The 112,128-nt window shown below is 68.0% G+C and carries 102 protein-coding genes, 1 tRNA gene, 1 pseudogene and 1 riboswitch; of the genes and pseudogenes, 49 read left to right on the top strand and 55 right to left on the bottom strand.

Annotation, left to right across the window (positions count from 1 at the left end):
* The first annotated feature begins 66 nt into the window (after nucleotides 1–66).
* The 4 genes from AP428_RS11155 to rsmA are packed head-to-tail and all read left to right on the top strand — an operon-like array spanning nucleotide 67 to nucleotide 5,712.
* Complete coding sequence (locus AP428_RS11155) at nucleotides 67–2,427, top strand: LPS-assembly protein LptD (protein ID WP_011546173.1); 2,361 nt, start codon at nucleotides 67–69, stop codon at nucleotides 2,425–2,427.
* Between the two features lie 51 nt (nucleotides 2,428–2,478).
* Nucleotides 2,479–3,837, top strand: coding sequence for a peptidylprolyl isomerase (locus tag AP428_RS11150; protein ID WP_011546172.1), 1,359 nt, complete (start codon nucleotides 2,479–2,481; stop codon nucleotides 3,835–3,837).
* A 10-nt stretch (nucleotides 3,838–3,847) separates the two neighbouring features.
* Nucleotides 3,848–4,837: a 4-hydroxythreonine-4-phosphate dehydrogenase PdxA gene (gene pdxA / locus AP428_RS11145; RefSeq protein WP_011546171.1), complete on the top strand. Its 990-nt coding sequence runs from the start codon at nucleotides 3,848–3,850 to the stop codon at nucleotides 4,835–4,837.
* Between the two features lie 47 nt (nucleotides 4,838–4,884).
* On the top strand, nucleotides 4,885–5,712 hold the full coding sequence (gene rsmA / locus AP428_RS11140) for a 16S rRNA (adenine(1518)-N(6)/adenine(1519)-N(6))-dimethyltransferase RsmA (protein ID WP_011546170.1): 828 nt from the start codon (nucleotides 4,885–4,887) through the stop codon (nucleotides 5,710–5,712).
* Nucleotides 5,713–5,806: 94 nt separating this feature from the next.
* On the opposite strand, the gene AP428_RS11135 is transcribed toward rsmA, so the two are convergent.
* Nucleotides 5,807–6,742, bottom strand: coding sequence for a DMT family transporter (locus tag AP428_RS11135; protein ID WP_011546169.1), 936 nt, complete (start codon nucleotides 6,740–6,742; stop codon nucleotides 5,807–5,809).
* Nucleotides 6,743–7,090: 348 nt separating this feature from the next.
* Here AP428_RS11135 and gloA point away from each other — a divergent pair, with 348 nt between their 5' ends.
* Nucleotides 7,091–7,474, top strand: coding sequence for a lactoylglutathione lyase (gene gloA / locus AP428_RS11130; RefSeq protein WP_006477863.1), 384 nt, complete (start codon nucleotides 7,091–7,093; stop codon nucleotides 7,472–7,474).
* Between the two features lie 100 nt (nucleotides 7,475–7,574).
* Here gloA and AP428_RS11125 read toward each other — a convergent pair whose 3' ends face one another.
* From AP428_RS11125 to glyQ, 5 genes are read right to left on the bottom strand one after another with little or no spacing between them, the layout of a single operon-like run.
* Entirely contained in the window at nucleotides 7,575–8,462 is an 888-nt protein-coding gene (locus AP428_RS11125) for a M48 family metallopeptidase (RefSeq protein ID WP_011546168.1), read from the bottom strand.
* Between the two features lie 45 nt (nucleotides 8,463–8,507).
* The gene (locus AP428_RS11120) at nucleotides 8,508–9,272 is read right to left on the bottom strand and encodes a 1-acyl-sn-glycerol-3-phosphate acyltransferase (protein WP_011546167.1); all 765 of its coding nucleotides are present in this window, start codon (nucleotides 9,270–9,272) and stop codon (nucleotides 8,508–8,510) included.
* A gap of 43 nt (nucleotides 9,273–9,315) precedes the next feature.
* A complete protein-coding gene (gene gmhB / locus AP428_RS11115) occupies nucleotides 9,316–9,879 on the bottom strand; it encodes a D-glycero-beta-D-manno-heptose 1,7-bisphosphate 7-phosphatase (protein WP_011546166.1) in 564 nt (187 codons plus the stop codon).
* A gap of 10 nt (nucleotides 9,880–9,889) precedes the next feature.
* Nucleotides 9,890–11,989 (bottom strand): glycine--tRNA ligase subunit beta, encoded by a 2,100-nt coding sequence (gene glyS / locus AP428_RS11110; RefSeq protein WP_011694393.1) that lies wholly within the window; start codon nucleotides 11,987–11,989, stop codon nucleotides 9,890–9,892.
* Between the two features lie 22 nt (nucleotides 11,990–12,011).
* Nucleotides 12,012–13,016 (bottom strand): glycine--tRNA ligase subunit alpha, encoded by a 1,005-nt coding sequence (glyQ, locus tag AP428_RS11105; protein ID WP_006477868.1) that lies wholly within the window; start codon nucleotides 13,014–13,016, stop codon nucleotides 12,012–12,014.
* Nucleotides 13,017–13,299: 283 nt separating this feature from the next.
* Here glyQ and AP428_RS11100 point away from each other — a divergent pair, with 283 nt between their 5' ends.
* Complete coding sequence (locus AP428_RS11100) at nucleotides 13,300–14,946, top strand: hypothetical protein (RefSeq protein WP_041489247.1); 1,647 nt, start codon at nucleotides 13,300–13,302, stop codon at nucleotides 14,944–14,946.
* Between the two features lie 81 nt (nucleotides 14,947–15,027).
* Here AP428_RS11100 and lnt read toward each other — a convergent pair whose 3' ends face one another.
* The 8 genes from lnt to AP428_RS11065 all read right to left on the bottom strand — a co-directional run bounded on the left by lnt (nucleotide 15,028) and on the right by AP428_RS11065 (nucleotide 23,366).
* Complete coding sequence (lnt, locus tag AP428_RS11095) at nucleotides 15,028–16,731, bottom strand: apolipoprotein N-acyltransferase (protein WP_011546163.1); 1,704 nt, start codon at nucleotides 16,729–16,731, stop codon at nucleotides 15,028–15,030.
* Nucleotides 16,732–16,783: 52 nt separating this feature from the next.
* Nucleotides 16,784–17,671, bottom strand: coding sequence for an HlyC/CorC family transporter (locus tag AP428_RS11090; protein WP_006477871.1), 888 nt, complete (start codon nucleotides 17,669–17,671; stop codon nucleotides 16,784–16,786).
* 297 nt (nucleotides 17,672–17,968) lie between these two features.
* Nucleotides 17,969–18,118: a hypothetical protein gene (locus AP428_RS37155; protein ID WP_164728356.1), complete on the bottom strand. Its 150-nt coding sequence runs from the start codon at nucleotides 18,116–18,118 to the stop codon at nucleotides 17,969–17,971.
* A gap of 88 nt (nucleotides 18,119–18,206) precedes the next feature.
* Nucleotides 18,207–18,839: a gamma-glutamylcyclotransferase gene (locus AP428_RS11085; protein WP_011546161.1), complete on the bottom strand. Its 633-nt coding sequence runs from the start codon at nucleotides 18,837–18,839 to the stop codon at nucleotides 18,207–18,209.
* A 12-nt stretch (nucleotides 18,840–18,851) separates the two neighbouring features.
* Nucleotides 18,852–19,628, bottom strand: a complete 777-nt coding sequence (gene ybeY / locus AP428_RS11080; protein ID WP_011546160.1) for an rRNA maturation RNase YbeY — start codon at nucleotides 19,626–19,628, stop codon at nucleotides 18,852–18,854.
* Nucleotides 19,629–19,770: 142 nt separating this feature from the next.
* Nucleotides 19,771–20,817 (bottom strand): PhoH family protein, encoded by a 1,047-nt coding sequence (locus tag AP428_RS11075; RefSeq protein ID WP_006477874.1) that lies wholly within the window; start codon nucleotides 20,815–20,817, stop codon nucleotides 19,771–19,773.
* Nucleotides 20,818–20,850: 33 nt separating this feature from the next.
* Nucleotides 20,851–22,224, bottom strand: coding sequence for a tRNA (N6-isopentenyl adenosine(37)-C2)-methylthiotransferase MiaB (miaB, locus tag AP428_RS11070; RefSeq protein WP_006477875.1), 1,374 nt, complete (start codon nucleotides 22,222–22,224; stop codon nucleotides 20,851–20,853).
* Between the two features lie 209 nt (nucleotides 22,225–22,433).
* On the bottom strand, nucleotides 22,434–23,366 hold the full coding sequence (locus AP428_RS11065; protein ID WP_006477876.1) for a LysR family transcriptional regulator: 933 nt from the start codon (nucleotides 23,364–23,366) through the stop codon (nucleotides 22,434–22,436).
* Nucleotides 23,367–23,513: 147 nt separating this feature from the next.
* On the opposite strand from AP428_RS11065, the gene AP428_RS11060 reads away from it, so the two are divergent.
* The 3 genes from AP428_RS11060 to ribB all read left to right on the top strand — a co-directional run bounded on the left by AP428_RS11060 (nucleotide 23,514) and on the right by ribB (nucleotide 26,760).
* The gene (locus AP428_RS11060; protein ID WP_054928047.1) at nucleotides 23,514–24,689 is read left to right on the top strand and encodes an MFS transporter; all 1,176 of its coding nucleotides are present in this window, start codon (nucleotides 23,514–23,516) and stop codon (nucleotides 24,687–24,689) included.
* 219 nt (nucleotides 24,690–24,908) lie between these two features.
* Nucleotides 24,909–25,595 carry a helix-turn-helix domain-containing protein gene (locus tag AP428_RS11055; protein WP_011546157.1) on the top strand — a complete coding sequence of 229 codons (687 nt, stop codon included), beginning with the start codon at nucleotides 24,909–24,911 and terminating at the stop codon, nucleotides 25,593–25,595.
* A 187-nt stretch (nucleotides 25,596–25,782) separates the two neighbouring features.
* A riboswitch (FMN riboswitch) is annotated at nucleotides 25,783–25,931 on the top strand.
* A 118-nt stretch (nucleotides 25,932–26,049) separates the two neighbouring features.
* Complete coding sequence (ribB, locus tag AP428_RS11050) at nucleotides 26,050–26,760, top strand: 3,4-dihydroxy-2-butanone-4-phosphate synthase (RefSeq protein ID WP_006477879.1); 711 nt, start codon at nucleotides 26,050–26,052, stop codon at nucleotides 26,758–26,760.
* Between the two features lie 70 nt (nucleotides 26,761–26,830).
* On the opposite strand, the gene AP428_RS11045 is transcribed toward ribB, so the two are convergent.
* The 5 genes from AP428_RS11045 to AP428_RS11025 all read right to left on the bottom strand — a co-directional run bounded on the left by AP428_RS11045 (nucleotide 26,831) and on the right by AP428_RS11025 (nucleotide 31,841).
* Nucleotides 26,831–27,517 carry an HAD family hydrolase gene (locus AP428_RS11045; protein WP_012329191.1) on the bottom strand — a complete coding sequence of 229 codons (687 nt, stop codon included), beginning with the start codon at nucleotides 27,515–27,517 and terminating at the stop codon, nucleotides 26,831–26,833.
* A 188-nt stretch (nucleotides 27,518–27,705) separates the two neighbouring features.
* Entirely contained in the window at nucleotides 27,706–28,692 is a 987-nt protein-coding gene (iolG, locus tag AP428_RS11040) for an inositol 2-dehydrogenase (RefSeq protein WP_011546155.1), read from the bottom strand.
* Between the two features lie 74 nt (nucleotides 28,693–28,766).
* Nucleotides 28,767–29,591 carry a TIM barrel protein gene (locus AP428_RS11035; RefSeq protein WP_011546154.1) on the bottom strand — a complete coding sequence of 275 codons (825 nt, stop codon included), beginning with the start codon at nucleotides 29,589–29,591 and terminating at the stop codon, nucleotides 28,767–28,769.
* A 40-nt stretch (nucleotides 29,592–29,631) separates the two neighbouring features.
* The gene (locus AP428_RS11030; RefSeq protein ID WP_054928045.1) at nucleotides 29,632–30,633 is read right to left on the bottom strand and encodes a hypothetical protein; all 1,002 of its coding nucleotides are present in this window, start codon (nucleotides 30,631–30,633) and stop codon (nucleotides 29,632–29,634) included.
* A gap of 143 nt (nucleotides 30,634–30,776) precedes the next feature.
* Nucleotides 30,777–31,841 (bottom strand): LacI family DNA-binding transcriptional regulator, encoded by a 1,065-nt coding sequence (locus tag AP428_RS11025; protein ID WP_011546152.1) that lies wholly within the window; start codon nucleotides 31,839–31,841, stop codon nucleotides 30,777–30,779.
* Between the two features lie 174 nt (nucleotides 31,842–32,015).
* Between AP428_RS11025 and AP428_RS11020 the strand changes: the two genes are divergently transcribed.
* From AP428_RS11020 to AP428_RS11010, 3 genes are read left to right on the top strand one after another with little or no spacing between them, the layout of a single operon-like run.
* Nucleotides 32,016–33,098 carry a fatty acid desaturase family protein gene (locus AP428_RS11020; RefSeq protein ID WP_011546151.1) on the top strand — a complete coding sequence of 361 codons (1,083 nt, stop codon included), beginning with the start codon at nucleotides 32,016–32,018 and terminating at the stop codon, nucleotides 33,096–33,098.
* Nucleotides 33,099–33,134: 36 nt separating this feature from the next.
* On the top strand, nucleotides 33,135–33,443 hold the full coding sequence (locus AP428_RS11015; RefSeq protein WP_011546150.1) for a non-heme iron oxygenase ferredoxin subunit: 309 nt from the start codon (nucleotides 33,135–33,137) through the stop codon (nucleotides 33,441–33,443).
* A 4-nt stretch (nucleotides 33,444–33,447) separates the two neighbouring features.
* Nucleotides 33,448–34,716 carry an NAD(P)/FAD-dependent oxidoreductase gene (locus tag AP428_RS11010; protein WP_011546149.1) on the top strand — a complete coding sequence of 423 codons (1,269 nt, stop codon included), beginning with the start codon at nucleotides 33,448–33,450 and terminating at the stop codon, nucleotides 34,714–34,716.
* A gap of 42 nt (nucleotides 34,717–34,758) precedes the next feature.
* Here the strand turns inward: AP428_RS11010 and AP428_RS11005 are convergent, their stop codons facing one another.
* From AP428_RS11005 to glpD, 3 genes are all read right to left on the bottom strand, one after another.
* Complete coding sequence (locus tag AP428_RS11005) at nucleotides 34,759–35,475, bottom strand: MIP/aquaporin family protein (protein WP_011546148.1); 717 nt, start codon at nucleotides 35,473–35,475, stop codon at nucleotides 34,759–34,761.
* Nucleotides 35,476–35,555: 80 nt separating this feature from the next.
* Nucleotides 35,556–37,058, bottom strand: coding sequence for a glycerol kinase GlpK (gene glpK, locus AP428_RS11000; RefSeq protein ID WP_011546147.1), 1,503 nt, complete (start codon nucleotides 37,056–37,058; stop codon nucleotides 35,556–35,558).
* Between the two features lie 113 nt (nucleotides 37,059–37,171).
* Nucleotides 37,172–38,695: a glycerol-3-phosphate dehydrogenase gene (gene glpD / locus AP428_RS10995; protein WP_011546146.1), complete on the bottom strand. Its 1,524-nt coding sequence runs from the start codon at nucleotides 38,693–38,695 to the stop codon at nucleotides 37,172–37,174.
* 162 nt (nucleotides 38,696–38,857) lie between these two features.
* On the opposite strand from glpD, the gene AP428_RS10990 reads away from it, so the two are divergent.
* On the top strand, nucleotides 38,858–39,226 hold the full coding sequence (locus AP428_RS10990) for a hypothetical protein (protein ID WP_041489246.1): 369 nt from the start codon (nucleotides 38,858–38,860) through the stop codon (nucleotides 39,224–39,226).
* A gap of 95 nt (nucleotides 39,227–39,321) precedes the next feature.
* Here AP428_RS10990 and AP428_RS10985 read toward each other — a convergent pair whose 3' ends face one another.
* Complete coding sequence (locus AP428_RS10985; protein WP_006477892.1) at nucleotides 39,322–39,519, bottom strand: hypothetical protein; 198 nt, start codon at nucleotides 39,517–39,519, stop codon at nucleotides 39,322–39,324.
* 301 nt (nucleotides 39,520–39,820) lie between these two features.
* On the bottom strand, nucleotides 39,821–40,600 hold the full coding sequence (locus tag AP428_RS10980; RefSeq protein ID WP_006493999.1) for a DeoR/GlpR family DNA-binding transcription regulator: 780 nt from the start codon (nucleotides 40,598–40,600) through the stop codon (nucleotides 39,821–39,823).
* A 211-nt stretch (nucleotides 40,601–40,811) separates the two neighbouring features.
* Here AP428_RS10980 and AP428_RS10975 point away from each other — a divergent pair, with 211 nt between their 5' ends.
* The 3 genes from AP428_RS10975 (at nucleotide 40,812) to AP428_RS10965 (ending at nucleotide 44,184) form a co-directional block, all read left to right on the top strand.
* Nucleotides 40,812–42,452 (top strand): gamma-glutamyltransferase family protein, encoded by a 1,641-nt coding sequence (locus tag AP428_RS10975; protein ID WP_011546144.1) that lies wholly within the window; start codon nucleotides 40,812–40,814, stop codon nucleotides 42,450–42,452.
* Between the two features lie 327 nt (nucleotides 42,453–42,779).
* A complete protein-coding gene (locus tag AP428_RS10970; RefSeq protein WP_011546143.1) occupies nucleotides 42,780–43,607 on the top strand; it encodes a ferritin-like domain-containing protein in 828 nt (275 codons plus the stop codon).
* Between the two features lie 70 nt (nucleotides 43,608–43,677).
* Nucleotides 43,678–44,184: a hypothetical protein gene (locus AP428_RS10965; RefSeq protein WP_011546142.1), complete on the top strand. Its 507-nt coding sequence runs from the start codon at nucleotides 43,678–43,680 to the stop codon at nucleotides 44,182–44,184.
* Here the strand turns inward: AP428_RS10965 and AP428_RS10960 are convergent.
* The 3 genes from AP428_RS10960 to AP428_RS10950 all read right to left on the bottom strand — a co-directional run bounded on the left by AP428_RS10960 (nucleotide 44,178) and on the right by AP428_RS10950 (nucleotide 47,858).
* Complete coding sequence (locus AP428_RS10960) at nucleotides 44,178–45,638, bottom strand: DEAD/DEAH box helicase (protein ID WP_011546141.1); 1,461 nt, start codon at nucleotides 45,636–45,638, stop codon at nucleotides 44,178–44,180. The two genes, AP428_RS10965 and AP428_RS10960, sit on opposite strands and share 7 nt — an antisense overlap.
* A gap of 137 nt (nucleotides 45,639–45,775) precedes the next feature.
* A complete protein-coding gene (locus AP428_RS10955; protein ID WP_011546140.1) occupies nucleotides 45,776–47,074 on the bottom strand; it encodes a cytochrome c in 1,299 nt (432 codons plus the stop codon).
* Between the two features lie 19 nt (nucleotides 47,075–47,093).
* Nucleotides 47,094–47,858 (bottom strand): c-type cytochrome, encoded by a 765-nt coding sequence (locus AP428_RS10950; RefSeq protein WP_011546139.1) that lies wholly within the window; start codon nucleotides 47,856–47,858, stop codon nucleotides 47,094–47,096.
* 390 nt (nucleotides 47,859–48,248) lie between these two features.
* Here AP428_RS10950 and AP428_RS10945 point away from each other — a divergent pair, with 390 nt between their 5' ends.
* Entirely contained in the window at nucleotides 48,249–49,181 is a 933-nt protein-coding gene (locus tag AP428_RS10945; protein ID WP_012329179.1) for a CopD family protein, read from the top strand.
* Nucleotides 49,182–49,318: 137 nt separating this feature from the next.
* Here AP428_RS10945 and dgoD read toward each other — a convergent pair whose 3' ends face one another.
* Nucleotides 49,319–50,467 (bottom strand): galactonate dehydratase, encoded by a 1,149-nt coding sequence (dgoD, locus tag AP428_RS10940; protein WP_006483258.1) that lies wholly within the window; start codon nucleotides 50,465–50,467, stop codon nucleotides 49,319–49,321.
* A 146-nt stretch (nucleotides 50,468–50,613) separates the two neighbouring features.
* Here dgoD and AP428_RS10935 point away from each other — a divergent pair, with 146 nt between their 5' ends.
* Entirely contained in the window at nucleotides 50,614–51,297 is a 684-nt protein-coding gene (locus tag AP428_RS10935; protein WP_034174415.1) for a FadR/GntR family transcriptional regulator, read from the top strand.
* 39 nt (nucleotides 51,298–51,336) lie between these two features.
* Here AP428_RS10935 and AP428_RS10930 read toward each other — a convergent pair whose 3' ends face one another.
* Nucleotides 51,337–51,582 carry a DUF1272 domain-containing protein gene (locus AP428_RS10930; RefSeq protein WP_011546136.1) on the bottom strand — a complete coding sequence of 82 codons (246 nt, stop codon included), beginning with the start codon at nucleotides 51,580–51,582 and terminating at the stop codon, nucleotides 51,337–51,339.
* Between the two features lie 147 nt (nucleotides 51,583–51,729).
* Between AP428_RS10930 and AP428_RS10925 the strand changes: the two genes are divergently transcribed.
* Nucleotides 51,730–52,077, top strand: coding sequence for a GFA family protein (locus AP428_RS10925; RefSeq protein ID WP_011546135.1), 348 nt, complete (start codon nucleotides 51,730–51,732; stop codon nucleotides 52,075–52,077).
* Between the two features lie 42 nt (nucleotides 52,078–52,119).
* Here AP428_RS10925 and AP428_RS10920 read toward each other — a convergent pair whose 3' ends face one another.
* Nucleotides 52,120–55,227 carry a transglycosylase domain-containing protein gene (locus AP428_RS10920; RefSeq protein ID WP_011546134.1) on the bottom strand — a complete coding sequence of 1,036 codons (3,108 nt, stop codon included), beginning with the start codon at nucleotides 55,225–55,227 and terminating at the stop codon, nucleotides 52,120–52,122.
* Between the two features lie 257 nt (nucleotides 55,228–55,484).
* Nucleotides 55,485–56,372, bottom strand: a complete 888-nt coding sequence (locus tag AP428_RS10915) for a LysR family transcriptional regulator (RefSeq protein WP_011546133.1) — start codon at nucleotides 56,370–56,372, stop codon at nucleotides 55,485–55,487.
* A 584-nt stretch (nucleotides 56,373–56,956) separates the two neighbouring features.
* Between AP428_RS10915 and AP428_RS10910 the strand changes: the two genes are divergently transcribed.
* Nucleotides 56,957–57,241 carry a PAAR domain-containing protein gene (locus AP428_RS10910; RefSeq protein ID WP_006477906.1) on the top strand — a complete coding sequence of 95 codons (285 nt, stop codon included), beginning with the start codon at nucleotides 56,957–56,959 and terminating at the stop codon, nucleotides 57,239–57,241.
* Nucleotides 57,242–57,299: 58 nt separating this feature from the next.
* Here the strand turns inward: AP428_RS10910 and AP428_RS10905 are convergent, their stop codons facing one another.
* A complete protein-coding gene (locus AP428_RS10905) occupies nucleotides 57,300–57,611 on the bottom strand; it encodes a cupin (RefSeq protein ID WP_011546132.1) in 312 nt (103 codons plus the stop codon).
* A gap of 73 nt (nucleotides 57,612–57,684) precedes the next feature.
* Nucleotides 57,685–58,368, bottom strand: coding sequence for a DJ-1/PfpI family protein (locus AP428_RS10900; RefSeq protein ID WP_011546131.1), 684 nt, complete (start codon nucleotides 58,366–58,368; stop codon nucleotides 57,685–57,687).
* A 114-nt stretch (nucleotides 58,369–58,482) separates the two neighbouring features.
* On the opposite strand from AP428_RS10900, the gene AP428_RS10895 reads away from it, so the two are divergent.
* The gene (locus tag AP428_RS10895) at nucleotides 58,483–59,457 is read left to right on the top strand and encodes a GlxA family transcriptional regulator (protein ID WP_011546130.1); all 975 of its coding nucleotides are present in this window, start codon (nucleotides 58,483–58,485) and stop codon (nucleotides 59,455–59,457) included.
* A gap of 176 nt (nucleotides 59,458–59,633) precedes the next feature.
* Complete coding sequence (locus tag AP428_RS10890; RefSeq protein WP_011546129.1) at nucleotides 59,634–60,608, top strand: LysR family transcriptional regulator; 975 nt, start codon at nucleotides 59,634–59,636, stop codon at nucleotides 60,606–60,608.
* A 108-nt stretch (nucleotides 60,609–60,716) separates the two neighbouring features.
* Here AP428_RS10890 and AP428_RS10885 read toward each other — a convergent pair.
* The 4 genes from AP428_RS10885 to AP428_RS10870 form a co-directional block, all read right to left on the bottom strand.
* A tRNA-Met gene (locus AP428_RS10885) sits at nucleotides 60,717–60,793 on the bottom strand.
* Nucleotides 60,794–60,954: 161 nt separating this feature from the next.
* Complete coding sequence (locus AP428_RS10880; RefSeq protein ID WP_011546128.1) at nucleotides 60,955–62,613, bottom strand: MFS transporter; 1,659 nt, start codon at nucleotides 62,611–62,613, stop codon at nucleotides 60,955–60,957.
* Between the two features lie 227 nt (nucleotides 62,614–62,840).
* Nucleotides 62,841–64,394, bottom strand: coding sequence for a sensor histidine kinase (locus AP428_RS10875; RefSeq protein WP_011546127.1), 1,554 nt, complete (start codon nucleotides 64,392–64,394; stop codon nucleotides 62,841–62,843).
* A gap of 17 nt (nucleotides 64,395–64,411) precedes the next feature.
* Complete coding sequence (locus AP428_RS10870) at nucleotides 64,412–65,140, bottom strand: response regulator transcription factor (RefSeq protein WP_006497347.1); 729 nt, start codon at nucleotides 65,138–65,140, stop codon at nucleotides 64,412–64,414.
* A gap of 186 nt (nucleotides 65,141–65,326) precedes the next feature.
* Here AP428_RS10870 and recA point away from each other — a divergent pair, with 186 nt between their 5' ends.
* The 9 genes from recA (at nucleotide 65,327) to AP428_RS10825 (ending at nucleotide 74,524) form a co-directional block, all read left to right on the top strand.
* Nucleotides 65,327–66,397 carry a recombinase RecA gene (gene recA, locus AP428_RS10865; protein ID WP_011546125.1) on the top strand — a complete coding sequence of 357 codons (1,071 nt, stop codon included), beginning with the start codon at nucleotides 65,327–65,329 and terminating at the stop codon, nucleotides 66,395–66,397.
* Nucleotides 66,397–67,290 carry a recombination regulator RecX gene (gene recX / locus AP428_RS10860; protein ID WP_011546124.1) on the top strand — a complete coding sequence of 298 codons (894 nt, stop codon included), beginning with the start codon at nucleotides 66,397–66,399 and terminating at the stop codon, nucleotides 67,288–67,290. The genes recA and recX overlap by 1 nt, the downstream gene beginning before the upstream one ends.
* A gap of 146 nt (nucleotides 67,291–67,436) precedes the next feature.
* Nucleotides 67,437–68,045 carry a DUF2889 domain-containing protein gene (locus AP428_RS10855; protein ID WP_011546123.1) on the top strand — a complete coding sequence of 203 codons (609 nt, stop codon included), beginning with the start codon at nucleotides 67,437–67,439 and terminating at the stop codon, nucleotides 68,043–68,045.
* 68 nt (nucleotides 68,046–68,113) lie between these two features.
* Nucleotides 68,114–69,280 (top strand): ADP-forming succinate--CoA ligase subunit beta, encoded by a 1,167-nt coding sequence (gene sucC / locus AP428_RS10850; RefSeq protein WP_006477915.1) that lies wholly within the window; start codon nucleotides 68,114–68,116, stop codon nucleotides 69,278–69,280.
* Nucleotides 69,281–69,349: 69 nt separating this feature from the next.
* On the top strand, nucleotides 69,350–70,231 hold the full coding sequence (gene sucD, locus AP428_RS10845) for a succinate--CoA ligase subunit alpha (protein ID WP_006477916.1): 882 nt from the start codon (nucleotides 69,350–69,352) through the stop codon (nucleotides 70,229–70,231).
* A gap of 152 nt (nucleotides 70,232–70,383) precedes the next feature.
* Nucleotides 70,384–71,088, top strand: coding sequence for a TerC family protein (locus AP428_RS10840; protein ID WP_011546122.1), 705 nt, complete (start codon nucleotides 70,384–70,386; stop codon nucleotides 71,086–71,088).
* 96 nt (nucleotides 71,089–71,184) lie between these two features.
* A complete protein-coding gene (locus AP428_RS10835; protein ID WP_011546121.1) occupies nucleotides 71,185–71,781 on the top strand; it encodes a pilin in 597 nt (198 codons plus the stop codon).
* Between the two features lie 155 nt (nucleotides 71,782–71,936).
* Entirely contained in the window at nucleotides 71,937–73,715 is a 1,779-nt protein-coding gene (locus tag AP428_RS10830; RefSeq protein WP_011546120.1) for a Wzy polymerase domain-containing protein, read from the top strand.
* Nucleotides 73,716–74,173: 458 nt separating this feature from the next.
* On the top strand, nucleotides 74,174–74,524 hold the full coding sequence (locus tag AP428_RS10825; RefSeq protein WP_041489244.1) for a TonB family protein: 351 nt from the start codon (nucleotides 74,174–74,176) through the stop codon (nucleotides 74,522–74,524).
* Between the two features lie 103 nt (nucleotides 74,525–74,627).
* Here AP428_RS10825 and AP428_RS10820 read toward each other — a convergent pair whose 3' ends face one another.
* The 6 genes from AP428_RS10820 to moaC all read right to left on the bottom strand — a co-directional run bounded on the left by AP428_RS10820 (nucleotide 74,628) and on the right by moaC (nucleotide 82,832).
* On the bottom strand, nucleotides 74,628–75,827 hold the full coding sequence (locus AP428_RS10820) for a hypothetical protein (protein ID WP_011546118.1): 1,200 nt from the start codon (nucleotides 75,825–75,827) through the stop codon (nucleotides 74,628–74,630).
* Nucleotides 75,820–77,169: a glycosyhydrolase gene (locus AP428_RS10815; RefSeq protein WP_011694389.1), complete on the bottom strand. Its 1,350-nt coding sequence runs from the start codon at nucleotides 77,167–77,169 to the stop codon at nucleotides 75,820–75,822. The genes AP428_RS10820 and AP428_RS10815 overlap by 8 nt, the downstream gene beginning before the upstream one ends.
* Nucleotides 77,170–77,358: 189 nt before the next feature.
* A complete protein-coding gene (locus tag AP428_RS10810) occupies nucleotides 77,359–78,525 on the bottom strand; it encodes a hypothetical protein (RefSeq protein WP_011546116.1) in 1,167 nt (388 codons plus the stop codon).
* A 79-nt stretch (nucleotides 78,526–78,604) separates the two neighbouring features.
* A complete protein-coding gene (locus AP428_RS10805) occupies nucleotides 78,605–79,549 on the bottom strand; it encodes a hypothetical protein (protein ID WP_011546115.1) in 945 nt (314 codons plus the stop codon).
* Nucleotides 79,542–82,229 (bottom strand): type VI secretion system Vgr family protein, encoded by a 2,688-nt coding sequence (locus AP428_RS10800; protein WP_011694388.1) that lies wholly within the window; start codon nucleotides 82,227–82,229, stop codon nucleotides 79,542–79,544. The genes AP428_RS10805 and AP428_RS10800 overlap by 8 nt, the downstream gene beginning before the upstream one ends.
* 114 nt (nucleotides 82,230–82,343) lie before the next feature.
* Nucleotides 82,344–82,832: a cyclic pyranopterin monophosphate synthase MoaC gene (gene moaC / locus AP428_RS10795; RefSeq protein WP_011546113.1), complete on the bottom strand. Its 489-nt coding sequence runs from the start codon at nucleotides 82,830–82,832 to the stop codon at nucleotides 82,344–82,346.
* Between the two features lie 269 nt (nucleotides 82,833–83,101).
* Here moaC and AP428_RS10790 point away from each other — a divergent pair, with 269 nt between their 5' ends.
* Nucleotides 83,102–84,796 carry a M48 family metalloprotease gene (locus AP428_RS10790; protein WP_054928044.1) on the top strand — a complete coding sequence of 565 codons (1,695 nt, stop codon included), beginning with the start codon at nucleotides 83,102–83,104 and terminating at the stop codon, nucleotides 84,794–84,796.
* 39 nt (nucleotides 84,797–84,835) lie between these two features.
* Here AP428_RS10790 and AP428_RS10785 read toward each other — a convergent pair whose 3' ends face one another.
* From AP428_RS10785 to AP428_RS10760, 6 genes are all read right to left on the bottom strand, one after another.
* Nucleotides 84,836–85,423, bottom strand: a complete 588-nt coding sequence (locus AP428_RS10785) for a DUF2946 family protein (RefSeq protein ID WP_011546111.1) — start codon at nucleotides 85,421–85,423, stop codon at nucleotides 84,836–84,838.
* Nucleotides 85,416–86,453, bottom strand: coding sequence for a YheT family hydrolase (locus tag AP428_RS10780; protein WP_011546110.1), 1,038 nt, complete (start codon nucleotides 86,451–86,453; stop codon nucleotides 85,416–85,418). Before AP428_RS10780 ends, AP428_RS10785 begins: the two co-directional genes overlap by 8 nt.
* 33 nt (nucleotides 86,454–86,486) lie before the next feature.
* Nucleotides 86,487–86,933 carry a nuclear transport factor 2 family protein gene (locus AP428_RS10775; RefSeq protein ID WP_006477934.1) on the bottom strand — a complete coding sequence of 149 codons (447 nt, stop codon included), beginning with the start codon at nucleotides 86,931–86,933 and terminating at the stop codon, nucleotides 86,487–86,489.
* A 115-nt stretch (nucleotides 86,934–87,048) separates the two neighbouring features.
* Complete coding sequence (gene waaF / locus AP428_RS10770; RefSeq protein WP_006477936.1) at nucleotides 87,049–88,086, bottom strand: lipopolysaccharide heptosyltransferase II; 1,038 nt, start codon at nucleotides 88,084–88,086, stop codon at nucleotides 87,049–87,051.
* Between the two features lie 140 nt (nucleotides 88,087–88,226).
* On the bottom strand, nucleotides 88,227–88,421 hold the full coding sequence (locus AP428_RS10765; RefSeq protein WP_006482499.1) for a zinc-finger domain-containing protein: 195 nt from the start codon (nucleotides 88,419–88,421) through the stop codon (nucleotides 88,227–88,229).
* 49 nt (nucleotides 88,422–88,470) lie between these two features.
* Nucleotides 88,471–89,394, bottom strand: coding sequence for a branched-chain amino acid transaminase (locus AP428_RS10760; protein WP_011546109.1), 924 nt, complete (start codon nucleotides 89,392–89,394; stop codon nucleotides 88,471–88,473).
* A gap of 205 nt (nucleotides 89,395–89,599) precedes the next feature.
* On the opposite strand from AP428_RS10760, the gene AP428_RS10755 reads away from it, so the two are divergent.
* The 3 genes from AP428_RS10755 to AP428_RS10745 all read left to right on the top strand — a co-directional run bounded on the left by AP428_RS10755 (nucleotide 89,600) and on the right by AP428_RS10745 (nucleotide 92,152).
* Nucleotides 89,600–90,355 carry an AzlC family ABC transporter permease gene (locus AP428_RS10755; protein ID WP_012329152.1) on the top strand — a complete coding sequence of 252 codons (756 nt, stop codon included), beginning with the start codon at nucleotides 89,600–89,602 and terminating at the stop codon, nucleotides 90,353–90,355.
* Nucleotides 90,352–90,675, top strand: coding sequence for an AzlD domain-containing protein (locus tag AP428_RS10750; protein ID WP_006477942.1), 324 nt, complete (start codon nucleotides 90,352–90,354; stop codon nucleotides 90,673–90,675). Before AP428_RS10755 ends, AP428_RS10750 begins: the two co-directional genes overlap by 4 nt.
* Before the next feature lie 280 nt (nucleotides 90,676–90,955).
* A complete protein-coding gene (locus AP428_RS10745) occupies nucleotides 90,956–92,152 on the top strand; it encodes a phosphoglycerate kinase (RefSeq protein ID WP_011694387.1) in 1,197 nt (398 codons plus the stop codon).
* Between the two features lie 157 nt (nucleotides 92,153–92,309).
* Here AP428_RS10745 and AP428_RS37665 read toward each other — a convergent pair whose 3' ends face one another.
* Nucleotides 92,310–92,438: a hypothetical protein gene (locus tag AP428_RS37665; protein WP_257785890.1), complete on the bottom strand. Its 129-nt coding sequence runs from the start codon at nucleotides 92,436–92,438 to the stop codon at nucleotides 92,310–92,312.
* Between AP428_RS37665 and pyk the strand changes: the two genes are divergently transcribed.
* The 6 genes from pyk to AP428_RS10715 all read left to right on the top strand — a co-directional run bounded on the left by pyk (nucleotide 92,437) and on the right by AP428_RS10715 (nucleotide 99,243).
* Nucleotides 92,437–93,873: a pyruvate kinase gene (gene pyk / locus AP428_RS10740; protein ID WP_054928043.1), complete on the top strand. Its 1,437-nt coding sequence runs from the start codon at nucleotides 92,437–92,439 to the stop codon at nucleotides 93,871–93,873. The two genes, AP428_RS37665 and pyk, sit on opposite strands and share 2 nt — an antisense overlap.
* Nucleotides 93,874–94,188: 315 nt before the next feature.
* On the top strand, nucleotides 94,189–95,253 hold the full coding sequence (fba, locus tag AP428_RS10735) for a class II fructose-bisphosphate aldolase (protein ID WP_006481730.1): 1,065 nt from the start codon (nucleotides 94,189–94,191) through the stop codon (nucleotides 95,251–95,253).
* A 234-nt stretch (nucleotides 95,254–95,487) separates the two neighbouring features.
* Complete coding sequence (locus tag AP428_RS10730; RefSeq protein WP_006477945.1) at nucleotides 95,488–96,378, top strand: phosphoribosylaminoimidazolesuccinocarboxamide synthase; 891 nt, start codon at nucleotides 95,488–95,490, stop codon at nucleotides 96,376–96,378.
* Between the two features lie 16 nt (nucleotides 96,379–96,394).
* Nucleotides 96,395–96,916 (top strand): 5-(carboxyamino)imidazole ribonucleotide mutase, encoded by a 522-nt coding sequence (purE, locus tag AP428_RS10725; RefSeq protein WP_006477946.1) that lies wholly within the window; start codon nucleotides 96,395–96,397, stop codon nucleotides 96,914–96,916.
* A 90-nt stretch (nucleotides 96,917–97,006) separates the two neighbouring features.
* The gene (locus tag AP428_RS10720) at nucleotides 97,007–98,203 is read left to right on the top strand and encodes a 5-(carboxyamino)imidazole ribonucleotide synthase (protein ID WP_011546105.1); all 1,197 of its coding nucleotides are present in this window, start codon (nucleotides 97,007–97,009) and stop codon (nucleotides 98,201–98,203) included.
* An 11-nt stretch (nucleotides 98,204–98,214) separates the two neighbouring features.
* Nucleotides 98,215–99,243: an L-threonylcarbamoyladenylate synthase gene (locus AP428_RS10715; RefSeq protein ID WP_011546104.1), complete on the top strand. Its 1,029-nt coding sequence runs from the start codon at nucleotides 98,215–98,217 to the stop codon at nucleotides 99,241–99,243.
* Nucleotides 99,244–99,341: 98 nt separating this feature from the next.
* Here AP428_RS10715 and AP428_RS10710 read toward each other — a convergent pair whose 3' ends face one another.
* From AP428_RS10710 to dacB, 3 genes are all read right to left on the bottom strand, one after another.
* Nucleotides 99,342–100,481 (bottom strand): SGNH/GDSL hydrolase family protein, encoded by a 1,140-nt coding sequence (locus AP428_RS10710; RefSeq protein ID WP_011546103.1) that lies wholly within the window; start codon nucleotides 100,479–100,481, stop codon nucleotides 99,342–99,344.
* 95 nt (nucleotides 100,482–100,576) lie between these two features.
* A complete protein-coding gene (locus tag AP428_RS10705; RefSeq protein WP_011546102.1) occupies nucleotides 100,577–101,491 on the bottom strand; it encodes a sterol desaturase family protein in 915 nt (304 codons plus the stop codon).
* Nucleotides 101,492–101,824: 333 nt separating this feature from the next.
* Entirely contained in the window at nucleotides 101,825–103,357 is a 1,533-nt protein-coding gene (dacB, locus tag AP428_RS10700; protein ID WP_011546101.1) for a D-alanyl-D-alanine carboxypeptidase/D-alanyl-D-alanine-endopeptidase, read from the bottom strand.
* Nucleotides 103,358–103,540: 183 nt separating this feature from the next.
* Between dacB and AP428_RS10695 the strand changes: the two genes are divergently transcribed.
* The 6 genes from AP428_RS10695 to AP428_RS10670 all read left to right on the top strand — a co-directional run bounded on the left by AP428_RS10695 (nucleotide 103,541) and on the right by AP428_RS10670 (nucleotide 108,915).
* Nucleotides 103,541–104,203, top strand: a complete 663-nt coding sequence (locus tag AP428_RS10695; RefSeq protein ID WP_006481728.1) for a response regulator — start codon at nucleotides 103,541–103,543, stop codon at nucleotides 104,201–104,203.
* Nucleotides 104,204–104,206: 3 nt separating this feature from the next.
* Nucleotides 104,207–105,553: an ATP-binding protein gene (locus tag AP428_RS10690; protein WP_011546100.1), complete on the top strand. Its 1,347-nt coding sequence runs from the start codon at nucleotides 104,207–104,209 to the stop codon at nucleotides 105,551–105,553.
* Between the two features lie 113 nt (nucleotides 105,554–105,666).
* Nucleotides 105,667–107,148 (top strand): DegQ family serine endoprotease, encoded by a 1,482-nt coding sequence (locus AP428_RS10685; RefSeq protein WP_006477953.1) that lies wholly within the window; start codon nucleotides 105,667–105,669, stop codon nucleotides 107,146–107,148.
* 104 nt (nucleotides 107,149–107,252) lie between these two features.
* Nucleotides 107,253–107,690, top strand: a complete 438-nt coding sequence (locus AP428_RS10680; protein WP_011546098.1) for a carboxypeptidase-like regulatory domain-containing protein — start codon at nucleotides 107,253–107,255, stop codon at nucleotides 107,688–107,690.
* Between the two features lie 129 nt (nucleotides 107,691–107,819).
* Nucleotides 107,820–108,179 (top strand): DUF427 domain-containing protein, encoded by a 360-nt coding sequence (locus AP428_RS10675; protein ID WP_006477955.1) that lies wholly within the window; start codon nucleotides 107,820–107,822, stop codon nucleotides 108,177–108,179.
* A 28-nt stretch (nucleotides 108,180–108,207) separates the two neighbouring features.
* Entirely contained in the window at nucleotides 108,208–108,915 is a 708-nt protein-coding gene (locus tag AP428_RS10670; protein ID WP_011546097.1) for a CoxG family protein, read from the top strand.
* A gap of 56 nt (nucleotides 108,916–108,971) precedes the next feature.
* On the opposite strand, the gene AP428_RS10665 is transcribed toward AP428_RS10670, so the two are convergent.
* Nucleotides 108,972–109,997 (bottom strand): helix-turn-helix domain-containing protein, encoded by a 1,026-nt coding sequence (locus AP428_RS10665; RefSeq protein WP_011546096.1) that lies wholly within the window; start codon nucleotides 109,995–109,997, stop codon nucleotides 108,972–108,974.
* Between the two features lie 152 nt (nucleotides 109,998–110,149).
* Between AP428_RS10665 and AP428_RS10660 the strand changes: the two genes are divergently transcribed.
* Nucleotides 110,150–110,815 (top strand): cysteine hydrolase family protein, encoded by a 666-nt coding sequence (locus AP428_RS10660; protein ID WP_011546095.1) that lies wholly within the window; start codon nucleotides 110,150–110,152, stop codon nucleotides 110,813–110,815.
* A gap of 43 nt (nucleotides 110,816–110,858) precedes the next feature.
* On the opposite strand, the gene AP428_RS10655 is transcribed toward AP428_RS10660, so the two are convergent.
* Nucleotides 110,859–111,500 (bottom strand): TetR family transcriptional regulator, encoded by a 642-nt coding sequence (locus AP428_RS10655; protein WP_006486802.1) that lies wholly within the window; start codon nucleotides 111,498–111,500, stop codon nucleotides 110,859–110,861.
* Nucleotides 111,501–111,900: 400 nt separating this feature from the next.
* Between AP428_RS10655 and AP428_RS10650 the strand changes: the two are divergent.
* Nucleotides 111,901–112,128 (top strand): annotated as a pseudogene (locus AP428_RS10650) (efflux transporter periplasmic adaptor subunit); the annotation flags it as partial.

The following is a 112,128-nucleotide window of genomic DNA, read 5'->3' as shown; positions in this document are numbered from 1 at the left end:
GCGCGGCCGCCGCGCGCGAGGTGCCGTGCAGGCGCGGTTGACAAGGGGCGATTCGCCAAACGATAGATGCCGCCCAAACCGCTATTCCCGAATGTTTTCCCCGGTGACGGGGCGCCGCGCAAACGGCGGCTCGCGCTCGCGCTCCTGGCCGTGCCCGGCCTCGTGCCGGCCGTGTCGTATGCGCAGCTGTCGGGCGCGGCTGCGCAGCCGCAGCCGCTCGACTCGCCGTGGGATCTGCGTCTCGCGCCCCAGCTCGAGGATCATCCGCTGAAGGACGGCGCGAAGCCGGCCGCCTTCGTGATCGCCGACCATACGAGCGGCACCGCCGAGCAGGATCTCGCCGCGAAGGGCTCGGCCGAGCTGCGGCGCGGCGACGCCGTCGTGAAGGCCGACGCGATCCACTACGATCAGGATACCGACATGGCCGATGCGTACGGCCAGGTCAAGGTGATCAATGGCGGCACGTCGTTCGCCGGCCCCGAGGCGCACCTGAAGATCGAGGCGAACCAGGGCTTCATGACCGCGCCGAAGTATCACTTCAACGTGACGGGCGGCTCGGGCAGCGCGGAGCGTGTCGACATGGTCGACAACGAGCGCTCGGTGTTCGTCAACGGCACGTACACGGCGTGCCAGTGCTCGACGAACCCCGCTTGGTACATCAAGGGCAGCCGCTTCGATTTCGATACGGGCGCCGACGAAGGCACCGCGCGCAACGGCGTGCTGTTCTTCCAGGGCGTGCCGATCTTCGCGAGCCCGTGGATGACGTTCCCGCTGTCGGGCGAGCGGCGCAGCGGCCTGCTGCCGCCGACGTTCTCGATGAACTCGAGCAACGGCTTCGAGCTGTCGCTGCCGTACTACTTCAACATCGCGCCGAACCGCGACCTGACGCTCACGCCGCGCATCATCTCGCGGCGCGGCGTGATGACCGAAGCGACGTTCCGCTATCTGTCGCCGTCGTATTCGGGCACGTTTACGGCCAATTACCTGCCGGATGACCGGCTCGCGCACCGCAACCGCTACGCGATCTACTGGCAGCACCAGCAGAACTTCGGCGGCGGCTTCGGCGGCTACGTCTATTACAACAAGGTCTCGGACAACACGTATCCCGAAGACCTCGGCTCGGCGAACCAGTTCATCAACGGGACGCAGACGCTGTACCAGCAGGAAGCGGGCCTCACGTACAACAACGGCCCGTGGTCGGTGCTCGCGCGCTACCAGCACTGGCAGACGCTGCCGCCGTCGATCGCGCCGTACAGCCGCGAGCCGCAGTTGAACGTGAAGTACACGAAGTACAACGTCGGCGGGTTCGACTTCGGCGCGGAAGCCGACTATTCGCGGTTCCGCATCACGACCGCCGATGCGACCGAAGGCGACCGGATCGTCTTCAACCCGTACATCTCGTACGGCGTGTACGGCCCCGGCTACTTCGTCGTGCCGAAGGTCCAGTACCACTTCGCGTCGTACGACCTGAACTACCTGTCGTCGACCACGCCGAACAGCCCGAAGCGCTTCACCGAGTCGATCCCGACCGTGACCTTCGACACGGGCCTGATCTTCGATCGCTCGGTGCGCCTGTTCGGCCAGGACTTCATCCAGACCCTCGAGCCGCGCCTGTACTACGTGTACACGCCGTATCGCGACCAGTCGAACGCGCCGCTGTTCGACACCGCGGAATCGGACTTCGGCCTCGCGGAAATCTACCAGCCGAACACGTTCGTCGGGAACGACCGGATCGCCGATGCGAACCGGATCACGGCCGGCCTGACGTCGCGCTTCATCGATCCGCGCACCGGCGACGAGCGCGCGCGCTTCGTGATCGCGCAGCAGTACTACTTCGCCGATCAGCGCGTCACGCTGAACCCCGGGCAGGCCGCCGTGCTGGCGCGCCACTCCGACCTGATCGTCGGCGCCGCGCTGAAGCTCGGCTCGGGCTTCATGTCCGAGACGGCATTCCAGTACAACCAGAACAACAACCAGCTCGTGAAGTCGAGCGTCGGTTTCGGCTACAGCCCGGGCGAGCGCCGCGTGATCAACGTCGGCTACCGCTATACGCGTGCGAACACCACCCTCGACAACCAGCCGATCAACCAGTTCCTGGTGTCCGCGCAATGGCCGCTCACGCGCCGCCTGTATGCGATCGGCCGTTTCAACTACGACCTCGCCGGAGATCGCGTGGTCGACGGTCTGGTCGGCTTACAATACGACGCGGATTGCTGGGCGCTCGGGGTCGGGGTGCAGCGGGCCGCGAACGGCATCAATTCGTCGGGACAGCAGAACTCGTCGACGCGATTCATGATGCAGCTGACGCTCAAGGGCCTGTCGACCGTCGACAACGGCCTCGTGTCCGCATTCCGCGCCGGGGTGCCGGGCTACACGCCGTTGCCGCCGCCGCCGCCGCCGATGTCCCGCTTCAGCAACTACGAGTAACGCCGGCATGTCTGCACCGGTCAGCACGATTTCAATGGAGTTCCAGTGGCAATGAAGAAAACCCTTCGTTTCGCGGCAGTCGTGTCCAGCCTCGCCGCGTCCGCCGCGCTGCTCGTCGCCGCGCCGGCCGCGGCGCAGGCGCTCGGTTCGCAAGGTGCGCAGCTCGCCGACGAAGTCGTCGCGGTCGTCAACAACGACGTGATCACGGGCCGCGAACTCGACCAGCGCGTCGGCCTGATCGCGCGCCGGCTGCAGCAGCAGAACGCGCCGGTGCCGCCGGCCGACCAGCTGCGCGCGCAGGTGCTGAACCAGATGGTGCTCGAGCGTATCCAGGTGCAGAAGGCCAAGGACGACGGAATCCGTATCGACGACGCGACCGTGCAGGCCACGCTGCAGCGTCTCGCGCAGGCGAACGGGATGACGCTCGACCAGTACCGCGGGCGCCTCGAGGCGCAAGGCGTGCCCTGGAGCATCTTCACGAACGACGCGCGCACCGAGCTGATGCTGTCGAAGCTGCGCGAGCGCGAGGTCGACGGCAAGATCACGGTGTCGGACGCCGAGGTCGCGAACTACATCGCGAGCCAGCGCGGGCCGAACGCGTCGCAGCAGCAGGACCTGCGCTTCCAGCACATCTTCATCAAGGCGCCCACCAACGCGCCGCAGGCCGACATCGAGGCCGCGCAGAAGAAGGCCGACGCGCTGCTGCAGCAGGCGAAGTCGGGCGCCGATTTCGAGCGCCTCGCGAAGAACAACTCCGAAGCGAACGACGCGAAGAAGGGCGGCGATCTCGGCTTCAAGTCGCCGAGCGCGCTGCCGGCCGACGTCGTCGACGCCGCGTCGAAGCTGCGCCCGGGCCAGGTCAACCCGACGCTGATCCGCGTGCCGGACGGCTTCGAGATCGTGCGCCTCGTCGATCGCCGCCAGAGCCAGGGCGCGAGCGCCGCGGCGCCGAAGATCGTCCAGACGCACGTGCGCCATATCCTGCTGCGCGTCGGCGAAGGCAAGTCCGAAGGCCAGGCGCGCCAGCAACTGGTCGACATCCGCAACCAGGTCGAGGCCGGCGGCGATTTCGCGAAGTTCGCGCGCACCTATTCGCAGGACGGTTCCGCGTCGCAGGGCGGCGATCTCGGCTGGATCAGCCCGGGCGAGACCGTGCCGGAATTCGAGCGCGCGATGAACAACCTGCAGGACGGCCAGATCAGTCAGCCGATTCGTACCGAATACGGCTACCACCTGATCCAGGTGCTGAACCGCCGCGAGGCGGAAGGGTCGGTGCAGCAGCAGATGGACATCGCCCGTCAGGCGATCGGCCAGCGCAAGGCCGAGCAGGCGTATGCCGACTGGCTGCGCGAGCTGCGCGACTCGTCGTACGTGCAGTACAAGATCGGCGGCGTCGGCCCGGCGAACTGAGCGAGCATCAATGACCACGCCCGCGCTGCAGATCGCGATCACGACCGGCGAACCCGCGGGAGTCGGCCCGGAGCTGACCGTGCAGGCGCTGCGTGACGCCGCGCAGCGCTGGCCCGATGCGCATTTCACCGTGCTCGGCGATGCGGCGCTGCTCGACGCGCGGGCCGCGGCGGTCGGCGCCGACCCGGCCACGCTGGCCGGCAGCGCGCAGGTGTCGGTCGCGCATCACGCGCTGGCCGTGCCCGCGCAGGCGGGCAAGCTGGACGCGGCGAACGGCCGGTACGTGCTCGGCCTGCTCGACGCGGCGATCGACGGCGCGCTGGCGGGCCGGTACGACGCGATCGTCACCGCACCGCTGCAGAAAAGCACGATCAACGATGCGGGCGTGCCGTTCACCGGCCATACCGAATACCTGGCCGAGCGCACGCATACGCCGCGCGTCGTGATGATGCTGGCCGGCACCGGCCACCGGCCGCTGCGTGTCGCCCTCGCGACCACGCACCTGCCGCTGAAGGACGTATCGGCCGCGCTGACGATCGACGGGCTCGTCGAGACGCTCGCGATCATCGATCGTGACCTGCGGCGCGACTTCGGTCTCGCCGCACCGCGCATCCTCGTGACGGGCCTGAACCCGCACGCGGGCGAGAACGGTTATCTCGGCCGCGAGGAGATCGACGTGATCTCGCCGGCACTGGCCCGCGCGAACGCGCAACACATCGACGCGCGCGGCCCGTATCCGGCCGACACGCTGTTCCAGCCGCGCCATCTGGCCGATGCCGATTGCGTACTCGCGATGTTCCATGACCAGGGTCTGCCCGTGCTGAAGTACGCGACGTTCGGCGAGGGCATCAACGTGACGCTCGGGCTGCCGATCATCCGCACGTCGGTCGATCACGGCACCGCACTCGATCTGGCCGGCACGGGCCGCGCGGATCCGGGCAGCATGATCGCCGCGCTCGATACGGCCGTCACGATGGCGCGCCATCGCCGCGCAGCCTGACGCTGCCGGTTTACCCCATTCGTCGTATTTTTCGTTTCATTCAGTCGATGTCGAACAGCAGACAGCACCAAGGCCATTTCGCGCGCAAGCGCTTCGGGCAGAACTTCCTCGTCGATCACGGCGTGATCGACTCGATCGTCGCGACGATCGGCCCCGCGCGCGGCCAGCGGATGGTCGAGATCGGCCCGGGGCTCGGCGCGCTGACCGGGCCGCTGATCGAGCGTCTCGCGACGCCCGAGTCGCCGCTGCACGCGGTCGAACTCGACCGCGACCTGATCGGGCGCCTGCAGCAACGCTTCGGCGCGCTGCTGGAGCTGCACGCGGGCGACGCGCTCGCGTTCGACTTCCGGTCGCTCGCGGCGCCCGGCGACAAGCCGTCGCTGCGGATCGTCGGCAATCTGCCGTACAACATTTCCAGCCCGCTGCTGTTTCACCTGATGACGTTCGCCGATGCGGTCATCGACCAGCATTTCATGCTGCAGAACGAAGTCGTCGAGCGGATGGTCGCGGAGCCGGGCACGAAGGCGTTTTCGCGGCTGTCCGTGATGCTGCAGTACCGCTACGTGATGGAAAAGATGCTCGACGTGCCGCCGGAATCGTTCCAGCCGCCGCCGAAGGTCGATTCGGCGATCGTCCGGATGATTCCGTACGAGCCGCACGAACTGCCGGACGTCGATCCGGTACTGCTCGGCGAAATCGTCACGGCCGCGTTCTCGCAGCGTCGCAAGATGCTGCGCAATACGCTCGGCGACTACCGCGAGACGATCGATTTCGATGCGCTCGGCTTCGATCTCGCGCGCCGGGCGGAGGACGTGAGCGTGGCCGAATACGTCGGCGTCGCGCAGGCGCTGGCGGCGCTGCGCAAGGCCGGATGACGGACGCGCGTGGCGCGAGCCCACCCCCGGCCGTATCGAAGAGGGCTGCCCGACCGGCAGCCTTTTTTATTGCCCGCGCGTGTTGCGCCGGCCGTCACGCCCGCCGGCGCGGCGGCGCGTTGACGAGCGCGATGCCGGTCAGCACGAGCGCGGCCGCCGACATGAAGCGCCAGCCGACCGATTCGCCGAGCAGCAGCACGCCGAACGCGACGCCGAACAGCGGCGACAGGAACGTGAAGACGGACAGCCGGGACGCGCTGTAGCGCGTCAGCAGCCAGAACCACGACAGGTAGCTGACGAACGCGACGATCACCGACTGGTACGCGAGGCTCGCGAGCGCGACCGGCGTGACCTGCGCGAACGACATCTGGCCGCACAGCGCGGCGAGCGCGACCAGAACGAGCGCCGATACCGCGAGCTGGTAGAACAGCGTCTTGCTCGCGCTGGCCCGCGCGAGCGCCGTCGAGCGCACGACGACCGTCGTCGCGGCCCACATCGCGCCGCCGAGGATGCCGAGCGCGTCGCCGGCGAGCCCGGCCAGCACGGACGCGCCGGGCATGCGCGGCTTCAGGAAGCCGTCCGCGAACGCGAGCGCGATGCCGGCGAATGCAAGGCCGACGCCGGCCCATTGCGCGCGCTGCAGCCGCTCGCCCGGTGCGAACAGGTGCAGGCCGAGCGCGGTGAAGCACGGCGCCGTGTACAGGAAGATCGCCATGTGCGACGCGCTCGTCAGCGTCAGCCCGAAGAACACGCAGATGAATTCGCCGGCGAACAGCGCACCGGCCGCGAGCCCCGCACCGAACGTGCCGTCCGCCTGAAACAGCGGCGTGCCGCGCGAGCGCGCCCAGCCCCATAGCAGCAGCGCGGCGATCGCCGAGCGCAGCCCGGCCTGGAACATCGGCGCGATCGCGGCGTTCGTGCTTTTGATCGCGACCTGCTGGAAGCCCCAGATCGCGCACAGCAGCAACATCAGGCCGACGGCACGTGTATCGAGGGTGCGGCGCACGGGGGCGGCGGCAAGCGCGGTCATCGGCGCGCCTCGTGGGGCGGGCATGGCGGCAACGAGGTTAGGCGGGCGGCGCGTCCGGCGCGCTCGAATCGGCGGTTTCGCACGGCAGTGTGGCGGCAACGAAAGAGGGTGGTCGCGGTCGGGCGGCGGCTCGCATGCCCGCTTTTGGTGCGAAGTGGAAGGATGTTACCCGATCGGCGCGGTGACCGGGCGAGCTGGATCGTGCCGTTTCCGCCGCTGCACTCTTGCTCGCGCCGGTGCAGCCGACACGCTGCATCGGCTGCGCCCCCGGGCTAGGCGCCCCCGGCGAGATTCACCCGACTCCGGTAGAATTTCCGGTTCTGGAAAGTCCCCACAGGAGTACAACACATGCGTTTGCTGCATACGATGCTGCGAGTCGGCGATCTCGACCGCTCGATCAAGTTCTACACCGAATTGCTCGGCATGAAGCTGCTGCGTCGCGAGGATTATCCGGAAGGCAAGTTCACGCTCGCGTTCGTCGGCTACGAAGACGAGAGCACGGGCACCGTGATCGAGCTGACCCACAACTGGGAGACGCCGTCCTACGATCTCGGCAACGGTTTCGGCCATCTGGCGGTGGCGGTCGACGATGCGTACGCGGCCTGCGAGAAGATCAAGGCGCAAGGCGGCAAGGTCACGCGCGAGGCGGGCCCGATGAAGCACGGCACGACCGTGATCGCGTTCGTCGAGGATCCGGACGGCTACAAGATCGAGTTCATCCAGAAGAAGTAAGCGCCGGACGAACCGGGCCGCGGCATGCGCCGCGGCAGCGAAAAAGGGCGATGCGGGATAATCCGCATCGCCCTTTTCGTTGGCGCCGAAGCCGTGCGCGTCAAAGCGACGGCAGCAGCTCGGGCGGGTGATGCTTGAGCGTGTGCCGTGCTTCGCGGAACTCGGGGAAGATCGATTCGACGGTCTGCCAGAAGGCCGGGCTGTGGTTCATCTCGCGCAGGTGCGACAGCTCGTGCGCGACGACGTAGTCGATGATCGACATCGGGAAATGAATCAGCCGCCAGTTCAGGCGGATCTTGCCGTCGCTCGAGCAACTGCCCCAGCGCGTCGCGGCCGACGACAGCGCATACATCGAATACGTGACGCCGAGCTTTTCCGCGTAGACCACGAGGCGTTCGCCGAAGATGCGTTTCGCTTCGCCCTGCAGCCAGCCTTGCACGCGATCCTTGATCTGCTGCATGTCGGCCTGCACGGGCAGCGGCAGCGACAGCCGCAGCGCATCGGCGTCGAACGCGACGGCGCCCGCGCCGAGCGCGATCGTCACCGTCTTGCCGAGATACGGCAGCTGCGCGCCGTCGCGCCAGTCGATTTGCGGCAGCGCGCGCTGCTCGGTGCGCGTCTTCCACTCCGCGAGCTTCGCGAAGATCCAGCGTTGTTTCTCGGCGATCGCCGCTTCGATATCGGCGAGCGTGACCCAGCGCGGCGCGGTGATCGACAACCCGCTGCCGTCGATCGTGAAGCCGATCGTGCGGCGCGCGGAGCGCCTCAGCCGGTATTCGAGCACGCGACTGTCGAGCGCGAACGTGCGCACGCGCGAGCGATCGGGCGCCCGGCCCGGATCGAGCGGCGCGGCGGGGGCGGCTTCGGGCGGTGCCGGCGGGGCGGCAGGCGCCGACGGCGCAGCGGCCGGCCCGTCGAAGAGTGGCAGATCCATCTGGCGATGATCGAGGGCCACGACGGCAGGCCGTGGCCGCGGACGCTGTTTCATCAGTTCGCTTCTTTTTGTCGTACGCAACGGCTGCAATCCGGGGCGTCAGGCGCGCGCGGCATCGCGGGTGCCGGCGTTGCCCGCCTGACGATACGCCTCGGGATCGATGCGGCGCATTTCCGCTTCGATCCACGCTTCGACCTGCGAGTTCAATGCGTCGGGCGTCAGCCCTTCGCTCGCGATCGGCTTGCCGATCGACACCGTGACGACGCCCGGGAATTTCGTGAACGAGTTGCGCGGCCACACACGACCTGCATTGTGCGCGATCGGCACGACCGGCGTGCCGGTTTCGATCGCGAAGCGCGCGCCGCCCGTCTTGTATTTGCCCTGCTTGCCGACCGGCGTGCGCGTGCCTTCGGGGAACATGATCATCCATGCGCCTTCCGACAGGCGCTTCTTGCCCTGGCGGATCACCGACGCGAACGCGTTCTTGCCTTCCTTGCGATTGATGTTGACCATGTGCAGCAGCCCGAGCGCCCAGCCGAAGAACGGCACGTACAGCAGCTCGCGCTTGAACACATAGCACAGCGGCTTGGGCATCAGCGCCGGAAACGCGAGCGTCTCCCACGCGGACTGGTGCTTCGACAGCAGCACGGCCGGGCCGTCGGGCAGGTTCTCGAACCCTTCGATCCGGTAGCGGATGCCGTTCAGCCAGCGCACGACCCACAGCGTCGACTTGCACCAGCCGGCCGCCATCCAGTAGCGCGCGTCGGGGCGCATGAACGGGAACGCGATGAAACACGCGGTGGCGTACGGCACCGTGTACAGGATGAAGTAGATCAGCAGCAGCAGGGAGCGGACGAAGCGCATCGGCGTGAGTCTGGCGTTGGGGAGGATGCGCGCGGCAGCCGCATCACTCGTGTTCGTGTGAAAGAAAATCGAGCGCAAACGCGCGCAGATCGTCGTGGACCTTCGTGCCGTCCGGCAGATTGCCTGCGGCGAGCGTCTTCTTGCCCTTGCCGGTCAGCACGAGGTGCGGCTGGAAGCCGACCGCGACGCCGGCTTGCAGGTCGCGCAGCGAATCGCCGACGACCGGCGTGTGAGCGGGATCGATCTCGAAGCGCTCGGCGATCATCTGCATCATGCCCGGTTTCGGCTTGCGGCAGTCGCAGTGATCCTCGGCCGTGTGCGGGCAGAAGAACACCGCGTCGATGCGTGCGCCGACCGCGGCCGCCGCGCGATGCATTTTCAGGTGCATCTCGTTGAGCGCGGCCATGTCGAACAGCCCGCGACCGATGCCGGACTGGTTGGTCGCCACGACCACGCGGTAGCCCGCGTGGTTGAGCCGGGCGATCGCCTCGAAGCTGCCGGGCAGCGCGATCCATTCGTCGGGCGTCTTGATGAACGCATCCGAATCGACGTTGATCACGCCGTCCCGGTCGAGGACGACGAGCTTTCGGTTGGGGCTGGTCGGCATCGTGCGGCCCTTATGCGGCGAGCTTCGAGATGTCGGCGACGCAGTTCATCTGCTGGTGCAGCGCGGACAGCAGCGCGAGACGGTTCGCGCGCAGGGCCGGATCTTCCGCGTTGACCATCACGTCGTTGAAGAACGTGTCGACCGGCACGCGCAGCGCGGCGAGCGCCGACAGCGCGCCCGTGTACGCACGCGCCTCGAGCTGCGACTGCACGTGCGGCGTGACGGCCGCGAGCTGTTCGTGCAGCGCCTTCTCGGCGGCCTCGACGAGCAGCGTCGGCTGCACCGCGCCGTTCGCGCCGCCTTCCGACTTCTTCAGGATGTTCGAGATCCGCTTGTTCGCGGCCGCGAGTGCTTCGGCTTCCGCGAGGCGCGTGAATTCGCGTACCGCGTCGAGGCGCGCGACGAGATCGTCGATGCGCGTCGGGTTCAGGCTCAGCACCGCGTCGATTTCACCGGCCGAATAGCCGCGCTCGCGCAGCAGGCCGCGCAGGCGATCCATGAAGAACGCGAAGATGGCGTCCGTCGACTCGGCGACGCCCGGCACGCCGGCAAAGCGTGCGTGGGCCGTGTGCAACAGCGACACGAGATCGAGCGGCAACTGCTTTTCGAGCAGCAGGCGCAGCACGCCGAGCGCGTGACGGCGCAGCGCGAACGGGTCCTTCTCGCCGGTCGGCGCGAGGCCGATGCCCCAGATGCCGACGATCGTTTCGAGCTTGTCCGCGAGCGCGACGGCGGTCGACACCGGCGTGGTCGGCAGTGCGTCGCCGGAGAAGCGCGGCTGGTAGTGCTCGGCGCATGCGAGCGCGACGTCGTCGGCTTCGCCGTCGTGGCGCGCGTAGTACGTGCCCATCGTGCCCTGCAGTTCCGGGAATTCGCCGACCATGTCGGTCAGCAGATCGGCCTTCGCGAGGCGCGCGGCGCGCTTCGCGTGCGCGGTGTCGGCGCCGATCGCCGGGGCGATCTCGCCGGCCAGCGCCTCGAGGCGCTCGACGCGGGCGAGCGCCGAACCCAGCTTGTTGTGATAGACGACGTTCGCGAGCTGCGGCACGCGGTCGGCGAGCGGCTTCTTCTTGTCCTGCTCGAAGAAGAACTTTGCATCGGCGAGGCGCGGGCGCACGACGCGCTCGTTGCCTTCGATGATCTCGCCCGGCGTTTTCGTCTCGATGTTCGACACGATCAGGAAGCGCGAGCGCAGCTTGCCGGCGACGTCGGTCAGCGCGAAATACTTCTGGTTCGTCTGCATCGTGAGGATCAGGCATTCCTGCGGCACCTGCAGGAATTCGTCCTCGAAGCGGCACGGGTAGACGACCGGCCATTCGACCAGCGACGTGACTTCGTCGAGCAGCGACTCGGGCATCACGACCGTGTCGCCGTTCGCATGTTCGTTCAGCTGCGTGCGGATCGTTTCGCGGCGATCGGCGAAGTGCGCGATCACGCGGCCCTTGTCGCGCAGCGTGTCGGCATACGCGCGGGCATGCTGGATCGCGACCAGGCCGTCGGACAGGAAGCGGTGGCCGAGCGTCGTGTCGCCGGCATCGACGCCGAACGCGGTGACGGGCACGACGCGGTCGTCGTGCAGCACCGTCAGGCGATGCACCGGGCGCACGAACTTCACGTCCGAGCCGTCCGGGCGCTGGTACGTCATGAATTTCGGGATCGGCAGCTTCGCGAGCGCTTCGTCGAGCGCGGCCTGCAGGCCGTCGGCGAGCGTGGCGCCGGCCGCCGAGTAGTTGATGAAGAACGCTTCGGCCTTGCCGTCCTGCGCGCGTTCGAGATCGGCGATCGACGCATTCGGGTGGCCGAGCGCCGCGAGCTTCTTCGCGAGCGGGGCCGTCGGCTTGCCTTCGGCGTCGAGCGCGACCGACACGGGCAGGACCTTTTCGCGGACCTGTTTGTCAGGCGCGACGGCGCGCACGTTCTGCACGACGACCGCGAGGCGGCGCGGCGTGGCGTAGCGCTCGAACACGAGTTCGCCTTCGATGAGGTCGCGCGCCGCGAGGCGTTGCGCGATGCCTTCGGCGAATGCGTCGCCGAGGCGCGCGAGGGCCTTCGGCGGCAGCTCTTCGGTCAGCAGTTCGACGAGCAGGGGGGCGGGATGATTGTGCGTCATGGTTGGATTGAATCTCGTCTCGTCAGTCCTGATCGATCTTGCGTTCGACCTTGAGCGGCGGCGCCCATGCCGGCTGCGCGGCGTCCTGGGCGTCGGTGGTGAGGCCCGGCACGCCCGGCGGGTTGCCGAGCATCGGGAAGCCGAGCTTCTCGCGCGAGTCGTAGTAAGCCTGCGCGACGAGACGCGACAGTGCGCGGATGCGGCCGATGTACGCCGCCCGCTCGGTGACCGAGATCGCGCCGCGCGCGTCGAGCAGGTTGAACGTGTGGCCGGCCTTCAGCACGAGCTCGTACGCGGGCAGCGCGAGCTGCGCGTCGATCATCTTCTTCGCTTCCGCTTCGTAGCTGTTGAAGAACGTGAACAGCAGGTCGACGTTCGCGTGCTCGAAGTTGTAGGTCGACTGCTCGACCTCGTTCTGGTGGTACACGTCGCCATACGACAGGCGGCGCAGCTCGGGGCCGTTCGGGCCTTGCTCTTCCCACTCGGTCCACACGAGGTCGTACACGTTCTCGACCTTCTGCAGGTACATCGCGAGGCGCTCGAGGCCGTACGTGATCTCGCCGAGCACCGGCTTGCATTCGAGGCCGCCGACTTCCTGGAAATACGTGAACTGCGTGACTTCCATCCCGTTCAGCCACACTTCCCAGCCGAGGCCCCACGCGCCGAGCGTCGGGTTTTCCCAGTCGTCCTCGACGAAGCGCACGTCGTTCTGCTTCAAATCGAAGCCGAGCGCCTCGAGCGAGCCGAGGTACAGGTCGAGGATGTTTTCCGGCGCCGGCTTGAGCACGACCTGGTACTGGTAGTAGTGCTGCAGGCGGTTCGGGTTTTCGCCGTAGCGGCCGTCCTTCGGGCGGCGCGACGGCTGCACGTACGCGGCGCGCCACGGCTCGGGGCCGACCGCGCGCAGGAACGTGTGGACGTGCGACGTGCCCGCGCCGACTTCCATGTCGATGGGCTGGAGCAGGGCGCAACCCTGCTTGTCCCAGTAGGACTGCAGCGTCAGGATGATTTGCTGAAACGTAAGCATGAAGAGCCTTCGTGGCGCTGGCGCTCCGTTGCGGACGGCGCTCCGGGCGGGCCCGGAGGGTCGGCTCGCGCGGCGGCGCGGCTTGTTAGTGTGCTGAAACGCGTAATTTTACCGGATCGGCGACCGGATGCGGCCGGAAGGCAGATGCGGGCACCGCCGCACCGGTCCGGCGGCCTGCGCACACGTGCGCGGCGCCCATGCCGCGGCGCGTCGCGCGGGCGGTAAGATGCGCGTATTGCGGTGCGCCACGCGTGCCGCGTCACCGCTTGCCGACGCCGACTGCATGGACGACCCGAACGACATCCTGATTCCGCTGCTTCCGCCGTTTCTCGCGCTGCTCGGGCAGGCCGCCGACGCGCAGGCGCGCGGCGAGCGCGCCGCGCACGATCTGTGGCTGGCCGCTGCGGCCCATCTGCATGCGGTCGATGCCGATGCGCTGGTGCGGCTCACGACGACGCTCGTCGCGCGGCAGCGCCCGGCCGACGCGCTCGCGCTCGCCGAATGCGCGGTGCGCGTGCAGCCGGGCGCGGCCACGCACTTCAACCACGGCTACGCGCTGCAGATGGCCGGCCGTCACGCGGATGCGGTCGCGCCGTACCGCGCGGCGCTCGCGATCGATGCCGGCTGGCCGTCGCTGCGCAACAACCTCGCGATCGCGCTGCGCTTGTCGGGCGCGGATCGCGCGGAAGAAATCGCGCTGCTCGACGCGGCCGTGAAGCACGATCCGCGGGACGTGCAGGCATGGATCAACCTCGTCGTCGCGCGGATCGCGACGCACGACCTGGACGCTGCGCTCGCGTGCGCAGCGCGGCTCGCCGACCTCGCGCCCGACAACGCGCTCGCGATGAACAACGTCGCGATGGCGATGAAGGAGGCGCAGCGCTGGGACGAGGCCGAGCGCCATGCGGCGCGCGCATGCGAGCTGGCGCCCGACGATGCGTCGTTCCGTTTCAATCTCGCGATCATCCAGCTCGTGCGCGGCAACCACGCGGCCGGCTGGCGCGGCCACGAGGCGCGCTGGGACGGCGCGGGCGAGTTGCGCGGCCGCCGGCCGGCGCTGCCGGGCCCGCGCTGGCAGGGCGAGCCGCTCGCCGGCAAGACGCTGCTGGTGTGGGGCGAGCAGGGGCTCGGCGACGTGCTGCAGTTCTGCCGCTTCGTCGTGCCGCTCGCCGAGCGCGTGCATCGCGAGGGCGGCCGGCTCGCGTGGAATACGTTTCCGGCGCTCGGCACGCTGATGCAGCGCAGCCTCGGTGCGCACGCGGACGTGTTCGGCGCGGGCGGCGGCATCGATGCGTTGCCGGCATTCGATTACGAAGTGCCGCTGATCGGCCTGCCGCTGATGCTCGGCATGGAGGCGTCGACGCTCGCCGCCTCGGTGCCGTACCTGCGGGCCGAGCCGGGTGCTCGCGACGCGTGGCGCGCGCGGCTCGCCCGCGACGGCCGGCTGAAGGTCGGGCTCGTGTGGACGGGCAGTGCGGGCCACCAGCGCAATCCGTTCCGGCGCGTCGGGCTCGAGCGCTACGCCGACGCGTTTCGCGGCATCGACGGCGTCACGTTCTATTCGCTCCAGCCGGGTGCGGACACGGACGTCGCCGCCGCGCGCGCGGCCGGTTTCGCGATCGAGGACTACACGGCCGAATTGACGAGTTTCGACGATACGGCCGCGTTCATCGGCGCGCTGGATCTCGTGATCACCGTGTGCACGTCGGTCGCGCATCTGGCCGGCGCGCTCGGCGCGCGCACCTGGGTGCTGCTCGACGTGAATCCGCACTGGCCGTGGCTGCTCGAGCGCCGGGACAGCCCGTGGTATCCGACCGCGACGTTGTACCGGCAGCCGACGTTCGGCGCGTGGGCGCCGGTGATGGAGGAAGTCAGCCGCGATCTGCGGCGCATCGCCGCGCAGCCGGAGCAACTGGGCCAACTGGACTAACTGGACCAATCGGACCGGCAGGCCTGAGCGGCCGGCCGGTTCGCGGTCACGGGCCGCCGCGCGCGGCGGCGGCCCGCTGCGTCATTTCGCTGCGTCGCCGCCGTGCTGCTTCCGGCCATTGCGCCGGCGCAGCCCAGGCCCGAACGTGAAGCCGAACGCGAGCAGCACCAGCGACACCGCGAGCACGATGTTGTTGCCGCTCGTCACGTACGGCGTGAAGCCGCTCGTGCCTTCGATCCGCACGTCGAGCGAGCCGATCGTGAACGGCTTCAACTGGCCGAGCACGCGCCCGTGCGCGTCGATCGCGGCTGTCATCCCGGTGTTGGTCGAGCGCAGCATCGGCCGGCCCGTTTCGAGCGAGCGCATCCGCGCGATCTGCAGGTGCTGGTCGAGCGCGATCGTGTCGCCGAACCACGCGAGGTTCGTCACGTTGACGAGCACGCCCGGCGGCTGCGGGTTGTCGCGGATCGTCGCGGCGATTTCCTCGCCGAACAAGTCCTCGTAGCAGATATCGGCCATCACCGGCTGGTTGTGCACGAGGAACGGCTTCTGCACCGGCGCGCCGCGCGCGAAGTCGCCGAGCGGCATCTTCATCAGGTTGACGAACCACCGGAAGCCCCACGGGATGAATTCGCCGAAGGGCACGAGGTGATGCTTGTCGTAGTGATAGATGTCGCGCGAATTCGGCGTCACGCCGTACAGGCTGTTCGTGTAGTCGACGTAGTGGCCGTCCTCGGTCACCGACGCGCCGACCGCGCCGAACAGCACGGCCGAACCGGTCGTGTCGCTGAACTTGCGGATCGCGACGGCGAACGGCTCGGGCAGCTCCTGGATCATCACCGCGATCGCGGTCTCGGGCGTGACGATCAGGTCGGCCGGCTTCTCGACGATCATCTGCTGGTACATCTTGATCGCCGCGTCGATGCCTTCCTGCTCGAACTTGATGTCCTGCTTCACGTTGCCCTGCAGCAGCCGCACGGTGAGCGGGGCGTTGGCAGGCACGGTCCACGTGACCTGCGACAGCCCGACGCCGGCCGCGACCAGCGCGACGGCGATGGCGGCCGGCGCGGCGATGCGCACGCGGGCGTTGCCGCTCGGTGCGGCGGCGCCGCCGTCACGCCCCGGCGACGGGCGCGCGGCGGCGAGCGCCTGCACGACCAGCGCGGCGAACAGCGCGAGCACCCACGCGATCCCGTACACGCCGACGACCGGCGCAAAGCCCGCGAACGGGCCGTCGACCTGCGGGTAGCCGCTGCCGAGCCACGGAAAGCCGGTGAACACGGTGCCGCGCAGCCATTCGCCGAGCGCCCACGCGCTCGCGAATGCAAACGCGCCGTGCCAGGTCGGCGAGAACGGCCGCGGGTCGGGCTCGCGGCGGTGCCACGCATGGCCCGCGCAGAACGACCACAGCCCGGCCGAGAACGCCGGGTACAGCGACAGGTACAGCGAGAACAGCACGAGCGCGCCGCCCGCGAGCGGCGCGGCCATCTCGCCGTACACGTGCATGCTGATGTAGAGCCACCAGACGCCGGTGATGAAGTTGCCTAAGCCGAACGCGCCGCCGGTGAGCGCGGCGCCGCGCCAGCTCGACGTGCGCGTCAGCTGTGCGAAAAACCAGACGAATACGACGAGTTGCAGCCAACCGCCATGCGGCGTGGGCGCGAAGCTGAGCGTATTGGCCGCGCCGGCGAGCAGCGCGGCCGGATAGTGCCAGCGCGGCAGCGCGCGGCCGGGCGCCGGCGCGAGAAGGCCGCCAGCCGGGCGGGACGGGATCGGATCGTCCATGTGAAGCGGAAGAGGGCGAGCGGTTGAAGGAGGCGCGGCTGGCGCGGAGCGGTCAGTCTTCGTGCGAGGTTTCGGCGCGACGGCTGGCGAGCGGGTTGCGGCGCACCAGCAGCACATGAACCTGGCGCGCATCGCCGCGCTGGATTTCGAACACGAGGTTGCCGAGCTGCAGCTTCTCGCCGCGGTGCGGCACGCGTCCGAAATGATGGGTGATCAGCCCGCCGATCGTGTCGACTTCGTCGTCGGGGAAATCGGTGCCAAACACCTCGTTGAACTGCTCGATCTCGGTGAGCGCGCGCACGCGGTAGCGGCCGTCCGGCCCCGAGATGATGTTGCCGGCTTCCTCGTCGAAGTCGTATTCGTCCTCGATGTCGCCGACGATCTGTTCGAGCACGTCCTCGATCGTGATCAGGCCCGCGACGCCGCCGTATTCGTCGACGACGATCGCCAGGTGGTTGCGGTTCACGCGGAAGTCGTGCAGCAGCACGTTCAGGCGCTTCGATTCCGGAATGAACACGGCCGGGCGCAGCATCCCGCGCACGTCGAACTCTTCCTCGGCGTAGAAGCGCAGCAGATCCTTCGCGAGCAGCACGCCGATCACGTTGTCGCGGTTCTCCTCGAACACGGGATAGCGCGAGTGCGCCTTTTCGAGGACGAACGGGATGAAATCCTCGGGCTTGTCGGCGATGTTGATCGCGTCCATCTGCGCGCGCGGCACCATGATGTCGCGGGCGCACAGATCGGAGACCTGGAACACGCCTTCGATCATCGACAGCGAATCGGCGTCGATCAGGTTGCGTTCGTGGGCGTCCTGGAGGATTTCCAGCAGCTCGCCGCGGGATTCGGGCTCGGGCGAGATGAAGTCGGTCAGGCGCTCGAGCAGCGAGCGCTTTTCTTGCGGTTTGTCGGTTGGCTTACGACTGGGATACGAATCGTTCATGGTGGTGCGCCCGGGTCATGCCGGAGCGCGCGGTCACGGAGTAGGCAAGGATACACCAAGGGCACGACGCGACCGTGTCACCCCGGCCGCACGGCCAGGATGGGCGGCTCGCGCGGGCCCCGCTCGCGGACGGCCGCGCCGGGCGCGGCGTCGTCTTCGGGTCCATCCTATCGCAGAAAGGGTCGGCGGGGCGTGGCGGCCAAAAAACGCTGGCGGGAAGCGCGGCGCGGCCCGACGCGGGAAATCGGCCGTGACGGCGGCATTCTGCCGCAGGCGGGCGCCCGCCTCACGCGCCGCTCAGAATCGCATGCCGGCCGAGCAGCCGCCGGCGGCCGCGCCGTTGGTGGCTGCGCCGCCGCAGCCGAGTATGCCGCAGCCGGACAGTGCGACGCTCGCGGCGACGAGCAGCGCGGCGATCCTGCAACGCGACCGGCGTGACGGTTTCATCGGGTGTGTCCTCGTGCGGATGCGCGGGATGCGCTGGCTGAGCGGTGTCGCATGGTGGCGGGCCGCGCGTCGTGCGGGATCTGCGGGATCACCGGCATCGCGCCAGCAACCCTTCCAGCGCGCGGTCGGGGATGCCGCTCGCGCGCAGCGCGTCGACCGTGCGGCTCACGTAGTCGAGCGTCGTGCCGTAGCGGCCGGCCGCGCAGCCGAACACTTCCTTCACGACGGGGTCGGGCAGCTTGCCCGTATAGGTCGGTGCGTCGCGGCGCATCACGAACGCGAGCGCGTTCACGCGTTCGCCGGTCTCGAGCGAGCACGGCAGCCACGCAGGCCGGTACGAGCCCATCGGCATCTCGCGTTTCCACAATGTCTCGAGATGCGGCTGCGCGGTCGGGCCGGAGAGCCGGAATGCGATGCCCGAGCACGAGCCGCCGCGATCGAGCGCGAGCACGAGGCCCGGCCGTTCGGGGGTGCCGCGGTTCACGCGCGACCACAGGTAGAGCCCGCGGTGATAGCCGTGCACCTTGCCGCGCACGGCGGCGACGGTCGGCAGGCCGGGGTTCCAGATCAGCGAGCCATAGCCGAACAGCCAGAGATCTTGCTGGCCGTCCCAGTCGCGCATCGTATGCGCGAGCGACGCCGCGAGCTCGTCTTCCGTCAGCAGACGGCCTTCGCCGATCGACGGCGGGTAGGCGGGCGGCAGCATCGCGGCGTTACGCATCGGGCGGACGGCTTACTGGTACGGGTTCGGGAAACCCAGTTTCGCGAGGATGTCGACTTCGAGCGCTTCCATTTCGGCGGCGTCCTCGTCGCTCGTCTCGTGGTCGTAGCCCTGCGCGTGCAGCGCGCCGTGCACCAGCAGGTGCGCGTAATGGGCCGCGAGCGGCTTGCCCTGGTCGTGCGCTTCCTTCTCGACCACCGGGCAGCACAGCACGAGGTCGCCGATCACGGTGCCGTCGGGTGCCGCGTCGTACGCGAAGGTCAGCACGTTGGTCGGATAGTCCTTGTGGCGGTAGCCGGCATTCAGCGTCCGGCCTTCGTTTTCGCCGACGAAGCGCACGGTGAGCTGCGCGCTCGCGAACAGCGCCGGCTCGATCCACTCGGCGATCAGCTTGCGCTTCGGCAGCGTCTTGCGCACGTCGCTCGTGATCTCGTCGCCGTACTGCACGGACAGGTCGAGCTCCAGCGCGCGCGGCTCGTCTTCGGGGTCGTCCTCGCGCGGCGCGAATTCGGCGCCGACGTGCAGCGTCACGCTGTCGTAGTGCTCGGGCTGCAGCGCGAGCTTCGCGCGCATCGCCGGATCGTTGTGCTGCGCGACGATCGCGACGGCCGCGTCGCCCGAGCTGCCCGACAGGTCGAACATCAGGCTGCGGCCGTCCGGGAAGTCGATCCGCAGCCCTTGCGCGTTGACGGTGCGGGCTTTGCCCTTCGCGTCGAACAGCGAAAGGCGGGGGGATTCGGGCGCGGCGGACGGGGCGCGGCCGGACTTGCGGGAACGGGAGGATTTCATGACGCGTACGGCGATTGGGACGCGTTGAGGATACACCAAACGGCCGATCGCGCCCGAATTCGGACCGGCTGCGTGCGGGCGAAAAAAAAGCCCGGCGCGCCGTCTGGCGGGCCGGGCCGGGGCAGCGCGCAGGCGCCGCCGCTCAGCCGTCCTGGTGCTGCGCGTGGAATTCGTCGTACGCCTCGACGATGCGCGCGACGAGCGGATGGCGCACCACGTCCGCGCTCGTGAAGCGCGTGAGCGCGATGCCGCGCACGCCGCCGAGCACCTGCTGCGCCTCGACGAGGCCGCTCTTGTGGCCGCGCGGCAGGTCGACCTGGCTCGTGTCGCCGGTCACGACCGCCTTCGAGCCGAAGCCGATCCGCGTGAGGAACATCTTCATCTGCTCGGGCGTCGTGTTCTGCGCCTCGTCGAGGATGATGAACGCGTGGTTCAGCGTGCGGCCGCGCATGTACGCGAGCGGCGCGATCTCGATCATCTGGCGCTCGAACATCTTGGCCGTCTTGTCGAAGCCGAGCAGGTCGTACAGCGCGTCGTACAGCGGCCGCAGGTACGGGTCGACCTTCTGCGCGAGATCGCCCGGCAGGAAGCCGAGCCGCTCGCCGGCCTCGACGGCCGGGCGCGTCAGCACGATCCGCTTGACCTGGTCGCGCTCGAGCGCATCGACCGCGCACGCGACCGCGAGGTAGGTCTTGCCGGTGCCGGCCGGCCCGATGCCGAACGTCACGTCGTGCTGCAGGATCTGCTTCAGGTATTCGCGCTGGGCGGGCGTGCGGCCGCGCAGGTCGGCGCGCCGCGTATAGAGCTTCGGCCCCGGCTCTTCCTCCGGCTCGCTGGCGTCGAGCTGCGCGACGGGTTCGTCGAACGGATGATCGGGATCGCCGCGAAAGCGCACGTCGACCGTGTCCTGGCGGCCGTTGCCGGCCGTATGGCGCACTTCGACCAGCGCGAGCTGGATGTCGTCGACCGACAGCGGATCGCGCGCGCGGTTGTAGAAGTTTTCGAGCGCGGCGAGCGCGAGCTTGGCGCCGCGCCCGCGGATCGTGATCCGATGGCCGCGCCGCGCGAGCGTGACGTCGAGCGCCTGTTCGATCTGCCGCAGGTTCTCGTCGAGCGGGCCGCAGAGGTTGGCGAGGCGCGCGTTGTCATCGCGCGGGGCGGTGAATTCCAGTGCTTGGACGGTCTTCAAAGTAGCGTCGGGCTCCTGTCGGGCGTCAGTCGGTCAGTGGGTGGCCGTGCTCGCGTCGTCGCTGACGAGCACGAGCTCGCCGCGCAGCGAGTGCGGGTACGCATGGTTGATCTTCACGTCGATCATCTGGCCGATCAGGCGCGGGTGCGACGCGAGCGGCGCCGGGAAATTCACCACGCGGTTGTTCTCGGTGCGGCCCGCGAGCTCGTTCGGGTCCTTGCGCGACGGGCCCTCGACGAGGATTCGCTCGACCTTCCCCACCATCGACTGGCTGATGCGCGCGACGTTCTCCTCGATCGTCGCCTGCAGATGTTGCAGGCGTTTGAGCTTCACTTCGCGCGGCGTGTCGTCGGCGAGGTTTGCGGCCGGCGTGCCGGGGCGCGGGCTGTAGATGAACGAGAAGCTGGTGTCGTAGCCCATCTCGTGCACGAGCGCCATCATCTTGTCGAAATCGTCCTCGGTCTCGCCGGGGAAGCCGACGATCATGTCGGTCGACAGCGACAGGTCGGGGCGGATCGCGCGCAGCTTGCGGATCACCGACTTGTATTCGAGCACCGTGTAGCCGCGCTTCATCGCCATCAGGATGCGGTCGGAGCCGTGCTGGACCGGCAGGTGCAGGTGGCTCACGAGCTTCGGCACCTTCGCGTACGTGTCGATCAGGCGCTGCGTGAATTCCTTCGGGTGCGACGTCGTGTAGCGGATCCGCTCGATGCCGGGGATGTCGGCGACGTATTCGATCAGCGTCGCGAAATCGGCGATGTCGGTCGACCCGGCCGTCAGCGCGCCGCGGTAGGCGTTCACGTTCTGGCCGAGCAGCGTGACTTCGCGCACGCCCTGGTCGGCGAGGCCGGCCACTTCGGTCAGCACGTCGTCGAGCGGGCGCGACACTTCATCGCCGCGCGTGTACGGCACCACGCAGTAGCTGCAGTACTTCGAGCAGCCTTCCATGATCGACACGAACGCGCTCGGCCCCTCGACGCGCGCGGGCGGCAGATGGTCGAACTTCTCGATTTCGGGGAACGTGATGTCGACCTGCGCGCGGCCGCTCGCGCGGCGCGCGTCGATCATCTGCGGCAGGCGGTGCAGCGTTTGCGGGCCGAACACGAGGTCGACGTACGGCGCGCGCGACACGATCGACGCACCTTCCTGGCTCGCGACGCAGCCGCCGACGCCGATCAGCAGGCCCGGCTTCGCTTCCTTCAGCTCGCGCACGCGGCCGAGATCGGAGAACACCTTCTCCTGCGCCTTCTCGCGCACCGAGCACGTGTTGAACAGGATGATGTCCGCGTCTTCCGGCGTGTCGGTCTTTTCGAGGCCTTCGGCCGCATTGAGCACGTCCACCATCTTGTCCGAGTCGTACTCGTTCATCTGGCAGCCGAAGGTCTTTACGTAAACTTTCTTGGTCATGGGGATTCGCCGTTCGCAGTGGTTGACCTGGGGGCGTCGTCAAGAGTGAATCGGGACGGCCGGGTGCGGCACGCGAATCGCGCGCATCGGGCAGGAAAGGCCGTCGGGAAAGCCTTCCATTATAGCTTTTCGTGCCACGACGGGCGGCCGGCCGGTTGCGGGCGCGCGACGCCGGCTCCGGGGTTCCGACCCCCCCTAAGGAGCGGCCATCAATGGCACGCATTCAGCAGGTCGTCGAGCGCGGCTTCCTCGCGCGCGAAGCGCTCGGCGAGAAAGTCGAGCAGCACGCGCACGCGCGGCGCCATGTAGCGCTTGCTGTGATAGATCGCGTGCAGCGGCGCGTCCTGGTGGCGCCAGTCGGGCAGCAGCACGCGCAGCCGGCCCGCGCGGACGTCGTCGGCGATGTCCCACAGCGACTTCAGTGCAATGCCGTGGCCGCGCAGCGTCCATTCGCGCGTGAGGCCGCCGTCGTTGGTCTCGAACGCGGTCGACACCGGCACCGTGTGGATCTGCACTTCGTCGCCGCGCGTGAAATGCCAGGTGTTCATCGGACCGGATGCGATCGTGATCACGTTGCACGGAAAGCGGGCCAGATCGTGCGGATCGGCCGGCAGGCCATGGCGTTCGACGAACGACGGCGCCGCGCACAGCACGCGCCGGTTGGTCGCGAGCCGGCGGGCGATCAGCGCGCCGTCGGGCGGCGCGGCGAAGCGGATCGCGAGGTCGATCTCGTCCTGCCACAGGTTCGACGACGAATCGGACGCCGTCAGCGAGAACGTGACGCCCGGATGCAGCGTCGTGAATTCGTGGAGCCAGTCGAGCAGCTGGTGGCGGCCGAAATCGGACGTCGACGACAGCCGCACCTTGCCGCTCACGACGTTGCGGCCTTCCTGCAGCATCGCATCCGCGTCGTCGAGCGCCTGCAGCGCCTGGCGGCAGCAGTTCAGATACAGCTTGCCTTCGTCGGTGAGCCGCAATTGCCGCGTCGAGCGCTCGAACAGCCGCGTCGCGATCTTCGCCTCGAGTTTTGCAAGCCGCGCGCTCGCGGCGGCCGGCGTGAGGTTCAGCTTGCGCCCGGCGGCGGACAGGCTGCCCAGTTCCGCCGCCTCGACGAACAGCCGGATATCCCCCAGTCGGTCCATGCGATTTTCCAGAAATTTTTGAAAATGGTTCAAATGCCACGCCAATTATCAAATATAGGCGTCTTCGGGACAATGCGCGCACATCCCGCTTTCTTGTGCGGTGCGGCACCGAACCGGCGCCGCGGCCGCCGCCTTCCGGAGAACGTCATGCCCATTCCGCTCCTGGCGCTCGCGATCAGCGCCTTCGCCATCGGCACCACCGAATTCATCATCATGGGTCTGCTGCCCGAAGTCGCGCACGACCTCGTCGTGTCGCTGCCGTCGGCCGGCCTGCTCGTCACCGGCTACGCGCTCGGCGTCGCGGTCGGCGCGCCGCTGCTCGCGGTGCTGACGAGCCGCATGCCGCACAAGGCCGCGCTGCAGTTACTGATGGGGATCTTCATCGTCGGCAACGTGCTGTGCGCGACCGCGTCCGGCTACGCGATGCTGATGGTCGCGCGCGTCGTCACGTCGTTCGCGCACGGCTCGTTCTTCGGCATCGGCGCGGTGGTCGCCGCGTCGCTCGTGCCGGCCGACAAGCGCGCGAGCGCGATCGCGCTGATGTTCACCGGGCTCACGTTGTCGAACGTGCTCGGCGTGCCGTTCGGCACGTTCGTCGGCCAGTTGCTCGGCTGGCGCGCGTCGTTCTGGATCGTCGCCGCGCTCGGCGTGCTGGCGCTCGGCGGCGTGGCCGCGCTGGTGCCGAACCGCCACGACAGCGGGCCGGTCGGCCTCGGCCACGAAGTGCGCGTGCTGAAGGAGCCGCAGGTGTGGCTCGCGCTGCTGATGACGGTGCTCGGCTTCGGCGGCGTGTTCGTCGTATTCACCTACATCGCGCCGATCCTCGAGACCGTGTCGGGCTACTCGCCGCGCGCGGTCGCGCTGATCCTCGTGTTGTTCGGCGCGGGGCTGACGATCGGCAACACGATCGGCGGCAAGCTCGCCGACCGCGCGCTGATGCCGTCGCTGATCGCGATCCTCGTTGCGCTGATGGCCGTGATGGCCGTGTTCGCGAAGACGAGCCACCTGCCGGTCGCGGCCGCCGTGACCGTATTCGTCTGGGGGATCGCCGCGTTCGCGACGGTGCCGCCGCTGCAGGCGCGCGTGGTCGAGAAGGCCGCGAGCGCGCCGCATCTGGCGTCGACGCTGAACATCGGCGCGTTCAACGTCGGCAATGCGGGCGGCGCGTGGCTTGGCGGCCTCGCGCTGGAACATGGCTTCGCGCTCGATGCGCTGCCGTGGGTCGCGGTCGCGGTGACGTTCGCGGCGCTGGTCGTCACGTGGCTCGCGATGCGGCTCGACGCGCGCGGCCCGGCGCGCGGGGCCGCGCCGGCGGCGCAGTAAGCGGTCGCCACGACGCCTTGCGCGGCGACGCCATAGCGGCAGGAAAAGGTTCGCGAGAAACGTATTCCTCCGCGATGCTGATAACGGTGTGAAGATAACTTCGTTTGCCCGTGCCAGGCCGGGTGATAGCGTCTCGATACGCGCCAATGACCGGCGCAACCCGATTCCGGTTCCGGCTTACCCCTACGCAGGGCCGCGCAGCGGCCCGGAGGCAATGCTATGTCTTCATCCCTGGCGCTCGTGCGCGACGTGTCTTCCTTCGAGTCCGGCAATGCCGCCGACGGGCGCGGCTCCGCGTCGCTCGACGTCCTCGAGCAGGTCGTCGGCGTGAATCTCGCGCGCTTGCGCGCCGAGCGGCAACTGTCGCTCGATGCGCTCGCGCGGCTGTCCGGCGTGTCGCGCGCGATGCTCGCGCAGATCGAATCGGCGCGCAGCGTGCCGTCGATCAAGGTGCTCTGCAAGATCGCGGCGGCACTGAAGGTGTCGGTCGCCGCGTTCCTGCGGCGCCATGCGGTGAACGGCTTCGAGCATCTGGCGGCCGAGCGCGCGTCGCGCGTGGTCAGCTCGAACGGCCGTTTCTCGGCACGTGCGCTGTACCCGGAAGGCGAGCCGGCCGCGGCCGAATTCCACGAGCTGCGGATCGCACCGCTGCATACGGAGCCCGGCGCGCGCCGCGCGCCCGGCACGACGGTCAACCTGGTCGTCAGCGAAGGCACGCTCGAAGTCAGCGTGCACGACCGCCGCCAGTTGCTCGCGACCGGCGACGCGATCGTGTTCGACGCCGACCAGCCGTACAGCCTGCGCAATCCGGGCGACAGCGAAGCGCGCGCGTTCCGCGTGACAGTGAGCCCCGAGGTGCCGCCGCGCTGGCTCGTGCCCGACGCGGCGCACGCCGCCGTCAACTGATCGCGCGGGCCGCGCGGCGCGACTGCGTTCCCGGATGGTCGCGGGATCGCGGGATCGCCCGCCGGCCGTTCGGGCGATCCGGTTAGACAGGGTCGTCAGTAAGGTTTTACCGGTAGTTGGCTGCGCGTCGCGCGCGGCTGTTGTATGCTTGGCCCGCCGGTGACGGGGCGTTCCCGTCCGGCAATCAGTGCGTCTTCAGGGCGGGGCGAAATTCCCCACCGGCGGTAGGTTGGCGTAAGCCGGCGAGCCCGCGAGCGCCCGCGCATCCGCGCGGGGTCAGCAGATCTGGTCGAATGCCAGAGCCGACGGTCACAGTCCGGATGAGAGAAGATGTGCAGATAGTCATGTCCGTCAGGGCCGCTTCGCGCTGCATGCGAAGCGGGTTGTCGTTCTGTCTGTTTGCAATGCCCTGAAACGTTTTTCGCCCTAATCGTATTTGCGAGGAGCGTTTCACATGTCCTTGATGTCCGTTTCGTCGGCGCCTGCCGACGCCTTTGCCGATCTCCCCCTGCTGGATGCCGAACCGGTGCCGCCGCGCATCGCCGCCGCGCTCGACGCGATGCGTGCCGGCCGCGCGGTCGTGCTGCAGGACGACCACGACCGCGAGAACGAAGCCGATCTGATCGTCGCCGCCGAGCGCATCACGCCCGAGACGATGGCGCTGCTGATCCGCGAGTGCAGCGGCATCGTCTGCCTGTGCCTGACCGACGACACGGTGCGCGCGCTCGAACTGCCGCCGATGGTGCAGACCAACGAAAGCCGCAATGGCACCGCGTTCACCGTGTCGATCGAGGCGCGCGAAGGCGTGCATACCGGGGTGTCGGCCGCCGATCGCGTGACGACGATCCGCGCGGCGATCGCCGACGGCGCGAAGCCGCACGACATCGTGCGCCCCGGCCACGTGTTTCCGTTGCGTGCGCAACCGGGCGGCGTGCTGGCGCGCCGCGGTCATACCGAAGGCACGGTCGACCTGTCGATTCTCGCGGGCCTGAAGCCGGCCGGCGTACTGTGCGAGCTGATGAATCCGGACGGCACGATGACGCGTGGCGACGATGTCGAGCGCTTCGCGCAACGGCACGGGCTGCCGATGCTGACGATTGCGGAACTCGTCGAGTTCCGCGAGGCATTGGCGGCCGCGCGCGAACGCTGCTGCGAGCCGGCCTGAGCGAAGGAAAGGCGGGCGCGTTCGCGCGCCCGTGGCGCGGCCGGATCGATCGATCCGGCCCGAATGACGATCAGGACTGCACGTCGCCGAATTCGCCGCGCATGCCGGCTTCGACGAGCGCCGGCAGTTCGTCCATCTTGCGCATGATCCGCGTGATGCCCATCGCGCGCAGCGCGTCCGCGTAGTTGTCGGGGATGTGGCTCGCGCCGACGAACGCGATCGTCTTCATCCCGGCCGCCCGCGCGGCATTCAGCCCCGAAATGCTGTCCTCGACGACGACGCAGCGCGCCGGCTCGACGCCGAGCGTGTGTGCCGCATGCAGGTAGACGTCGGGGTAGGGCTTCGGCCGCGCGACCTGTTCGGAGCTGAACACCCGCTCGCCGAAGATCTCGGTGAGCGACGCGCGCTTCAGCGAATTGCGCACGCGCACGAGCCGGCTGTTCGACACGACGGCGGCCGGCAGCGTGACCTTCAGCAGCGCGTCGCGCACACCGCTGATCGGCGTGAGCGATTGCGCGAGCGCGATCTCGATGTTGTGCTCGATGGTCTCGATGAAGTTGGCAGGCATTTCGATGCCGAAGCGGGATTCGATGCCGGTGAGGAAGCGCGACGTCTGCTGGCCGAATGCCGACTTCGCGGCGGCTTCGAAATCGAGATTCGGGAACGTGGCGGACAGCGTGTCGAGCAGCACGCGGTCGGCGATGACTTCGCTGTCGACGAGCACGCCGTCGCAGTCGCAGATGAGGTGATCGAGCATGGTGATGAAAACGCGGGATATCGGCGACGCCGATCGATTCGCCATCATACGTGCTTTCACGCGCATGCCGTGTGACGTGGCGGCAAATTTGCCCGATGCCGCCGTGGGGTTGCGGCAGGTCGTGCCGGGGCGCCGCCGCTCGCGCAGCGGCGGCTCGCTTGCCCGGATCGCGGCCGCCGTTTGCTGCGTCACAGCTCGATCACGCGCCCCGTTTTCCACGACGTCATCGCGGCTTCGGCCAGTTCGAGCGCGGCGAGCCCGTCGTCGATCGTCGTCCTGACCGGCGTGCCGTCGCGCAGCGCGTCGACGAAGTGCGCGATCTCGGCCGCATACGCATGCCGGTAGCGTTCGAGGAAGAACGGCTCCGGCACGTCGGTCGCGATGCCGCCCGCGAGCCAGGCACTCACCTCGGTCGGCCGCACGTTGCCGGCCTGCAGCATCCCTTGGCTGCCGAGCAGTTCGAAGCGCTGGTCGTAGCCGTAGGCCGCGCGCCGCGACGTGTTGATCTGGCACAGCAATCCGCGCCGCGTGCGGATCGTCACGGCGGTCGAATCGATGTCGCCCGCGTCGCGCACGGCCGGATCGGTCAGGCAACTGCCCGTCGCGTGCAGCGTCTGCGCTTCGTCGCCGAGGATCCAGCGGAACACGTCGAAGTCGTGGATCAGCATGTCCTTGAAAATGCCGCCCGAGCTGCGGATGTAATCGGCCGGCGGCGCGCCCGGATCGCGGCTCGTGACGACCAGCATTTCCGGCGCGCCGATCTCGCCGTGCTCCACGCGTGCCTTCAGCGCCGCGAAGGTCGGGTCGAAGCGGCGCTGGAAGCCGATCATGCAGGTCACGCCGGTGCGCCGCACGACGTCCGCGCACGCACGCGAGCGCTCGACGGTGAGGTCGACCGGCTTCTCGCAGAACACCGCCTTGCCCGCGTTCGCGGCCGCGATGATGAGGTCCGCATGCGTGTCGGTGCTCGATGCGATCACGACGGCCCGCACCGACGCATCGCCGAGCGCGCGCTCGACGTCGGCGACCTGCGCGTCGTGCGTGCGGGCGAGCGCTTCCGCCGACGGCGCATGCCGGTCGATCACGTACTTCAGTTTTGCGCCCGGATGGCGCGCGAGATTCGCCGCGTGGATCTTGCCGATCCTGCCCGCGCCGAACAAAGCGAATTCGATCATTCCGTTCTCCTGTGGATTTTCTCGTCTTGCCGGTGCGCGACCGGCGTGGGTCGCGCACCGTCACGGTGGTCCGCTCAGCGATCGGCCAGTTCGCCGCGCACGTAATCGATGCTCGCCCGCAGCCGGTCTTCGATGTCGTCCGCTTCTGCGATTTCGCTCGCGAACGGCTCGAACGACAACGCGCCGCGGTAGCCGCGCGCGAGCAGCTCGCGCAGTTGCCGGACGTTGCCGAGCCGATCGGCGCCGCCGACCAGCACGCGGTGGCCGTCGCGCATCCGGTCGACCGGCAGGTCGGCGTCCTCGACGCCCGAGATGTGCACGAGGCCCGTCAGGTTCGGGAAGAAGATGTCCTCGCCGGCGAGGTGATGATGGAACGTGTCGTGCACGAGCCGGAACACCGGCTCGCCCGCCGCCGCGTAGATGCCCTTCACCGCGTCCGACTTGCGGCGCAGCGCGCATTCCTCGAAGCCGAGCGGTTCGATGAAGCCGAGCAGGCCGCGGGCTTCAAGGATCGGTTTCAGCGCCTTCAGCGCCGTGACGAGATCCGCATGGCGGGCGTCCGCGCTGCGCGTGTCGCCGTGGCTGTTGGTCGGGCACAGCACCAGCGCACGCGCGCCGCATTGCGCCGCATAGTCGGCCAGCACGGTCGCCTCGTCCGCACGCTCGGCGTTCCATTGCTCGAAGCGCTGCAGCGCGTTGATCGTCAGGATCGTCACGCCGCCGCCTTCGGTCGCCGCGCGGACCGCGGCCGCGGGCGTGCCGTCGGCGAGCTCGACGCCGTCGAGATCGTTGCGGATTTCGATCGTGTCGACGCCAAGGCGCCGGCACAGCGCGACGTAGCGGTCGAGCGGCAAGCGCGGCGCGCTCATCCGGTTCAGCGAAAAGTGGAAGGTTTGCATCGTCGTTCTGTCCTTGAGGCTGGAGTGGGGCGGGTCCGAATCAGGTGCCGGTGCGCGCGGCAAGTGCGTGCCACGTGTCGCGCAGCCAGTGCGCGCACGCGACGTTGTTGTCGAAGATCGAATAGCGCGCGCCGCCGCCGTAGTCGGGAAACGGGATGAACTCGCAGCTGATCTGCGCGAGCAGCGGCGGCCGCGCGTGAGCCTGCGTTCGCAGCAACTGGCGCAGCGCGGTTTTCCACGTGTCCAGCGCATCCGCGCGCCATTCGCCGTGATACGCGCTCGGCGCGGGCGCGACGAACGGGTACTGGATGCCGCGGCCGGGGCTGCCGTCCGCGCGGCGCATCCAGCGGTTCTCGGGGTTGTTCGGCGTCACGCTGCGCGCATGCGCATGCCGGACCCAGCCGCGCGCGATCCAGTTGGCGTAGATCGCGGCGGGCGACGCCGGGTCGAGCAGCGCGTGGCCACCGTCGGCCGATTCGCGCAGGCCCGATGCGTCGAGCTCGGCGCGGTTGCCGATCTTGAACAGCAGGTGCGAATGATCGAGCGTGACACGGAACGGCGCGCCGGCCTGCTCGACATGCCGCGCGACGCGCGCCACGCGCATGAAGTCCTCGCTCCACATGTCGACGTGCACTTCGAGGCTCGGCAGGCAGCCGACCGGCTCGCCCGATGCGTACGCACGCAGGTAGAAATCGGCGACTTCGCGGTCCGACAGCAGGTGGCCGTCCGCGTGACGCGCATGTAGCTGGCAGTTGAGCACCGTGCTGCCGAACCGCGCACCCGCCGCGACGATCTCGGCGACGTGCGCTTCGTCGCGGCCCGCGCACCAGATGCCGCCGATCACGCGGATCGGCAGCGCGTGGCGATCGACCAGCGCGAAATACGGCGACAGGTCCTCGCCGCGCGTCGGGTTCTTTTCGATGTAGTCGAACACGCCGGCAGCGACGACCCTCCGGAAGCGCTCGGCGGGCGTGGGCGGCGGCAGCCCGTCGTGTTCGAGCACGCCGTCGAGGTTCACGCCGATGAGGATCGGTTCAGCCATCGTCTCCTGTCCGTCGTTGTCCGTGGATGGCTGATCAATGTACGGATGCGCGGCGCGGGCTGCATGACGAACGTTGACGAAAAATCGCCCATGCCGCGGTCGATTTTTTCATCGTGCGCACGCGGTGCGCCGCACGGCGGGATTCACGCCTGCAGGTATGCGCTCGTCCTCACGTTCGCCGGACAGAACACACGGAATTCGACCGGGTCGTCCGGCGGCGGCTGTTCGACGATGCCGCACGCATGCAGCACGTGCTGCAGCGCGGAAATCGCTTGTCCGTCCGGGTCCTGGTCGATCGCGAGATCCATCGCGCCGGCTTCGATGAAGGTACGGTGCTGGTCGATCATCTCGTGGCCGATCCACACCACGCGCCCGATCGCGCCGGCCTTGCGCAGCGCCGCTTCGATGCCGGCCGAACCGGCGCCGCTGTTGTAGATCGCGACCACGTCGTCGTGCGCCTGCAGCGCCTTCGACACCGCGCGGTAGCAGCGGTCGTCCTGGTCGAGCGTCTCGATCGGTTCATCGTCGCAGCGCACGGCGGCGAACGCGTCGGCGAGCTGATCGCGGCAGCCGGCCATCCGGTCGGCGTGCGCGCGGTAGCCCATCCGGCCGCCGAGCAGCAGCACGCGGCCGGGGCGTGCGGCGAGGCGGCCGATGTAGTAGCCGGCCGTGCGCCCGGCGCGATAGTTGTCGATGCCGGCGAAGTGCGCGCGGTCGATGCCGCCGATGTCGGTGACCATTGTGACGACGGTCTCGCCCCGCGCGATCGCGGCAGCCAGTGCGTCACGCACGCGGGCCGTGTCGTGCGCGGTGACGATCAGCGCCGCGCGCCGGTACGCGGGCCGTTCGATCAGCGCGGCGGCGCGTGCGTCGTCCGCGGCGGGCAGGATCGTCCGGTGCACGACCACGCGCCGGTCGAGCATCTGCAGCGAGCGCTGCAGCGCCTGCTGCAATCGTCGGAAGAACGGCGCGTCGGTGTCCGGCAGCAGCACGTCGACGTGGATCAACCCGTGCCGCGTGTCGGGCAACTGCCGCGGCACGCCGAGTTGCCGCGCGGCCGCCACCACGCGTTCGCGCGCCTGCGCGGAGACGCTGCCGCGCTCGTTCAGCACGCGGTCGACGGTCGTCGTGCTGACGCCGGCGAGCGCCGCGATCTCGTCGAAGCGCGCGGTGCGCTTGCGCCAGCGCGGCCCGGATTCACCTGCCATGGTCGTCTCCATCGTGAGGGTCGCCATCGATCGCGTGGCGTTGTCGGGAACGCTAAAGCGATGGCGAAATTTCGTCAACGTTTCGATTGAGGCGGGGCGGCCGGTCGCCTAATTTCGTTCCTGTGGCGAAGCGCTTGCCGTGCTTGCCGCGCACAAGAACCCCAGGAGACAGAAGTGGCCCAACCCGACGACCCGGCACGCGAACCCACGGCGGCGCGCCGGCAGGCATACCGAATGATCGGCGGCGCCGGCGAGCGCGCGCACGCGGCCGGGCTCGTCAACGCCGCGTGGTACCGGTGCGCGGTGCCGCGGCCGCTGATGAAGCAGCTGATGCAGCGCGGCGATGCGCGGGCGATTCGCGACACGCTGATCTGGTATGCGGCGATCGCGATCAGCGGCGCGCTCGCGTGGCTGGCGTGGCGCGCGCATTCGGCGTGGGCGATTCCCGCGTTCTTCGTGTACGGTACGCTGTACTGCAGCCCGGCCGATTCGCGCTGGCACGAATGCGGGCACGGCACCGCGTTCCGCACGCGCTGGATGAACGACGCGCTGTACCAGGTCGCGTCGTTCCAGGTGTTCCGCCGCGCGACCGCCTGGCGCTGGAGCCATGCGCGCCATCACACCGATACGCTGGTCGTCGGGCGCGATCCGGAAATCGCCGCGCCGAAGCCGACCGACTGGCTTGCGCTCGCGCTGAACGTCGTCGCGCTGAAGCACGTGGCCGGCGAGCTGCGCAAGATGATCGCGGTGTCGTTCACCGGCCGGCTCGACGACGAGGAGCGCACCTACGTGCCCGAATCGGAATGGCCGAAGGTCGTGCGCGAGTCGCGCATCCATCTCGCGATCTACGCGCTCGTGACGGGCGCGGCGGTGTACTGGCACACGCTCCTGCCGCTGCTCTACATCGGGCTGCCGAGCCTCTACGGCGCATGGCTGTACCTGTACTTCGGCCTCACGCAGCACGCGGGCATGCCGGAGAACGTGCTCGATCACCGGCGCAACTGCCGGACCGTGATGATGAATCCGGTGTTCCGCTTCTTGTACTGGAACATGAACTATCACGTCGAGCACCACATGTTCCCGATGGTGCCGTTCCATGCGCTGCCGAAGCTGCACGAAGCCGTGAAGGCCGACATGCCGCCGCCGTACCGCAGCACGCTGGCGGCCTATGCGGAGATCGTGCCGGCGCTGGTCCGGCAGACGCGCGACCCGTCCGATTACGTCGTGCGGCCGGTGCCGGATGCCGCGCGTGCCTGACCACTATCGAACCTCACAACGAAGGAGACACGCACCATGACGCAATGGATCGACACCGGCGCGCTCGACGACATCGACGACGAAGACGTCGCGCGCTTCGATCACGCTGGCCGCACGTATGCGATCTACCGGATCGACGGCGAGGTGTACGCGAGCGACGGTCTGTGCACGCACGAGCAGGTGCATCTCGCGGACGGGCTCGTGATGGATCACGTGATCGAGTGCCCGAAGCACAACGGCCGCTTCGACGTGCGCGACGGCCGGCCGCTGTCGGCGCCCGCGTGCGAGAAGCTGCGCACGTACCGCGCGAAGATCGAGGACGGCCGCATCCTGATCGAGGTATGACGCGATGACCAGCGACCGGGTGATGGCGATCGTCGGCGCAGGTCATGCCGGCGGCCGCGCGGCGCAGGTGCTGCGCGCGTCCGGCTGGCGCGGGCGTATCGTGCTGATCGGCGCGGAGCCGCATCCGCCGTACGAGCGGCCGCCGTTGTCCAAGGGCGTGCTGACGGGCGAGCGCAGCGCGGTGCAATGCCGGTTGCGCGACGCCGACGCATGGGCGGCTGATCGTATCGAGCGGATCGTCGCGACCGTCGAGCGCATCGATCCGCACGCACGCGAAGTGCGCATGTCCGGCGGACACGTGTTCGGCTACGACGCGCTGCTGCTGGCCACCGGCGGCCGTGCACGCCGTCTGGCCATTCCGGGCGCGGCGCTCGACGGCGTAGTCGCGTTGCGCACGCTCGACGATGCGGCCGTACTCGGCGCGCGGCTCGTGCCCGACGCGCGGATCGTGCTGATCGGCGGCGGTTTCATCGGCCTCGAAGTCGCGGCGTCGGCGCGTCGGCGCGGCTGCCGCGTGACCGTGCTCGATGCGGCACCGCGGTTGCTCGGCCGTGCGGTGCCGGAAGCCATCGCGACGCGCGTGCATGCGCTGCACGATGCGCAGGGCGTGGCGATTCGCCTGAACCGAAAGCCGGTTGCGATCGAGCGGACGTCGGGCGGTGCGCTGGCCGTCGTGCTCGACGACGGCGACACGCTGCTCGCCGACACGGTCGTGGCCGGTATCGGCATCGAACCGGCCGATGAACTGGCACGCGATGCGGGCCTCGCGGTCGAGCGCGGCATCGTCGTGAATGCGCAGCTCGAGACGTCGGCGCGCGGCATCTACGCGGCCGGCGACGTCGCGGTGTTTCCGAGCGCGTTATCGGGCCAGCTGGTTCGACAGGAGACCTGGCACGGCGCCGAGACGCAAGCGCACGTCGCCGCCCGCAACATGCTCGGTGCGGCCGAAGCGTATCGCGACATGCCGTGGTTCTGGTCGGATCAATACGATGCGCAGTTGCAGGTGGCCGGGGAGCCGGCGCTCGGTACGCAGTCGGTCGCACGCAGCCTTGGCGACGATGCGGAAATCCATTTCCATTTCGATGCGCTCGCGCGGCTCGTCGCGGTGAGCGGCTTCGGGCGGGCGGCGGGATTCGTGAAGGAAATGCGCGTGGCGAGGATGCTGGTCGAACGCGGGATCGACGTGACGCCGGCGGCGGTCGCGGACGTCGACGTGAAGCTGAAATCGCTGGTGACGGCCGTGAATGACCGGCAGAAGAAAGGAGGGGAGTAAAGCGCGCGGCAGCGAACGCCGCGCGCTTCGTTCAAACCGCGATCAGGCCATCGCGTGCAGGCGCAGATACAGGCCGGCTGCCGCCGCGCCGCCGAGCAGCGGGCCGACGACGGGCACCCACGCATAGCGCCAGTCGCTGTCGCGCTTGCCGGGAATCGGCAGCAGCGCATGCATGATGCGCGGCGACAGGTCGCGTGCGGGGCTCATCGCATAGCCGGTCGGGCCGCCGAGCGAGATGCCGATGCCGAGCACCAGCAGGCCGACGGGCAGCGCGTCGAGTGCGCCGAGGCCGACTTGCGGCGACGCGAGATACAGGACGCCGAGGATCAGCACGAACGTGCAGATCGCTTCGGTCAGCACGTTGTGCGTGGTGCTGCGGATCGCCGGCGCCGTGCAGAACACCGCGAGCTTCAGGTCGGCATCGGCTTCCTTCGCGAAGTGCTGGCGATACGCGAGCCACACGAGCAGCGCGCCCGCCATCCCGCCGAGCATCTGCGCGAGCACGTAGCCGCCGACTTTCGACCACGCGAACTTGCCCGCGAGCGCGAGGCTGATCGTGACGATCGGGTTCAGGTGCGCGCCGCTGAACGACGCGGTCACGTAGACCGCGACGAATACCGCCATCGCCCAGCCCATCACGATCACGATCAGGTCCGCGCCTTTGCCCTTGGTCTTTGCAAGCAGCACGTTTGCGACCGCGCCGTTGCCGAGCAGCACGAGGATCGCCGTGCCGATGAATTCTGCAATATAAGGTGACATGATTGTCTCTCGAAGTCACGGCGGACTCGCGCATCGCGCGGTCCGCCGGTGTTGTTGTATTTCGTTTGGTTTTATTCGGATTACTGGGTGTCGTCGGCCCATGCCTTCGCGGCGCGCACCGCACGCTGCCAGCCGGCCATGCGCTGCTCGACCTGCTCCTTCGGCATCGACGGTGCGAAGCGGCGATCGAGCTGCCACTGGTCGCGCACTTCGTCGAGGTTCTTCCAGTAGCCGATCGCGAGACCCGCGAGGTAGGCCGCGCCGAGCGCGGTCGTCTCGGTGATCTGCGGACGCACCGCGTCGACGCCGAGCAGGTCGGCCTGGAACTGCATCAGCAGGTCGTTCGCGCTGGCGCCGCCATCGACGCGCAACTCGCCGATGCTGATACCCGAATCGGCTTCCATCGCGGCCAGCACGTCGAGCGACTGATACGCGATCGCATCGAGCGCCGCGCGCGCGAGATGCGCGGCGCTCGTACCGCGCGTGACGCCGAACACCGAGCCGCGCGCCCGCGCGTTCCAGTGCGGCGCGCCGAGACCGGCGAACGCGGGCACGAGATACACGCCGTCGGTGTGCGGCACGCTCGCGGCGAGCGCCTCGATTTCCGCGGCCGTCTTGATGAGGCCGACGCCGTCGCGCAGCCACTGCACGACCGCGCCCGCGATGAAGATGCTGCCTTCGAGCGCGTACTGCACGTCATCGCCGATCTGCCAGGCGATCGTCGTGACGAGGTTGTTCTTCGATTCGATCGGCTTGTCGCCGGTGTTCATCATCAGGAAGCAGCCGGTGCCGTAGGTGTTCTTCACCATGCCCGACGTCGTGCACATCTGGCCGAACAGCGCCGCGTGCTGGTCGCCGGCGATGCCCGCGAGCGGGATCTTCGACGCGAACACGGTGGTCTTGGTGTGGCCGTAGATTTCCGACGATGCCTTCACTTCCGGCAGCATGCTGCGCGGGATGTCGAGCAGTTCGAGCAGCTCGCTGTCCCATTCGCGCGTATGGATGTTGAACAGCATCGTGCGCGATGCGTTCGTCACGTCGGTCACGTGCAGTTCGTGCTTCGTGAAGTTCCACACGAGCCAGCTGTCGACGGTGCCGAACGCGAGCTTGCCCTGGCGCGCCTTGTCGCGTGCACCCGGCACGTTGTCCAGAATCCAGCGGATCTTCGTCGCGGAGAAGTACGAGTCGATCGGCAGGCCGGTCTTCGCGCGCACCTTCGCTTCGAGGCCCTGCTTCTTCAGCGAGTCGCAGAAGTCGGCCGTGCGGCGATCCTGCCAGACGATCGCGTTGTAGACGGGCTGGCCCGTCTCGCGATCCCAGACGATGGTCGTTTCGCGCTGGTTCGTGATGCCGATCGCGGCGATCGACGTGCCGTTCAGGCCCGTGCGCGTGACGGCTTCCGCGGCGACGCCGGCTTGCGTCGACCAGATTTCCTGCGGGTCGTGCTCGACCCAGCCGGGTTGCGGGTAGATCTGTTCGAATTCCTTCTGGGCGATCGATACGATGTTGCCCTGGCGATCGAACAGCATCGCGCGGGAACTCGTGGTGCCCTGGTCAAGCGCGAGGATGTACTGGTCCTGCATGTCTCTCATCTCCATCCGTGGATTGGCTTAGTTGTGATGCGCGCCGCATGTGGGGCGGCGCGTCGGTGAATCAACGTCGGTCAGGCAAAACTACCATTGCAACTGCATTCGGATCACGCATGCGGCGCATGCGCGGCGGCGAACCACGCATCGACCGCGGCGGTCACCGCGTCGAGCGTGCCGGGCGCGACGTGCAGGCCGAGCTTCGAGCGGCGCCACAGTACGTCCTGCGCGCAGGTCGCCCATTCGGCATCGCGCAGGTAGCGCAGTTCGGCGTCGTGGATGCCCGGCGCGATTTCGGCGCCGAGATCGGCGAGCGACTTTGCGCCGTCGACCACGCGCTCCGCACGCGTGCCGTACGCACGTGCATAGCGGCGCGCGAGCGCGGCGGGCAGCCACGGATGGCGTTTCGCGAACGCGCTGGCGAACCCGTCGAACTTCGCGTCCGCGATGTCGCCGCCCGGCAGCGCGACGCCGGCCGTCCAGGTCTTCGCATCGCGGCCGAGCGCGCGGCACAGCATGTCGCCGGCTTCTTCCGCGAGCTTGCGGAACGTCGTGATCTTGCCGCCGAACACCGACAGCAGCGGGGCGCCCGCGCCATCGTCGAGTTCGAGGCGATAGTCGCGCGTGACGGCCGATGCGTTCGCCGCGTTCTCGTCTTCCAGCAGCGGGCGCACGCCCGAATAGGTCCAGTGCACGTCGGCCGGCGAGATCTTGCGCTTGAAGTAGCGGTTGATCGAATCGCACAGGTATTGCGTCTCGTCGCGATCGATCGCGACCTTCGCGGGATCGTTCGTGTATTCGACGTCGGTCGTGCCGATCAGCGTGAAGTCGTGCTCGTACGGAATCGCGAAGATGATCCGCTTGTCCGGATTCTGGAAGATGTACGCGTGATCGTGATCGAACAGGCGGTGCGTGATGATGTGGCTGCCCTTCACGAGCCGCACGCTATGATGCGCGCCGCGGCCGAGCGCGCCGTGCAGCACCTCGCCGACCCACGGGCCGGCCGCGTTCGCGATCGCGCGCGCATGCACGACGCGGATCGAACCGTCGGCGTGCTGCAGCCGCGCTTCCCATTCGTCGCCGCGGCGTTCGGCGGAAACGAGCTTCGTGCGCGTCAGGATCTCGGCGCCGCGCTCCTTCGCATCCATCGCGTTCAGCACGACGAGGCGCGCGTCGTCGACCCAGCCGTCGGAATACACGAAGCCGCGCTTGATCGAGTCGATCAGCGGCGCGCCGGCCGCATGGCGGCGCATGTCGATGCCGCGCGAGCCGGGCAGCAGCTCGCGTTTCGCGAGGTGATCGTAGAGGAACAGGCCGATGCGGATCAGCCAGGCCGGGCGCAGGTTCGGCATGTGCGGCATCACGAAGCGCAGCGGCCACATGATGTGCGGCGCGGCGCGCAGCAGTGTTTCGCGTTCCTGCAGCGCCTTGCGCACCAGCCCGAACTCGTTGTACTCGAGGTAACGCAGGCCGCCGTGAATCAGCTTCGTGCTGGACGACGACGTGTGCGACGCGAGGTCGTCCTGCTCGCAGAGCATGACCGACAGGCCGCGGCCGGCCGCATCGCGCGCGATCCCCGCGCCGTTGATGCCGCCGCCGACGACGAGCAGATCGTAGCGATTCGGTTGGGTCACCTGCTGTCCTTATCGTCTGTTGAAATAGGGTGAACATGAAATGTTCGAATTCGAAATTTAACGAACGAAATCGAAAAAGTAAAGTTCGAAAAAGCGGGGCCAGTAGCGCGTGACCCGATCCCGGACGATACTGGCGGAATCGACCGTTTCGCGAGGTGAATCATGCGTATTGGGATGTGGGCCGGCGTGTGCGCCGTCCTTCTGGCGGGGTGCAGCGCGGGGATGCCGCCGCTCGCCGGCAACTGGCGGGCGCCGTCGTTCGTCGACCTGCAGACGTCGTGCGGCGGCGCGGCGCGCGACTGGGGCGCGGACGCGCAGCCGGTCTACTCGACGCTGTACGACGCCTATGTGGCGAAACGGTATCGCGGGCTGACCGAAGCGAACTATTGTGCGTTCGTAAACGAACTTTCGACCCACTATGTGGCGCCTGACGCGGCGGCACGCGCCGGCTGGATCGCCTATTTCAACGGTGCGCGCGCGCAGGCCATCAGTTGGCGGGCGGCGGTCGACCCGACGCTGCGCGGCGGCTGAAGCCGGTGGCGCCGAACGGGCAGAGGGAAGGCAGGAACGACCGCGCGGCCGGATTCCGGCCGCGCGATCAGGTTCAAGTCAGGGAACAGCGGGGCTTACGAATAGCGGTACTTGATGGATCGCAGCGCGGCGTCGCCGGTCTCGGTCACGCAGTATTTGCGTCCCGAGCCGAGCCCTTCCAGGCGGACGAGCTGCTGTTCGAGCAGGATGTCCAGTTCATCCCGATCCATGTCGCGCTGGTCAGGCGCGTCCTTCACAAGCAAGAGCGTGGCGAATTCATGCGGACTCAGCATCGTTCTCTCCGTGGCAATCAGACTGCCCGCGCGGCCGGCGCATACGCCGCCGCGCGATACCCCGCGAGGGTATGGCTTGGGGGGAAAAGCTGCATTCGCCGGCCTGCGATTCGCACCGCCCTGGCACAGGCGGATCGGCGAACGGGCCGGGGAACTGGAGTCTAGTCGAGTGCGCGGGCAACGACAAATCGTGCCCCGTTAATTTTCCGTTTGACAGAAACGCACCCCACGAGCGGTCCGCGCGCGGCGCCAACTTCTTGATTTCACTTGAAGTTTCAGGTGCGGTGCAGCATCGCAACGGTCATTCCGCGACGTACACCTGCGTGCCGGCGGCGGCCACCGTGTCGGCCATTTCGGGCGGCAGCGGCTTGTCGGTGAAGAGCGCGTGCACCTGGCTCAGATGGCCCTGGCGCACCAGCGCCGGGCGGCCGACCTTCGAATGGTCGGTCACGAGGTAGACCGTGCGCGCATGCTGCATGATCGCCTCGGCGACGCGCACCTCGCGCGTGTCGAAATCGCGCAGCGTGCCGTCGGCCTCGATCGCCGACGTGCCGATGATCGCGTAGTCGACCTTGAACTGGCGGATGAAGTCGATCGCGAGCTCGCCGACGATGCCCTTGTCCCACGGTCGCACGATGCCGCCGGTGATCAGCACCTCGCAGTCGGGGTAGCCGCTCATCATCGACGCGACGTTCAGGTTGTTGGTGATCACGTGCAGCCCGTGATGCCGGTTCAGCGCGCGCGCGACTTCCTCGGTCGTTGTGCCGAGGTTGATGAACAGCGACGCCTGGTCGGGGATGTGCGACGCCGCGAGCGCCGCGATGCGCCGCTTCTCGTCGTGGAACATCCGCTGGCGTGCCGTGTACGACACGTTCTCCGAGCTGGTCGGCAGGCTCGCGCCGCCATGGTAGCGGCGCAGCAGGTTCAGGTCGGCGAGCCAGTTCACGTCGCGGCGGATCGTCTGCGGGGTCACCGCGAAGTGCGCGGCGAGATCGTCGACGGTCACGAAGCCGTCGCGCTGCACCCATTCGAGCAATTCCTGCTGACGCGCGTTGAGGGTGAGGCGGGGATCTCGGGTCATGGCTCGATGGTCGTGTCGTGAGACGGAGCGGGTATTGTAAGGGCGGTAACGGCGTTCGGCCGGCCTGCCCGCCGTCGGCGCACGCAATTCATGCGTGAATTGCATGGATTTATGTGACAAATGAATTTGCGCGATGGCGCTGATCGCGCTGCAATGGCGGATTGCCCGCTCGCGCGGGCACGTTCATTCAGCTTTCGACGAGGTGGTATCGATGAGTGGCTTCAACTGGCACAACCCGTATCCGACGACCCGCATTCCGGTGTTCGCGCGCAACGTCGTGTCGACGTCGCACCCGCTGGCCGCGCAGGCCGGGCTGCGGATGCTGTGGAAGGGCGGCAACGCGGTGGACGCGGCGCTGGCCGCCGCCGCCGCGATCACGGTCGTCGAGCCCGTGTCGTGCGGGCTCGGCGGCGATGCATTCGCGCTCGTGTGGGACGGCGAGCGGCTGTCCGGGCTGAACGCATCGGGCGTCGCGCCGGCCGCCTGGAACGTCGACTACTTCCGCAAGCGCCACGGCGAGGATGCGCGCGGCATCGCGAACAAGCCGACGCGCGGCTGGGACACCGTCACCGTGCCGGGCGTGATCGCGGGCTGGGAAGCGCTGCACGCAAAGTTCGGTTCGCTGCCGTTCGCGGATCTGCTCGAGCCGGCGATCGAGATCGCGGAGCGCGGCTATTCGGTGCCGCCGATCGTCGCGCACAAGTGGGCCGCGGCCGTTCCCGAACTGCAGGACCTGCCGGGCTTCGCCGACACCTTCATGCCGCGCGGCCGCGCGCCGCTCGTCGGCGAACGCGTGTGCCTGCCCGGTCATGCACGGACGCTGCGCACGCTCGCGAAGGACGGCGCCCGGGCGTTCTACGAAGGGGCGCTCGCCGAGCGGATCGCCGCCTTCGCGCGCGAAGGCGGCGGCGCGCTGACCGAAGCGGACCTGCGCGCGTACCGGCCGGAATGGGTCGAGCCGATCGGCAAGCGCTTCGGCCGCCACACGATTCACGAGATCCCGCCGAACGGGCAGGGCATCGCCGCGCTGATCGCGCTCGGCATCGCCGAGCATGCGGGCGTGACCGAATGGCCGGTCGACTCGGTCGATTCGCAGCATCTGCAGATCGAGGCGATGAAGCTCGCGTTCGCGGACGTCTATCGCTACGTCGCCGATCCGCGCGCGATGGAGCTCACGCCCGAACAGATGCTCGACGATGCGTATCTCGCCGAACGCGCGAAGCTGATCGATCGCGCGCGGGCCACACACTTCGCCGCCGGCCGTCCGCATTCCGGCGGCACGATCTACCTGTCGGCGGCCGACGAGCGCGGGATGATGGTGAGCTTCATCCAGTCGAACTACATGGGCTTCGGCTCGGGCCTCGTCGTCCCCGGCACGGGCATTGCGCTGCAGAACCGCGGGCACGGCTTCTCGATGGACCCGGCTTCGCCGAACGTCGTCGCGGGCGGCAAGCGACCGTTCCACACGATCATTCCGGCGTTCGTCACCGAGGAAGTCGACGGCCGTACCGAGGCCGTGATGAGCTTCGGCGTGATGGGCGGCGACATGCAGCCGCAGGGCCACCTGCAGACCATCGTCCGGATGCTCGGCTATGGCCAGCAGCCGCAGGCCGCGTGTTGCGCGCCGCGCTGGAAGGTCAACCGCGACTTCACGCTCGACGTCGAGGCGACGATGAACCGCGCGACCGTCGATGGGCTGGCCGCCCGCGGCCATACGATCAAGTCGATCGACGATCCTTACATGGATTTCGGCTCGGGGCAGTTCGTCTGGCGCCTCGATCCCGACGATCCGGAGCGCGGCTACGTGGCCGCGAGCGACAGCCGGCGCGACGGGCTGGCGGCCGGTTTCTGACGGATCGCTTCCAGCTTCCTATGCAGTTTCCCGGCATCACGGGCGGCCCGACGGCCGCCCGTTTTCATTTGGCGCGGCGCCTGCCATCGAACGCGCGCAAGCGGTTTGAAGGACTCATCTAACGAACGGCAACAGACGCCGTGGAACTGCGCCCGTCGGGTATGGTCAGTGCTCTGGAGCACGAACATCAAAGTCCGGCTAAGATGCCAAGATGGTTCGGCCGGACCGATTCACTATAAACGCAAGTAAAACGCCGCCTGCGGATCGGCTGGCGCCTGTGCCCCAGGCATGGGCCGGCCTCCGCGCGACGACTGGGAGCGCACTACCATGGACACCAAAACGACGCATGTGATGCCGTGGCGTATCGAGGACATCGACCTGAACCGGATCGATCGTCAGCGTGCGGCCGCGAACGAGGATCTGCTGCTGCTGCTGTGCGCGTCGTCGTTCATCGAGAGCGGCTCGGATCTCTATACGAGCAATCTGAGCGAATTCTTCAATGACGATCCGGAAGTCTCCGCATGGCTCAACAATGCATGGGAGCCCGAAGAATTGCAGCACGGGCGCGCGCTGAAGGCCTACATCGCGCACGTGTGGCCCGAGTTCGACTGGGATACCGCCTTCGCGAATTTCTTTGCCGAGTATTCGAAGACCTGCTCGGTCGAGGCGTTCGAGAAAACCCGCGCGCTCGAAATGGTCGCACGCTGCGTCGTCGAGACGGGCACGGCCACGCTCTATCGCGCGATCAACGAATGCTCGGACGAGCCGGTGCTGAAGGAAATCACCGACAACATCCGCACCGACGAAGTGCGTCACTACAAGCACTTCTTCAAGTTCTTCAAGAAGTACAACCAGGTCGAAGGCAACGGGCGGCTCGCGGTGCTCGGGGCCCTCGCGCGCCGCGTGATGGAAATCAAGAACGAGGATTCCGAGATCGCGCTGCGCCACGTGTTCGCGATCCGCTATCCGGATCGCGTCGGCGACAGCCAGTACAACCGCGAGCGCGCCGCGCGCATCAACTCGCTGGTGCGGCGCAACCTGTCGGCCGACATGTGCGTGAAGATGCTGCTCAAGCCGCTCGACCTGCCCGCGAAGATCCAGCCGGGCGTCCACTATCCACTCACGAAGATCACGCGGCACGTTTTCCTGCGCTGATCGCCGCGGCACGGCCCGGCGCGCGTATGCTGACGCATCCTCATCCGATCCGCGCCCGGGCCACGCCATCATGACCGATACCCATCGCCACGCGCTCGAACAATGGACGTTCGACACGTGGCCGTCCGCCGTCGTGTCGCTGTTCGACGGCACCGCACTCGAGCGTCATGCCGACCTCGCCGCGTCGCTGATCGTCGCGACCGACGACGGCCAGTTGCGCACGACGCTGCTCAGCGTCGGCGAGATCTATGCACACGATGCGCGCACGCTGCTGATCGCGCTCTGGCCTCAGTCGCGGGCGGCGCGCGCGATCGCGCAGCGGCGCACGGCCGCGTTGACGCTCGTCGCGGACGGCGCGTTCTTTCAGGCGCAACTGGAGATGGTGCCGCTCGAAGGGGACTTCGGCGGCCTGGCCGGATTCGCCGCGACGATCGCGCACGGCGATGCGCAGCGGGTCGGCTATGCGCGTCTCGCGACCGGCGTCACGTTCACGCTGGAAGGGGAGCGCGCCGCGGTGCTCGCACGCTGGCAACGCCAGATCGAGCACCTGCGGCGCGCGGCCGCGCGGCTTCAGTGACCGCGCTGGCCGCTGCGCGACGAACGGTTGCGGTTCGGATGCGCGGCGTTGCCGCTTGCCGGGCGGGCGCCGTTGCCGCCACCTGCCGGACGTCCGCCGTTGCCGGCGGCGCCGCCTTGCGTGCGCGGCTTCGCGGCCTTCTGCTGCGCTGCAGCCTTCGGTTGCCCGGCCTTCGGTTGCGCGTTGCCGTCGCGTTTCGCGGCCGGCTGGCCTGAGCCGCCGGCACGCGGCTGGCGATTGCCGCCACCACTGCCACCGCCGCGCGGTTGCTGCTGCCCGCGGCGTTGCTGGATCGGCTCCGGCTTCGCGTTCGGATCGGGTTCGAAGCCCGCGATCACTTCCTGCGGGATCTCGCGCTTGATCAGCCGCTCGATGTCGCGCAGCAACTGCTTCTCGTCGACGCACACGAGCGACACGGCTTCGCCGGTCGCGCCCGCGCGGCCCGTGCGGCCGATGCGGTGCACGTAATCCTCGGGCACGTTCGGCAGATCGAAGTTGACGACGTGCGGCAGCTGGTCGATGTCGATCCCGCGCGCGGCGATGTCGGTCGCGACGAGCACCTGCAGCGTGCTGTTCTTGAACTCGGCCAGCGCGCGCGTGCGGGCCGACTGGCTCTTGTTGCCGTGGATCGCCATCGCGCTGATGCCGTCCTTCGTCAACTGCTCGGCGAGCCGGTTCGCGCCGTGCTTGGTGCGCGTGAACACGAGCACCTGGAACCAGTTGTGTTCGCGGATCAGGTGCGTGAGCAGCTCGCGCTTGCGGTCGCGGTCGACCGGGTGGATCTTCTGCGCGACGCTCTCGGCGGTCGTGTTGCGGCGGGCGACCTCGATCAGCGCGGGCGAGTCGAGCAGGCTGTCGGCGAGCGCCTTGATTTCATCCGAGAAGGTCGCCGAGAACAGCAGGTTCTGACGCTGCGGCGGCAGCTTCGCGAGCACCCGCTTGATGTCGTGGATGAAGCCCATGTCGAGCATCCGGTCGGCTTCGTCGAGCACGAGGATGTCGAGATCCGACAGGTCGATGGTCTTCTGCTGCATGTGGTCGAGCAGGCGGCCCGGCGTCGCGACGACGATGTCGACGCCGCGCTTGAGCGCATCGATCTGCGGATTGATGCTGACGCCGCCGAACATCACGGTCGAGCGCAGCTTCAGGTACTTGCTGTACGCACGGACGCTTTCCTCGACCTGGGCGGCGAGTTCGCGCGTCGGCGTGAGGATCAGCGCGCGCACCGCGCGCTTCGCGCCACGGTGCTCGGCGTAGAACGTGTGCAGGCGTTGCAGGATCGGCAGCGTGAAGCCGGCGGTCTTGCCGGTGCCGGTTTGTGCGCCGGCGAGCAGGTCGCCGCCGCCGAGGACGGCCGGGATCGCCTGCTGCTGGATCGGAGTCGGCGACGTATAGCCGAGCTCGTTGACCGCCTTGACCAGCGGTTCGGCCAGGCCGAGAGATTCGAAAGACATAGATACCACTCTTGAGTTTTATGATCGGCGATGCAGCGCGCGGCCCGCGCGGCAAACCTGCATCGCTAAACAGCCAAAAAGCAAAAGGGCGCGGCCGCGGTTTCCCGCAGCCGCGCCCCGTTTGTGTGAGCCGCTTCTTAGTCGAGCGGCGCGGAACGCAGGTCGCTCACCTGTTGCGGCGAGATCGGCGTACCGTTGTTACCCCAAGACATCCGGATATACGTGACGACCGCCGCGACTTCCTGGTTCGACAGCGACTGCGCGAACGGCGGCATCCCATACGGACGCGGATTCTTGAACGTGCTCGGCGGGTAGCCGCCATTCAGCACCATGCGGATCGGGTTGACTGCCGATTCCATCATGATCGAGTGGTTGCCCGCGAGCGGCGGATAGGCCGGCGGCTTGCCGGCGCCGGTTTCGGCGTGACAGGTCGCGCAGTTGTCCGCGTAGATCTTCTTGCCCTGGTCGAACAGCGCGTTGCCGAACTGCTTCGACGGCTCGTACTGCATGTTCTTCGGCGCTTCAGCCTTCTGCGGGATCGACTTCAGGTACGTCGACATTGCGCGCGTATCTTCGTCGGTCATGTACTGCAGGCTGTTGTGGACCACGTCCGCCATCGGGCCGAATACCGCACCCTTCTGCGACACGCCGGCCTGCAGCAGGTCGGACAGCTCCTGCACGTGCCAGTCGCCGAGGCCGAGTTCCTTGTCGTTCGTCAGCGACGGCGCATACCAGTTCTGCAGCGGGATCAGGCCGCCGGCGAACGCCGACGAGCTTACCGGGCCGCCCATCATGTTGATCGACGTGTGGCACATCGAGCAGTGGCCGAGGCCTTCGACCAGATACGCGCCGCGGTTCCATTCGACCGACTTCGTCGGGTCCGGCTTGTATTCGCCTTCCTTGAAGAACAGCGTGCGCCAGCCGATCAGCAGGTTGCGGTTGTTGAACGGGAACTTCAGTTCGTGCGGACGGCTCGGCACCGACACCGGCGCGACCGAACGCAGGTACGCGTAGATCGCGTCCGAATCGGCGCGCGTGACCTTCGTGTAGCTCGCGAACGGGAAGCCGGGGTACAGCAGGCTGCCGTCCTTCGAGCGACCCGTGTGCATCGCGCGGTAGAAGTCGTCCGACGTCCACTTGCCGATACCGTTCTGGTCGTCCGGCGTGATGTTCGGCGTGTACATCGTGCCGAACGGCGTCGCCATCGGCAGGCCGCCCGCGAACGACTTGCCGCCGCGCACGGTGTGGCACGCGATACAGTCGCCGACGCGCGCGAGGTACTCGCCCTTCTTGATCAGCGCGGCCTGGTCGGCCGGCGTGGCCGCGACGGCAGCAGCGCCGTGCAGCGTGTCGTTGCCCGGCCACAGGACCGGCACGAGGGCGGCAGCCGCGACGATCGCGACGGCCGAGAGTGCAAACAGGGACTTGCGTTTCATTGTGTCTGTCTCCCTTGCCTTATTGCGGTTCGCTGCCGCAGGCGAGCGGAGTCTTCATCGAACGCGCCGGGGCCGGCACGGGGTTGGCGGGCGCCGGTTGCGCGGCGAGCCATGCGGTCACGGCCGTCACGTCTTCGTCGGAAAGCTTCGCGGCGATGTCGTGCATGCAGTCGGGCGCCTTCGCGTGGCGGTTGCCCGAGCGCCATGCGCCGAGCTGCGCGCTCAGGTAATCGGCGTGCAGGCCGACGAGGCCCGGGATCGCCGGCTGCATGCCGGTCAGGCCCGCGCCGTGGCAGGCCACGCAGGCGGGCAGCTTGCGGGCCGGGTCGCCCTGCGTGACGAGCTGCTTGCCGCGTGCGAGCGTCGCGGCCGGCAGCGTCGACTTCGCCGGCGTCGGGTACGGCGGACGTTCGGCCGAGAAGTGCTCGGCGATTTCGCGCAGGTAGTCGTCGTTCAGGTACGTCAGCAGATAGTTCATCGGCGGGTACTTGCGCCGGCCGTCACGGAAGTTGACGAGCTGGTTGTACAGGTACTCGGCCGGCTTGCCGGCAAGCCGCGGGAAATAGTCGTTGTCCGTGCCCTGGCCGTGGACGCCGTGACATGCGGTACAGCCGCGCACGCGCTCGGCCATGGTATCGGGTGCCTTGAGCGGCGCCTGCTGGGCGTGCGCTTGCTCCGTGGGCTTGGTCTGCGCTTGGGCAGCGCTCATAAGGCCCGCGCCGCCGATCATCAGAACGGCGAGCAGCGGACGGAAGAGGCGTCTTGAAGACACACGAGACTCCATGTTTATTCGTCGGGGACCTTGTCCGGGCTACGATCGGCTCGGCGCATGGACGGCAGGACAGCCGGGCTGCTGCGACGCGGCATTCTATCATCGATGGGTAATGACGGCTATTTGACGAAAGGACATCGGTTCCTGTCCGTTTGCGACTTGCGACAATTTGACGCGCATTGCGGTCGGGCCGTGTGAACCGGCGTGCGTTTTCACCATCGAAGACCGTACACTCGCGGGTCGCGCGGCGCCGCCTCCGCCGCAGGTCCAGTCATTTCTCCCGTTTCCGGATTCATCGATGACGTTTTCTACCGTGCCGTTGCCTTCCTCACGCTGTCCGTCCCGCTGTCCGTCCCCTCGCAGCCGCCCTGCCGGCCTGCCGCTTGCGGGAGGGTGTGCGCGATGAAGTTCGACAGCTTGTGGATCGGTCAGGTCGCACTCGCGGCGCTGATGGATGCGGCGTTCGCGATGGCGGTCGGCTCGGCGCTGCTCAAGGCGTGGCTCGGCAAGGACGGCGCGCGGCCGGTCGTCGCGCCGTCGCACCCCGCATGGCTGCGTGCGCAACATTCGCTGGTCGCGGCGGCGCTGGCGCTGGTGCTCGCCGATCTCGGCTGGCTCGTCTACGAGGCCGCGGCGATGAGCGGCGCGGGGCTTGGCGGCGCGTTCGCCGCGATTCCCGTGATGCTGATGCAGACGCACACGGGCTTCGCGTGGAGCGTCGCGTTCGCCGGCGCGGTGGTGCTCGCGTTCGTCGCGCTCGCGAAGCCGGACGGCCCGCTCGCGCATGCGGTGCTGTGGCTCGCGGTGATCGTGGTCGCGGCCGGCAAGGCCTCGCTCGGCCATGCGGCCGATAGCGGCGTGCTGTCCGCGGCGGTCGGCGTGCAGACGCTGCACCTGCTGGCCACCGCCGTATGGGGCGGCCTCGTGCTCGCGGGCGGGCTCGCGGTGCTGCCCGCGCTGGGGACGTCGGTCGCGCGCGGCGCGCTGATCCGTATCGGCCAGCACCTGTCGCGCACGTCGATCGTCGCGGTGGTGTTCGTGCTCGGCACGGGCGTGCTCAACGCGATCCGCGGGCTCGGCGGCTCGCTCGCGCCGCTCGACGGCAGCACGTGGGGGCGCGTGTTGCTGTTGAAGCTGCTGCTCGTCGCACTCGCGCTCGTGCTCGGCGGCCTCAACCGCTTCTCGGCGCTGCCGCGCCTGCGCCGCACCGCGTCGACCGAGGACGCGCACACGTTCCGCAACATCCTGCATCTCGAAGGGATGACGATGATCGGCGTGTTCGTCGCGGCGGCCGTGCTGTCGTTCAGCGTGCCAGGGTTCGCGGCGCTCGGCTGACGGCCGAACGGCGCGGCGCAGTGTAGGGCGCCGGCGCGCGCCGCGGATGCAAGAACGGCCGCCCTGCCGGGGCGGCCGTGTCGAACGCCTCGCGCGGCGCATGCCGCGCAACGCCTCTTTCTTATCTCACGCGTTCATCACCACTCGGCGACGCTGCCGTCCGCGTGACGCCACACCGGGTTGCGCCAGCGATGTCCCGTCTTCGCCATCTCGCGCACCTTCTCCTCGTTCACGTCGATGCCGAGCCCCGGGCCCTGCGGGATCGCGACGAAGCCGTCCTCGTAGCGGAACACCTCGGGGTTGCGCAGATAGTCGAGCAGGTCGTTGCCCTGGTTGTAGTGGATGCCCAGGCTCTGTTCCTGGATGAACGCGTTGTAGCTGACCGCGTCGAGCTGCAGGCACGCGGCGAGCGCGATCGGCCCGAGCGGGCAGTGCAGCGCGAGCGCGACGTCGTAGCTTTCCGCGAGCGTCGCGATCTTGCGGCACTCGGTGATGCCGCCCGCGTGCGATGCGTCCGGCTGGATGATGTCGACGTAGCCGCCCGCGAGGATGTGCTTGAAGTCCCAGCGCGAGTACAGCCGTTCGCCGAGCGCGATCGGCGTGTTGGTCTGGTTGACGATGTCGCGCAGCGCCTCGGCGTTTTCCGACAGCACCGGCTCCTCGATGAACATCAGCTTGTACGGATCGAGTTCCTTCGCGAGCACCTTCGCCATCGGCTTGTGCACGCGGCCGTGGAAGTCGACGCCGATCCCGACGTGCGGGCCGACCGCGTCGCGCACCGCCGCGACGTTCGCGATCACCTGTTCGACCTTGTCATAGGTGTCGACGATCTGCAGCTCCTCGGAGCCGTTCATCTTCACGGCCTTGAAGCCGCGCTCGACCACCGCGCGTGCATTGTTCGCGACGTCGCTCGGCCGGTCGCCGCCGATCCACGAATACACCTTGATGCGGTCGCGCACCTGGCCGCCGAGCAGCGCGTGCACCGGCACGCCGTGATGCTTGCCCTTGATGTCCCACAGCGCCTGGTCGACGCCCGCGATCGCGCTCATCATGATCGGGCCGCCGCGGTAGAAGCCTGCGCGGTACATCACCTGCCAGTGATCCTCGATCAGCAGCGGGTCGCGGCCGACGAGGTAGTCGGCCAGTTCCTGCACGGCGGCCTCGACCGTGTGCGCGCGGCCTTCGACGACCGGTTCGCCCCAGCCGATGATGCCCTCGTCGGTTTCGATCTTGAGGAACAGCCACCGGGGCGGGACGACGAACGTTTCGAGGCGGGTGATTTTCATGACGCGAGTCTCCATGATTGACCGGCGCGCCCGCGCGGGCGCGGCGCACGATCCGTGCTTTCGCGGTTATCCTAGCGTAGTCGAATAAAAAATAGTATTAATAGCATTAATGTGCAGATAGTGGGCAGTTCGCCCGACGGAGAACGATCATTCAACGCGACCTGCATGGACAGACGGCCTTCCGGCTCGCGACGGCGATCCTGCGCGGCGACTATCCGCCCGAATCGCTGCTGCCGAGGGAACCCGACCTGATGGAGATGTACGGCGTAAGCCGCACGGTGATGCGCGAGGCGCTGCGCACGCTGACGTCGAAGGGGCTGGTCGAATCGCGGCCGAAGGTCGGCACGCGCGTGCGGCCGCGCCGGGCGTGGAACCTGCTCGATGCCGACCTGCTCGACTGGTATGCGCGTGTCGCGCCGCCGCTCGCATTCGCGCTGAAGCTGCAGGAGATGCGCGAGATGATCGAGCCGCACGCGGCCGCGCTGGCCGCGCGAACCCATACGCCCGAAGCATTCGACGCGATCGACGGCGCGGTGCGCGCGATGGCCGCCGCGCGCAACGTCGACGAATGGGTGCGCGCCGATCTGCACTTTCACCTGAGCGTGCTGGAGGCCGGTGGCAACGAGCTGCTGGTGCCGCTCGGCGCGCTGATCGATCGCACGCTCGAGGCGCAACTGCAGTTGAATGCGCGCCGGGCGGACGTGTACAACGCGTCGCTTGCCGAGCATACGGCCGTCAGCGACGCGATTCGCGTGCGCGACGAGAACGGCGCTCGCCGCGCGATGGCGACGCTGCTGGCGGTGACGCGTGCCCGGATCGAGATGTCGTGACGGAAGCGGGCACGCGGCGCCGGTGCCGGCGCCGTGCCGTCAGGCGTTCGCGCAGCCGCCCGGCTTGTGGATCCGTTCCGTCGACGGCGGGTACTTCGCGAGCAGGCTCGCCGGTCGCCGCGGGCGCGCGACCAGGTCGCCGCCGCAGTTCGGGCAGCGGCCCTTCAGCACGTCGTCCGCGCAAGTCGCGCAAAACGTACATTCAAACGTACAGATGCGTGCTTCCTCCGAATCGGGCGGCAGGTCCTTGTCGCAGCATTCGCAGCCGGGGCGCAGTTCGAGCATGACGGTCTCCTGGGTCGGTGAGGGATGGCGCCGTCCGGACATTGCGGGCGACGCATGCGAGCGCTACTGTACGCGTTTGGATCGGCCCGGCCAACGGTGTCCCGCCGGGGCGCCGGCGACGTGCACGGGCTGCACCGGGAGACGACCATGCTTTATCGCGGAAGCTGTCATTGTGGAGACGTGACGTTCGAGGCGGAAGGCGACCTGCAGGGCGTGATGGCGTGCAACTGCTCGATCTGCCGGCGCAAGGGCGCGCTGATGTGGTTCGTGCCGCGCGATCACATGAAGCTGCTGACACCCGACGAGAATCTTGCCACCTACATGTTCAACAAGCACGTGATCCGGCATCGCTTCTGCAAGCGCTGCGGGATTCACGCGTTCGGCGAGGGCGTCGATCCGAAGGGCACCGCGATGGCCGCGATCAACGTGCGCTGCATCGACGGCGTCGACCTCGACGCGCTGCCCGTCACGCACTACGACGGCCGCTCGCACTGAGCGGCGCGCCGGTGCGGGTGCCTACCCGCCGCGATCAGGCGGTCAGGACGGCTGCACGGCCGCTGCATTCGCCGCAGGCGTTTCCGCCTGCGGCGCCGGCCCCGCGGTACGCGTGCCGGCGTCGGCCGGGCGTTCGATCAGCGGTGCGAGCGCCGGCGCCATCGACTTCAGCAACTGCACGGCCATCGCGCTCGTGAAGTCGTAGCGCGCCGCATACGGTTCGTGCGCGGTCGCCGTCAGCACGCCGAAGAACCGGTCGCCGATCGCGAACACGAAGGTGCCGCTGCGGTTGACCTTGCGCGACTCGATCAGCCGCGCGCCGCGCGCATAGACGTTGAAGCGCTGGTCGCCCGTCCCCGTCTTGCCGTACACGTCGAGCGTCTTGCCGTCCGGCAGCGTGAGCCCGCCCGCGAGGCGGCGCGCGGTGCCGTGGAGCACGACGTCGCGCAGCAGCGTGTGCGCCACGTTGACGATCTCCGGCGACAGCACCGGCTGCGGCTGGGCGGCCGCGCGCACGAAACGCGTTTCGTACGGCGTGCCCTTCGCGAAATCGAGTCGCGTGATCGTCTCGGTCGGCGCCTTCTGGCCACCGTTCGCGATCAGGCCGATCAGTTTCGCGAGCGCGTCGGGCTGGTCGCCCGATGCACCGATCGCGGCCGCATAGGACGGCGTCACTTCCGCGAACGGGTAGCCAAGCGCGCGCCACGACTTCGTGATCTCCGCATACGCGCGCAGCTCGACCATGCGGCGGATGCGCCGGTCCTGCGTCGCGTGGTAGCGGGTCTTGTACAGCCACGAATACGTGTAGAAACGCGTATCGCGGCTGTCGCGCTGAACCTCGGCGAGCGACGCGCCCGGGTGCGCGCGCAGGTAGTTGAGCGTCCACAGCGCGAGCGGATGGACGCTCGCGATATAGCCGCGGTCGTTGAGGTTGAAGCGGTCGATCGCGTACTTCGCGTAGAGCGCGGCGAGATCGTCGTCGGACAGCGTCGCGGCCGGCGTGCCCTTCAGTTGCGCGCGCATCTGCGCCGAGAACCACGCGAGAGACTCGTTCGGCGCGACGCTGCGCAGCACCGTCGCGAGCTTCGGCGGCGACTTGCGTACGTCGCGCAGCATCAGCGCGAGCGCGTCGTCGGGCGCCTTGCCCGCATAGCGCGTGTAGTAGCGCTTCACGTAGACCTGGCTTTCGCCGTCGACGAATTGCTGCAGGTAATGCTGGCGCTGCGCGGGATCGTTGAGCCACGACGACGACGGGCCGGCCGCCTGCAGCGTTTCATAGTGAACGATGTCGCGCATCAGCCGCACGAACACGAGGTTGACCGAGTGCTCGAACGCCGCGTGCAGCGTCAGGATGCGGCCGTTGTCCGACTTCTCGAAGTTGGAGAACACCTGCGCGCCGCCGCCCGTGTAGAACACGTCCGGGCTCGCCGAATATTTGCGCTCGACGGACGCATCGAGCATCGCCTGCAGCGAGCGGTCGCGCGTATGCGACAGATAGTCGAGCGCCCAGCGCGACAGCCCGTCGATCGGATCGGGCTTCACGCGCGCCAGCTCCGCGTTCGACAGGTTCGCATAGCGCGCATGGAGGTCGGAGACGATCTGCAGGTACGTGATCAGCGTGCGCAGCTTCGCGGTCGAGCCGAGGTTGATGCGGCCGCCGCGATTCACGTCGAACGGCTGGTTCACGCTGTCGGTCTGCACGCGCAGCATGTTCGCGCCGTTGCGGTGCTCGTACAGCGTGAAGCTGTACGTGAGGTGCGACGGGTCGTCCTTCGGCGCGAGCATCTCGAAACCGTACAGGCCGGCGGCCTGCGCACCGTCGCGCGTCGACGCCCGCGCGAGCCGCTCGGCGACCGCCTGCTGCACGCCGTTGTCGAGCGTGCTGGTGGCCTGCAGGTCGAGCTGGTCGAGCTGGTACAGGTCGCTGATGCCCAGCGCCGACAGCAGCGATGCGCGCGCGGAGGTGACGGCCTTGCGCGACACGAACGACTGCACGCGCGCGGCGGCCGGCGGCGCGCTGCGTTCGATCTGCGCGGCGAGCGCGGCATCGCGCAGCGCGGGCGAGATCATGCCGCCGTTGGACAGCAGCCGCAGGTAGCTGTCGGTCAGCTTCTGCAACGCCGGATAGCCGCGGTTGAGGAAGTACGACGGCGCGCGCTGCGCGATCAGCAGCGACAACACTTCGCGGAACGTCTTGCCTTGCTGGTCGACGTTGTCGCCGGTCGTCGGCGCGGACAGGATGCGGTTCACGTCGTTGAAGTCGCGGCCATACCACGCGGCGAGACCGTCGCCGATGCCGGTGATTTCGCCCACGTGCGGCCGCGCGGCGAGCGGCACCGAGTTCAGGTAGCGCACGACGATCGTGCGGCGCGCGAGCATCGTCTGCGGACCGTTCAGGTAGGCGCGCACCGACGCGGACGCGATCTGCCGCAGCTTTTCGGGCGGCGTCGCGGTGCGGCCCTCGGGAGAATGGCGGAATTTCTCGATCTGCGTCGCGAGCGTGCTGCCGCCCGGGCGCGCCTGATGGCGGTTGACGACGTGCAGCGCCTGGTCGGCGAGCGCGCGGCTGAAGCGCCCCCAGTCGATCGCCGGGTTGCGGTTCGGTTCGTTCCCGTCGAGCAGGTAGCGATCCTCGATGAACAGCAGCGAATCGGTGATCACGCGCGGCACCGTGTCGAAGTCCGCGTAGACGCGCTGCGGAAACACGGTCGCGAACAGCGGCGAGCCGGTCGAATCGAACAGCATCAGGCCCGTCTGGTCCTTCTCTTCATAAGGAAGGAACAGCCCGCGCTCGCCGAGCGCCAGCATCCGCTGCGAATCGCGCGCCTGCTCGCTGACGACGAAGCCGCGCGAGAGCAGCCGCTGCTGGAACGCGGGGATCATCGCGTAGCCGAAGCGCTGGTCGTACGGGCCGTTCGCGGGGAAGCGGATGTGATCGCTCGGCCCCGCCTCGACCGTATAGCCGACGTCGCGGGTGAGCTCGGACAGGTAGCGCGCCTGCAGCCGGGAGGTTTCGATCTCGGTCTGCACGAGCCGCGCGACGATCGCGAGCGCGATCAGCAGTGCGGCGAGCAAGGACCACTTGACCCACGTCCACACCGAGGCGGGACCGGTCACGCGCGGCAGGATACGATTCAGCGGCCGATTCATGGCGGCGTCTCCCTGAGGGCGCGGTTATCCGGCCGCACCCCATTAAGGATTAGTGTAGTCCTCCGCGGCGGGCTGCCAAGAGCGGTCGACTACCGAGATGCGCCGGCGCAACAGGCGTGCCCATACCCGCCGGGTGACGGGTCGACGGCCGTGGGAGCGCCTGCCGGCGCGCCGCCGCGGCCGGGTGCGGGGCGAGTGCGGCTCGAGCGGGCGACCGCGAATCGGCGTGAAAAATCGTGCGCGATGCCGTCCTGCATTCAACTGACGAAATGGTCGATCAGGTGATCGACGAAAAGTCGGGCCTTGCGCGGAAAGTGCCGGCGGCTCGGGTACGCGACGTTCATCTCGAGGGCCTCGAGCCGATAGCCGGGCAGCAGCGCGAGCAGCCGGCCGTCGTCGAGATCCGACTTGACGAGGAAGTCGGGCAGGACCGCGATGCCCATGCCGGACAGCGCCCAGTTCCGGATCAGCCCGACGTTGTTCGACGACGCGGACTTGTTCGGGCGTACGGTGATGCGCGTCTGGTCGTGATCGAACGACAGGTATTCGCCCATGAAATCGGCATGGAACGCCAGGCAGGCGTGCGACGCGAGATCCTGCGGATGCGCGGGCGTGCCGTGCCGCTCGGCATATTGCGGTGCGGCGCAGACGAGCTGCCTAAGCCGCGTGAGCGGGCGCTTCACCAGCGTGTTGTTGCTGATGTGCTGGGACAGCAGCAGCCCGACGTCGAAGCCCTCCGACACGAGATCGACGTGACGGTCCACGATCGTGACTTCCGGCACGATGGCCGGGTGGCGCATCTTGAACGCATCGATGGCCGGCGCGAGCACGTGCATCCCGAACATGACCGGCGCGGCGATTTTCAGCGATCCGATCGGTTCGTGGTGCATCGAGGCGATCGTGTCCTCCACCCGGTCGATTTCGTCGATCACGTGACGTATCTGCGCCAGATAGAGGTGGCCTGCGTCGGTCAGCGACAGGCTGCGGGTGGTGCGATTCAGCAGGCGTGCGCCGAGCCGGTCCTCGATGCTCATGACGAGGCGGGTGGCCGACGAGTTGGAGATGTTCAGTTCCGTGGCGGCGCGCGCGAAACTGCGAAGTTCGGCGACCTTGACGAATAGTCGCATCGGTAGGAGTTCATCCATTTTTTTATCGATAAACAGAAAGCGTTGATTGAATTCTATCTATCGGCTTGCTTGATTTTAACGGCCTGTTTTCATGAATGTTTATTGTGGAGCCGCGTATTTATCGGGTATGCGAACGGCCGGAGAATGATGGGCTTTGAGATGTGAGGGGCGTCGAATGAATGATTCGAGGCGAATTGCCATTAAAACTTTTTGATGTATTTGTATTTAGTAATTGTACGAAAATCTAGGCTAATTTTTGGGTTAAAGCATCAGACATTATCGATGCGACGGCATGCCGAACCGGATGCGTCCCTGTCGCCATGGCAACGTCGCGCGATCGTGCCGGCACGAGCCTCGACGGAACAGTGGATCGGGTAGCCGCAGGCGATCGGGTTCGGCGCATCGCGGCGCGTGAACACGCCGTGGCGCCGAATCGCCATGCGCGGCGAATACCTGATGGAGCGACCGGCCGATGCGGAAGGCACGTGTCGCGGCCGCGGCGAGCGGTGATATGCTCGCGGGACGCCCGCGACCGACGGGCGGTTTCACGATGCCCGTGCGCGGTTGCGTTGCGCGGCGTTTCCGAGGGAAGAACCGACATCATGAGCCGCAAATTCATTCTGAAGGGCGACACGACCGATCACGGCGGCGTCGTGCTCGAAGGGATCGCCAATTCGTCGTTCGACGGGCGCGAACTCGCGTATCTCGGCGCAGCCGTGTTCTGCGCGGCGTGCAAGTCGCCGGGCGTGATCGTATCGGACGGCGGCGAGCGCACGATGACCGTGATGGGCAAGGTCGTCGCGCTCGAACACGACCTGTGCCAGTGCCAGTGCACGCCGCTACCGAAACTGATCCCCTCGCAGGCAACCGGGACGATCTCGGGGTGACCTTCGCCGCGCGACGGCGCTCGTCAGCCGCGCGACATCGAGACCCCGACGCCCGCCGTCAGACGCTGCCTTCGGTTTCGATCACGAGGATGCGCGCGGCGCCGAGCGGATGCGCGACGTGCTCGGTGCCGACCGTCGCATGGAAGACGTCGCCCGTTTCGAGCACCGTCGCGTGCTCGACGCCCGCTTCGCGGTAGCGCATCTCGACGCGGCCGTCGAGCACCGCGAACACCTCCTCGCCGTCGTTCACATGCCAGCGATACGGCTCGTCGGTCCAGTGCAGCCGCACCGTGATGCCGTTCAGGGTCGCGATGTCGAGGGCGCCCCACGCGCGGTCCGCCGTGAATGCGGCACTCCGGATGATGTTCATCGAGGTGTTCTCCGGCACGCGCGTGCGCTGCTTTCCAGTGATTTTTCCGGCATCCGCATCTCCCGTTCCGCATTCAGCGCGACGTGGCGCGCAGCGCCTGCTCGATGATCTGCTTGCGCTTCGCGAAGCCGGCGGCCGAACGTTCGGTGACGCGCTTCACGACCGCGGCCGGCGCGGTATCGGGCGAGCCCGCGTCGAACGGCGGCGCGGGCGCATATTCGAGTTGCAGCTGGATCGCCTGCGCGGCTTCGTCGCCGACCAGCTCCGCGGCGATCGTCAGCGCGAAGTCGATGCCGGCCGTCACGCCGCCGCCCGTGACGAGGTTGCCGTCACGCACGACGCGCTCGCGCACGGGTATCGCACCCAGCGGTTCGAGCAGCGCGTGGAACGCCCAGTGCGTCGTCGCGCGCCGCCCGCGCAGCAGGCCCGCCACGCCCAGCAGCAGCGAGCCCGTGCAGACCGACGTCACGTAGCGCGCGGTGGCCGCGCGCTGCTGCACGAACGCGATCGTTTCGGCATCGAGCAGCAGTTCGTTGATACCGATGCCGCCCGGGATGCAGATCACGTCGAGCGGCGGGCAGTCGTCGAACGTACAGGTCGGCGCGAGCGCGAGGCCGCTGCTCGACGCGACCGCGTCGCGGGACTTCCACACCAGATGGACGGTTGCGTCCGGCAGCGACGCGAGCACGTCGTGCGGGCCGGTGAGGTCGAGTTGCTGGACGCCCGGAAAGACGAGAAGGCCGATATGCAGGGTCATGCGAAGGCTCCGAGAGGGAAGGGGCGCGCCGTTCGGCACGGGATGGACAGGTCGATTCTAGGCGCGTAGTGTTTGGCGAAATTGCCATATCACCCACGTTTTCAGCCAATCGCCATGCCTGCCGCCGCCCCGCGTTCGATCCTGGTCCTCGCGTTTCCCCGTGCCCAATTGCTCGATGTGACGGGCCCGTTGCAGGTGTTCGCGTCCGTCAACGAGCTCGCGCTGGAGCGCGGGCAGCCGGCGCCGTATGCGCCGCGCGTCGTGGCCGTCGAAGCGGGGCCCGTCGAGACGTCGTCGGGCCTCGTCGTGATGGCCGAGTCGCTGCGCGCGGCCGCGCGCCGTCCCGACACGCTGATCGTCGCCGGCGGCAAGGGCGTGCACGCGGCGTCGAAGGACGCGCGGGTGGTGCGCTGGGTGCGGCAGCAGGCCGGGCGCGCGCGGCGCGTGGCGTCGGTCTGCACCGGCGCGTTCCTGCTCGCCGAGGCCGGCCTGCTCGACGGGCGGCGCGCGGTCACGCACTGGGCGCGCTGCGACGAATTCGCGGCGCGCTACCCGAACGTGCGTGTCGAGCCCGATCCGATCTTCATCCGCGAAGGCGCGCTGTGGACGTCGGCCGGCGTGACGGCCGGCATCGATCTCGCGCTCGCGCTGGTCGAGGAGGACCTCGGGCGGGCGACCGCGCTCGACGTCGCGCGCGAACTCGTCGTATTCCTGAAGCGCCCGGGCGGGCAGGCGCAGTTCAGCACGATGCTGTCGATGCAGCGCACCGCCGACCGGTTCGGCGAGCTGCACGCGTGGATGGCCGAGCACCTGACGGCCGACCTGTCGGTGCCCGCGCTCGCCGAGCGCGTGAGCATGAGCGAGCGCAGCTTCGTGCGCCACTATCGCGCGGAAACCGGCCGAACGCCCGCGCGTGCGGTCGAGCAGATCCGTGTCGAGGCCGCGCAACGCCTGCTCGGCGAAACGACATGGCCCGTCAAGCGGATCGCCGGGCGTTGCGGCTTCGGTTCGGAGGAGACGCTGCGGCGCAGCTTCGTGCGCGTGCTGGGCGTATCGCCGCAGGGATATCGCGAGCGGTTCGTGCGGTGACGTGCGACGAATGAGCGGAGCCGCGGCGGCCGCTACCCGGAACTGAACGGAAACCGGTCGGTTTCCAGTCCGAAGTGTCGAAACTATTCAGGATCGGAGAACAATAGGCGGGGGCTTGTGCCGTGCCCGCCGCGCGCTCTATTCTGTCCCGTTGGCGATTCGAAGGGGGAAGCAGCATGGACCGCATCCAGGCAATGGAGGTTTTTACCCGCGTGGTCGACGCGAACAGCTTCACGCGGGCGGCCGACACGCTCGCGATGCCGCGCGCATCGGTGACGACCATCATCCAGAATCTCGAGGCGCTGCTCGGCGTGCGCCTGATGCACCGGACGACGCGCCGGTTGTCGCTGACGCCGGAGGGCGCCGCGTACTACGAGCATTGCATGAAGATCATCGCGGAGATCGCCGAGGCCGACGCGAGTTTCCAGGCCGGCAACCGCAAGCCGAGCGGCGTGCTGCGCGTCCACATGCCGAGTTCGCTCGGGCGGCGCGTCGTGCTGCCGTCGCTGTCGATCTTCCGGCAGCGCTATCCGGACATCACGCTCGAGCTGGGGCTGTCCGACCGCTACGTCGATCCGGTCGAGGAGGGCATCGACTGCATGATCCGGGTCGGGCCGCTCGAGGATTCGTCGATGGTCGCGCGGCGCATCGGGATGCTCAAGCGCGTGACGTGCGCGTCTCCCGATTACCTCGCCCGTCACGGCGAGCCGAACGAGATTGCCGATCTCGTCGAGCATCACGCGGTGAATTTTCGCTCGAGCCACGGCGCGCGGGCGATTCCGTGGGTGTTCATGATCGACGGCAAGCCGTTCGAGGTGCGGATGAACGGCAGCGTCACGGTCAACGACTCGGATGCCTACGTGACGTGCGGGCTCGAAGGCTTCGGGATGATCCAGCCGACGCTGTTCATGGTGCTGCCGCACCTGCTCGACGGCTCGCTGGTCGAGGTGCTGCCGGACAGCAATCCGAAGCCGAAGCCGATCTCGATCGTCTACCCGCACAACCGGCATCTGTCGCAGAAGGTGCGCGTGTTCGCCGACTGGATCGCGGAGGTGTTCGAGTCGACGCCGGCGCTGGAGGGCGGGGAGAACTGGCGGGGGAAGCTGCGGGCGGAGACGCCGGATACGCAGCGCGGAGCGGTGGTGGCGTAGTCTGGGCGCAGCGCGCGGCCTGAAGGCGGGCAACGCGCGCCGCCGCGTGCGCCCGATGAAGCAATGAAAAAAGCCGCTGTTTCGAAAGAAACAGCGGCTTTTCGCATTTGGTGGCGAATCAGGGATTCGAACCCCGGACCTGCGGATTATGATTCCGTCGCTCTAACCGACTGAGCTAATTCGCCGTGAAGACTTGAATTATGTCGATCGGCCGGTCAGCTGTCAATACCTTTTTCCATCTTTCCCGAAAAAAGTTGCCGACGGTCCGTGCCGGCCTCCATCGCGGGCGGGAGCCGGGCGCCGGAAGGCGATCCTCCGTCGGCCCTCCCCCGCCGCGGACCCGACATCAATCCTGCGCGTAGATGTCCGAGTCCTTCGTCTCCTTGACGAACAGCAGGCCGATCACGAACGTGGCCAGCGCGATCACGATCGGATACCAGAGCCCCGAGTAGATGTTGCCCTTCGCCGCGACGATCGCGAACGCAGTTGCCGGCAGGAAGCCGCCGAACCAGCCGTTGCCGATGTGATAGGGCAGCGACATCGACGTGTAGCGGATTCGCGTCGGGAACATCTCGACCAGCATCGCGGCGATCGGGCCGTAGACCATCGTCACGAAGATCACGAGGATCGTCAGGATCACGATCGTCATCGGCCAGTTGAGTTGCGCCGGGTCGGCCTTCGCCGGGTAGCCGGCCCCCTTCAGCGTCGACGCGAGGGTCTTGTCGAACGCCGCGCCCTGCGCCTTCGCGTCGGCCGCCTTGCCGTCGTAGGTCTGGATCACCGTGTCGCCGACCTTGATTTCGGCCAGCGTGCCGGCCGGCGCCGCGACGTTCTCGTAGTTCAGGCCGGCCTTCGCGAGCGCGCTCTTCGCGATGTCGCACGAGGTGGTGAACTTCGACGTGCCCACCGGGTTGAACTGGAACGAGCAGGTAGCCGGATCGGCGACGACCGTGATCGGCGCCTTCTGCGTCGCGAGTTCGAGCTGCGGGTTCGCGTAGTGCGTGAGCGCCTTGAACAGCGGGAAGTAGGTCAGCGCGGCGATCAGGCAGCCGGCAAGGATGATCGGCTTGCGGCCGATCTTGTCCGACAGCGAGCCGAAGAACAGGAAGAACGGCGTGCCGATCAGGAGCGCGATCGCGATCAGGATGTTCGCGCTGGCGCCGTCGACCTTCAGCGTCTGCGTGAGGAAGAACAGCGCGTAGAACTGGCCCGTGTACCACACGACCGCCTGGCCGGCCGTCAGGCCGATCAGCGCGAGGATCACGATCTTCAGGTTCTTCCACTGGCCGAACGCTTCGGTCAGCGGCGCCTTCGACGTCTTGCCTTCCGCCTTGATGCGCAGGAACACCGGCGATTCGTTCAGTTGCAGCCGGATCCACACCGACACCCCGAGCAGCAGGATCGATGCGACGAACGGCACGCGCCAGCCCCAGTTGCCGAACGCTTCCTCGCCGATGAACGTGCGCACGCCCAGGATCACGAGCAGCGACAGGAACAGGCCGAGCGTGGCCGTCGTCTGGATCCAGGCGGTGTAGAAGCCGCGCCGGTTGGCCGGCGCATGCTCGGCGACGTAGGTCGCCGCGCCGCCGTACTCGCCGCCGAGCGCGAGGCCCTGCAACAGCCGCATCGCGATGAAGATCACGGGGGCGGCGATGCCGATCGACGCGTAGCCCGGGAGGAAGCCGACCACGAACGTCGAGACGCCCATGATCACGATCGTCACGAGGAACGTGTGCTTGCGGCCGACGAGGTCGCCGAGCCGGCCGAAGACGATCGCGCCGAACGGCCGCACCGCGAAGCCGGCGGCGAAGCCGAGCAGCGTGAAGATGAACGCGGCGGTCGGATTGACGCCGGAGAAGAAGCTCTTGCTGATGTAGGCCGCGAGCGAGCCGGCCAGGTAAAAGTCGTACCACTCGAACACGGTGCCGAGCGACGACGCGAAGATCACCTTCTTCTCTTCGCCCGTCATCGGCGAGTGCGAAATTTGCCCGCCTAACGTTGCCATGAATCGTCTCCAAGTCCCTTGATATAGATGTGCGGCCGCCTTGGGAGGGGCGGGCCTGTCGACGATTATTGGCACGGAAACTTACGGCGCACTGACTTGCGCGTACAAAACGACTGCGCGTTAACCCGTGTCGAATCGGTCGCTTCGCGTGTCGATCGTGGCGTGAACGTCCGGTAAAGCGCCGGTTTCTGCGTATTGGCGCCGTGCCGTGGCGGCGCGCGTCAGGGTTAATCCGGGGCGGTATCGGTGAGCGGCAGGCTGATGCGCACCAGCGTGCCGGCGAGGCGCGGCGCGTGCTGGTAGACGTGATCGTCGAGCGTCAGCGTGCCGCCGTGCTGCGTGGCGATCTCGCGCACGATCGCGAGCCCGAGGCCGCTGCCGTCGCCTTCGCGGCCGAGGATCCGGTAGAAACGCTCGACGACGCGCTCGCGCTCGCCGGCCGGGATGCCGGGGCCGGTATCCTCGACTTCGAGATGCACGCGCCGCGCCGCGCGCTCGGCCCGCACGCGCACCGTGATGCGGCCGCCTTCGGGCGTATAGCGGATCGCGTTGTCGACCAGGTTGCCGAGCATCTCGCGCAGCATCACCGGGTTGCCGTCGACCTCGAGCGGCGCATCGTCGTCCGGGCCTTCGTACCCGAGGTCCATGCGTTTCGCGAGCGCGGCCTGCACCCAGTCGCGCACGGTGCGCCGCGCGAGCGAACCGATCTCGACCGGCTCGAACGTCAGCCCGCTCGCGCGGTTCTCGGCGCGCGCGAGCGCCAGCAGTTGCGTGACGAGCCGCGCGGCCTGCTCGGAGCTCGTCGCGATCTGCTCGAGCGAGCGCTGCACGTCGGGCGGCACCGGGTGGCGCAGCGCGAACTCGGCCTGCGTGCGCAGGCCCGCGAGCGGCGTCTTCATCTGGTGCGCGGCATCGGCGATGAAGCGTTTCTGCAGCGCCATGTTTTGTTCGAGGCGCGCGAGCAGGTCGTTGAACGACGTGACGAGCGGCTCGATCTCGGGCGGCGCGCGCTGCGCCTCGACGGGCGACAGGTCGTCGGGCCGCCGCGCGCGGATGTGCGCCTGCAGCGCGTTGAGCGGCGCGAGCCCGCGCGACAGCCCGAACCAGACGAGCAGGATCGCGAGCGGCAGGATCACGAATTGCGGCAGGATCACGCCCTTGATGATGTCGTTGGCGAGCGCATTGCGCTTGTCGAGCGTCTCGCCGACCTGCACGAGCACGGGCTGCGCGCCGCTCGTCTGCGGCAGCGCGACGGTCGTATACGCGACGCGCACGTCGTTGCCGCGCAGCAGGTCGTCGCGGAACACGACGACGCCCGGCGGCGGGCGGTCCTCGTCACGCGGCAGCGGCATGTCGGCCTCGCCCGCGACCAGCTCGCCGCGCGTGCCGAGCACCTGGAAGTAGACGCTGTCGATGTTGTCCGCGCGCAGGAAGTCGCGCGTCTGCTCCGGCAGCGTCAGCTCGGCGACGCCGTTGACCGGATGGATCTGGCGCGCGAGCACGTAGGCGTTGGTCTCGAGCGCGCGATCGAACGGGCTGTTCGCGATCGTCTTCGCGACGAGATAGGTGACGGCGATGCTCATCGGCCACAGCAGCAGCAGCGGCGCGAGCATCCAGTCGAGGATTTCGCCGAACAGCGAGCGCGGGCGCGGCGTTTCGGGCGATTCGGTCTCGTCGGGCGGCGCGAACGGGTTCTCGTAGCGCGCGTCGCGCGCCTCGTCGGCAGCCGACGACGGCGCGCCGGTCGGGTGGCGGGAAGGGGAATGGGCCGGCGTGGCCATCGCGGCGCCGCCCGGCGTCAGCGCAGCGGCGTGCCGGCCGCCGCGGGCTGGGGCGCCGCCGTGTCGGCCGGCGTCGCGGGCGCGACCTTCTCGAGGCAATAGCCGAGGCCGCGCACGGTCGAGATCCGCACGCCGCTCGGTTCGATCTTCTTGCGCAGCCGGTGCACGTAGACTTCGATCGCGTTGTTGCTGACTTCCTCGCCCCATTCGCACAGGTGATCGACGAGCTGTTCCTTCGACACGAGCCGGCCGATCCGCTGCAGCAGCACCTCGAGCAGGCCGAGCTCGCGCGCGGAGAGATCGAGCACGTGATCGTTCGCGTACGCGATGCGACCGACCTGGTCGAACGCGAGCGAGCCGTGGCGCACGACGGTCGGGCCGCCGCCGGCGCCGCGCCGGGTCAGCGCGCGCACGCGCGCCTCGAGCTCGTTGAGCGCGAACGGCTTGGCCATGTAGTCGTCGGCGCCGAGGTCGAGCCCCTTCACGCGTTCGTCGACGCTGTCGGCGGCGGTCAGGATCAGCACGGGGAGATTGGAATTGCGCGCGCGCAGGCGCTTGAGCACGTCGAGCCCGGACATTTTCGGCAGCCCGAGATCGAGGATCAGCAGGTCGAAAGTCTGCATCGACAGCGCGGTGTCGGCGTCGACGCCGCTCTTCACGTGATCGACGGCATAGCCCGATTGGCGGAGTGACCGGGTGAGGCCGTCCGCGAGTATGCTGTCGTCTTCGGCGATGAGAATTCGCATGTTGCTGACCGGTGCCGGCAGGGCGTTCGCGCCGGCGCGGCTGTCTCCGAAGTTATTCGTGCACAACGCTTTGCATTGCGGGCTTGCACAAAACACTGTTTTTTTATACAGTGTCTGCATTCGTGGGCAGCGCTTGAAGCGGGCGCGCCTCCAACAGACGCTGCTCATCATAGCAAAGGACGATTCATGGAAGATAGCAAGAAGGGCTCCGGGATGACCGCCGAGAAGAGCAAGGCGCTGGCGGCCGCACTCGCACAGATCGAGAAGCAGTTCGGCAAGGGCTCGATCATGCGCATGGGCGACGGCGAGGCGGCCGAGAATATCCAGGTCGTCTCCACGGGGTCGCTGGGTCTCGACATCGCGCTGGGCGTCGGCGGCCTGCCGCGCGGCCGGGTGGTCGAGATCTACGGTCCGGAATCGTCCGGTAAGACCACCCTCACGCTGCAAGTCATCGCTGAACTGCAGAAGATCGGCGGCACCGCGGCGTTCATCGACGCCGAGCACGCGCTCGACGTCCAGTACGCGTCGAAGCTCGGCGTGAACGTGCCGGAACTGCTGATCTCGCAGCCGGACACCGGCGAGCAGGCGCTCGAAATCACCGATGCGCTGGTGCGCTCGGGCTCGATCGACATGATCGTCATCGACTCGGTCGCGGCGCTCGTGCCGAAGGCCGAAATCGAAGGCGAGATGGGCGATTCGCTGCCGGGTCTGCAGGCTCGCCTGATGTCGCAGGCGCTGCGCAAGCTGACCGGCACGATCAAGCGCACGAACTGCCTGGTGATCTTCATCAACCAGATCCGGATGAAGATCGGCGTGATGTTCGGCAACCCGGAAACCACCACGGGCGGCAACGCGCTGAAGTTCTATTCGTCGGTGCGTCTCGACATTCGCCGGATCGGTTCGATCAAGAAGAATGACGAGGTGATCGGCAACGAAACCCGCGTGAAGGTCGTCAAGAACAAGGTGTCGCCGCCGTTCCGCGAAGCGATCTTTGACATCCTGTACGGCGAAGGTATTTCGCGTCAGGGCGAGATCATCGATCTCGGCGTGCAGGCGAAGATCGTCGACAAGGCCGGCGCCTGGTACAGCTACAACGGCGAGAAGATCGGCCAGGGCAAGGACAATGCGCGTGAATTCCTGCGCGAGAATCCGGAAATCGCACGCGAGATCGAAAACCGCATCCGCGAATCGCTCGGTGTCGTCAGCATGCCCGATGGCGTAGCCAACGAAGCCGAGGCGTTGGACGAAGAAGAGTAATGGTTGTGCGCCGAGGTCAGGCTGGCGAGCCGGAGGAGAGCGACGTGCCCGAAACGGCGGGTCGCTCCGGCCGGCGAGCCGGTTCCTCGGGCGCCGACCGGCGGGGCGCAGGCGGCAACGCCGCGAACCGCACTGCGACGAGGGCATCCGACGATGCCCTCGTTTCATTTGAGATTGCCGCACCGGACGATCCGTTCGACGACGACGAGTCGTTCGACGCGCATGATCGCTCCCGCCGTCGCGTGTCCGGTGTCCGCTTCCCGGGCGATCGCGCCCCGAGCAATCGCACAGCCGATGCGCCCGCGACGGAAGATGTCTATACGCGCAGCAGCCAGCATCCGCGCCGCACACGCCGCGCAGCCGGTGCGTCTTTCGGCGCATCTTCCAGCGGCGCTGCTTCGAGCGACGCGCCGGGCGCCAGCGAGCGCAAGTCGTCGAAGCCGCCGCGGTCGTTGAAGGGCCGCGCGCTCGGCTATCTGTCGAGGCGTGAATACAGCCGCGCGGAGCTCGCGCGCAAGCTCGCACCCTACGTCGACGAAGGCGAGTCCATCGAACCGGTGCTCGATGCGCTGGAACAGGAAGGCTGGCTGTCCGACGCGCGCTTCGCCGAGAGCCTCGTGCATCGTCGCGCGTCGCGTGTCGGCGTCGCGCGCATCGTCAGCGAGCTGAAGCGCCATGCGGTCGGCGACAGTCTCGTCGAAGAGGTGAATGCCCAATTGCGCGAGACCGAATTGACGCGCGCGCAGGCTGTCTGGCGCAAGAAATTCGGTGCACTGCCGCAAACGCCCGCCGAACGCGCGAAGCAGGCGCGCTTCCTGGCCGCGCGCGGCTTCTCGAGCGCGACCATCGTGAAGTTGCTGAAGGTCGGCGACGATTTCCCGATCGACGACTGAGCCGCCCGGTCGCGCGCGTGGCGCGCGATTTTGCTGCATTGCAACCGCTTCCGGACAGGCGGGAATACCCGCCGTCGCGGCAAACTGTCTCAAATACCCAATATGCTAAAATCCACGGGTTTTCCTCTTCGGCCTCAACCTCCAGCATGCCGCTATCCGAGCCCGTGCCCCGTCAGTTGCGACATCGACGCGCAATCCGAGCGGAAGCCTACGAGCGCGGCGACGGCTTGTGGGACATCGAAGCCTGCCTGACCGACCACAAGCCGCGCGATGTCGCGCTTGCGTCGGGCATCCGGCCCCAGGGTCTGCCGATCCACGAACTCTGGCTGCGCGTGACCATCGATCGTGACCTCAATGTCGTCGACGCCGAAGCGTCTTCGGAATGGGTGCCCTATCCTGGTCATTGTCAATCCGCCCCGCCCACCTATCGGGCCCTCATCGGGCTCAATCTCTTCCGCAATTTCCGCCGCAACGCGAACCGGCTGCTCGCCGGCGTCGCAGGCTGTTCCCATCTCACCGAACTGTGCGCCGTGCTGCCGACGGCCGCGATCCAGGCGTTCGCCGGTGACGTGTGGAACGTGCGCGAGGAGGGCGGCGAAGGGCCGGATCACGACGGCGCGCACGCCGAACCGCCTTTCCAGCTCGGCCGCTGCCGCGCGCTGCGATTCGACGGTGAGGTCGTGCGGCAGTACTACCCGCGCTGGTACGGCCCGATTCGGCCGGATCTGCCCGGTGAAGGCAGCACGAAGGAATGAACGGAAATCATTCGAAGAAGCGTCTTAAGCGACTTTTCATCCAACTCTCAGACTGAAGGGAATCACGCATGAAGATTCACGAGTACCAGGGTAAGGAAATCCTGCGGAAATTCGGAGTCGCGGTACCGCGCGGCAAGCCGGCGTTCTCGGTTGACGAGGCCGTCAAGGTGGCGGAAGAGCTCGGCGGCCCGGTATGGGTCGTGAAGGCTCAGATTCACGCGGGTGGCCGTGGCAAGGGCGGCGGCGTGAAGGTGGCGAAGTCGATCGAGCAGGTCCGCGAATACGCGAACCAGATCCTCGGCATGCAGCTCGTCACGCACCAGACCGGTCCGGAAGGCCAGAAGGTCAACCGTCTGATGATCGAGGAAGGCGCCGACATCAAGCAGGAACTGTATGTCAGCCTCGTCGTCGACCGCATCTCGCAGAAGATCGTGCTGATGGGCTCGAGCGAAGGCGGCATGGACATCGAAGAAGTCGCCGAGAAGCACCCGGAACTGATCCACAAGGTCATCGTCGAGCCGTCGACGGGCCTGCTGGACGCGCAGGCCGACGACCTCGCCGCGAAGATCGGCGTGCCGGCTGCGTCGATTCCGCAAGCGCGCGCGATCCTGCAAGGCCTGTACAAGGCATTCTGGGAAACCGACGCATCGCTGGCCGAAATCAACCCGCTGAACGTCTCCGGCGACGGCAAGGTCACCGCACTCGACGCGAAGTTCAACTTCGACTCGAACGCGCTGTTCCGTCACCCGGAAATCGTCGCGTACCGCGATCTGGACGAAGAAGATCCGGCTGAAATCGAAGCGTCGAAGTTCGACCTCGCGTACATCTCGCTCGACGGCAACATCGGCTGTCTCGTGAACGGCGCGGGCCTCGCGATGGCGACGATGGACACGATCAAGCTGTTCGGCGGCGAACCGGCGAACTTCCTGGACGTCGGCGGAGGCGCGACGACCGAGAAGGTCACGGAAGCGTTCAAGCTGATGCTGAAGAACCCGGACCTGAAGGCGATCCTCGTGAACATCTTCGGCGGCATCATGCGCTGCGACGTGATCGCGGAAGGCGTGATCGCCGGTTCGAAGGCCGTGAACCTGAACGTGCCGCTGGTCGTGCGCATGAAGGGCACGAACGAGGACCTCGGCAAGAAGATGCTGGCCGATTCGGGCCTGCCGATCATCTCGGCGGACAGCATGGAAGAGGCTGCGCAGAAGGTCGTCGCGGCTGCCGCAGGCAAGTAAGCACGCGCTAATGAACACGTAGGGCGGCGCGGTTTGCACGCGACGCCCATCGAACAGAGGTCAAAATACATGTCGATTCTGATCAACAAGGACACGAAGGTCATCACGCAGGGCATTACCGGCAAAACCGGTCAGTTCCATACGCGCGCCTGCCGTGAATACGCAAACGGCCGCGAAGCATTCGTCGCGGGCGTGAACCCGAAGAAGGCCGGCGAAGACTTCGAAGGCATTCCGATCTACGCGAGCGTCAAGGAAGCGAAGGCGGAAACCGGCGCGACCGTGTCGGTCATCTACGTTCCGCCGGCAGGCGCGGCCGCTGCGATCTGGGAAGCGGTCGAAGCCGACCTGGATCTCGCGATCTGCATCACGGAAGGCATCCCCGTCCGTGACATGATCGAAGTGAAGGACCGCATGCGTCGCGAAGGCCGCAAGACGCTGCTGCTCGGGCCGAACTGCCCGGGCACGATCACGCCGGACGAACTGAAGATCGGCATCATGCCGGGTCACATCCACCGCAAGGGCCGCATCGGCGTCGTGTCGCGTTCGGGCACGCTGACGTATGAAGCGGTTGCCCAGCTGACGGCACTCGGCCTCGGCCAGTCGTCGGCAGTCGGTATCGGCGGCGACCCGATCAACGGTCTGAAGCACATCGACGTGATGAAGATGTTCAACGACGATCCGGATACGGATGCGGTCGTGATGATCGGCGAAATCGGCGGTCCGGACGAAGCCAACGCCGCCGAGTGGATCAAGGACAACATGAAGAAGCCGGTGGTCGGCTTCATCGCGGGCGTCACGGCGCCTCCGGGCAAGCGCATGGGCCACGCCGGCGCGCTGATCTCGGGCGGTGCGGATACGGCCGAAGCGAAACTGGAAATCATGGAAGCGTGCGGCATCACCGTCACGCGCAACCCGTCGGAAATGGGCCGTCTGCTGAAGAAGGCGCTGTAATCATTTCCATTGGGCTCGTCCTGCAAAAAACGCGCTTGCGGCGTTTTTGTTATGCTCCCGCAATGAATTCGTAAGCACCGGGCATGCGTTCTGCATGCGCCTACGATGAACCGGGCCGCCCGCGAGGCGGCCGTTGTCCTTTCCTCTCCGCTATGCTCGAATTCCTGACCTCGCTGCACTGGGGCGCCATTCTCCAGATTGTCATCATTGATATCCTGCTCGGCGGCGACAACGCGGTCGTGATCGCGCTTGCGTGCCGCAACCTGCCGGCGAACCAGCGGCTGCGCGGCGTCGTCTGGGGCACTGCGGGGGCGATCCTGCTGCGTGTCGCGCTGATCACGTTCGCGGTCGCGCTGCTCGACGTGCCGTTCCTGAAGCTCGGCGGCGGCCTGCTGCTGCTGTGGATCGGCATCAAGCTGATGGCGCCGGCCGCCGACGCGCACGACAACATCAAGCCGGCCGACCGGCTGTGGGACGCCGTGAAGACGATCGTGATCGCCGACGCGGTCATGAGCCTCGACAACGTGATCGCGATCGCCGGCGCGGCCGAGCAGGCCGATCCGTCGCACCGGATCGCGCTCGTGATCTTCGGGCTCATCGTCAGCGTGCCGATCATCGTGTGGGGCAGCACGCTGGTGCTGAAGCTGCTCGACCGTTTCCCGGTCGTCGTGGCATTCGGCGCCGGGCTGCTCGGCTGGATCGCGGGCGGCTTGATCGTGAACGACCCGGTCGGCGACCGCTGGCCGGTGCTTGATGCGCCGGAAGTGGTCTACGGCGCGAGCATCGTCGGCGCGTTGTTCGTCGTCGCGATCGGTTATGCGCTCAGGAAACGCCGCAGCGTGCCGCACGCGCACTGACTGGCCATCCGGCTGACTGCCGGCTTCGCGGCCCGCTGGCTACGATCGAGACGCCTGCCTGTATCGGCAGGCGTTTTTCGTTTCCGGAGCCTGTTCATGTTCGAAGCCTTTTCCGTTTCCCTGTTCCGTCGCGTTGCCGCCGATCTGCGGCACGCGAACCGGCCGTCGTCGCGCTGGCGGCTGGCCGGCTTCACGCTGATCGAACTGATGATCGTGCTGGCGATCGTCGGGGTCGTCGCGGCCTATGCGATTCCCGCGTACCAGGATTACCTCGCGCGCTCGCGCGTCGGCGAGGGGCTGGCGCTCGCGTCGTCCGCGCGGCTCGCGGTCGCCGACAACGCCGCGAGCGGCGCGAGCCTCGACGGCGGCTACAGCCCGCCGGCCGGGACCCGCAACGTCGAATCGGTCGCGATCGACGGCGCCACCGGCCAGATCACGGTTTCCTTCACCACCCGCGTCGCCGCGGCCGGCACCAATACGCTGGTGCTCGTGCCGTCCGCGCCCGACAAGGCCGAGGCGCCCACCGCGCGCGTGCCGCTCAAAAAGGGCGCGATACAAGCGGGCGCGATCGCGTGGGAATGCTTCGCGGCCGGCAAGGACGCGTCGTCGCTGCCGGCGCCTGGAGCGGGGCCGTTGCCGGGTAACGCCGCGACGCTGCCCGCGAAATATGCGCCCGCGGAGTGCCGCGCATAAGGCTGGCGGAGAAGCAGGGCGGCGGCGCCTGCGGCCTGCCGGTCGCCGCTTCGGCCGGCGGGGCCGCAGCCCGGCGCCGGCTCCCGGAGCGACGGCCCCGCACAGAGCAGGGAAAGTTTTGTATAGTGCGCCGGTTGCTGACATCCGGTTCGCTCATGCCTTCTACTTTTTCCCGTTCGTTGTCGCTCGTTGCGCTGGCTGTCGCCCTGATCGTGCCGTACGCGATCACGAATCACACGTATCCGATCCCGACCTTCTATTCCGAGTTTTCCGCGCTGGTGCTGTATCTGCTGGTGGGCGTGTCCGTCGTGCTGCTCGCGCGCACCGGCCGTCCGGCCGAGCCGTTTGCCGCGCCGGCCGCGTTCGTCGTCCCGCTCGGTTTTGCGGCGGTGCTGATCGCGCAGGTCGCGCTGATCCCGCTCAAGGTGCCGTCGATGAACTGGCTGGCGGTCGGTTATCTCGCGGCCGCGCTGGTCGCGATGCAGGCTGGCTACGCGCTCGCGCGCGACGGGATGGCGGAAACCGTGTCGCGGATGATGGCCGGCGCGCTGCTCGTGGGCGGCGTGTTCGCGGTCGGTACCCAGATCGTGCAGCTGTTCCACCTCGAAGCGGCCGTCTCGCCGTTCGTCGTCGTGTACAACATCGCGGTCGACCGTCGTCCGTACGGCAACATGGCGCAGGCGAACCACCTGGCCAGCTACATCGCCTTCGCGCTCGCGGGCGCGCTGTATCTGGTCCAGACACGCCGGCTCGCGGTGTGGGCCTGGCTCGCGTTGTCGCTCGTACTGTCGGTCGGTCTCGCGCTGACGGTGTCGCGCGGGCCGTGGCTGCAGGTGGCGGTGATGGTCGTCGCGGGCTTCTGGATGGCGTGGGTCGAATCGCGCCGCACGCCGGGCAATGCGCGTGCGTGGCTGATACCGGTCGTGCTGGCGGTCGCGTTCATCGCGGTGAACGTCGCGGTGCGCTGGGCCAACGTGCACTATCACCTGAATCTCGCGGAGTCGGCCGCCGACCGGATGCGCGACGCCGGGCAGATCGCGCCGCGCCTCGCGCTGTGGAAGTACGGGCTCGCGATGTTCCGCGAGCATCCGCTGCTCGGCGTCGGCTGGGGCGAATTCCCGTCGCACCAGTTTGCGCTCGTGCGCACGCTCGGCGGCGTCGAGATCGCGAACAACTCGCACGACATCTTCATCGACCTGCTCGCGAAGTCCGGTCTCGTCGGGCTCGGCGTGCTCGCCGTCACGCTCGTCATGTGGTTCGTGCGCACGGTGCGGGCGCCGCAGTCGAGCATGCGCGTGTTCGGCTTCGCGCTGATCGGCATCCTGCTGATGCATGCGCTGGTCGAGTATCCGCAGCAATACATGTTCTTCCTGCTGCCGGCGATGTTCGTGATCGGGCTGCTCGAGGTGAAGCCGCTGCGCATCCTGCCGGGGCGTGCGGCATTCGGGCTGTTCGCGGTGCTGTCGTTCGGCGGCGTGCTGGCGGCGGTGCCCGTGCTGCGCGACTACCAGCGCGCGGAAGTGCTCTATTACGGCAGCAGCCCGGCCGCGCAGTATCGCGATGCGCCGTCGCTGCTGTTCGGCGCGTGGGGCGATTACGGTGCGGCGACGCTGCTGACCATTTCGCCGGACAACCTGCCGCTCAAGCTCGCCGCGCACGAGCGCGCGATCGCGCTGCTGCCCGGCGAGACGGTGCTGCGCCGCTATGCGGTGCTGCAGGCGCTGGCCGGCCGCGAAGCCGACGCGCTCGATACCGTCGCGCGCCTGCATGTGTTTGCGAAGGAGTTGAAGGACTGGCCGCAACAGCTGGCCGCGTTGTACAAGCTGTGCGGCGATGAGCCGGCGCTGAAGACGTTCAGGGCGGCCGTCGTCGCGAAATACGGGGAAGCGCCGGCCGACGAGGGCGACGACTCGGACGACGACGATTCGGATTGACGCGTGTCGTGCGCGCCGGAACGGGGAATTCCGGCGTTTGTCTGGCCGTGATGAAAGCGGGCTGACGTCGTCGGCGCAACATGGCCCGGCGCATCACGCGCTGAGCCGATCGGCTATCGATTACGTCGCGGATCGCTTGGATTCGGGTCGAAGGGGCGGCGATTCGCGTCAACCATTGTCAAATCGCCGCCTGCTGACCGGGCGGCGCGGGCACAATGCGCGAAAGGGCTCGCGTGCGCGTCGGCGTGGGGCGCAGGCGGTGCCAATACGGCACACTTCCCGGTTATCCGGGGATTGCGCCGAGCAGGATCGCGGCCGGGCATCGCTCGGCCGTGCGGCCGTAACGGGGCGCCGGTCCGATGGCCGCGGCGCAGTGCGACACACGCGATGCGGGCGGGGGAAGGCCTCGGCTGCGCGGCGCGTGTGCCCAGAACAGTGCTGAAGAACGATATTCGACCATGGCCATTCGCTCGACCTACCTGACCCTGCCCGCCGTCGCGATGCTGTTTTCCGGCTGCGCGATGCTGTCGTCGTCGCAGGAAAGCAAGCTGACCTGCCACATTCCGCGTGCCGTCTATCCGGATACCGCGAAGCCGCTCACGCGCCCGGCGACCGTGCTCGTGCGCGCGCTGATGACGACGTCCGGCGAAGCGCAGAACGTCACCGTGACGACGAGCAGCCGCAACGCGGCGGCCGATCGCGCGGCCGTCGAAGCGATGACGCACGCGAGCTGCGTGCAGACCGGCGCGACGGCGAATCCCTTCTTGCTCACGCAACCGTTCGTGTTCGAGCCGCGGCGCGCCGAATGACGCACGGTCGGTGCGGGCGATCGCGCCGTGCCGCCACGCCCCAGTCACTTGTCGTTGTCGGCTGTCCGGCGCGATTTCACCGCTGCGCCACGCGGCTGACGGCTCAGTGCCGCGGCATCAGATCCGCGCCGCGACACGCGGGCTCGGACGCGTTGCGCAGCCCGAGCATCGTGAAGCCGTTGCGCTCCTGGCGGATCAGCGCGTAGCGCCGCGCGACCGTTTCTCCACCCTTGCCCGTCAGATCCAGTTCGACCTGGAAGCGATCCTTGCTGTCGGAACAGCCGCGTACCGGGCCGTATGCGAAGCCGATATCGGGCGCCTTGCTTTCCGCGTTGAACGTCTGCCGGGCTTTCAGCGCGGTCCCGGCGGCCTCGGGTTCGCTCCATTCGCGCGCGAGCACGTCGTCCACCTTCAGCCACTCGTCGACGAAATCGCGGCCGTTGGCGGCGGCCGGCTGCACGCGTTGCACGGTGTCGCCGTCGACGCGATAGCGGAAGATACCTGGCCGCGTCATCACGTCGCCGTCGAGCGAGCCGACCGTCGTGCGCAGCTCGAAGCCGTCGGCGCGCACCTTGAAGCGGATCGAATCGTCGTCGATCACGTAGCCGTGCGCGGTGTGGAACAGCGTGCGTTGCGCGGCCGACCCGTTGGCCGGCGCGATCACGTCCGCGCCGAACCGGCTCCAGCGCGACGAGCACCACGGTGTGCCGTGGACGACCGCCACCTGTCCGCCCGGCAACGCGCCGAACCAGAAGCCGCCGCCGTATGCGCCGCCGATGTCCTTGTATTCGTCGGCTTGCCAGCGCAGCACGCGCTGCCACCGACCGTTTTCCCACGCGTACGCGGTGAGCAGGTTGTCGTCGCCGCATGCGATGTCGAAGCCGGCGCGTACGAACAGCAGCGGGCGCGACGTGCCGTCGCGCGTGACGTCGACGTCCGGGTTGCGGCCGAACGCCGATTCGCCGGTTTTCGGCTGTGCCGGCTGCGCGGGGACGCCGAGCGTTGCCGCGAGCGTGCGTTTCAGTGCGACCGCTTCGACATGTTCATCGCTGCATACGAGGCGCGCGTCGATCGCGCCGACGAGCGCTTGCTTGTAGGCGCGAAGCGCGTCGCGCAAAGGCGGCGAAACCTCGACGGTGCCGGCGCCGTCGCTTTCCGGGTTGGGCGCGCGTTGCACGCGGTGTTGCGCGTCGAGCGCGGCGCGTGCAGCGGTGTCGGCGGCGGGGCAGGGGCTGGCGGCGAAGGCGGCGGGCGATGTGGCAACGCATAGCGCGAGTGCGGCGCGACGCGGTGATTTATTCATCGAATTGAGTCTTCCGTCGTAGCAACGGGATTCGGTCTTGTAAGGCACGGTTATTTCGGACCGGGAACGACAGTTTCCTCAGTCTTTCATCGAGCAACGAGTACAGCGTGTTCGTATCCTGATTGAAATACCGATTGTGATAGACGATCCCGTCGACATTCTGCTTCCAGGTCTTGCCTGCGTCAGTGCTGCTGATCATCAGGGGGATCGGTGGATCATCGATTGCGTGCCCGGGGTCGGTCGCATAGACGAGCAACAGGCCATCGCGGCCCACGTCGAGGCCGCTCAGGATGAGCTTCCTGTCAAACGTCGTCACTTGCCGGACTCGCTCCGGGCGCGTGTTCGCCCACGTCGAAAGCACACCGGTCCGGCGTGCGCGATCCGGTGCAGTATCGTCGCCACTCTCATGGTCGAGGAGAGACAGCGTGTAAAGCGCGTAGCCGCCAGCCGTGGCAGGCGCAGACACGAGTCGAGTGACGGTCTGGTTAGGCAGGACGGTATCGAGAGCGAACGCCCGCTGATTTGGCGCGAGTCGGTATACGACGCTGCGGGCAGGGGCCGTAGCCGACCGGTCGACAGGGTAAGCCACTCGCAGGGTGCCGTCGGGGCCAAGATTTACTCCTGCGAAGCTGCGCCCGGGAGCACCGCCGACGGCTGCATCCGGTGGTAGTGCGATCCGCTGCCAGGACACGCCGCCGTCGGATGTTCGCCGGACCGCCGGGCCCCGACCGATCGCATAACCGCTCCGCGCGTCGATGAAGAGCAACTGATCGATATCCTCGTGCTCGGGCCAGTCGAGCTGCGACCAGTGCCGGCCGCCGTCGAGCGATTTCCAGACACGGGTTTGCTGCGAGACGAGGCCGTCTGCCGGATGTGGCGCCGTGTAGCTGGTCCGGCCGACGCCGATGACCTGGACCTGACCGTCCCGCGAATGCCACCACGCCGTGTGTTGGCCCGGCGCTTGCAAGAAGCGCTGCAGTCCCTGATCGAGGGTGCCACGGAAGAAATTTACGGTCCGCCGATTGAGGGTTTCTGCTGCGTTGTTCATCCACGCTTCGGTGGGTTCGGCGACCATTGGATTCTTCCACTCGCCGGGAGGCTTCAGCATCACCACAGGGTCGGCGACCGTGAGCGACATGATTTCGTTGCCGACGACGTAGAAATCACCGACGCCAGCCAGTGGGACGGGCCACGTCACCTTCGACGAAACGGTTTCCCATCGAGAGCCGGTATTTTCGACCAGCAGTATCAATGCGATGCTGCCGATCGCGATGGCGGCCAGCCGCTTTAGGCGGGAGTGGTTGCGCATCGGGTTGGCTGAAGTCAATGGAGAAGAGGGCATGAGGCCGATCGTGCCGGGGGCGTCGTCCGATTCTGCGGACTCGGCCCACGGCAAATGCGTCTGGCAGCGATCAGAATTGCCGTTTCCGAAGTGTGTAGGCGAACACCGGATGGAGCGTATCGGTGCTTGCCGTCCTGATCCGGTTTTCGCGACGATGCGCCAATTCCTCGGCGACCGTCATGCGCGCGATCAGAAAGTCCGCTTCTTCAGCGTATAAGCGTGCAGCCAGTACAGCGTGTTGGTCTGCGCGTCGAAGTAGCCGCCTTGTGCAACCTTGTCGGCTGTTTGATCCCACGACTTGCCGGCGTCGGTACTGGTGAACGTCAGGTCGATCGGGGCACCGCCGCGACTGCCGGAGTTCGGGTCGGTCGCGTAGACGAGCAGGAGGCCGTTACGACCGACGCTCAGGCTGTCGAGCCGGAGCGTCTCGTCGAACGTGCGCAGTTGGTGCACGGACTCGGGATGGTCGTTCGTCCACGTGGAAATCGCGCCCGCCCGGCGGCTGTTGTCGCGACTCTCGCCGCTTTGCGGCTTGTCGAGACGTGACAGCGCGTACAGCGAATAGTGTGCTGCCGGTCCCGGCGTGGTATCGAGCGCGGTGACGACCTGGCCCGGCAGTTCGGTCTCCGTCACGAATGCGTGCCGCTCCCAGTCGAGCCGGTCGATCACACTGTGCGACGGCGCCTCTGCAGTCCGAGCGGCGGAGTAGGCGACGCGCAGTACACCGTCAGGGCCGAGACTCACCGCATTGAAATTCTTGCGCGTCTCGTCGGCGACGCGTGCATCGGTCGGCACGTCGATCGTCTGCCACGTGTTACCGCCGTCCGCGGTCCGCCACACTCTCGGCCCCCAGCCGATCGCGTAGCCGCGCTGTGGATCGACGAAGAGCAACCGGCCAATGTTCTGGTTTTCGGGCCATTGCAGTTGAGACCACGTTTGGCCGCCGTCGAGCGACTTCCACAGCTTCGTGGTTTGCGGTGCATCGCCGCCGCGTGCCTCCGGGGCCTTGTAGTCCATCCATGAGGTGCTGAGGAACTGAACCGACCAGTCCGGGGAGTACCACCACGCGGCGTTCTGGCCGACCTGCTGGAACTGGCGTTTCATCCCGCCGTCGATGGTTCCGCGGAAGAAGCTGATCGTCATGCGGTTCAGCAACTCGCCCGTGTCGTTCATCCATGCTTCGGTCGGCTCGGGCCGCTGCGGTTCCGTCGATTCAGCCGTGGGCTTGAACGTCACCACGGGATTGGCCAGCTTGACGCTCATCACGTCGTTGCCCTTGATGCGGAAGTTGCCGCCGCCATACGGCGTGTCGTTCCGCATGAAGTTTGTCGAAATTGTTTCCCAACCCGTCGCCATATTTACGTACCCGTATGTTGCAATGGCCAGGACAACAAGACCCCCGGCGATCCATTTCCAGCGTTTGAGTTTTGGCATGTCACTTATTTAGCAAACGATCCAGCGCCCGGCTGACTTCGTCGGACGTGTCCGAACCCCACTCGCGTGCTTTTTTAGCCGCGTCCGAGCCCCATTCACGGACCTGATCGACCGCGTCCGAGCTCCAGTCGTGCGCCTTTTGTTTGGCGACGGGGATACCCGCGTCCCACGCTTGCTTGAGCGTCCGTCCATCGCCCCATTCCTGAAGATTTGGCCGCATGCCGATCTTGGTCAGATCCGAGACCGGTAGACCGGCCAGCCCTCCGTCCAGATAAGCCAACGGATGCGTGACGAACGCGAAGGTCTTGAACGTCTCTCCGTTGTTTTCGAGCTCCAGTTCGTATCGTTTCACTTGCATCGAAAGCTCACCGTTGCCCGGCTTCGCACTGCTGAATGCGATCTGGTCCCCCTGCATGTTTTGCTGCAGCCCAATTTCGATGTAGCGCTGCAGCCACCACCGGGCGGTTTCCAGCCATTTCTTTCCTTTTGCCGTGAGAGTGGGATACAGATTCTGGCCGTAGTCCGAACAATAGTAATAGCCGTAGCTCACGTAGTAATCGGGCGGTTTGTGGCCGCAACCGATATGGCGCATCATGAAATTGCCGTGGCGCGACCAGTCGGAATCCGTGCTCTTCAGTTTGATCAACTCTTCCCGCCGATGCAGCAGACGGCGCGCGACTTCCTTGTCTTTCCACGGGTCCCACGAGGTCGCGAATTTCTTCACGGTTTCCCATGCGCTCGATTTGCTGACTTTTTCGACCGTCTCCCAGTACTCGCCGTGCAGCGGCTGGTAGTAGAACGGACACGTGCCGACGATCGAATCCGCAGCCGGCGTCACATGCTTGTCGCAGATGTTGATCTGCACCTTCGGCCGATCCTGGTATCCCGTCGGGGTCAGCATCCCCGCACCGGTCCCGAGCACCTTGTCCTGTTGTCCGTCAGCCATTCGATTTCCCTAGAAACTTGACCACGACGTCGTGCGGCACGTGGCTCTGCGTGAGCCCGGTTTCGCCTGCCGCGTTGGTGACGCCTTCCGAGAGCAGCTTGCCGTTCGAGAACATCTGGTACCGCGTGTTCGCGACCGGAATGTCGGTGCCGGCCCAGTGCGCGATGAATGCCTGGTCGTAGTTGCCGTTGGAGTTCGGCAGCGTCGGCATCGTTTGCGACAGGTGGGTGGGGCCGCTGAACGCATGCTGCGCGCCCTTGATGTCGATCTTGCCGGGCGCGTGCACCTCGATGTTGCCGTCCGCGATGCGGATATAGGCGCCGCCGGACGTCAGCAGGATCTCCTTCGCCGCGGCGCCTTCGATCGATTGCGTGACGGCGATCAGCTTCAGCGCCTTCTGCGCGGTCAGCTCGATGTTGTCCGCCTGCGCCTGCACTTCGACCTTGCCCTTGCCGGCGAACAGCTTCATCCCCGCGTTCTGCGCGAACAGGCTGATCCGGTCGAGGACACTGGCGATCAGCGATTTCCCGGCGGCGACGTGCGTGCTTTGCCCGCTGACGAGGTTGATGTGCTGGTCCGCGGAAAATTGCGCGGACTGCTGCGTGGACATCCCGATGCCGGCCGGGCTGCCGAACAGCATCACGGGCTCCTTGAACGCGTTGGCGTTGCCGGTTCCGCCGCCGGCGGTCCGGCCGCCCGACGCGTTGCCGCTCACGCTGTTCTGCGTCGCGTCGCTGAACTGCTTCAGCGCCGTGTGGCCGGGGTCGAGCGACTCGCCCTGATGCTGCGCGCTGACCTGCGACATGGCGTCGATCAGCCCTTGCGCGCGCACGAGCTGCTCCCGGGTCTCGTCGACGTCGAGCGGCTGGCTGGCCGCCTGCTTGGGATGCGTCGTGACGTACAGCCCGCGGTTCGCGCGCACGGCGCCGTAGGCGTCCGAGCGCAGGTCGAAGCCACTGCCGAGATAGCTGCCGCGGTTGTTGCCCGTGTGGTCGATCAGGTAGCCGAGATGCAGATGTGCGTTGGTCTGGCTGCTGTACAGGTGCACGCGGTTCTGCGCGGTCGCGTCGTCGAGCACCAGCTGGTTGTAGCCGGCGCCCGCGTATTCCTTGGAGCGGTACCCGGACAGGATGCCGTTGCTGTGCCATTGCGGGCTCGTCGCGCCGTTGTAGACCTTGCCGACGATGATCGGACGATCGCAGTCGCCGCCGAGGAAGTCGACCAGCACTTCCTCGCCGCTGCGGTGCGGGTGGACGGCACCGTAGCCATTGCCCGAATCGGACGCCGTGGCACGCAGCCAGCACGACGCCTTTTCGTCGCCGTCGTTCAAGCGGTCCCAGTGAAAGCGGACCTTGACGCGGTTGAGCTCGTCCGTATGGACTTCTTCGCCTTGCGGCGCGACGACGGTCGCCGATTGCAGGTGCATCGGCGGCTTCGCGTGCTCGAACGGGCTGCGGAACGGCACCGTCGTGCGCTGCGCCTCGATGCGGATCTGAAAGAAGCCCTCGCTGCCGTCGGGATGACGCACGCGCGACCGGTCCGTATCGGTGGCCTGCATGATGCTGCCGATCTCGGCCTGCAGGCTGTGCGGGAAAACGGCCGGCTCGTCGGCCACGGGCAGGTTGTTGACGATGACCCACGCCGTCTCGATCACGGCGAATTCGCGCTGGCCGGCATCGTCCTTGTCGTGTTCGGGGTGTTCCGCGAACTCGAACACGCGTCCGGCGTCCATGCGCCGCACACCGCCGACACCGTGAAAGCGCTTCGCGTGCGATTCCTGCTCTTCCATCCAGATCTTCGACAGATGGTCGCCGCGTGACTGCTCGGGATACGTGTAGGCACCCGTGTATTCGTAGACTTCGAGCTGCTGCGGCAGATCGCCCTGGTTCGCGATCGTCGGCGTATGGGTGGCCTTCGGATTCGACGCGGTGGGCGGCTGCTTGTAGTCGAACGTGCGCGTGGTGCGTGCGACGCTGCGCAGCGTGCGTGTACCGCTGAACTGGACGAGCGTGTCGGCTTCGTCGCCCGTGCCCGCGTGATGAAAGCGCACGGTTCGCGGCGACAGCGCGGGCAACGCGTCGATGCGATCGACGATGACGAGCCGGTGCGACTTGCCGTCGCTGTCCTGTTCCCAGAAACCGTACAGGCCTTCCGATTCCATTAGGCGATGGACGAAATTCCAGTCGTCCTCGTATTGCATGCAGAACGAGCGCGGCGGCAGCGGCTGGTAGAGCTTGAACGTGAAGCGGCCCTTGGCCTGCGGATGCTGGTTCAGCACGTCGGCGATGATGTCGTCCGCCGACCGGTCCTGCCAGATGCGCTGATCGCGGCGGAACTTCAGGAAGTGCAGGAACGACGCAAAGACGATCTGATGGTGCGTGACGCCGCTGTCCGACCCGAGCCGGCGGGCCGCATGCACGTAGCCGTGGTGCGGCGCGTACGATTGGTCGGCCTGCTGGATCCACAGCGTCACCGGCTGCGCGATCAGTTTCTTGAGTTCGAGGTCGTCGGATACCGACACGGTATCGACGGTGAACTCGAAATGGCGTCCGAGGCGCGATCGTCCCGTGACGCGCTGCGGCAACAGGACGTCGGGGCCGAGCGGGGTATCCAGTTTGATCAGGCGCTCATGCTGAACCGGTCCGGCCAGCAACGCGCTTCTTAACGCTTGCGAATTCATCACCAGTGCTCGCTTTTGTTGTGCTGGTTCGCACGCTCTCTCGTGCGGAATCCGGTAATTGTATGAGATAAAACGGTTTTATCTCGAATTGGCGGGCCGGTGGTGCCCGGGTATTCACCCCGCCGCGTCTTCCGCCTTCCAGTCCCCCGACTTCCCGCCGCGCTTCTCCCGTACGCTCACGTCGGTGATCACCATCCCGCGATCGACCGCCTTGCACATGTCGTAGACGGTCAGCAGCCCGACCTGGACGGCCGTCAGCGCTTCCATCTCGACGCCGGTCCGCCCGAACGTCTCGACCTGCACGACGCAATGCACGCCCGGCAGCGCGTCGTCGAGTTCGAACTCGACGGCCACGCGCGTGAGCGCGAGCGGGTGGCACAGCGGAATCAGGTCGGCCGTGCGTTTGGCGCCCTGGATCGCCGCGATGCGCGCGACGCCGAGCACGTCGCCTTTCTTGGCCTTGCCGTCGCGGATCAGCGCGAACGTGGCCGGCAGCATCCGGATCGTGCCCCGCGCGATCGCGATGCGCCGGGTTTCCTGCTTGTCGCCGACGTCGACCATATGGGCGTGGCCGGCGGCATCGAAATGGGTGAGTCCTGACATGTCTTCCTCTAGTGGAACGGAGTGCGCGCGCACGTCCCTCGATCCTGCCGCGCGACCGGCCGGGCACCGCATCCCGTACCGGCGCGACGAACCGATCCAACCTCGCAACGGGCGCTTATCATAGCAGCGGCGTTCGCGTTGCCGGAGGCGCAGATGACGCTCGCGCGGCACGGGACAGTCGTCGCGGCGCCGGTACAATGACCCGAATATTCAGACCAAACGCCGCGATGCGCGCCGCGCGCGCGGGACGGCGTCGTTTTCATCCTGCCATGCGTGTCAAACAGTTGCTTGCCGTGTCGCTGTCGGCGGCGCTCGCGCTGCCGCCGGGCGGTCATGCGCAGAGCGCATCCGCGCCGCCGCTCGAGCCGGCGGCAGGCGGCCCGACGTCGATTTCCACCGTGCCGTCCGGCATCGCGACCGGCGTATTCGGCACGTACGGCGGCGCGGAAAGCCGGTTCTCGGGCGCGGCCGGTGCGTCGGCGCCGGTCGCGAGCCTGCGCGCGCCGCTGCGGGCGCTGGAGCTGCCCGATCTCGGCGACGGCTCCGGCGGTTCGCTGACGCCGCGCGCCGAGCGCCGGCTCGGCGAGCGCGTGATGCGCGAGGTGCGGCGCGATCCCGACTATCTCGACGACTGGCTGGTGCGGGACTACCTGAACGCGATGGCGGCGCGGCTCGCGGCCGCGGCGGCGGCGCGCTACATCGGCGGCTACACGCCCGACTTCGACCTGTTCCCGGTGCGCGATCCGCAGATCAACGCGTTCTCGATGCCGGGCGGGTTCATCGGGATCAACAGCGGGCTGGTGGTCACGACGCAGACGGAGTCGGAGCTGGCTTCGGTGGTCGGCCACGAGATGGGCCACGTGCTGCAGCGGCACATCGCGCGGATGATCGGTGCGAGCGAGAAGACCGGCTACACGGCGCTCGCGACGATGCTGCTCGGCGTGCTGGCCGGCGTGCTCGCGCGCAGCGGCGATCTCGGCAGCGCGATCGCGATGGGCGGACAGGCGTATGCGGTCGACAACCAGCTGCGCTTCTCGCGGTCGGCCGAGCGCGAGGCCGACCGCGTCGGCTTCCAGCTGCTCGCGGGGGCCGGCTACGACCCGTACGGAATGCCCGGCTTCTTCGAGCGGCTCGACCGCGCGTCGATGGGCGATGCGGGCGTGCCGGCCTATGCGCGCACGCACCCGCTGACCGGGGAGCGGATTGCCGACATGGAGGATCGCGCGCGCCGCGCGCCGTACCGGCAGCCGCGCCAGTCGGCCGAGTACGGGTTCGTGCGGGCACGGCTGCGCGTCCTGCAGAACCGGGCGCCGACCGACATCGCGGCCGAGGCGCGCCGGATGCAGCTCGAGCTCGACGATCACACGGCGCCGAACGTCGCGGCGAACTGGTACGGCATCGCGCTCGCGAATACGCTGCTCGGCCAGTACGACGCGGCCGACAACGCGCTCGCGTCGGCCCGCGCTGCATTCGATGCGCGCGAGCGCCGCGAGGACGACCCGGCGACCAGCTCGCCGAGTCTCGACGTGCTGGCCGCCGACATTGCCCGCCGCGCGGGCCGGACCGACGACGCGGTGCGGCTCTCGGCGCTCGCGCAGCGGCGCTGGCCGGCGTCGCACGCGGCGATCGTCGCGCACCTGCAGGCGCTGATCGCCGCGCGCCGCTTCGCCGAAGCGCAAACCCTCGCACGGGCGCAGGCGAAGGCCGACCCCGAACAGCCGGACTGGTGGGATTACCTCGCGAAGTCGAGCGACGGCAAGGGCGACGTGCTCGCGCGGCGCCGGGCGCTGGCGGAGAAGCTGGCGCTCGATGGAGCGTGGCCGTCGGCGATCCGGCAACTGAAAGAGGCGCGCGACGCGAAGGACGTGTCGTTCTACGAGCAGTCGATCATCGGCGCGCGGCTGCTGGAATTCGAGGCGCGCTACAAGGAAGAGCGCGACGACGAGAAGAACGGCCGCGGGTAGCGGCCGGCGCGCGGCGAACGCAGCCGGCGCCGCGGCGGGTCAGTGGCCGCTGTCGGCCGCGTCGCGTGCGTGGCGCGCCGGGCTGGCGACGTAGCCGAACCGGCCCGGCACGTCGGCGCACGCGATACTGCCGAGCGGCAGCGTGCGGCCGTCGCGCCAGCGCAGCACCGGCGGCTCCGCGTCGAAATCCGCGTGATCGGCGAACAGCCCGAGGTCGTGATCGTGCAGCGCCGCGATGCGCGCAGGCGTGCCGGCCTCGCGAAACAGCACGCCGCCGCCGTCGTCGAGCCAGGCCGCATCCGGTTCGAACGGGGCGCCGGTCTGGTCGGTGAGCGCAAGCTGCCCGTCGCGCTCGGCGAGCCGCACGACCCACGGCGTATAGGCGAGCTCGACGTACACGCGCTGCGGCCCGTTCTGGAAGAACCACCGACCTTGCGCGTCGCAGGCGTAGTTGCGGCCGATGAATGCGTTCAGCGCCTCATGCCGGATCGGCGAGCCGAGCTCGCCGGCCGCCTGCGCGGCGTCGTCGCGCAGCCGCCATGTGCCGCGCCGGTCGAGCAGCAGCCAGCCGGTGCAATCCGGCACGTTCGGCCATTTGGCGAGCGCCTGCCTGACGATGTCATCCATGGTCGACGAATTTCGAGCAATAGCCGAACACCCGCGCCGACAGCCAGTCGAGGCGGCCGGGGAACGGCCCGGTCATGAAGCCCGCGTGGCCGCCGTGCGCGGGCTGGTCGAGCTCGACGGCCGGCGACACGTCGGCCGGGCCCGGCAGCGCCGACTCGGGCAGGAACGGGTCGTTGCGGGCGTTGAGGATCAGCGTGGGTACGTCGATCGCGCGCAGCAGCGGCCGCGTGGTTGCCTTCGTCCAGTAGTCGTCGGCGTTCGCGAAACCGTGCAGCGGCGCGGTCACGACCTCGTCGAAGTCGCGCATCGTCACGGCCCGCAGCATCGCGTCGCGGTCGAACAGCCCCGGGTACTGTTCGAGTTTCGCGAGCCCCTTGCGCTTGAGCGTCTTCAGGAAGCTGCGCGTGTAGACCATCGCGAACCCCTGCGACAGCGCGCGGCCGCCCGCGTGCACGTCGATCGGCGTGGAGATCGCGGCGGCGGCGCGCACGATCGACGTGTCGCTGCGATGCTCGCCGAGCCAGCGCAGCAGCACGTTGCCGCCGAGCGATACGCCGGCCACGACCAGCGGCCCGCGATGCTGTGCGGCGAGCCGGCGCAGGATCCAGTCGACCTCGGCGCTGTCGGCGAGATGGTAGAAGCGCGGCTGGCGGTTGATCTCGCCGCTGCAACTGCGGAAGTGCGGCACGACGGCGTGCCACCCGTTCGCGCGCGCGGTGGCCATCATCGCGAGCGCGTAGTGCGAGCCGGAGCTGCCTTCGAGGCCGTGGAACAGCACGAACAGCGGCGCGTCGGGCGCCGGCGCCGCGCTGTCGAGGTGCGCGACCCAGTCGAGGTCGATGAAGTCGTGGTCGGGCGTTTCCCATCGCTCTCGCCGATAACCGACGACCGGCCGCCGCGCGAACAGCGCGGGCACGATGGTTTGCACATGGCTGTTGGGCAGCCAGCGCGGTGCGCGATAGCGCAATGAATCGTCGTCGGGGGCCGGGGGCCCGGTCAGCGGCGAGGTGGGCGGAGAAGCCGTACTCATGATCGCCCCGCTAATGCGTTGCTTCGTTCTTCGTCAGTGCAGCGGACCCTGCCCGTGACGGATCTTCGCGGCGAATTGTCCGGCCGCTTGTTCAGGAATCGGGCTCGCGTGGATGTGCGCGATGCGCCATTCGCCGCGTTCGTGGATCATCACGTACGTCGCGAAAACCATGTCGGGTTCGGCCGTCAGGTCGGCCTGCTGATGCGCTTCGGCGATCGTATAGACGACCGTGCCGAGGCTGTCGTACACGCGGATGTCGAGCGGCTCGATCGTGACCGGGCGCGTCGCGAGCCGGTTGGCGAGCCCGCCGCGGATCTGGTCGAGGCCGTGCAGATGCTCGCCGTCCGCCCATACGCAGCTGGCGAAATCCTCGTCGATCCACAACGCCAGCAGCGCGTCGAGATTGGCATCCGCGACGGCCTGGTAGTAGGCGTTCAGCGTATCGGCAGCGGCTTCGAAGAGGCGGGCAAAACGTGGCATCGGGGTGGTCTCTCGCGCGCATCGCGCGCCGTATTCAGCACGGCGGCCCGGATCGAGCCGCCGCACACCGGTGAATCGGATTGCCCGGCGCGCCGTGCGACGCTGCCGGTCAGGGTCAGCGCTGCCCGACGAGCATGCCGCGCAAATCGCCGAATACCTGCTCCGGACCGAGTTCGCGCAGGCACTTCAGGTGGCCGAGCGGGCACTCGCGTTCGAAGCAGGGACTGCATTCGAGATGCAGCCATTGTACCTTCGCCAGGTCCGACAGCGGAGGGGTGTGGCGCGGATCGGTCGATCCGTACAACGCGACGAGCGGCCGGCGCAACGCGGCGGCGACGTGCATCAGCCCCGAATCGTTGGTGACGACCGCGTTCGCGCGCGCGATCAGCGCGCATGCCTCGGACAACGACGTCTGTCCGCACAGGTTGCGCACGTTCGGCGCGTGGTCGGCGATCGCCTGAGCGGCCGCGGCATCCTTCTGCGAGCCGAGCGCGACGATCTGCGTATACGGGAACGACTGGTGGACGATGGTCGCGAGCGTCGCGAAGTGCTCGGGCGGCCAGCGCTTGGCCGGGCCGTATTCGGCGCCGGGGCAGAACACGACGAGCGGCTTGCGCGTATCGAGATTGAAACGTGCGGACACGCGGGCCGTCTCGTTCAGGTCGGCGTCCAGGCGCGGGGCGGGCAGCGTCTTCATCGACTCGGGCAGCTTCGCGCCCGGCGCGTACGCAAGCGCCGCGTAGTGAGTCGTCATCGGCGGCCGCTCGCCCGACTTGTCGGGGTTCGCGTGCCGCACGTTCAACAGCCCGTAGCGGTGCTCGCCCGTGTAGCCGATCCGCAGCGGGATGTTCGCGAGCCACGGGATCACCGCGGATTTCAGCGAGTTCGGCAGCACGTACGCCGCGTCGTAGCCGACGTCGCGCAGGTCGCTCGCGAGCTGCCAGCGGCGCAGCAGCTGCAGCTTGCCGTGCGCGAGATCGGTCGCGTAGACATCGTGGATCTCGGGCATCCGCTCGAGCACGGGCGCGACCCACGAGGGTGCGACGGCATCGATCGCGATGCGGGGATGGAGTTTCTTCAGCAGCGCAAAAAGCGGCTGCGCCATCAATGCGTCACCGATCCAGTTCGGTGCGATAACCAGCGCTCGACGCATCAGGTCGACTTCCGATGTCGTAATGAAGCACGGCGCTCGGGCGCCGCGTTCGGGTTGCCAGAATGGAGACGGGCGGCGCGCCGGACTCCCGGCTGCGCCGCCTTGCGGGACGGTGGGCCTTCAGGCCCGGCCGCCGGGGCTCAGTGGCCCTTGACGACCTCGCCGTCGCGCAGCTTGTAGCGCGTGCCGCAGTACGGGCAGCGCGCCTCGCCGTGCGACACGTCGATGAAGACGCGCGGGTGGGCATTCCAGCGCGTCATGGCCGGGTTCGGGCAATAGGCGGGAAGATCCTTGGCCGTCAGCTCGACGAGCGGCATTTCCTTGATTTCACTCATGAGACTTTCTCTTATCACTCTTGTGTGGGGCGGTCGGGGCGCGGCGCGCTCAGACCTTCGTCAGCCAGTGCGCGTACTTCGCGTTCTTGCCCGACACGATATCGAAAAACGCCGACTGGAGCTTTTCCGTGACGGGGCCGCGCGCGCCGCTGCCGATCGTGCGGTTGTCGAGTTCGCGGATCGGCGTGACTTCGGCGGCCGTGCCGGTGAAGAACGCTTCATCGGCCGTGTAGACCTCGTCGCGCGTGATGCGCTTCTCGATGACCTCGATGCCGGCGTCCTTCGCGAGCGTGATGACCGTGTCGCGCGTGATGCCGTCGAGGCACGACGACAGGTCGGGCGTGTACAGCTTGCCGTTGTTCACGAGGAAGAAGTTCTCGCCGGAGCCTTCCGACACGTAGCCGTCGACGTCGAGCAGCAGCGCCTCGTCGTAGCCGTCGGCCGTCGCTTCCTGGTTCGCCAGGATCGAGTTCACGTACCAGCCCGACGCCTTCGCGCGCACCATCGACACGTTCACGTGGTGGCGCGTGAACGACGACGTCTTCACGCGGATGCCCTTCGCGAGGCCGTCCTCGCCGAGGTACGCGCCCCACGGCCATGCGGCGATCGCGACGTGGATCGTGTTGCCCTTCGCGGCCACGCCGAGCTTTTCCGAGCCGACCCAGATGATCGGGCGCAGGTAGCACGACTCGAGCCGGTTCTCGCGCACGACCGCGAGTTGCGCGGCTTCGAGCGTTTCGCGGTCGAACGGCACGTCCATCTGGAAGATCTTCGCGGAGTTCAGCAGACGTTTGGTGTGCTCGCGCAGACGGAAGATCGCGGTGCCGCCGTCGGCCGTCTTGTACGCGCGCACGCCCTCGAAGACGCCCATGCCGTAATGCAGCGTGTGGGTCAGGACGTGGATCTTGGCGTCGCGCCAGTCGATCAGCTTGCCGTCCATCCAGATCTTGCCGTCGCGGTCGGCCATTGACATACGATTCTCCTGGAAGCGGTGGTGTGCTGCGGGTTGTGCAGCGTTGAGCCGGAAAGACGCTTATTTTAGCGTCATTTGGGGGCGATCCGGTCGGCCGGCGCGGGGCCGGCGCTATAATCGTCCGGTACCGATTCCAATAACGATGGGTCGCACCGGCAGGAGGCGCCGGCGTCCCGACGAACCGCCCGCTGCGGCCCGCTTTCCGATGCTCGCTCGATTGTCCGCCACCGACCGCTTCGCGCTGATCCAGGGCGCACGCGACTATTCCCCGACACTGATGGCGATCCTGTCCTGGGGGCTCGTCACCGGCATCGCGATGAGCAAGTCCGTGATGACGCTCGGGCAGGCGAGCGCGATGTCGCTGTTCGTCTACGCGGGCTCGTCGCAGCTCGCGGTGCTGCCGCTCCTCGCGGCGAAGCTGCCGATCTGGACCGTGCTGCTCACGGCCGCGATGGTCAACATGCGCTTCGTGATCTTCAGCGCCGGGCTGGCGCCCCATTTTTCCTACCTGCCGCTGTGGCGGCGCCTCGCGATCGGCTATTTCAACGGCGACGTGATCTACCTGCTGTTCCAGAAACAGGGCTTCGCGTACGGCCGCGTGCCGGGCAAGGAAGCGTATTTCTGGGGGATGGCGCTCGCGAGCTGGGCGTCGTGGCAGGTGTCCTCGCTCGCCGGCATCCTGCTCGCGAGCGTCTTTCCGGCGAGCTGGGGGCTGGAGCTGGCCGGCACGCTCGCGCTGATCCCGATCATGGTGTCGGCGGTCGCGAACCGCTCGACGCTCGCGGCCGTCGCGGTCGCCGGGATCGTGTCGCTCGTCGCGTTCGACCTGCCGTACCGGCTCGCGCTGCCGATCGCGGTGCTCGCCGCGCTCGCGGCCGGCTGCACAGCCGATTTCTTCGTCGAGCGGGCCGACTGGCGGCGCATCCGTACCGAAACCGTGCACGAAAAGGACATGGAATGAGCGCGACCGAGATCTGGATCGTCATCGTCGGGATGACGATCGTCACGGCCGTCACGCGCGCGCTGTTCCTGATCGGCGGCGAGCGCACGGTCTTGCCCGAACGCGCGCAGCGCGCGCTGCGCTACGCGCCGGCCGCCGCGCTGGTCGCCGTCGTGCTGCCCGACGTGCTCGAAACGCCGGCCGGGCTGTCGTTCGCGCTGTCCAACCATCCGTTCTACGCGGCGCTCGCCGGCCTCGGCTGGTTTTTGTGGCGGCGCAGCATGCTCGGCACGATCGTCGTCGGCATGCTCGTGTTCACCGCGCTCCGCCTGATCTTCTGATGGGCCGCCGTTCCGGCCTGGCCGGCGCCGCCCGGTTGCGCGCGCGTATTGCTGCACTGCCGCAATGCGTCCGTGCCGGCGCGCGATCCCAAATAGGCGGAATTCGCCGCCGCACGGGTCAGTCTGCCGGGTGGATCGGCTAGAATGCCCGTTCGAGATTTTTTACCCGTGCGCGTCATGCGAACCGCCAGCCACGGCCGCATCCGGCGCCCTTTCGCGGCAGCCCGCGCACGTCCAGCGTGAACCCCCTTTCCCCATCCACTACTTCAATCTGTTCAACATGAGCCAAGTCAAGCGTCTTACCGACCTGATCGCCGCCGGCCAGCTCGCCGGCAAGCGGGTGTTCATCCGCGCCGACCTGAACGTCCCGCAGGACGATCACGGCAACATCACCGAGGACACCCGCGTGCGCGCGTCCGTGCCGGCCATCCAGGCCGCGCTCGACGCCGGCGCGGCCGTGATGGTCACGTCGCACCTCGGCCGTCCGACCGAAGGCGAATTCAAGCCGGAAGACTCGCTCGCGCCGGTCGCCAAGCGTCTCGCCGAACTGCTCGGCCGCGACGTGCCGCTGGTGTCGAACTGGGTCGAGAACGGCGTGAACGTCGCGCCGGGCCAGGTCGTGCTGCTCGAGAACTGCCGCGTGAACAAGGGCGAGAAGAAGAATTCGGATGAGCTCGCGCAGAAGATGGCGAAGCTCTGCGACGTGTACGTGAACGACGCGTTCGGCACCGCGCACCGCGCGGAAGCGACCACCCACGGGATCGCGAAATACGCGCCCATCGCGTGCGCGGGCCCGCTGCTGGCGGCCGAACTCGACGCGCTCGGCAAGGCGCTCGGCAACCCGGCCCGCCCGCTGGTGGCGATCGTCGCCGGCTCGAAGGTGTCGACCAAGCTGACCATCCTGAAGTCGCTGGCCGGCAAGGTCGACCAGCTGATCGTCGGCGGCGGCATCGCGAACACGTTCATGCTCGCGGCGGGCCTGTCGATCGGCAAGTCGCTCGCGGAAGCCGATCTCGTCGCCGAGGCGAAGGCGATCATCGACGAAGCGCGCGAGCGCGGCGCGTCGGTGCCGATCCCGACCGATGTCGTCACCGCCAAGGAATTCTCGCCGACGGCCGCGGCCACGGTGAAGCAGGTCGCCGACATCGAAGCGGACGACATGATCCTCGACATCGGCCCCGATACGGCCAAGGCACTCGCGAGCCAGCTCGAGAAGGCCGGCACGATCGTGTGGAACGGCCCGGTCGGCGTGTTCGAGTTCGACCAGTTCGGCAACGGCACCAAGACGCTCGCCGAAGCGATCGCCAAATCGTCCGCGTTCTCGATCGCGGGCGGCGGCGACACGCTCGCGGCCATCGCGAAGTACGGCATCCACGACCAGGTCAGCTACATCTCGACGGGCGGCGGCGCCTTCCTCGAGTTCCTCGAGGGGAAGAAGCTGCCGGCGGTGGAAGTGCTCGAAACGCGGGCGGCCTGAGCGTGGCGGCGCGCGCAGGGGTGACGAAGGCCGCGCGCTCCGCGAAAGCGGAGCAGCCGGCCGGCGCGGGCAAGCGCAAACGCGCGCCCGCGCGGGCGAACACCGCCCCGCGCGCACCGGCGGCCGCCGGCGACGCGGCCGTGCAGCACCACGAATTTCAGAACAAAGCGATGCCGGGCACCAGCACCGGCACGCTCCCCGGAGCGGCGGCCGCTGGGCCTGCCGCTTCCGGCTCTCGCAGCGTTTCACCCAGCGCATCCACCTTGATCCAGATGAGGAGTTTCATGCAGCGCGCCACCAAGATAGTCGCCACGATCGGCCCGGCATCCAGTTCGCCGGAGATTCTGCTGCAGATGATGCAGGCGGGCCTCGACGTCGTGCGGCTCAATTTTTCGCACGGCACGGCCGACGATCACCGCCAGCGCGCCGAAATGGTGCGTGAGGCCGCCCGCAAGGTCGGGCGCGAGATCGCGATCATGGCCGACCTCCAGGGCCCGAAGATCCGCGTCGGCAAGTTCGAGAACGGCAAGACCACGCTCGTGCCGGGGCAGCCGTTCATTCTCGATGCGGGCTGCGAACTCGGCAACGACGAGCGCGTCGGCCTCGACTACAAGGAGTTGCCGCGCGACCTGAAGCCGGGCGACCTGCTGCTGCTGAACGACGGCCTGATCGTGCTGACCGTCGAGCGCGTGCTCGGCGACGAGATTCACACGACCGTCAGGGTGGGCGGCGAGCTGTCGAACAACAAGGGGATCAACCGCCAGGGCGGCGGCCTGTCGGCGCCGGCGCTGACCGCGAAGGACATGGAAGACATCCGTACCGCGATGTCGCTCGGCGCGGACCTCGTCGCGGTGTCGTTCCCGAAGAATGCGACCGACATGGAAATGGCGCGCCAGCTCGCGAACATCGCGGGCGCGCCGTACGGCATCAAGCCGAAGATGATCGCGAAGATCGAGCGCGCTGAGGCGATTCCGGCGCTGCAGAGCATCCTCGACGCGTCCGACGGCATCATGGTCGCGCGCGGCGACCTCGCGGTGGAAGTCGGCAACGCGGCCGTGCCGGCGCTGCAGAAGCGGATGATCCGGATGGCGCGCGAGTCGAACAAGCTCGTGATCACCGCGACGCAGATGATGGAATCGATGATCTACGCGCCGGTGCCGACCCGTGCGGAAGTATCGGACGTCGCGAACGCGGTGCTCGACGGCACCGACGCGGTGATGCTGTCGGCCGAGACGGCCGCCGGCAAGTATCCGGTCGTCACGATCGAGACGATGGCGGCCGTGTGCGTCGAAGCGGAAAAGTCCGAAGAAGTCGAGCTGGACAAGGATTTCCTCGACCGCACGTTCACGCGGATCGACCAGTCGATCGCGATGGGCGCGCTGTTCACCGCGTATCACCTGGGCGCGAAGGCGATCATCGCACTGACCGAATCGGGCGCGACCGCGCTGTGGATGTCGCGTCACTACACGCACGTGCCGATCTTCGCGCTGACGCCGCGCGTCGGCAGCGAGCGCACGATGGCGCTCTATCGCAACGTGACGCCGCTGCACGTCGACTTCAACAGCGACCGCGATTCGGCGCTGCAGGCGGCGCTCGAGATCGTCGTCAAGCAAGGTTACGTGCAGCATGGCGACATGGTCGTGCTGACCGTCGGCGAGCCGATGGGGCAGGCGGGCGGCACCAACACGCTGAAGATCGTGCGGGTCGGCGAGCACTATTGAGCGCCGGCTAAGCCGCATCGAGCCGGCCCGCGGTCGGCTACCCGGATCGGCCGAAGCTGATCCGTCACCGTTTTTGCACAAAAGCCGCGCGGGGTCCGAAGCCCCGCGCGGCTTTTTTTCTCCTTTTTGGCCGCATTGTGCCGTGCGAACGTAACAAATTGCGAGCGGGGCCCTCCGGGCGGTCGGAATCGGAGGCGCTTCGCGATAAAATGCGGCTATTCGACGCTCAGCCGCGCCGCGCCGTCCCGGTTCAGAGGGGAGCGAGCGCCGCGCCGGCGTCAGGGCGCACCGGTTTTCATTCCAAGGAGTTCCACAATGCCTCTCGTATCAATGCGTCAATTGCTGGACCACGCGGCAGAGCACGGTTACGGCCTGCCGGCCTTCAACGTGAACAACCTGGAGCAGGTCCAGGCGATCATGGCGGCGGCGGATCAGGTCGGCGCGCCCGTGATCATGCAGGCATCGGCCGGCGCGCGTAAGTATGCGGGCGAGCCGTTCCTGCGCCACCTGATCGAAGCGGCGGTCGAATCGTATCCGCACATCCCGGTCGTGATGCACCAGGATCACGGCCAGTCGCCGGCCGTCTGTACGGCCGCGATCCGCAGCGGCTTCACGAGCGTGATGATGGACGGTTCGCTCGAAGCCGACGGCAAGACGGTCGCATCGTACGAGTACAACGTCGACGTATCGCGCAAGGTCGTCGAGATGGCGCACTCGATCGGCGTGACGGTCGAAGCCGAACTCGGCGTGCTCGGCTCGCTCGAGACGATGAAGGGCGACAAGGAGGACGGCCACGGCGCGGAAGGCACGATGACCCGCGAGCAGCTGCTGACCGATCCGGAGCAGGCCGCCGACTTCGTGAAGCTCACGCAGTGCGACGCGCTCGCGATCGCGATCGGTACGTCGCACGGCGCGTACAAGTTTTCGAAGAAGCCGACGGGCGACATCCTGTCGATCCAGCGCATCAAGGAAATCCACGCGCGCATCCCGAACACGCACCTGGTGATGCACGGTTCGTCGTCGGTGCCGCAGGAACTGCTGGCCGAGATCCGCGAATTCGGCGGCGACATGAAGGAAACCTACGGCGTGCCGGTCGAGGAAATCCAAGAAGGCATCAAGCACGGCGTGCGCAAGATCAACATCGACACCGACCTGCGTCTGGCGATCACCGGCGCGATCCGCCGCTACCTGTTCGAGAACCCGGGCAAGTTCGATCCGCGCGACTACCTGAAGCCCGCGCGCGAAGCCGCGAAGAAGGTGTGCGTCGACCGTTACCTCGCGTTCGGCTGCGAAGGCCAGGCCGGCAAGATCAAGCCGGTGTCGCTCGACAAGATCGCCGAGCAGTACAAGTCGGGCGCGCTCGCACAGGTCGTGCGCTGAGACTGTAGTACGATTTGCCCCGCCTGGTTCTGCCGCCGGGCACGGGCTGGCCGCCCGGTCGGCCGGATTCGATCCGGCCCCGGCAGCCGTTCCGTCCGGCCGAACGAGGGCCGGCCGGCAGCCGCCCGGGCGTTGCGCCCGCCGGTTCGCCGACGTATTGCAAGACCGCCGTTCCCGCCTGCCGCGGGGAACGGCGTTTCCCTTTTTGTTTGGCTCCTTATCTGCGAAAAGACGATGTCTACCCTTTACGAATCCACGCTCCGCTCGCTGCCGCTCCTCGGTCGCGGCAAGGTTCGCGATAACTACGCGGTCGGCAACGACAAGCTCCTGATCGTCACGACCGATCGCCTGTCGGCGTTCGACGTGGTGATGGGCGAGCCGATTCCGAACAAGGGCCGCGTGCTGAACCAGATGGCGAACTTCTGGTTCGACAAACTCGCGCACATCGTGCCGAACCATCTGACGGGCGACGCGCCGGAAGCGGTCGTCGCGGCCGACGAGGTCGAGCAGGTGAAGGGCCGCGGCGTGGTCGTCAAGCGCCTCGAGCCGATCATGATCGAAGCGGTCGTGCGCGGCTACCTGGCCGGCAGCGGCTGGAAGGAATACCAGGCGTCGGGCGCCGTGTGCGGCGTGCAGCTGCCGGCGGGCCTGCAGAACGCGCAGAAGCTGCCCGAGCCGATCTTCACGCCGGCCGCGAAGGCCGAGATGGGCGAGCACGACGAGAACATCACGTTCGAGGAAACCGAGCGCCGCATCGGCACCGAGCTGGCCGCGACGATCCGCGACATCTCGATCAAGCTGTACAAGGAAGCGGCCGACTACGCGGCGACGCGCGGCATCATCATCGCCGACACGAAGTTCGAATTCGGCCTCGACAACCACGGCAAGCTGTACCTGATGGACGAAGTGCTGACCGCCGATTCGTCGCGCTTCTGGCCGGCCGACCAGTACGAAGTCGGCACCAATCCGCCGTCGTTCGACAAGCAGTTCGTGCGCGACTGGCTCGAGGCGCAGCCGTGGGGCAAGACGGCGCCGGCGCCGGCGCTGCCGGCCGACGTCGTCGAGAAGACGGCCGCGAAGTACCAGGAAGCGCTCGAGCGCATCACCGGCCAGTCGCTCGCCTGATCGAGGTACCGACGACATGAGCGAAATCCAGACTGCCCACACGCACAGCGCGCCGCTCATCGGCGTGCTGATGGGTTCGAGTTCCGACTGGGACGTGATGAAGCACGCGGTCGCCATCCTGCAGGAATTCGGCGTGCCGTACGAAGCGAAGGTCGTGTCCGCGCACCGGATGCCCGACGAGATGTTCGACTATGCGGAGAAGGCGCGCGAGCGCGGGCTGCGCGCGATCATCGCGGGCGCCGGCGGCGCCGCGCACCTGCCCGGCATGCTGGCCGCGAAGACCACGGTGCCCGTGCTCGGCGTGCCGGTCGCGAGCAAGTACCTGAAGGGAGTCGATTCGCTGCACTCGATCGTGCAGATGCCGAAGGGCGTGCCGGTCGCGACGTTCGCAATCGGCGAGGCCGGCGCCGCGAATGCCGCGTTGTTCGCGGTGTCGATCCTGTCCGGCAACTCGGTCGACTACGCGAACCGGCTCGCCGCGTTCCGCGTGCGCCAGAACGAAGCCGCGCACGCGATGGTGCTGCCGCCGCTGGAATGACGGCATGGCGCGCGGCCGCACGACGCGGCCGGCGCCGGATTTTCCCACTGCGGCGGGCCGTTCCGCGTTCCGCCGCAACCGACCACTGACATGACCGCAACTCCTGATTCCGTTTCCCCGATCCTGCCCGGCGCGTGGCTGGGCATGGTCGGCGGCGGCCAGCTCGGCCGCATGTTCTGCTTTGCCGCCCAGTCGATGGGCTATCGCGTCGCCGTGCTCGATCCCGATCCGGCGAGCCCCGCCGGCGCGGTCGCCGATCGGCACCTGCGCGCGGCGTACGACGACGAAGCCGCGCTTGCCGAACTGGCCGACCTGTGCGAGGCCGTATCGACGGAGTTCGAGAACGTGCCGGCCGCGAGCCTCGATTTCCTCGCGCGCACGACGTTCGTCGCCCCGGCTGGCCGCTGCGTCGCGGTCGCGCAGGACCGGATCGCGGAGAAGCGTTTCATCGAGGCGTCGGGCGTGCCGGTCGCGCCGCACGTCGTGATCGAATCGGCGGCGGCGCTTGCCGCGCTCGACGATGCGGCGCTTGACGCGGTGCTGCCGGGCATCCTGAAGACGGCCCGCCTCGGTTACGACGGCAAGGGCCAGGTGCGCGTCGCCACCGCGCAGGAAGCACGCGACGCGCATGCCGCGCTCGGCGGCGTGCCGTGCGTGCTGGAGAAGCGCCTGCCGCTGAAATACGAAGTGTCGGCGCTGATCGCGCGCGGCGCGGACGGCCGCTCGGCTGCGTTCCCGCTCGCGCAGAACGTGCACCACAACGGCATCCTCGCGCTGACGGTCGTACCGGCGCCGGCCGCCGATGCGGCCCGCGTCGAGGAAGCGCAGCAGGCGGCGATCCGGATCGCCGATACGCTCGGCTACGTCGGCGTGCTGTGCGTCGAGTTCTTCGTGCTGGAGGACGGCTCGTTCGTCGCGAACGAAATGGCGCCGCGCCCGCACAACTCCGGCCACTACACGGTCGATGCGTGCGCAACGAGCCAGTTCGAGCAGCAGGTGCGCGCGATGACGCGCATGCCGCTCGGCAATCCGCGCCAGCATTCGCCGGCCGCGATGCTGAACATCCTCGGCGACGTGTGGTTCCCCAACGGGGCGGCGGCTGACGCCGTCACGCCGCCGTGGGACACGGTCGCCGCGATGCCGGCTGCCCACCTGCACCTGTACGGCAAGGAAGAAGCGCGCGTCGGCCGCAAGATGGGCCACGTGAACTTCACGGCCGAGACGCGCGACGAAGCCGTCGCGGCGGCCACCGCATGCGCGCAGCTGCTGCGCGTGCCGCTCGACTGAGGCGCGGGCCGATGTCCATCGATCTCCCGACGCACGTGACGCCCGCGCAAATCGACGCGGCCGCCGCGCTGCTCGATGCGGGCCAGCTCGTCGCGTTTCCGACCGAAACCGTCTACGGGCTCGGCGGCGATGCAGCGAACCCCGAGGCCGTCGCGCGCATTTACGCGGCGAAGGGGCGGCCCGCGAATCATCCGGTGATCGTGCATCTGCCGCCCGGCGGCGATCCGGGCTACTGGGCCGACGATCTGCCGGCCGACGCGCACGCGCTGATCGAGGCATTCTGGCCGGGGCCGCTCACGCTGATCCTGAAGCGCCACGCGCGCATTCCGGATGCCGTGAGCGGCGGGCAGGATTCGGTCGGGCTGCGCTGTCCGTCGCATCCGGTCGCGCAGGCGCTGCTGGCCGCGTTCAGCGCGCGGCGCGGCGGCCATGGCGGCGTGGCCGCGCCGTCCGCGAACCGGTTCGGCCACGTGAGCCCGACGACCGCGCAACACGTGCGCGACGAATTCGGCGATACCGTGCACGTGCTCGACGGTGGCGCATCCGAAGTCGGCATCGAATCGACGATTCTCGACCTGTCGCGCGGCTTCCCGGCGCTGCTGCGCCCGGGCCACGTGACGCCGCAACAGATCGCCGATGTGCTCGGCCGCGCGCCGAAGCTGCCGGACGGCAGCGATGCGACCGCGCCGCGCGCATCGGGCACGCTGAAAGCGCATTACGCGCCGCGTACGCCGCTCGCGCTGCTGCCGTTCGACGCGCTCGAGCCGTTGCTCGCGGCCGCGCAAACCGACGGCGAACGCGTCGCGCTCGTCGCCCGCGCGTCGCGGGCCGGGCACTGGGCGCAGGCCGACGGCGTGCATTTCATCGCGGCGCCGGAAGATCCGCAGGCCTATGCACGCGACCTGTACGGGATGCTGCGGGCGCTCGACCGCGCGCAGGTCGCGCGCATCCTCATCGAGAAGCTGCCCGAGACCGTCGAATGGATCGCGGTCAACGATCGCCTCGGCCGCGCGGCGGCCGCATTCGAAGCGCGCGACTGACGCATCCGTCCGCATCCGTTCATATCCATCCGCACCAACGAAAAACGCCCGACCGGCGAACCGGTCGGGCGTTTTCGTTTGGGCGCGTGGCCGGCGGCTTACTTGCCGACGCCCGATTTCGCGATCTGCTGCTGGACGTACTGCGCGAACAGCGCATGCAGGTGCGTCGTCGGGTGGACCGTATCGGCGAACATGTAGGTCTGGTCCGCGTTCGCGACCGTGTAGGTCTGCGGCGAGCAGAACAGCGACGAGCCGAACGCGGTCGCGTTCGCGACGCCGTACTGCGTGGCGGCCTGGACCATCGCCTTCAGGTTGCACGCGGTGTCGGTATTCGACACGCTGAAGCCGTTCGCCTGGTAGTTGGCCGCGATGCCGTCCTGCCACGTGAACGCATCGACCACCACATACTTCGTCGGGTCGACCTTCAGCGCGGCGAGCGTGCCGACCAGCGTCTTGTTGAACAGCCCCGACAGTTGCGTGAACGCGGCCTGCGTGCCGCCCTGCAGCGCGAGCGGCGTGCCGCCGATGTCCGGCACGTTCGAGACGAACACGTGCGTCGCGCCTGCCGCGACGATCTGCTGGACGATCCCGCCGAGCTGCTGCGCGGCCAGGCCGATCGCCTGCGCGGCCGCGAGCTGCGCGGCCGGCGTGTTGCCTTGCGCCTGTGCGACCTGGGCCTGGTAGAAGATGTCGTTCGCGCCGCCGTTGATCAGCACGATCTGGCCGGCGTTGAAGCTGCCGTGCTGCGTCAGGTACTGCTTGACCTGGTCCGCGATCGGCGTGGTGGTCGCCTGTGCGTAGTCGGGGTTCGGCACGCTGGCGTCCGCATGGCCGATGCCCGGCTGCAGCGTCACGCGCGAGCCGCCCTGCGCGTAGCCGAGGCCGCCGGTGGCCTGCAGCGGAATGCCGAAGCCGCCCTGGTTCGCGGGCTGCAGCGTGTCGCCGTAGTACTGCGCGACGTCCTGCGTCCAGACCTGGCCCGGGTTGGTCGTGAAGCGGCCGCCGCCGAAGCCGAGCTTGATCTGCGAGTAGGTGCCGACGTCGGACAGGCTGTCGCCGAACGACACGACCTGCATCTTCACGCCCGACGGCGGCGTGTTCGACGCGCTGCTGCCGTTGTTGTCGTCACCGCCGCCGCATGCGGCGAGCAGCGCGAGCGCGGCGCCGGCGATCGCGACCTGCGCGGTGCGCAGCATGCGCAGCCGGCTGCGGGAAGGTGCGTGTTGTTGTGTCTGCATCGTTCGATCTCCTCGTAGATATGGCCTGATGTGTTTCTCATCTGCCGCGTGCCTGCTCGGTTCCGGGCTGCGCGGCGGCCGTTGGCTGAAACGGTTTATCGATCGCGCGCAGCCGCCAGCGGCTCGGTGCGCGGACCCTGGTTCGCGGCCTCGGCAATCTGCGCATGATAAGCGCTCGCCCATTCGGGCGGGCCGAAAATCGCGCGCAGCTTGTTGCGCCATCCGTCGACGCGCAACGCGTCGGACGCCATCGACACCCACTCGTGAAACGTCGCGACGAACGGGTTGTTCGAGCCGAGCCGCTCGACGATGCCGTACTGCGGCGGATCGTCGGGCGTTTCCTCGACATAGCTGCCGAACAGGCGATCCCAGATCACCAGGACGCCTGCGTAATTACGATCGATGTAGCGCGCGTTGCGCGCATGGTGCGCACGGTGGATCGACGGCGTGTTGAGCACGTATTCGAGCCAGCCGAGCTTGCCGATCGCCTGCGTGTGCACGAAGAACTGGAACGCGAGGTTGATCAGCACGATGCCGACGACCTGTTGCGGCGGAAAGCCGGCGAACGCGAGCGGCAGCCAGAACAGCCACATGCCCGCGACCGGGTACATCAGGCTCTGGCGGAAGGCGGTCGAGAAATTCATCCGCTCGGACGAGTGGTGCACGACGTGCGCGGCCCACAGCCAGCGCACGCGATGGCTCGCGCGATGGAATACGTAGTAGAGGAAGTCCTGCGCGACGAACAGCACCGCGAACGACAGCCAGCCGTCGTGCCACGTGTAGACGCGATAGTGCCGGTAGCAGTACGCATAGACGGGAATCACGAACAGCCACGCGAGCTTGTCGGCGCCCTGGTGCATCAGCGCGAGCGCCGCGTTGCACAGCGTGTCGCGCCACGCATAGATGCGGTCCTGCGCACGGGTGCGGGCGAGGTGCCAGGCCTCCCACGCGATGCAGAGCAGGAAGACGGGCGCCAGCGCGAGCAGAAGCAATTCGACGTCGAATCGCATGGGCGTGTGTCTCCTTCGTTCCCCTGCAAGCCATCAGGCCGGGCGTGTGGCCCGTTGTAGATATCGTCAGGCCAACAGCCTACGCAATCGCTACGCGCTAGGCGAGGGGGCAGCGTAGAGGGTTCCCTCTGAGGACAGGGTTTCTACGGAATCCGTACTGCACGGGGCCGGGCGGTGCGGCCCTGCTTTGTGGGAAGGGTGCGCGCGCGGCGCGGCGCGCGAAAGTGACGGGGGCGTTTCAAACCGCGCGGCGCAGGATTTCGCGGGCGGCGCGGTGCGGGAAGTCGCACGGGCCGCCCTGTCAGAGCGGCCCGATGCACGGTGCGCGCACCGTCAGTGCGCGCCCGCGTAGACCCACTCGAGCAGCGTGTCGTGCGCGGCGCGCGCGCCTTCCGCGTGATCGTTGTTGATGAAGCTGACGACGATGTAGCTCTGGCCGTCGGCGCCGGCGACGTAGCCGGCGATCGCCCGCACGTCGCGCAGCGTGCCGGTCTTGATGTGCGCGTTGCCGAGCACGCCCGCGTTGGTGAGGCGGTTCTTCATCGTGCCGTCGATGCCGGCGATCGGCAGCGAATCGACGAACGCCTGCGCGACGGGGCTCGCATTCGCGGCCTGCAGCAGCGCGGCGAGCGACAGCGCGCTCACGTGCTCTTCGCGCGACAGCCCCGAGCCGTTCTCGAGCACGAGGTCGGGCATCGCGATGCCGTTCTTCTGCAGGAACGCCTGGATCGCGCGGCTCGACTGCTCGGGTGTCGCGGGCGGCTTGCCGCTGACCGCGCCGATCGTCAGGAACAGGTTGCGCGCCATCACGTTGTTGCTGAACTTGTTGATGTCGTAGACGATGCTGCCGAGCACCGGGCTGTGATGCACGGCGAGCGGCCGCGCGGTGGTCGGCACCTTGCCTTCGCTCACCGGCCCCGCGATCGTGCCGCCGTCCTGCTGCCACAGCGCGAGGAAGCCGCGCGCGAAGAAGGTCGTGTGATCGAGGATCGCGAGGTTGGTCGTGTGCGCGCCGCAGCGCAGCGGGTAGTCGCCGGCGAACGACGCGGTCATGATCCCGCCGCCGGCCGTCAGCGTCGGGCGCGCGGCCGCCGCGGCCGCGCTGCACGAGCCCGAGCCTTCGACGAGCTGGTTGTCGATCGACAGATCCGCGAGCGGCGGCAGCACGTCGACGGCGACCTTGCCGTCCTCGCCCGGCGTGACCGTGAACGACACGGCCTTGAACGCGTACAGCAGCGGATCGGGGCCGACGTTGTACGGCGCGCTGGCATCGTCGTCGAACGACGGCAGGTCGCGCGTCGACGCCGCGAAGTAGCTCTTGTCGAGCACGAGGCCGCCGGCCACGCGCTTGACGCCGGCCTTGCGCAGCTTGTCGACGAGGTCGATCAGCTCCTCGGGCACGAGCTTCGGATCGCCGGTGCCCTTGATGTACAGGTTGCCCTGCAGCGTGCCGTCGGGGTCGATCGTGCCGTCCGTGTACGCGGTGGTGCGCCAGCGGTAGTCGGGGCCGAGGATCGACAGGCCCGAGAAGGTCGTCACGAGCTTCATCGTCGAGGCCGGCAGCATCGGCCGGCTCGCATTCCATGCGATCAGCGGTTGCGGATCGCCGACGCGCTCGACCACGACGCTCATCGCCGATGCCGGCACCTTCGCGCGCTGCAGCGCGACGAGCACGGAGGCCGGTAGCCCGGCCGCGCGCGCGGCGGGCGACACGACGGCGGTCTTGCGCGCTTCCTTGTGGGATTTCTTGCGGGCCTGCGCGGACGGCGCGAACGCGAGGGCCGTGCAGGTGGCGACGACGGCGGCCGCCCGCAGGCAGGCGCGGGCGCGAGGGACGAACCGGGCGGAAAGATCGGAAATCGGCATGGGCGAATACGGGAAAAGCAGGGGCTCGGGCAGGACGCGCGGGGGCGCCGAAGCGCACATTGTAGAGACAAGTCGGGGCAGGCCCCTTGCAATCCGCCTTACTGTTGCATTGCACGCCGCGCACGCGATTCGCGGCGCTACAATGGTCGCCGTGTTTGACTCGCCCCATGGATGCGTGGCCCGATGCGGATTCTGCTTGTCGAAGATGATCGAATGATTGCCGAGGGCGTGCGCAAGGCGCTGCGCTCGGACGGCTTTGCGGTCGACTGGGTGCAGGACGGCGACGCCGCGCTCACCGCGCTCGGCGGCGAGACGTACGATCTGCTGCTGCTCGATCTCGGCCTGCCGAAGCGCGACGGCATCGACGTGCTGCGCACGCTGCGCGGGCGCGGGCTCGCGCTGCCGGTGCTGATCGTCACCGCGCGCGATGCCGTCGCCGATCGCGTGAAGGGGCTCGACGCGGGCGCCGACGACTACCTCGTCAAGCCGTTCGATCTCGACGAGCTGGGCGCGCGGATGCGCGCGCTGATCCGCCGCCAGGCCGGGCGCAGCGAGTCGCTGATCCGCCACGGCGCGCTGACGCTCGATCCCGCGTCGCACCAGGTGACGCTCGACGGTGCGCCCGTCGCGCTGTCCGCACGCGAGTTCGCGCTGCTCGAGGCGCTGCTCGCGCGGCCGGGCGCGGTGCTGTCGAAGAGCCAGCTCGAGGAAAAGATGTACGGCTGGGGCGAGGAGATCGGCAGCAACACGGTCGAGGTCTACATCCACGCGCTGCGCAAGAAGCTCGGCTCGGACCTGATCCGCAACGTGCGCGGGCTCGGCTACATGGTCGTCAAGGAAAGCTGACGCGTGCGGTCGATTCGTCATCAATTGCTGATCTGGCTGCTCGCGATCGTCGTCGCGGGCGTGGGCATGGCGGGCTGGCTCATCTACCGGCAGGCGCTCGCGGAAGCGAACGAGCTGTTCGACTACCAGTTGCAGGAAATCGCCGCGGCGCTGCCGTCCGAACCGTTCTCGCAGGTGTTCGGCTCGCGCACCAACGGCGACGAAGGCATCGTGATCCAGATCTGGAACCGCAACGGCGTGCTGATGTACTTCTCGCATCCGCGCGCGCCGATCGCGCCGCGCGCGGAGCTCGGCTTCTCGACTGAGCGCACCGATCGCGGCGAATGGCGCGTGTACGGGGCGATCGTCGGCGACAACGTCGTGCAGCTCGCGCAGCCGCTGTCGGTGCGCAACCGGCTGGCGGCGAACGTCGCGCTGCGCACGCTGTGGCCGCTGATCGTGCTGCTGCCGTTCCTCGGCGCGGCCGTGTGGGGAATCGTCGGGCGCGGGCTCGCGCCGCTCGGCCGCGTGACGCGCGCGGTCGAGGCGCGCCGGCCGGAAGCGCTCGATTCGCTGCCCGACGCGCGCCTGCCGCTCGAGGTGCAGCCGCTCGTGCGGGCGCTGAACGGGCTGCTCGCGCGGCTGGCGGCGGCGCTCGACACGCAGAAGGCGTTCGTCGCCGATGCCGCGCACGAGTTGCGCACGCCGCTCGCGGCCGTGCAGATCCAGGCGCAGCTCGTCGCCCGCGCGAAGGACGACGCATCGCGCCGCGAGGCGATCGCGGATCTCCAGGACGGCGTGTCGCGCGCGACGCGTCTCACCGAGCAACTGCTCGCGCTCGCGCGCGCCGAACCGGACGGCGCGACGATGCGCGAACCGGTCGACCTGCAGGCGCTGCTCGCCGAATGCGTGGCCGCGCATGCGCCGCTCGCGCAGCGGCACGACATCGATCTCGGCTTCGAGGAAACCCGCGCGGCGAGCGTCGTCGCGGACGTCGGCGCGCTGCGCGTGATGTTCGGCAACCTGCTCGACAACGCGGTGAAGTACACGCCGGACGGCGGCCGCATCGACGTGTCGCTGACGCGCGACGCGGCTGGCCGCGCGTGCGTGCAGATCGCCGACAGCGGGCCGGGCATTCCGGCCGACGAGCGCGAGCGCGTGTTCGACCGCTTCTATCGCGACAGCTCGGCGCGGGCACGCACCGACGTGTCGGGCAGCGGGCTCGGGCTCGCGATCGTCAAGCGCGTGGCGGCGCAGCAGGGCGCGACGGTGTCGCTCGGCGATGCAGCCGCGGGCGGCCTGCTCGTCAGCGTCGTGTTCCGCGATGCCGAGATGCCGGCCCCGGCCCCGCAGCCTTCCGAATCTGCCTGAAGGGCGGTGTGCCGGCCGGATGCCGGCAGCCGCTTAAGCCCCGCTTAAGGCTGATTAAGCCTCCTTTAAGTCAGGGTCGTTACGCTGCGTCCTAACAACGAGGAGGTCCTACGATGAACACCCGATTCCTTGCGCGCGGCACCGTCGCGGTCGCCGTGGCGGCCGCCCTGTCGGCAGGCTATTTCGCCGGTACCCGCCGCGCCGATCCGCAGATCATCACGCCCGCGCAGGCCGCGATGATGCCGGCCGAAGCCGCGGCCAAGACCGGCATTCCCGATTTCTCCGGGCTCGTCGAGACGTACGGCCCGGCGGTCGTGAACATCAGCGCGAAGCACGTCGTGAAGCAGGTGTCGCGGCGCGCGCCGCAGCCGCAACTGCCGATCGATCCGAGCGACCCGTTCTACCAGTTCTTCAAGCACTTCTACGGCCAGGTGCCGGGCATGGGCGGCGACGCGCAGCCGGACGACCAGCCGAGCGCGAGCCTCGGGTCGGGCTTCATCGTCAGCGCCGACGGGTACATCCTCACCAACGCGCACGTGATCGACGGCGCGAACGTCGTCACGGTCAAGCTGACCGACAAGCGCGAATACAAGGCGAAGGTCGTCGGCTCCGACAAGCAGTCCGACGTCGCCGTGCTGAAGATCGACGCGAGCGGCCTGCCGACCGTGAAGATCGGCGACCCGGCGCAGAGCAAGGTCGGCCAGTGGGTCGTCGCGATCGGCTCGCCGTACGGCTTCGACAACACGGTCACGTCGGGCATCATCAGCGCGAAGTCGCGCGCGCTGCCGGACGAGAACTACACGCCGTTCATCCAGACCGACGTGCCGGTGAACCCCGGCAACTCGGGCGGCCCGCTGTTCAACCTGCAGGGCGAGGTGATCGGTATCAACTCGATGATCTACTCGCAGACGGGCGGCTTCCAGGGCCTGTCGTTCGCGATCCCGATCAACGAGGCGATCAAGGTGAAGGACGAGCTCGTGAAGACGGGCCACGTGAGCCGCGGCCGTCTCGGCGTGGCCGTGCAGGGGCTGAACCAGACGCTCGCGAGCTCGTTCGGGCTGCAGAAGCCGGACGGCGCGCTCGTCAGCTCGGTCGACCCCAACGGCCCGGCCGCGAAGGCCGGCCTGCAGCCGGGCGACGTGATCCTGTCGGTCAACGGTTCGCCGGTCGCCGATTCGACGTCGCTGCCCGCGCAGATCGCGAACCTGAAGCCGGGTTCGAAGGCCGACCTGCAGATCTGGCGCGACAAGTCGAAGAAGTCGATCAGCGTGACGCTCGGCGCGATGGCCGATGCGAAGCTCGCGTCGAACGACGGCGGGCCGGTGGAGCAGGGGCGCCTGGGTGTCGCGGTGCGGCCGCTGTCGCCTCAGGAGCGCACCGCCGACAACCTGTCGCACGGCCTGATCGTGCAGCAGGCCGGCGGGCCGGCCGCCAACGCGGGCATCCAGCCGGGCGACGTGATTCTCGCGGTCAACGGCCGCCCGGTCACGAGCCCGGAGCAATTGCGCGACGCGGTGAAGGGCGCGGGCAACAGTCTTGCTCTGCTGATCCAGCGCGATAATGCACAGATCTTCGTGCCGGTCGACCTGAGCTGACCGGCCACGGCCGACGGCCGGCCTGGCCGGCCGCGGCGGGCGCCGCCGCCGTTCGATCGCGCGACGCCGCGCCCCGTATGTGTTCCGACCCCAAGGAGAGAGCCATGCAATATCTACGCAACGTGTCCCGATTTGCCGTTGCCGCGGCGCTGACCGCCGGCCTCGCAGCCGGTGCGACCGGCGCGTATGCGCAGTCGGACGGCTTGCCCGCCGCGCGCCAGCAGGGCGATGTCACCTTCGTGTCCGGCGGCGTCGGGCAGGACGAATCGACGGCGTTCCAGCGCAGCGAGTCGCAGTGGCCGCTGGCGCTGCGCTTCACCGGCAAGGGCGGCGAGTTCCTGGCCGACGTGCATGTCCGGATCGTCGACGGCAAGGGCGCCGAAGTGCTGAAAACCGATGCGCGCGGGCCGTACATGCTCGTGAAGGTGCCGCCGGGGCGCTATACGGTGCATGCGTCGTACCAGGGCAGCGACGAATCGCGCGCCGTCACGGTCGGCGCGAAGGGCGGCGCGAAAGCCGCGTTCCAGTGGAGTGCGCAGTAGCCCGCCGCGTGCGGCCGGGCCCCCGGTCGCGCAATCGGACGAAGTTTCGCCCATAATGAAAGCCACGGCATGCGTGCCGTGGCTTTTTCGTTTCCTGCCCCGGCCAGGCGGCCGCCCGAAGGAGAAACGATGTCCGATGCAGCCGATCCTCGACTCGAAATCGTGCCGAACCGTCATCGCGTGCGCGTGATCCATCGCGGCATCACCTATGCCGATTCGCACGGTGCGCTGACCGTGCGCGAGGCGGGGCTCCCGGACATCCATTACCTGCCGCGCGGCGACGTCAACATGCGCCGGCTCGTGAAATCGGGCGTCACGACGGCCTGCCCGTTCAGGGGGCAGGCCGTGCATTTCGACTTGCAGACGGAAGACGGCGTGATCGAGAACGCCGCATGGAGTTACGAAGAACCGAAGGAGGCGGCGGCCGTGCTTGCGCACTACGTCGCGTTCGATGTCGCGCGGGTCGACAGTCTCGTCGAGACGTCCTGATGCGACGCGCGTTCATCGGGGAGGTGTCATGGAACTGAACGACACGTTACGCGTACCGCTCGCGCCGCCTGTCGTGCGGGATGCGCTGGAGGATCTCGCGCTGCTGCGGGCGAGTTTCGATCATTGCGAATCGTTCGTGAAACTCGCGCACGGCGAGTTCGCGTTGACCATCACCGTGCCGCTCGGCCCGCTGCGCGCCCGCTACGACGTGCGCGCGCATGCGGCCGCCGAGCAGGGCGACGCCGAAGGTCAGCCGCGCCGCGTGCTCAACTTCAAGGCGCGGGCCGACGGCCTCGGCGCGCTGCGCGGCCAAGTCGAACTCGTGCTGATGCCGGATGGCGACGCGAGCGCCACGCGAATCGAGTACGTGGTCTGGGCGACGGCGAGCGGGCCGCTCGCCGAACTGCCGGGGCGGCAGATCGACAATGCGCTGCGCGAATGGACCGACACGTTCTTTCGCGAGTTCTGCGCGGTCGTGCAGGCGAAACACGGTCTCGCGCCGAATCGCGCGAGCGCCGCCGCGCCGCGCCGCCAGCATGTATTTCTGCGGCCGGCATCGCTGGTGGCCGCGACGAAGCGTTCGCTGCCGCATCATCTCGGCGGCGCGCTGAGCGGACGTGCCGCGAGCGCGCTCCCGCATCGCGATTCCGGCACGGTGCCCGTGTGGGCCTGGGCGGCGATGATCGTGTTCGTCGCGCTGCTGCTGTACGCGGCGCGCTGGATCAACGGCGGCTGATCGGCGATCGGCCGCCCGGTTCCGCTTCCCGGCCTGTTCGCGGCCCGCAGCGGGCGTCACTGCGCCGCGTCGGCACCGGCTCCGGCGCCGCGAAATTCCCTTCGATACGCAGACGGCGACGTGCCGAGCGCGCCCGCGAAATGCTGGCGCAGCGACACGCTCGAGCCGTAGCCGGCTGCCTGCGCGATCGCGTCGATCGATTGTCCGGTGGTTTCGAGCAGATGCTGCGCGCGCGCGAGCCGCTCGGCCTGCAGCCATGCGGTGACGGTCGTGCCCGTCGCCTGGCGGAAGTGGCGCGTGAACGTGCGCCGGCTCATGAGCACGCGTTCGGCGAGCGAATCGACGCTGTGCGCGGCGTCGAGATGGGCGCGCACCCAGTCGAGCAACCCCGCGAGCCGCGCGTCGCGCGGATGCGCGGCGACTGGCTGCGGCACGTACTGGGCCTGTCCGCCCTGGCGGTGCGGCGGGATCACGAGGCGGCGCGCGATCCGGTTCGCGGCGTCCGAGCCGAAGCGCCGCCGCACGACGTGCAGGCAGCAGTCGAGGCCTGCCGCCGTGCCGGCCGACGTCATCAGGTTGCCGTCGTTCACGTACAGCACGTCGGGATCGAGTTTCACGCGCGGAAAGCGCCGGGCGAAATCGTCGGCCCACGCCCAGTGCGTGGTGGCCGGGCGGCCCTCGAGCAGGCCGGCCGCGGCGAGCACGTAGGCGCCGAGGCACAGGCCGACGAGCTCCGCGCCGCGCGCGGCGACCGCGCGGACCGCATCGAGCAGCGCGTCGGGCGGCACTTCGTCCGGGTCCCGCCAGGAAGGCACGATGACGATGTCTGCATCGTCGAGCGCATCGAGCCCGTACGGTGCGGTGATCGTGAAGCCACCCGTCGTCGCGAGCGGGCCGCGCTCGGCCGAGCAGACGCGGAACTCGAATGCGGGCGACGCGGCCGCGTCGCGTTCCTTGCCGAACACGACCGACGGCACCGACAGATGGAACGGGCTGATGCCGTCGTACGCGATCACGGCGACGACGGTCGGTACGGACGGGGCGGATGGGGTGGATGGCGTGAACGGGGCGGTGGCGAGCATGACGGGCTCCGGCAAGGCGATGGCCCGATTCTATCGAAGAATGGCTATCGGGCCACTATCGGCACAAGCCGCCCGGCTCGACAATGCATCGCATCGCACTGCTGGCCGCCCCGCTCCGGGGCGGGGCAGCGCCTCCCGACCAGGAGCCCGCCATGTCGACCGCCGTTCCGCATTCCACTTCCCGTCCTGTTGCCCGCCGTGCACTGATCGTGATCGACGTGCAGAACGAATACGTGACGGGCAACCTGCCGATCGAATATCCGCCGCTCGACGTGTCGCTCGCGAACATCGGCCGCGCGATCGACGCCGCGCACGCGACCGGCGTGCCGGTGATCGTGGTTCAGCACGTCGCGCCGGCCGGCGCGCCGATCTTCGCGCCCGGTAGCGATGGCGTCGCGCTGCACGCGGTGGTGGCCAGCCGGCCGTACGCGCACCTGATCGAGAAGGCGCAGGCGAGCTCGTTCGCCGGCACCGATCTCGCCGCGTGGCTCGACGCGCACGGAATCGACACGCTCGCGGTGGCCGGCTACATGACGCACAACTGCAATGCGTCGACGGTCTATCACGCGGCGCATGCGGGGCTGAAGGTCGAATACCTGAACGACGCGACGGGCGCGCTGCCTTACGAGAACGAAGCGGGAGCGGTAAGCGCCGAAGAGATTCACCGCGCGTATGGCGTGGTGTTCCAGTCGAATTTCGCGGCGGTGATGTCGACCGACACGTGGATCGCGGGGCTGGCCGGCGCGCCGATGCCGGCGCGCGATTCGGTGGCCGCGTCGAACCGGCGGGCCCGCGCGCAGCGCGCGAAGGCGGCCTGACGCGGCACGGTGACGGCGGCGGGGCGCGCCATGCGCCGGGTGGTCAGTCGCGATCCTTCAGCATCGCCGGGCTGTAGCGCAGCATGTCGAAGCAGCCGTCGACGAGTTTTTCCGCATGCTGCTCGGCGTCGATCTCGTCGGGCAGCATCAGCATGTCGCGCACGAACCCGCTGACGAGCGTGTGCAGCATCAGCGTCGCGCGCCACGTGTCGAGCCGCTCGGGCAGCAGCTTGAGCCCCACGGCCACCGCGAGATCGGCGTCGATCATGTGCAGCGCCTCGCTCATCCCCGCGCGGTTGCGCTGCAGCAGCGGCTCCATGTCCGCGACGTATTCGCACTTCATGAACAGGATGCTGAACACGCGGCGCAGCTGCGGGTCGCGCTGCACGCCGAGCAGGCACCAGATCAGGATCTGGCGCACCTTCTCGAGCGGATTGCCGCCCGGCGCGTCGAGCGGCATCCGTTTCAGTTCGTCGATCGGCAGGAACACGCGGTCGAACATCGCATCGAACAGTTCGCTCTTGTTCGCGAAATGCCAGTAGATCGCGCCGCGCGTCACGCCGGCGTGCTGGGCGATGTCCGCGAGCGACGTGTGCGACACGCCTTTCTCGAAGAACACGTGTTCGGCGGCGTCGAGAATGCGGTTGCGCGTCTCGAGCGCCTCCTCCTTGGTACGTCTGACCATGTGCAGGCCTGATTGGATCGATCTTGAGTGAATATGGGGTCCGCAACCCCTCGTCACCGTCATGCAGACAGGCTATGCTTGCTGCGGGTAACAATCTGTAAGACTGGGCCGCGGGCGGAATACAAACGGGCTTTTTACATACATTCGTGAATGTATATACAATACCACCCTACGATCGAATGACCCAAGTGGCAATCAGTTAATATCCCACTCTGCTGATTCCCGCCCTAGTACCAGTCCGCAGTTCGCGGCATCCCCGTCGGCACGGAGGTCTCGTGCCGACGTGCTGTATCTGGCAGTCCAGTAATTCAGGTGTTCGATCAGCGCCGCGAGGCGCATCCGTGTTGCGCTCGGGTCGGGCGCGGCACTTATTCCATTGGTTATACACAGAGGTCGCTCCATGCGCGTCGAACGGGTTCCATACCGCTTAATCACTGTCGCGACGGCCGCCGTTTTCCTGGCCGCGTGCGGGAAAAAAGAATCGGCACCGCCGCCGCAAACGCCGGAAGTCGGCGTCGTCACCGTCCAGCCGCAAGCCGTACCGGTCTTCACCGACCTGCCGGGCCGCACCAGTGCATTCCTCGTCGCGCAAGTGCGTGCGCGGGTCGACGGCATCGTGCTGCGCCGT

The sequence above is a fragment of the Burkholderia sp. E168m22 genome, from assembly GCF_001319805.1.
Taxonomy (GTDB): domain Bacteria; phylum Pseudomonadota; class Gammaproteobacteria; order Burkholderiales; family Burkholderiaceae; genus Burkholderia; species Burkholderia orbicola.
The sequence above is the reverse complement of the archived record's forward strand: the minus strand, read 5'-3'. Positions and strand labels throughout refer to the sequence as shown.

Coding starts and splice junctions, on each gene's coding strand:
- AP428_RS11155 (WP_011546173.1), top strand. CDS start 67: ATGCCGCCCAAACCGCTATTCCCGAATGTTTTCCCCGGTGACGGGGCG.
- AP428_RS11150 (WP_011546172.1), top strand. CDS start 2,479: ATGAAGAAAACCCTTCGTTTCGCGGCAGTCGTGTCCAGCCTCGCCGCG.
- pdxA (WP_011546171.1), top strand. CDS start 3,848: ATGACCACGCCCGCGCTGCAGATCGCGATCACGACCGGCGAACCCGCG.
- rsmA (WP_011546170.1), top strand. CDS start 4,885: ATGTCGAACAGCAGACAGCACCAAGGCCATTTCGCGCGCAAGCGCTTC.
- AP428_RS11135 (WP_011546169.1), bottom strand. CDS start 6,742: ATGACCGCGCTTGCCGCCGCCCCCGTGCGCCGCACCCTCGATACACGT.
- gloA (WP_006477863.1), top strand. CDS start 7,091: ATGCGTTTGCTGCATACGATGCTGCGAGTCGGCGATCTCGACCGCTCG.
- AP428_RS11125 (WP_011546168.1), bottom strand. CDS start 8,462: ATGAAACAGCGTCCGCGGCCACGGCCTGCCGTCGTGGCCCTCGATCAT.
- AP428_RS11120 (WP_011546167.1), bottom strand. CDS start 9,272: ATGCGCTTCGTCCGCTCCCTGCTGCTGCTGATCTACTTCATCCTGTAC.
- gmhB (WP_011546166.1), bottom strand. CDS start 9,879: ATGCCGACCAGCCCCAACCGAAAGCTCGTCGTCCTCGACCGGGACGGC.
- glyS (WP_011694393.1), bottom strand. CDS start 11,989: ATGACGCACAATCATCCCGCCCCCCTGCTCGTCGAACTGCTGACCGAA.
- glyQ (WP_006477868.1), bottom strand. CDS start 13,016: ATGCTTACGTTTCAGCAAATCATCCTGACGCTGCAGTCCTACTGGGAC.
- AP428_RS11100 (WP_041489247.1), top strand. CDS start 13,300: ATGGACGACCCGAACGACATCCTGATTCCGCTGCTTCCGCCGTTTCTC.
- lnt (WP_011546163.1), bottom strand. CDS start 16,731: ATGGACGATCCGATCCCGTCCCGCCCGGCTGGCGGCCTTCTCGCGCCG.
- AP428_RS11090 (WP_006477871.1), bottom strand. CDS start 17,671: ATGAACGATTCGTATCCCAGTCGTAAGCCAACCGACAAACCGCAAGAA.
- AP428_RS37155 (WP_164728356.1), bottom strand. CDS start 18,118: ATGAAACCGTCACGCCGGTCGCGTTGCAGGATCGCCGCGCTGCTCGTC.
- AP428_RS11085 (WP_011546161.1), bottom strand. CDS start 18,839: ATGCGTAACGCCGCGATGCTGCCGCCCGCCTACCCGCCGTCGATCGGC.
- ybeY (WP_011546160.1), bottom strand. CDS start 19,628: ATGAAATCCTCCCGTTCCCGCAAGTCCGGCCGCGCCCCGTCCGCCGCG.
- miaB (WP_006477875.1), bottom strand. CDS start 22,224: ATGACCAAGAAAGTTTACGTAAAGACCTTCGGCTGCCAGATGAACGAG.
- AP428_RS11065 (WP_006477876.1), bottom strand. CDS start 23,366: ATGGACCGACTGGGGGATATCCGGCTGTTCGTCGAGGCGGCGGAACTG.
- AP428_RS11060 (WP_054928047.1), top strand. CDS start 23,514: ATGCCCATTCCGCTCCTGGCGCTCGCGATCAGCGCCTTCGCCATCGGC.
- AP428_RS11055 (WP_011546157.1), top strand. CDS start 24,909: ATGTCTTCATCCCTGGCGCTCGTGCGCGACGTGTCTTCCTTCGAGTCC.
- ribB (WP_006477879.1), top strand. CDS start 26,050: ATGTCCTTGATGTCCGTTTCGTCGGCGCCTGCCGACGCCTTTGCCGAT.
- AP428_RS11045 (WP_012329191.1), bottom strand. CDS start 27,517: ATGCTCGATCACCTCATCTGCGACTGCGACGGCGTGCTCGTCGACAGC.
- iolG (WP_011546155.1), bottom strand. CDS start 28,692: ATGATCGAATTCGCTTTGTTCGGCGCGGGCAGGATCGGCAAGATCCAC.
- AP428_RS11035 (WP_011546154.1), bottom strand. CDS start 29,591: ATGCAAACCTTCCACTTTTCGCTGAACCGGATGAGCGCGCCGCGCTTG.
- AP428_RS11030 (WP_054928045.1), bottom strand. CDS start 30,633: ATGGCTGAACCGATCCTCATCGGCGTGAACCTCGACGGCGTGCTCGAA.
- AP428_RS11025 (WP_011546152.1), bottom strand. CDS start 31,841: ATGGCAGGTGAATCCGGGCCGCGCTGGCGCAAGCGCACCGCGCGCTTC.
- AP428_RS11015 (WP_011546150.1), top strand. CDS start 33,135: ATGACGCAATGGATCGACACCGGCGCGCTCGACGACATCGACGACGAA.
- AP428_RS11010 (WP_011546149.1), top strand. CDS start 33,448: ATGACCAGCGACCGGGTGATGGCGATCGTCGGCGCAGGTCATGCCGGC.
- AP428_RS11005 (WP_011546148.1), bottom strand. CDS start 35,475: ATGTCACCTTATATTGCAGAATTCATCGGCACGGCGATCCTCGTGCTG.
- glpK (WP_011546147.1), bottom strand. CDS start 37,058: ATGCAGGACCAGTACATCCTCGCGCTTGACCAGGGCACCACGAGTTCC.
- AP428_RS10990 (WP_041489246.1), top strand. CDS start 38,858: ATGCGTATTGGGATGTGGGCCGGCGTGTGCGCCGTCCTTCTGGCGGGG.
- AP428_RS10985 (WP_006477892.1), bottom strand. CDS start 39,519: ATGCTGAGTCCGCATGAATTCGCCACGCTCTTGCTTGTGAAGGACGCG.
- AP428_RS10980 (WP_006493999.1), bottom strand. CDS start 40,600: ATGACCCGAGATCCCCGCCTCACCCTCAACGCGCGTCAGCAGGAATTG.
- AP428_RS10975 (WP_011546144.1), top strand. CDS start 40,812: ATGAGTGGCTTCAACTGGCACAACCCGTATCCGACGACCCGCATTCCG.
- AP428_RS10970 (WP_011546143.1), top strand. CDS start 42,780: ATGGACACCAAAACGACGCATGTGATGCCGTGGCGTATCGAGGACATC.
- AP428_RS10965 (WP_011546142.1), top strand. CDS start 43,678: ATGACCGATACCCATCGCCACGCGCTCGAACAATGGACGTTCGACACG.
- AP428_RS10960 (WP_011546141.1), bottom strand. CDS start 45,638: ATGTCTTTCGAATCTCTCGGCCTGGCCGAACCGCTGGTCAAGGCGGTC.
- AP428_RS10955 (WP_011546140.1), bottom strand. CDS start 47,074: ATGAAACGCAAGTCCCTGTTTGCACTCTCGGCCGTCGCGATCGTCGCG.
- AP428_RS10950 (WP_011546139.1), bottom strand. CDS start 47,858: ATGGAGTCTCGTGTGTCTTCAAGACGCCTCTTCCGTCCGCTGCTCGCC.
- AP428_RS10945 (WP_012329179.1), top strand. CDS start 48,249: ATGAAGTTCGACAGCTTGTGGATCGGTCAGGTCGCACTCGCGGCGCTG.
- dgoD (WP_006483258.1), bottom strand. CDS start 50,467: ATGAAAATCACCCGCCTCGAAACGTTCGTCGTCCCGCCCCGGTGGCTG.
- AP428_RS10930 (WP_011546136.1), bottom strand. CDS start 51,582: ATGCTCGAACTGCGCCCCGGCTGCGAATGCTGCGACAAGGACCTGCCG.
- AP428_RS10925 (WP_011546135.1), top strand. CDS start 51,730: ATGCTTTATCGCGGAAGCTGTCATTGTGGAGACGTGACGTTCGAGGCG.
- AP428_RS10920 (WP_011546134.1), bottom strand. CDS start 55,227: ATGAATCGGCCGCTGAATCGTATCCTGCCGCGCGTGACCGGTCCCGCC.
- AP428_RS10915 (WP_011546133.1), bottom strand. CDS start 56,372: ATGGATGAACTCCTACCGATGCGACTATTCGTCAAGGTCGCCGAACTT.
- AP428_RS10910 (WP_006477906.1), top strand. CDS start 56,957: ATGAGCCGCAAATTCATTCTGAAGGGCGACACGACCGATCACGGCGGC.
- AP428_RS10905 (WP_011546132.1), bottom strand. CDS start 57,611: ATGAACATCATCCGGAGTGCCGCATTCACGGCGGACCGCGCGTGGGGC.
- AP428_RS10900 (WP_011546131.1), bottom strand. CDS start 58,368: ATGACCCTGCATATCGGCCTTCTCGTCTTTCCGGGCGTCCAGCAACTC.
- AP428_RS10895 (WP_011546130.1), top strand. CDS start 58,483: ATGCCTGCCGCCGCCCCGCGTTCGATCCTGGTCCTCGCGTTTCCCCGT.
- AP428_RS10890 (WP_011546129.1), top strand. CDS start 59,634: ATGGACCGCATCCAGGCAATGGAGGTTTTTACCCGCGTGGTCGACGCG.
- AP428_RS10880 (WP_011546128.1), bottom strand. CDS start 62,613: ATGGCAACGTTAGGCGGGCAAATTTCGCACTCGCCGATGACGGGCGAA.
- AP428_RS10875 (WP_011546127.1), bottom strand. CDS start 64,394: ATGGCCACGCCGGCCCATTCCCCTTCCCGCCACCCGACCGGCGCGCCG.
- AP428_RS10870 (WP_006497347.1), bottom strand. CDS start 65,140: ATGCGAATTCTCATCGCCGAAGACGACAGCATACTCGCGGACGGCCTC.
- recA (WP_011546125.1), top strand. CDS start 65,327: ATGGAAGATAGCAAGAAGGGCTCCGGGATGACCGCCGAGAAGAGCAAG.
- recX (WP_011546124.1), top strand. CDS start 66,397: ATGGTTGTGCGCCGAGGTCAGGCTGGCGAGCCGGAGGAGAGCGACGTG.
- AP428_RS10855 (WP_011546123.1), top strand. CDS start 67,437: ATGCCGCTATCCGAGCCCGTGCCCCGTCAGTTGCGACATCGACGCGCA.
- sucC (WP_006477915.1), top strand. CDS start 68,114: ATGAAGATTCACGAGTACCAGGGTAAGGAAATCCTGCGGAAATTCGGA.
- sucD (WP_006477916.1), top strand. CDS start 69,350: ATGTCGATTCTGATCAACAAGGACACGAAGGTCATCACGCAGGGCATT.
- AP428_RS10840 (WP_011546122.1), top strand. CDS start 70,384: ATGCTCGAATTCCTGACCTCGCTGCACTGGGGCGCCATTCTCCAGATT.
- AP428_RS10835 (WP_011546121.1), top strand. CDS start 71,185: ATGTTCGAAGCCTTTTCCGTTTCCCTGTTCCGTCGCGTTGCCGCCGAT.
- AP428_RS10830 (WP_011546120.1), top strand. CDS start 71,937: ATGCCTTCTACTTTTTCCCGTTCGTTGTCGCTCGTTGCGCTGGCTGTC.
- AP428_RS10825 (WP_041489244.1), top strand. CDS start 74,174: ATGGCCATTCGCTCGACCTACCTGACCCTGCCCGCCGTCGCGATGCTG.
- AP428_RS10820 (WP_011546118.1), bottom strand. CDS start 75,827: ATGAATAAATCACCGCGTCGCGCCGCACTCGCGCTATGCGTTGCCACA.
- AP428_RS10815 (WP_011694389.1), bottom strand. CDS start 77,169: ATGCCCTCTTCTCCATTGACTTCAGCCAACCCGATGCGCAACCACTCC.
- AP428_RS10810 (WP_011546116.1), bottom strand. CDS start 78,525: ATGGCGACGGGTTGGGAAACAATTTCGACAAACTTCATGCGGAACGAC.
- AP428_RS10805 (WP_011546115.1), bottom strand. CDS start 79,549: ATGGCTGACGGACAACAGGACAAGGTGCTCGGGACCGGTGCGGGGATG.
- AP428_RS10800 (WP_011694388.1), bottom strand. CDS start 82,229: ATGAATTCGCAAGCGTTAAGAAGCGCGTTGCTGGCCGGACCGGTTCAG.
- moaC (WP_011546113.1), bottom strand. CDS start 82,832: ATGTCAGGACTCACCCATTTCGATGCCGCCGGCCACGCCCATATGGTC.
- AP428_RS10790 (WP_054928044.1), top strand. CDS start 83,102: ATGCGTGTCAAACAGTTGCTTGCCGTGTCGCTGTCGGCGGCGCTCGCG.
- AP428_RS10785 (WP_011546111.1), bottom strand. CDS start 85,423: ATGGATGACATCGTCAGGCAGGCGCTCGCCAAATGGCCGAACGTGCCG.
- AP428_RS10780 (WP_011546110.1), bottom strand. CDS start 86,453: ATGAGTACGGCTTCTCCGCCCACCTCGCCGCTGACCGGGCCCCCGGCC.
- AP428_RS10775 (WP_006477934.1), bottom strand. CDS start 86,933: ATGCCACGTTTTGCCCGCCTCTTCGAAGCCGCTGCCGATACGCTGAAC.
- waaF (WP_006477936.1), bottom strand. CDS start 88,086: ATGCGTCGAGCGCTGGTTATCGCACCGAACTGGATCGGTGACGCATTG.
- AP428_RS10765 (WP_006482499.1), bottom strand. CDS start 88,421: ATGAGTGAAATCAAGGAAATGCCGCTCGTCGAGCTGACGGCCAAGGAT.
- AP428_RS10760 (WP_011546109.1), bottom strand. CDS start 89,394: ATGTCAATGGCCGACCGCGACGGCAAGATCTGGATGGACGGCAAGCTG.
- AP428_RS10755 (WP_012329152.1), top strand. CDS start 89,600: ATGCTCGCTCGATTGTCCGCCACCGACCGCTTCGCGCTGATCCAGGGC.
- AP428_RS10750 (WP_006477942.1), top strand. CDS start 90,352: ATGAGCGCGACCGAGATCTGGATCGTCATCGTCGGGATGACGATCGTC.
- AP428_RS10745 (WP_011694387.1), top strand. CDS start 90,956: ATGAGCCAAGTCAAGCGTCTTACCGACCTGATCGCCGCCGGCCAGCTC.
- pyk (WP_054928043.1), top strand. CDS start 92,437: ATGCAGCGCGCCACCAAGATAGTCGCCACGATCGGCCCGGCATCCAGT.
- AP428_RS37665 (WP_257785890.1), bottom strand. CDS start 92,438: ATGAAACTCCTCATCTGGATCAAGGTGGATGCGCTGGGTGAAACGCTG.
- fba (WP_006481730.1), top strand. CDS start 94,189: ATGCCTCTCGTATCAATGCGTCAATTGCTGGACCACGCGGCAGAGCAC.
- AP428_RS10730 (WP_006477945.1), top strand. CDS start 95,488: ATGTCTACCCTTTACGAATCCACGCTCCGCTCGCTGCCGCTCCTCGGT.
- purE (WP_006477946.1), top strand. CDS start 96,395: ATGAGCGAAATCCAGACTGCCCACACGCACAGCGCGCCGCTCATCGGC.
- AP428_RS10720 (WP_011546105.1), top strand. CDS start 97,007: ATGACCGCAACTCCTGATTCCGTTTCCCCGATCCTGCCCGGCGCGTGG.
- AP428_RS10715 (WP_011546104.1), top strand. CDS start 98,215: ATGTCCATCGATCTCCCGACGCACGTGACGCCCGCGCAAATCGACGCG.
- AP428_RS10710 (WP_011546103.1), bottom strand. CDS start 100,481: ATGCAGACACAACAACACGCACCTTCCCGCAGCCGGCTGCGCATGCTG.
- AP428_RS10705 (WP_011546102.1), bottom strand. CDS start 101,491: ATGCGATTCGACGTCGAATTGCTTCTGCTCGCGCTGGCGCCCGTCTTC.
- dacB (WP_011546101.1), bottom strand. CDS start 103,357: ATGCCGATTTCCGATCTTTCCGCCCGGTTCGTCCCTCGCGCCCGCGCC.
- AP428_RS10695 (WP_006481728.1), top strand. CDS start 103,541: ATGCGGATTCTGCTTGTCGAAGATGATCGAATGATTGCCGAGGGCGTG.
- AP428_RS10685 (WP_006477953.1), top strand. CDS start 105,667: ATGAACACCCGATTCCTTGCGCGCGGCACCGTCGCGGTCGCCGTGGCG.
- AP428_RS10680 (WP_011546098.1), top strand. CDS start 107,253: ATGCAATATCTACGCAACGTGTCCCGATTTGCCGTTGCCGCGGCGCTG.
- AP428_RS10675 (WP_006477955.1), top strand. CDS start 107,820: ATGTCCGATGCAGCCGATCCTCGACTCGAAATCGTGCCGAACCGTCAT.
- AP428_RS10670 (WP_011546097.1), top strand. CDS start 108,208: ATGGAACTGAACGACACGTTACGCGTACCGCTCGCGCCGCCTGTCGTG.
- AP428_RS10665 (WP_011546096.1), bottom strand. CDS start 109,997: ATGCTCGCCACCGCCCCGTTCACGCCATCCACCCCATCCGCCCCGTCC.
- AP428_RS10660 (WP_011546095.1), top strand. CDS start 110,150: ATGTCGACCGCCGTTCCGCATTCCACTTCCCGTCCTGTTGCCCGCCGT.
- AP428_RS10655 (WP_006486802.1), bottom strand. CDS start 111,500: ATGGTCAGACGTACCAAGGAGGAGGCGCTCGAGACGCGCAACCGCATT.